We start from the raw sequence: 113,677 nt of genomic DNA on the forward strand, positions 1-113,677 counted from the left end.
CAGCAGGAGGCGATCCTGGCGTTGGCGTTGGGCAGCGGGCTGATCGCACGCACGTGCACGATCGCCATCCAGGCCGCGTACGTCGTCGCCTTCTTCGGCGCGGCGATCCTGATCCACGCCTTCTTCCCGGCCTCCGAGCCCCTGTCCAGCTTCATCGCCGCCATCATCGTGGCGACCGGATCGAGCGGTGTCGGGTTGACCCTGCGTGCGGTCACGGAGCGTGAGATGCAAGCGCACCGCAAGCTTCTGGTGTCGGAGCAGGCGCGAGCGGAGGTCGCCGCCGGGGAGCGTCGGCGGATCGCCGATGATCTGCACGACGTGGTCGCCCACGATCTGACCATCATCGCGATGCACGCCCGCCTTCTCGAACGGGATCCCGACCCGGACGATCGCAGGACGTCCCAGCGCGCGATCCTCGATTCCGCGCGGCAGGCGCTCTCGGACGTGCGGCGCGTGGTGCTGCTGGCGAGCGAGGATGCGGATCCGGCGACCGGTGCCGACAACCAGCGCGGCGTCGGCGTCGCGGCGCAGGAACTCGCCCGGGAACTGACGGCAGCCGGGTACCGGGTCCAGCTGGACGACGAGGTGCCCGACGACGCCGACGTCGACCGCCTCGTGAGCGCGACTCTCGCGCGCATCGTCCGCGAAGCCGGAACCAACATCCTGAAACACGCCGTCGGAGCGCAGCGCGTGCGCATCCACTTGCAGCAGTCGGACGGCGAACTCCGACTCTCCGTGTGGAACTCGCTTCCGCGCGACCCGAGCGCGTCCGACGCGGTCAGCGGGGGGTACGGAATCGTCCGGATGAACGAACGCACCGCGATTCTCGGCGGCTCGTTCGAGTCGGGGCCGGAATCCGGCGGCTGGCAGATGCGGGCGTCTTTCCCCGCTCGCTGACCGCGCGACGACCGGCCTACCCGCGGATCTGCCGGACCTCCTCCGAAAGTCGGAGTCCGGGCAGCACTTTCGGATGGATTGACGCGGGATCGCTTGTTCACCGCTCCTGCATCGGCAACCCTGAGGGCGTCCAGGTGGGCCGATGAAAGGGGAACAAGTGAACATGACGATGGAGTCCAGAGACGTCGCACTCGCACGGCGAGTGGACGCAGCCGTGCATGCGATTTACGACGGGACGGCGAGGGGATCCGTGTCCGCACCGGTCCTCGGCACACCGGCCACGGTGGCCGCGGCGCCGGCGGCGGTCGCGACATGGAAGCTCGCGGCAGCCGCGGTCGGCGGGGCGGCCAGCGTGGTCGGCGCCTATGTCGCGGGTCGAGCGGTCGGATCGTGGTGATTGACGGCGCGCTCGAGACGCGAGTGGGTAACGCCCTCGCGGAGCTCGGGGACGCCGGCGGCGTCTCGATCATCCGCATCGGGCGAGAGGCTCAGGGCCCCGTGCTGGCGACCCCGCTCATCGCTGCGGCGTTTGCGGGAGGCGCCGTGTACGGCGGAGGCCTCGTCGCGGCGTTCGAGGCCGGCCGAGCGGTTCGCGGAGGCTGAGTCGCGATGAGGAAGGTGTCGAAGAACGGAGGGCGCACGGCCGTGCGCGTGTACGGCCGTGTGGAGTCCGGGCTTCGGCGCGCGTCGGGGTCGCGGGAGAGGGCGCTGCGAGCGAGCGAATCGTTCGCCGCCATCACCGCGACCCTGGCGAGCATGGAAGCGGTCGCGACGCGCCGAGACACCGCCGAAGGCGAACTCAACGACTGGCGCGTGCTGCGTGGCGGCCTGGCCGCCGACGCTCCCTTCGTCTCCCGACTTCTCGACAAGCTGGATGGCCCGCGCGCAGACCGCGCCTTCCACCTGACCCGGTGCGCCCTCGGGATCGCCCTCCTCATCCCGGGTCGTGGCACGGCGCTCGACCGCCTGCGGCTCTCCGCGAACGCCGGTCTCAGCATCCTCGGCATGATCAATCAGACGCGTTCCCGCTACGGCGGAGACGGCTCCGACCAGGCGGCGCTCCAGGTGCACACCGCGGCGACGATCTCCCGTCTCGGCGGCGACGCCCGCTCCATCGACGCAGGCCTCTGGTACCTCTCGCTGCAGGGAGTCCTCTCCTACGCCGTGTCCGGATGGGTCAAACTGTTCGGTCGGCCGTGGCGCGAGGGAACGGCCGTATCCGGCGTCATGCGCACGCACACCTACGGGCACGAGGGAGTGTGGCGCTTCTTCCAAAAGCACCCGGCCCTGGAGAAGACGGCGACGCGGGCGATGCTCGTCTTCGAGTCCTCGTACCCCCTCGTCTACATCGGCGGACCTGTCGTCAACGCCGCCTACTCCGCGGTCGCCATGGGCTTCCATGTCGCGAACGGTGTCGTCATGGGGCTCGGTCGATTCGTGTGGGGTTTCGCCGCGTTCCATCCTGCGATCGCCTACACGACCGACGCCACCGCACGGCGGCGCGGGCGCAGCGACGCGCTTCCCGCTGTCGCGGGCGCCGCCATCGTGGCCGCGCTCGGGGCGACGGCACTCACCGCCACTCGGCGCCGGCTTCGCGTGCTCGACGGCCCGTCCTACCTCCAGCGCCTCGAGACATCGCGCGGCAGCACCCTCGCGTATGGCGGCAAGCAGCACGGGCACCCCGTCCTGCTGTTCCTGGTCAACGCCCTGTTCTCCACGCAGGACCACTTCGGGTGGGTGACCGGGCACCTCGATCGTGACGGCTCCGTCGACTTCATCACCTACGACCGCGCGGGGTACGGCGCATCCCGCGAAGCAGCCGATGACGCGTTCCGGATCGACGATGCCGTCTCCGACTTGATCGATCTGATCGAGAACGTCGCCGACCCGGACCAGCGCATCGTGCTCGCCGGACACTCCTACGGCGGCGAGCTGATCCGACGCGTGGCCGAACGTCTCGGTGACGATCGCGTAAAGGGTCTGGTGTTCATCGACGCCACGCATCCCGAGCAGTTCGCGCAGTCGGCCTCGCAGCGGGAGGGTCTGCGTCTCGTCCGTGACGCGCAGTCGCAGATGGGCCTCCTGGTGCGCGCCGGATTCGGCTCATTCCTCGATCGCCCGTCCTGGGTGACACGCCTTCCTCCCCCCTTCCGCGCCAATGCCGAGCTGCAGTACCGGGACGGCCGGATGTGGCGCGCCGGTCACCGCGAGCTGCGGGCGGTGGAACGCGAGCTCGACATCCCGCGCCCGCCGCGACTCGATGCCGGCTCCGGTATCGCCGGACTGGTGATCTCGGCATCCCGCACGATGTCGGACGCGGATGCCGCTCGGTTCCAGCGAGAGCTCGCCTCGACGTTCGTCGCGTCCGGAGAACCGATCGTGCTCGAAGCCACGCACGACACGCTTCTCACGGATCCGCTCGTCGCCGGCGAGGTCGCCGCGCGCATCCTCGCCTTCGCGCGACAGATGGGGACACCGTCGTGATCTCGCCGCGAACGCTCCTGCGCGCCGGAACGCTGCCCCTGTTCGGCGCGGCACTCGCTGTGACGGCCGTCTCGCAGTTGCCGGGGCATTCCTTCGACCGTCTGCGGCGACGCGACCTCTTCGGTCTCATTCCGAACTGGAAGTTCTTCGCGCCGATCCCCGCCACCGATGACCACGAGGTCTTCCACCGCACGCGGACGGAGGACGGCGAATGGGATCAGTGGCGGCGGACCTCGCCGCCCGCACCGCGCAAGCTCGCCCACCTGGTCTGGTTCCCCGGACGCCGCGCCGACAAAGGCGTCTTCGATCACGCGACCGAGCTCGCCCAGCTGGCGGTGCTCGCGGATCCGGCCGAACTCGCACTCTCGTCGTCGTACCTCGTCGTCGCCGCGACCGTGCGCCGGACGGTCGCGGCCGCCGGCGGCCCCACTCCGCATCAGTTCGCCATCATCAAGCACGCCGGGTCCGACGACTCGGTCGCTCCCGAGGTCATCCTCCTGTCGCCCGTCATCGACCCTCCGAGTCCCGCACCTGTTCCGCCCATCGACGCTGTAGCCGTCGAGGCGACACCCGTCGTCTCCTCCCCCCGCCCCCTGTAAGGAGTTCCGCACATGACCTCGATGATCATCCTCTTCCTCGTCGGCACCGGCTGCCTGGCCACGGCAGCCTGGGCTGTCTGGCGCGATCCCGCGAGTCGCGACAGTCTGCGTCGCGCCTTCGGGTCCCGCGGTCAACGATGACGACGGTTGCGGCCGGGACGGCCAAATCCGTCTCCGAGCAGTACGGGTCCGCCATCGCCGGCGTCTACGACGACATCTACGGCGAGCTCGACATCGAGTCGCCGGAAGCCGCGGCGCTCCGCGGACTGGCGCTCATGACGGAGGAGCCGCGCGTGATCGTCGAGCTCGGCGTCGGCACGGGGCGCGTCCTCGGCGCGCTGGGACGCGCTGTCGCCGGAACCGGTGCGGCACGCCTCATCGGCATCGACGGATCCGCTGACCTGCTGAGCCGCGCCGCGGAGCGGTACTCGGACCTGGACCTGGAACTGGTGGAAGCCGACTTCAGCGACCCCGGGCTGACCGAGATCGTCGCACCGGGCTCCGCGAGCCTGGTGCTGTGCGTGTGCGCGTCGTTCTCGATGCTCCCGGACCGTTCCGCACAAGCCGCGACGCTTCAGAACATCGCCGCCATGCTCGGCCGCTCCGGTGTCGCCGTGATCGAAACCCACTCCCCGGCATTCGTGCACGAGGTGATCGGAGCGGCACCGACGTCCATGTTCGTGCCCTACGCCCGTCACGAGAGCGGATTAGTGTGTTTCTCCTCCGTCGAGTCTGGGATCTGGACGATGCGTCAGGTGTGGATCGACGGCGCCGAGAGCACCACGGTGCTCGAGCAGAGCCTGCTCACGCCGCCTGAGGCGCTCACCGAACTTGCCGCCGCCGCGGGTCTGCGCGTCGTCGCTCTGACGGCCAGCTTCGCCGGTGGTGAATACCTCGGCTCCGCGTCGCCGCTGTTTGCGATGACGCTCGTCCCCGAGCGTTCGGACGTCGACGCGTGACATCCCTCGCTCTGGTCGGGGTCGTCAAACGTTACGGACCGACCACTGCTCTCTCCGACTACTCCATCACGGTCCCGTCCGGTCGCATCACGGCATTCGTCGGTGCGAACGGAGCGGGCAAGTCCACGGCGATGCGCCTCCTCGGGGGCCTTCGGGCGCCGGATGCCGGCCGAGCGACGATTGCGGGACGGCCGCTCGTGACGGCGGACCGAGCCCTCATCGGGCACTCCCCGGAGGACCGCGGTCTCTACGCGGACGAGTCGGTGCGCGCTCAGCTGCGCCACTTCGCGGAACTGATCGGGCTGCCGCGACGGAGCATCCGCACCCATGTCGATGTCGTCCTGGAGCGGACGGGAATCCTCCCGCTCGCGGAACGCCGCTTCGGGCTGCTCAGCCTCGGCAATCGCCAGCGAGCACAACTCGCCCTCGCCCTCCTCGGTTCGCCGAGCTATCTTCTGCTCGACGAGCCCTTCTCCGGACTCGACGTCGACGGGCTCGCGCAGGTCTCGGGCCTGGTGCGCTCCTTGGCGGCAGACGGGGTCGGCGTTCTCGTCTCGAGCCACCAGCTCGAGGTCGTCGCCGCGGTGTCCGATCGCGTCGCCGTCATCGCCGACGGCAGATCGGTGCTCGAGGGTGACATCTCGGATGTCCTCGGCGCTGCTGAACGCGCCCTTCGTCTCACGTTCCGCGCCGCCGAAGACACGGACCAAGAGCCCAACCTCCGCGGGTTCGCCGAGCGGGTAGCCGGACGTATCGAGCGGCGTGCGGGTTCTGTCGTCGTCGAGATCCCGATCGACCCCGGAGGCAGCATTGACCCCACGCTCGTCTCGGCGGCCGCGGCCGTCGGCACGCTCACCGCCGTGGATGTCACCCAGCCCTCCCTGCGCGAACTTCTCACGGCGGCGCCGCGATGACAGTCTCGTCTGCCTTGTCTTCGTTCCGAACAGTCCTCCTCCGAGACATCCGGCGGCAGCTCGCTGCCCCCGCGCAGCTCGTTCTGTTCGTATTGATGGCGGTGATCGCAGTCCTCGTGATCGTCGCGCCCGGCATCGTCGGTGCCGCTTCCGCATCCGCCCCGCGGGTATTCGCCGTCGCGCCGTCCGACGTCGTCCGCATCGTCGCCTCCGAGCAGCCCGGATGGGAGGTGATCGGCGTCGAGGCCGTGCCCGGAGACCTCGGCGGCGATGTGGCGGTCGTCGTCGCAGAGTCCGGTGTCGAGGTGCATGTCGAGAAGGCATCGCAGGTGGCGGAAGCAGCCGCCGTCGGCGACGTCTTCGCCGGCGCCGCCCTGTCCGCGGCATCCGGGATCGCGACGCCGCCGGTCGCCTTCCGGGCGGCGGTGGATGACGGCTCGGCCGTCGTGACACGTCTCATCACGCTCGTGTCGGCTCTGCTGGTGTTCTCGGTGATCACCGGGCGCGCGTCGTGGGCCTACGGCGCCCTGTCGCGGGACCTGTCCCTGGGCCTGTTCGACGCGGTGCTGGCCCGCGCATCCGCGGCCGGCCTCCTCGGCGGTCGGATCGTCGCCGCGGCCGTTTCGGGCGTTGTGCAGTTGATCGCACTCGGCGCTATCGCCGCGGGCACGCTGACGGTCATCGGTGAATCCGAGGTTGCCGGACGGGTGGTGGAACTCGCCCTCCCGCTCTCCGTGTGGGCCGGCGCGGGCGTCGCCCTATTCACCTCGCTCGCCGTCGTGTTCGTGCTTCTCTTCCGTGGGAACGCGGCGTCGCTCGGAATTCTGATCCAGCTGGTCGGATTCGCCTCATTCGGCATCCTCATGGTCGCGCTGCTCGACCCGGGTGCCGGCTGGATCTCCGTCGCAAGCCTCATCCCGCCCGTGTCCGTGCTGCTGCTTCCGGTGCGGATGGCGGAGGGGCTCGCCGCCGCGACGGATGCGGCGGTCGCCGGCGGTGTGATGGCCGTCGCCATCATCGCGCTGTTCTGGCTCGCGCTGCGGGTGTGGCGTGCGGCGACGATGACGGACGGTCTCGGCCCGATGTGGCGCGCCGTCCTCGCACGTCGGTCGTCCGCGACGCGTCACGACCGACCCGACGCGCATGCGCTCACCGCCGCCGACGACCCGTCGGATCTGCGTCCGCAGACTCGGGTATGACGACCCCGGACGCGTTCGTCATAGGCGCCGGCCCGAACGGGTTGGCGGGCGCGGTGACCTTGGCGCGAGCGGGACTCGCGGTCACCGTGCTCGAGGCCGAGCCCACGGTCGGCGGGGGCCTGCAGTCCCACCGGCGAGGCGATGCCCTGTTCGATCGATACTCGGCCGTGCACCCTCTCGCCCTCGCGTCGCCCTTCTTCCGCGCGTGGGGACTGGAACAACGGGTGCCCTACATCGTTCCCGACATCGCCTACGCCCATCCGTTGGGAACCCGCGCGGCCATCGCCTACCGCGATCTCGACCGGACGGCGGACGAACTCGGGCGGGACGGTCGGGAATGGTCCCGACTGTTCGCTCCGCTCGTGCGGAACGCGGATGCGGTGACGGCGACCGCGTTCAGTTCCCTCCTCCAGGTGCCCCGGCATCCGGTCGCCGCGCTGGCGCTCGGCCGCACCGCGGTGCGGGGATCCTGGGCGCGAACGCGCTCTCTGCGCACTCCCGAGGCGCGCGCACTGTTGGCGGGTGTCTGGGCGCATGCCGGTGAGCCCCTCGGCTCGCTCGCGGCTGCCGCGGCCGGCTCGCTTCTGGCCACACATGCGCACGTGCGTGGCTGGGGCATCCCCGAGGGCGGCGCGCAGCGTGTCGCCGACGCTTTGGCCGCCGATCTCCTGGCGCACGGCGGTCGGATTGAGACCTCGACCGCCGTGGACGACATCACGGACCTGATGCACGCGCCGATCGTCCTGGCCGACGTCTCCCCCGCGGCTCTGCGTGCCATGCTCCCCGCGGCCCGGCGCGACGCCGCACCGCGTCCGCTTCGGCCCGGCAGCGGGGTCGCCCGCGTCGATCTGCGACTGCGCGGTTCGATCCCGTGGACCGACCCGCGTGTGGGGGGCGCATCGACCGTCCACCTCGGCGGCACCTGGCCGGAGATCGCTCACGCCGAGAACGCGGCGCGCTCGGGACGCCATCCCGAGCGTCCGTACATCCTCCTGTCGCAACCCACGGCGCACGATCCTCGCCGCTCGGCTCCCGGCTCTGAGATCGTGTGGGCCTATGTGCACGTGCCCTATGGATCGTCTCGCGACCCGCGCGACGCGGTGCTCGCCGAGCTCGAACGACACGCTCCGGGCACCCGGGACCTCGTCGCCGAGTCCTGGGGAACCCCGGCGTCGGCTCTGGCGGCGCACAACCGCAATCTGAGCGGAGGCGACATCACCGGGGGCGCGGCATCGCTCGCACGCCTGATCGCACGGCCCCGCCTGTCGCCGAATCCGTGGCGGACAGGGCTCCCCTCGGTGTATCTCTGCTCATCGTCGACGACGCCCGGACCGGGAGTGCACGGCATGTGCGGATGGTGGGCCGCGCGCACGGCGCTGCGCGATCGCTTCGCGATCGACGCACGCCTGTCAGACCTGTCGCCGACAACGATCCCGAGGGAAATTCCATGACGTCCTCCCCACCCATCGCACCGACGACCCCGGAGCTGCCGTTCCGGCACGGGCTCCGCCTCCTCGCCTCGTACGCCCGCCCATACCTCTCAATGCTCTCGGTGGGAGTGCTGCTCGGGCTGTTCGCCACGGGGGTGACCCTCGCGACGCCGATGGTCACCAAGTGGGTTCTGGACTCGCTCGGCGCGGACCTCGACCTGAGCACCCCGGTGATCGTCCTGATCCTCCTCCTCATCGTCGGGACGGTCGCCGGGCTCGTGCAGACCGTGCTGCTCGGCCGTCTCGCCGAGCACATCGTGCTCGACGCCCGGCGGTCGCTCATCCAGCGGTTCTTCCGCGCACGCCTCGAGCAGGTGCAGCGGTTCAAGACCGGCGAGCTCGTGACGCGCATCACGAGCGATACGGTGCTGCTCCGCGCGGCGACGACCTCGAGCATCGTGCAACTCGTCAACGGCACGGTGTCTCTCGTCGGAACGATCGTCCTCATGGCGATCCTGGACGGGACGCTGCTCCTCACGACGCTCGCGGCGCTCGTCGTCATCGGCGGCCTGTTCGGTGTTCTGCTGCCGCAGATCGGCAAGACGTCGAAGCGGGCACAAGATGCGATCGGCGACCTCGGCGCGCAGCTCGAAGGCGGAATCCGCGCACTCCGCACGGTCAAGTCGAGCCGGGCGGAGACGCGCGAGATCGCGCGCGTCACTCACAGCGCGGAGGAGTCTGCGCGTCACTCGGTCCGGGCCGTCTGGTACTCCGCACTCATCTGGACCGTGGCCGGCGGCGGGATGCAGCTGTCGATCATCGTCATCCTCGGACTGGGCGCGTGGCGCGTGAGCCTGGGCGAGCTCGCCGTGTCGACGCTGGTCGCGTTCCTCCTCTACGCGTTCAACATCGTCGACCCGATCACCTCGCTCGCCGGCGCGTTCGCATCGGTGCAGGCGGGGCTGGCCGCGGCCGCCCGCATCCGCGAGACCGAGCACCTCGACCTCGAGGACACCACGCGCGGCAGCGGTGCACCGGCTACTCCGCCGGCGGATGATCGCGTTCCCGCCCTGGCTCTACGTTCCGTCTCGGCCGGCTACCTCGGCGAGGACGGCTCGGCTGTGGAGGATGTGACGATCGAGATCCCGCGCCGTGGCCACACCGCGTTCGTCGGGCCGTCCGGCGCTGGGAAGACCACCGTCTTCTCGCTCCTGTTGCGCTTCATCGACCCGAGGTCCGGACGACTCGAACTCGACGGCATCCCGTACGAGGATCTGAGCATCGATCATGTGCGTTCCCGGATCGCCTACGTCGAGCAGGAGACGCCCGTCATCCCCGGGACGGTCCGAGACAACGTGCTCTTCCGCGCGGACGATGCCGACGATGCCGAGGCCTGGGACGCGCTCGCGGCCGTCCGGCTCGATGAGAAAGTACGCTCGCTACCCTCCGGTCTCGATACGACCGTCGCGGAGACGAACCTCTCCGGGGGCGAACGCCAGCGCCTGGCCGTGGCGCGAGCCCTCATCCGGCGGCCCGGAGTCCTCCTGCTCGATGAAGCAACGGCGCAGCTGGACGGGGTGACGGAAGCCGCCATCCAACGGGTCATCACGGACGCGTCGAAGACCGGCGCCGTCGTCACGATCGCGCACCGACTGTCCACCATCCTCGACGCCGATCGGATCGTCGTGCTCGACGGTGGCCGCATCCGTGACACGGGCACACATCACGAACTCCTCGGCCGCGACGCGCTCTATCGCGAATTCATCGAGGCGTTGCGGATCGACACGTCCGTGGTGCCGGCGCTCGGGGTGTAGCGGGCCGGACGCCGCGCCCACCCGCGGCGGCTTTGTCACGGCGCGATCCTCGACGGGCCGACCCCGCCAGCGCGGAGGATGGTGCGCGGCGGTGGCGTGAGTGGCGCGTCGCGGCCGGAGAGGGCCGGGATGCGCGGCATCGAACGCACGCTGGAGCGGCAGGCGGACGCCGCGCGACACAAGGTCGACGGGATGCACCGCCCGGGGGCGTTCGTCGTCTCCGGCACGCTCGCGGGCGCCTACGTCGGGATCGCCGTCGTGCTGATGCTGAGCGCGGCCGGGCCGTTCGTCGCGGCGGGCGAGGCTCCCGCGAAACTCGTGAGCGGGCTCGTCTTCGGGGTCGCGCTCACGCTCGTGGTGTTCGCCGGCGCCGAGCTCGTGACGTCGTCGATGATGACGCTCACCCAGGGCGTGCTCATGCGCGCGGTCCGCGTCGGACCCGCCGCGCTGACCCTGGGCGTCACGTTCGTCGCGAATCTTCTCGGCGCTGTGGTCTTCGGCACGCTGGTGAGCCTGTCAGGCGTGATCCATGCGAATCTCGCGGCCCACACGATGCTGCGGGCGATGCTCGCGGCGAAGGCCGAGGAATCCGTCGGCGAGCTGTTCGTCCGCGGCATCCTCTGCAACGTGCTCGTGTGTCTCGCGATCTGGATGTGCGCGCGGCTGCGCGGTGACGTCGCGAAGCTCGCGGTCATCTTCTGGGCGCTGCTCGCGTTCATCACGTCGGGGTTCGAGCACGTCGTGGCGAACATGACGACCTTCACGCTCGGGATGCTCGCGGAGGCTCCCGGGGCGACCTGGCCGATCGCAGGCGCGAACATGCTGTGGGTCGGCCTCGGCAATCTGGTCGGCGGCGCCCTGATCGTCGGGCTCGCCTACTGGCACATCGGCGGCCGCCCGAGAGCGACGGATTCGGCTGCGGGCCGGGTCGTCAGCGCCTCCGTGGACAGCTCGCGCCCGTAGTCACCCTGGTGCTCGACGAATCCTTCGATCAGGATGGGACGAGCGCACAGCATCTGGCCCCGCCGCCCGCATCGAAGGAGCAGACCACCATGACCTCCGTGATCATCCTCGTTCTCGTCGGGAGCGGCTGCCTCGCGACCGCCGCCTGGGCCACCTGGCGAGATCCCGCCAGCCGGGAGACCCTGCGTCAGTGGTTCGGCGCGAGCGAGGAGCGCTGAGCGGCCCCATCCGGTTGTGCGGCCGAACGGGTTCTCGCCGTCACCGCAGCGCGGTCCGGCTCGTCGCGGTCGCTTGTAGGTCCACCCCCTGCGGCACGAACACCGAGACGAGCGGCGGATGCCAGACGCTCGACACCGTGACCCGAGCAGACACCCCGTCCGGAGTATCCGCGGCAACCAGCGCGGCATCCACGGAGGCGGATGCGAGAAGCGCCGCTGCCTGCTCCCGCACCCCCTCCGAGGTGAGCTCGGCGCGGGGCTGGCCGTCCTGCACCTCGAGCGTGAACCCGTCGGCGGCGGCGAGCGCGGCCGCATCCGCCGTTCCGTCGAGCCGCTTCTGCGCGAGATAGAGGTCGGTCGCGCACACGCAGACGAAGACCGCCGCCAACGCGAGCACGACGTAGCCGATCACGAGCGGCATGATCGTGCCGTCCTCGTCGGTCGTGAGCTCGCGCAGCCGAGTCACGGCGCCGTCCCCCAGAACCTCGACACCTTCTGCACGGCCGATGCCTCCACCGACACCGCGGCGATCTGGTCGAGCCCGAAGATCGGCGGCATGAACGGCAGCTCGGCCCGCGTGCGCACCGTGACGACCAGCGTCGCGCCCGCCGTCGGGCACTCCCCGGCGCTGTCCGTGCACTCCCACGAGACATCGAGCTCGCCAGCATCGATGCCGTACTCCGACGCGACCGACGCGAGCACGAGTTCGGCGCGCTCAGCGGCATCCCCCGCATCCGTCGCCGTGGAAATCGCGCGCGCCGTGTGACGCGCCGCGGCCTCGACGCCGAGAGTCTGACCCTGGATGGTGCCCAGCGCGAGCATGAGATAGATGATCGGCACGAGCAGCAGCACGCCGCCGACGATGAACTCGAGCGACGCCGAACCCTCGTCGTCGGCGAGCGCCGAACGCCATCCCCCGCGGCGAGAGTCAGTCGAAGGACTCGATCGGGGCATGCGCCTGCACCTCCAACGCTCCGGGAAGGCCGAACAGACCCGCGAGCGGCAGCGTTGCCGTCACTGTGACCCGAACCGCCGGGTAGCCCGCTGTGGCGTCCTCCGCCATCCGCACATCTGCCGCGTAACCCGCCCCGATCGCGCGCTCGATCACCTCTCGAGTGCGATCCGCCCCCTCCGCGGCGCTCGTGTCGGCGAGGGCCGCGTGATAGGCACCCTCGACTGCGGCATCGTGCACGACGTTGCGCACATAGATGGCAAAGCCGAACTGCAAGATGGCGAGCGTCAGGACCGTGAGAAGCGCGCCGACCAGCACGAACTCGACCGGGGCGGAACCCCGCTCGTCCGCGCCGAGACCGCGCTTCTCCTCGGGCATGAGTCGGTCAGAGTCCGGAGACCCGCGAGATGGCCTGTTCGAACAGGCCCGCAAGTGCCGGACCGGCGACGGCCCAGATGACGACGACGAGCCCCGCCGTCATGAGCGTGATGAGCACCCAGGCAGACATAAGATGCACACATGACGAAGCGCGCAGCCATCTACGCACGTATCAGCAAGAAGGATACGAAGGTCGCGAAGGTTGAGAACCAGATAGCCACCTGTAAAGCCATCGCCAAGGCTGAGGGCTGGTCCGTGGACCCGGCGCACATCTTCGCGGATGACGGCATAGCGGCATCCGGCAAGGGCGCTGACGACACGACGCTAGAGAACCGCCCTCAGGCTAGAGCGCTTCTGGACCTCCTGAGGACCGGCGAAGTGGACTACCTCATTACCGTGGAGGGTGAGCGCCTGGCTCGCACCTACGGGGACGGCCTGAAGTTCATTGACGCATCCAGCCAGGGAAACGTGGTCTGGTACCTGGACGGTGACGGACTCCTGGACCCGTCCACCACTACCGGCGAAGACACAGCAGTCAGCATCTTTGCTTCTGGCCGTCGAGAAGGCCGGATTCGCTCAGCCCGTCAGAAGCGCCGCTACGACGCTGAGAGGGCTGTAGGACTCCCTCTGTGGGGCGTTCGCCCGTTCGGCTTCCAGGGGCGCGCCAAGCTGTCTCCTGAGGACGCTGAGCGTCTGGGCTGGGAGTGGGAGGAAGGCGCTCAGTACATCCCCGTTGAGCCGACAGAGGCGGCACACCTTCGGACGGCGATTATGAACGTCACCAGCGGCAAGGAGTCCATCTGGGGCGTGGCTACCCGCTGGACGAAGCAAGGTATCAAGTCTCCGATGATGGGCAGGGTTCGCGAGGACCGCACGCGCCCAGGTGAGACGAAGATCACGCCGGATGTCTGGACAGCCGGGACCATCAAGCAACTTCTGATTCGTGAGCGCAACGCCGGAATCCTGATGCACAAGGGCGCAGAACTTCCCGTGTCCCGTATTGAACCGATCATCAGCCGGGAGGAGCGGGACAACCTCATTGCCGCCATCGCCCAGAAGAACCTCCTGGCACCGCAGCGCAAGGGACCAAAGGAGAAGTACCTTCTCAGCGGCATCCTGGAATGCACGTGCGGCGAGAAGACGTACTCCACGCTGAGCTACACCCAGAGGAAGGGCAAGCCCCGGTACGTCTCCCACATCTACAAGTGCCGGGTTTCGCTCACCGACCGCGAGAACAAGCACACGTCCATCAGCACCGCCATTGCTGACGCCTTCGTGACAGGGCTTATGTCTTCCATGTTGCAGAGTGGCGCTCTGAAGGCTCAGGACGACTCAGCCGTAGAGGAAGCCCTCAGTGAGCTTTCTGAGCACACACAGGAGCTTACAGAGCGCCTGGAGCACGTTTCCGGCATCCTCCGTGACTACAAGCAGAAGCTGATTCACGCCGACGCTCGCGCAGACCTGGCAGTCATTGAAGGCGAGTTGGAAGAGGCTAGCCAGAAGTGGAACACCCTCATGGCGCAGCGTGGTCAGGATGGCGCGCTGGCTGAGTTCGTCAGCCGGTTCAAGGAGTTCTCTACAACCGAGATTCAGGAGCAGTTCGAGAACAACCCCGAGTCAAGCGAGAAGTACCGAATCATGTTTGAGCATCACTGGAAGAACCACCCGTTGGAGAAGCGCCGAGACATCATCCGCGCCGCCATCCGCATCAGAATCAACCAGGGCGGTAGGGGTCATGAGCGTCTTCAGTGGTACCCGCTAATCCAGTTGGAGGGTCAGGAACTGGTAACCTAGAAGAGTTGGAACCGGTGGTGGTACCGCTACAACTATCTCCTCTGGTAGGGAGAGAAGAAGACCTTCCTGGCTGGTCCTAGTAGCTCCCCAGGAAGGTCTTCTTTGGTATACTGAGTATGGCTTACCAACCCATGAGGTAGAAGCTACCGCCCCTGTCATCTTGACTTCCCCTTGATGACAGGGGCTTCTTGTTTACTCATGTCAACACAGAAGACTCTCAGCATAAAGGTGACCTTTAGGCCAGCATGGGGAAGACAGAAGTGCGATAGTAGATGTTGAGGTCATTTCGATGGCCTGTAGGCGAGGGAAGCGCTGACAGAGGTCCAGCTTCCCAGAGGCCCCAGTTGAGTAGATGAAGACATCCTCCTGTGGTCCTTCTAGCTCCTACACCCTAACCAGTGAGCTTCCCGCATAACGGTCATGAGCGGGACATGGCAGCCACCTTCTAGGCGACTTCGAATAAGTCTGTTGGTGCCGATACATCGCGCTCTACCTCTTGGTAAGCGCTACTTGTGTTGGGCGAACAGTGATATGGCGCAAACGATGTTCACGGGTTCTTTGGGGTAGGGGTCAGAGCAAGACCCTCACTCTGATAACACCCGTGGAAGAACTGACTATCCAGGGAAGGGATAGAACCAATGACAGGTACAGAGCTACTTCAGAAGTGGGATGACCAGAACACCAGGGCACTAGCGAAGCTAGAGGTTCTGGAATCACTGGCAGATCACATCATCAGCCGTCTGGAAGGAAAAGATTGATGAAGACCGAGCAGAACAGCACGGATAAGTACTGGAGAACAGTCATGGCCCTGATTCAAGCCGGTGACCATGACGGGGCAGATAAGGTCATCGACCACCTGGAGAACGATCTTGGAATCTTCCTCACGACCAAGCCCAACAAGAATTTTCCTCTGAGCGTTGGTCAGACGGGTTCCTGAGGCGTAGAACAGTATGAGGGGTACTTTCCTCTCACTACCTGATTGGACACATGATGTTGAAGTTGACCCCCGAGATGGAAGCCGAGTACGCGACGTTCTGGGATGGCCTGGGTATCCGCGTAGCGGACACGGGCAAGACCGGTATCGAGTTGCGGGACAAGACGAACGAGAATCTTGTTCTGGCCTTCCTCCCCCGGTCTCTCTACGAGTACCTGACCATGAACCTCATCCAGACCTACCAGGATGATGAGCCTGACTTCATCCGGGAATCCATCTTCCAGGAAGGCAAGCTGAGCTAGCCCCCCGTAAAACAAGAAATGGCCCTTCGTCTTCATTGACGGGGGGCCTTTCTTGTTGGTTGACATGAGTCCCCATGGAGGCATCGGCCCAGCGAACGATAGTAGAGGTAGGGCATATTTCGTCCTATTTCGCACTATATCGACACAGCCCATGAGGCGCTGGAGAAGACCATGATCCGTGAAGCTAAGCGAGTAGGCAACCTGACCATCTTGGTTCCTATGGACACGAAGCACAGACGAGTGCTCACCGTCTGTGATTGCGGGAACATGAGCGTCAAGCTCAGCGCGAATCTGATTCCGCGTGGAAGCACGAAGGACTGTGGTCAGCACAGCCTCAGGGCCGTCCGTAAGCGCCTTGGCAAGCCAATGATCTACAACTCTTGGCATCGCAAGCTGAGGCAGCTACGCGGAAGCGCGTCTGACTACTCCTGTGTCCAGGAGGGCTGTGACAAGACCGGCACCGGCTGGAGCTACCAGGGCGGCTGTGAAGACGAGGTACAGGGCTACCACAACGGTTTCCTTCTCCCCTACTGCCAGCACGAAGAGCACTACAGCAGCCGGTGCACCACCCATCACCGCGAGTACGACCACGCCCTACGAGGAGCAGCCGATGTCTAAGCGCACGGTCACCCTGACCGATGGCAAGGGCCACCAGCACCCTGTCAACCGAGAAGACCTAGAAGAGGTTGTGCGTCGATACATGGCTACCCAGTACCTACTCCATGACGGGGAAGACCCCGCATCCGTGACTTCCGAGCAGCTAGACCGCGTGGCTCAGTCATTCACCCCTCAGGAGGTCAGCGCGGTCATCAGACGCCTTCAGGAGACCGGTGACGTGACGGTGAGCTTCCAGTGAACGACGACTACCTACTAGCAGACAGCATCCGCTATACCCGCGCTCAGGTGGACATCCTCGCGTGGCAGATGGAGCGAGACCAGGACGCGTTCAACTATCCCCGCCGACTCCCAGCAGAAGCCCCGCGTCTGGAGGACTGATGCCAAAGGGAATTCCTATCGAGAACCCCCAACTGTGCTCCGTAGACGGGTGTGAGCGCTTCGAACTATCTCGGGGGCTGTGCTCCAAGCATTACCAGCGCTTCTATCGACACGGCTCCACAGATATGCCGACCAGGAAGAAGGCCGCACCTACGCCTTGTTCGGTGGACGGCTGTGGGCGGGACGCCAAGGCACGTGGCCTGTGCGACATGCACTACAAGCGCCTCATGCGCTTTGGCAGCACGTCCCTACCGCGCCGAGCTAAGAAGACACCCCTAGCCAAGCCTGTCCTTCAGAAGGCAGCGCCGAAGCCCCGCGTGAAGAAGCCCCGCGGCAAGAAGCCCGCAGTTCGAAAGGCACCCGTAGAACGGGCTGTACGCCCTCCTAAGCCTGTCAATGAGTACAAGGCAAAGAAGGGCCAACGGATTAAGAGCTTGACCGTTCTAGGCCAGGCAGAGCCATTCAAGAACAAGGCTGGTGTGGAGCACCCCCAGTGGCGCGTTCAGTGCATCTGTGGCAAGGAGCTAATCCGAATCGCTCAGTTCGTCCAGCGGGGTCAGGTCTCTAGCTGTGGATGCCAGACGGTCCCCTCCAGAACCTGGAACGAGACGCTATGAGTAAGTACTCATCAACCAGCAGAGCCTTCCAGAAAACAAGAATTTACGTCCTTAACCGGGACGCTTGGACCTGTCAGCACTGTGGCAAGCCCCTAGATGAATCGAACGCTCAGGCAGACCACCTGACACCTAAGAGCAAGGGCGGCACAGACGACGCCTGGAACCTTGTGGCCTCATGCGACAAGTGCAACAACGACAAGTCAGACAAGGAACTGGTCCGTCAGAACTGGTGGAACACAGACTGGCTCGCTCACCTGTGAGCCAAGAGGGAGAAGAAGAAATGAATGTAACGAAGGTACGCATCCTCATCACGACAGATGAAGGGGATTACGCCATGACCGCCAGCACTCACACCCTGGCTCAGAGCGAAGACGGCAAGACCGCTATCACCGCAGAGGGAACAGAACTGGAGTTCCTGCACGCGCCGGGACGACTTGCCGGAAACTTCACGTGGGACATCTCCCGAGGCGTTGACTTGAACTGGATTGAGCCTGACCTAAACACCCGCGAGGAGAACTGATGTACACCTACCGTGTAACTTCAACAGCCCCCCTCTTCATTCTGAAGAACGGCGGGGGGTATGTCGTCACTCACGAATACCCCGCCCCCGATGAAACCCCCCACCTAGAGGTAGGTGACACAGATGGATTCAGCCGTGCCAATGGACATCAGGAAGATACCCACCTGACCCGCCTACCCGACGAGCAGGAAGAACCAGAGTCATGAGTATCCCAACACCCAAGCAGTTGCATCAGCGACTCAGCCCTATCCCAACAGCAGCCACCCTATGGGACCAGGCCACCCGGTACCTGGCTACCCTGCCTGGCTCACCATCACCAATGATCTTGACTCACAAAGGTCAAAGCTATCTGGCGATCCCAGTTGACCTTGATTCACTTCCAAACGACCATCACGACGCAGCATGACGAAAACGAAGCCATCGGGGTCCGTCATCACTTCCGTTTTTCTGACAGACCCACGGAAGACCCCGCCCCCAGCCTTCCTTTTCACGCAGCAGGTTGAAAACATTTGAGGTTCCCATGCCATTCAGACGCATCACCTTCCTAACCGCCGTCAATAGGTTCCGTTCCAGTGCAGATAGCTGGACAACCGATGATGACTACCCCGCCTGGGTGGCTCTTGACGCCATGGCACGCCAGCTAGACGAGCGGATTACCCCTGCCTTGGTGGCTCAGTTCGGTCTTGTCTACCGAAATCTTCTTTCCCGTAAGCCAACAGGCGTGGAAGAGGAAGACGAGCTTTCTCAGGCTCTCCGGGAAGCCGGTGAGTGATGAGCACATGCAGTGTCACCGACCCACACGCCCGACACCACTACTGGGTGTCTCCACCTGACTGGCCCGACGACCAGACGACCCCGGCCACGCTCGCCCTGTGCGACGGCATCGAGCGAGAGGACGAATCATGATCTTCGACTGGATCAAGAGGCGGGCAGCCACCAAGCCCTCAGTGCTCAACAACACAGCCGCCGAGGTCATCCGTGTCGTGGAAGAGGAATGGCAGAAGCGCCAGAGCAGCCGACCACCTAAGGCTGGTGAAGACCGTGAAGTCTGACCCAGCCGTATTCACCGCTCCCCTGTCCCCCGACTTCCCCAGCCTCTGGGATCGCTGGTCCAAGGTCATCACCCTTGTCTGGCGTGTGGCATTCGGCATGAGGCTGGATGACTGGCAAGTAGAACTACTACGCCACGTTCTGGAACTGTGTCCCCCTGGTCACCCTCGCGCCGGTCAGCTTCGCTACCGCCAGGTCATCATCAGCCTGGCCCGTCAGAACGGCAAGACAGAGCTAGCCGCCATCCTGGGATTGATCGGCCTACTACGTAAGGCCAACTCCCTGGTCATCGGTATTGCCTCATCCGCCGAACAGGCCCGCATCGTCTACAAGCGCACCCAGAGAGCCATCTACGGCACGGTCCTGAGGAAGCAGTTCCAGCGACTCACCGACACCCGAGGCATTGAGGGTACCAACGGCACCATCTACGAACTGAAGGCCGCGAAGGGTGCTGCCCTCCAGGGTCTCCCCGTAGACACTGGCGTAGTCGATGAGGTCCACCTTCTGAAGACTGAACTGTGGGTAGCGCTGGTCAATGGTCTGGGTGCTCGCCCTAACGGCATCGTCGTGGGAATCACCACGGCGGGTGACGAGGAGAGCGAGCTACTGAAGTCTCTCTACGAGAACGCCCAGAACGCCGCCCAGGGAGACCCCCAGCTAGAGAGCTTCGGTGCGTTCATCTTCGAGGCACCTGAGGCCCGCGTACCCGACGATGACGCCGAACTACTCCAGTACCTCCGAGCCGCGAACCCAGCCCTTGCATCAGGACGCATCGACCCAGAACTACTTCTGGCCGACGTTCGAGCCATGCCGAAGCCTGACATCCTCCGCTACCGGCTCAACCGCTTTGTGGAGAGCGTGAACGCCTTCCTCCCGCTCAGCCTGTGGGGCAGCGCTCAGCGGTCCTTGGATGACACCTTCCCGAAGGACGCCAGGCCGATTTTCACTATCGACGTGACGCCGGACGAGCGCTACGCATCCATCACGGTCACAGCCAAGCGTGGCGACATCTTCTACACCGAACTGGTCGCCAGCATCGTCAACCCCCGGCTGAGCCAGCTAGAGGACATCGCCACACGACTGAACAAGCACAACCCCCGCGCCTTCGTCATGGACAACTTTGGCCTTCTAAAGGCTCTGGGTGCCTCTCTGAAGAAGAAGGGCTACAAGATGATGTTGCTCAACCAGTCTGACCAGATGGCCTCCTCAGCGCGCTTCTACGCCCTCATGAGTCAGAAGAAGGTCAAGCACGCTGGAGACATCCTTCTGACTGTCCAGATGCCTGGCACCAAGCGTAAGAACATCGGAGAGCGCTTCCGCGTCATCAACAGTGGTGCCGGTCAGATTGATGCCGTCATTGCCACCATGGAAGGCATCTACGCAGCGGAGACGCTTCCAGAGCCGACAGGTCTTCAGGTCTTCTAGAACAAGAATTTAGCCCTCATCCAGAAGACCGGATGGGGGCTTTTTTCGTGCCCATTGAGGCAAGTCAGCTTTAGCCGATAGTACCTATGAGGTAATTCATGGGACTAGGTAACTTCTTCGCAACTGGCTACTGGAACGAGCCAGTTATTCAGCGTGCCGACGAGCCAGCGCCAGAGATTCTTCCCGGTGTTCTTCCTCCAGCACGGTCCTACTTTGACCGTGGCGTTGGCAGTGACGAGGCTCTAGGTCTTTCCACCATCTTCCGCGCTGTCCAGATTCACAGCACGTCTGTAGCTCAGCTTTCAATTGACGTATACCGCGCTGGCGAGAAGGTAGAGAACACCCCTCTCTGGATGCGCCGCCCGAACGTCAACAGCACACGTGAAGCCTTCCTAGAAGAGACCGTTGTATCTCTCGCCCTCACCGGTAACGCCTACTGGCGCATCACCCGTGACAACCAGGGCCGTATCAGCAACCTAGAAGTTCTCAACCCGCGTGACGTAGAACCTCAGACCAACAAGGCCGGGGAAGTTGTCTCCTACAAGTACGGCTCCCGTGAGACTCCCTACACGCTGAACGAGATCCAGCACCTGAAGTTTGCCCGCGTTCCCGGATCGGCTAAGGGGCTTGGCCCCATCCAGGCGGCACAGCATGAGCTACGCGGCGCTCTGGACCTGAACGGCTATGCGAATAACTGGTTTCAAGATTCAGGCGTTCCTGCCGGTGTACTGAAGACCGACCAGCAGCTAACCCCGGAACAGGCTGAGGAAGCCCGTAAGCGCTGGACGGATTCTGGCGCTGGTGGCGTGAAGGTTCTAGGCGAAGGTCTGGACTACAAGAGCTTCTACCTGTCCGCTCAGGAGCTTCAGTTCATCGAAAACCAGCGCTACACGGTTACCCGTATCGCAAGCCTCTTCGGTGTTCCAGCATCGCTTCTCCTCGCTTCTGTTGAGGGGTCTTCTCAGACCTACCAGAACGTGGAACAAGAGTGGCTGGCCTACTACCGCTTCTCACTGTCCAAGTACACGCGCGAAATCGAAACGGCGTTCTCTGACCTTCTTGGCCGTTCGACCACGACCGTAGCCCGCTTCAACTACGAAGCCCTTCTTCGCCCCGACACCAAGACTCGCTACGAGGCGCACAAGCTCGCCATTGATGCGGGCTGGATGACGGCGAATGAGGTTCGCGCCATCGAGAAGATGTCACCCATTTCTGGCGGGGATGTTCTACGCCCAGCTACCAACCAGCCCCAGCAGCAGGAGGGCAACGCCGATGCCTGAGAACAAGAATTTCGAGCTACTGACCCGTGAAGTACAGCTTCGCGCTGAGTCGGTAGACATCGACAAGCGCGAGATTCGCGGTATCGCTGTCCCCTTCCAGAAGGACGCGAACATTGCCGGTGCCTACATCGAGCGCTTCGCCAAGGGTGCTGTACAGGACTCTGACAGCGCTCTTCTGTACTGGCGTCACGCTGACCCCATCGGCGCTATCAAGAGCGCCCAGGACACCGCTGACGGCTGGGAAATCGTAGCCCGTGTATCTGAGACAGCACAGGGCAATGACGCGCTGACACTCGCCCGTGACGGCGTTGTAGTCCAGCTTTCCGTGGGCTTCGAGCCTGGCGGCGAATACGAGGTTGAAGAGCGCGAAGACGACCTTCCCGTAATCACCCGCACCAAGGTTCGAGTCCGTGAGGTCTCCCTAGTCCCGTTCGGCGCTTATGGCGCTAACGCCACCATCTCCGAGGTACGCGCCGCGTCTTCGGTCACCCCAAATGAGAGGACTTCAGAAATGCCTGAAGCTAACAAGAATGACGCGGACATTCTCGAAATCCGCGAAACCGTAGAGGACATCCAGCGTCGTATTGAGGCTGGTCTGTCCGTTCGTAACGACGAGCCAGCAGTAGACCAGCGCTCTGCCGGTGCCGTGCTGAAGGCAATGGTTGAGGGCGACGAGTCCACCATTACCGCGTACAACCGTGCTCAGGAGCACAAGTACGACGAGCTACAGCAGCGTGCCTACACGGGTGGAACCGTCTCTGACGCTCCAGTCCGTGACGCCTACGTTGCCAACCTGACCCGCATCTACGATGCATCGTCCGGTGTCCAGTCGCGCATCTTCTCGCGTGGCACGCTCCCCGGCACGGGAATGAACCTGGAGTTCACCCGTCTGAAGAGCAACACCCTGAAGGTTGAGCAGCAGGTCAACGAGGGTGACACTCTCGCTTACGGCAAGCTCCAGTTCGAGAACGCCACGGCTCCGATCAAGACGTTTGGTGGATACACCGAGCTATCCCGCCAGGCCATCGAGCGCTCTTCGATTCCCGTTCTAAACACGACCCTGGAAGCCCTCGCTATCGAGGCTGGTCGTCGTAAGAAGATCGAGCTTCGTAGCGCTGTCGCTTCGACTGTCGCCGCACGTAAGGCAATCGCTACCAACGGTGGCGTTGTTGTCCTGGGTGCCACGCTGGCCGCTTCGGTAGCCGGTAACTGGGAAGACGCGCTCATCGACGCGGCTATCAAGTTCGACGGCCTAAACGCTGATCCTGAGGCACTTGTGGTCTCCGCTTCGGTCTTCAAGAAGCTCCGTGGCCTCACGGTCTCCGGTGAGCGTGTGTTCACCGTGGCCGACAAGAACGCCTCTGGCTCGCTGAACCTTCCTGGCCTGACAGGCAACCTCGCCGGTATCCCTGTCTACCTGGACGCCGGTCAGACGGGTGACGAAGCGTACTTCGTCAACGGTCGCGCCATCAAGCAGTACGACTCCGCTCTGTTCAGCCTGTCTGACGAGAACATCACCAACCTCACCAAGCAGTTCTCTGTGTACTTCTACGGTGCCGTTGCTGATGAGTTCCCTGAGCTAATCGTTCCCGTCAAGCTCGCCGCTTCGTAAGCCGGATTGGGGACCGCTGATGGAACTGACGACCGAGGAAGGCACCGACCTTCTACGCGAATACGTAGGAGCAGGTGTCAGCCACAACGACCTTCTAACCCGTTGCTGGGAAACAGCAACAGGGCTAGTTGGCGTGTACGTCGGTACTTCAGTGGTCCCCGCCCCGCTTCTGGAGCTAGCCACCCTCCAGGTGGCCGCAGAGCTATTCCAGCGCCAGAGCGCGCCTAACGGAATCGCTCAGTTCCAGACCCCAGACGGAACGACCGGTATTCGCGTAGCCCGCGATCCGATGCTTTCCGCCTACCCCATCTTGAAGCCATTCCTGAAGTTGGGGTTCGCATGACACAGCTAGCCGACTACCGCGAGGAGCTGAAGACCGTCATCTCTGGGGTGACTCAGACACAGGTCTTCTCTTCCTTCCCAGACAAGTACACGCCGCCCGCAATCCTCATCACGCCTAACAACCCGTACATCACGGAAGGCGAGACCTTCGAGGAGCACCGGGCCAACTTCCAGGTCTGGGTAATCGCTCCGAAGGGTGACAACGAGGTTGTCACGGACTTCATCGAGTCGCATCTAGAAGACCTCATTCCTGCCCTCACGACAGCCAACTGGTCAGTGGAGCAGGTAGAGGGTCCGTACCTGACCGATGTGAAGAACGTCCAGTTCCTCACGGTCATCCTTCGCGTGTCAGCCCCAATCAACTTCTAACCCCCTTTCATCTAGGAGATGAAGAAATGCCAGCAGCAAGCCGTTTGAACGGTAAGACCAAGATCACCCTGAAGTTCGGTGCTACCGAGTACAGCGCCGACCTAGTTTCCTACGGACTAGCCCCTACCGATGCAGACGCCGACGTAATCACGTTCGGTGACGTTGCAGCCGGTTCCACTGACCAGTGGGTACTTTCCGGTACCGCTGTCCAGGACATGGCTACTAGTTCGTTCTGGAACTACGTATGGGCCAACGCCAAGACTGAGGCAGCCTTCACGCTCGCCCCTCAGGGCAACTCTTCTGCCACGGTCGCACAGCCTCACTACACGGGCACGGTGACCATCGGCAAGAAGCCACCTATCAGCGCTGAAGCCAGCAACTCCACCACGTCGTACTCCACGTTCGACTTCGAGTGGAACCTAACTGGCGAACCCGTACGCAAGACGGCGTAAGCCATGGCTGGGGACGGCATTGAGTATTCCTCTGGCGGAACAAGAATCCGCGTAGAGGGACTGAAGGCCGTCCTCAGCAAGCTCAACAAGGCGGGCGCTAGCTCCGACGACATGAAAGACCTCATGCATGAGGTCGGTTCCATTGTCGTCCGAGCAGCACAGCCCCCAGTAGTGAGCGGAACCCTTGCCGGTTCCATCCGAGCGGGACGCGGAAAGACCAAGGCCGTTGTACGTGCCGGTTTCGCCAGCATCCCCTACGCGGGCGTCCAGCACTACGGATGGCCCGCCCATGGCATCGCCCCTCATCCGTTCCTCACGGACGCTCTGAGGGCGAACCATGCACAAGTCTTCGCGGCTCTGGAAGCCGGGATTGACGAGCTACTAGCAAAGAACGGCCTGAAGTAGCCAGGCCACCAACACGAGTAAGGAAAAGAACGAAATGGCTGTTGATGTCAACACCCTAACCCTTGGCGAAAAGAAGAAGTTCGAGGAGATGACCGGACGCACTCTGGTTGACCTCGCCCAGAACCCAGGCGCTCTAGGCGGTCCTGAGGCTGTCGCAGTTCTCATCTGGCTCTTCGAACGACGCCACAACCCCGACTACCCCCTGGTTGAGGCAGAGAACTTCACCGAACAGGCGGCTATCGACTATCTGGGCTGGTCGGCTCCCGAGCCTGATGAGGATTCAGAAGCGGGAAAAGAAGAAGGCTCGCCCAAGAAGCCGCAGACGAGAAAGCGCTCTTCGTAGTCCATCTCGGCATGTCTCCCTCTGAGTACGACCGCCTGACGATCTACGAGAGGGACGCCATTGTTCGCGCGAAGGAAGAAGCGAACAAGGCGCAGAGGCGAGCCAACCGATAACCCAAAGACCCCCTTCCCCGGTTCTTCCTAACTCGTGGCCGGGGAAGGGTCCAACACCATAAGGCGGTGAAACCCAAATGCCAAAGAATACAGTCACAGTCTCCGTGCTGGCGGATACCAAGGGCTTCCAGAAGGGCATGGCTAGCGTCAGCGCTGGCTTCAAGGGCTTCGCCGCAGCCGGTGCCGCTGTAGCCGCTGTAGGTGCCGCTGTCGCCGTTGCAGTGGGCGTCAAGGCCGTGGCATCCGCTTCCAAGCTGGAACAGGCCATGGGTGGTCTGAACGCCGTGTTCAAGGAGAACGCGGGCCAGATGGAGACGTGGGCCAATGAGGCCGCTTCGAACCTGGGACTAGCCAAGTCTGAGTACGCCGACCTGGCTACGGTCATCGGTTCCCAGTTGAAGAACATGGGTCTCCCCATGGAGGCCGTGGCCGGTCAGACTAACGACCTCATCGGCATGGGTGCCGACCTCGCCGCTCAGTTCGGTGGGTCTACCTCTGACGCCGTGTCGGCGCTGTCGTCCCTTCTCCGTGGTGAGCGTGACCCGATTGAGCGCTATGGCGTCTCGATCAATGACGCAGCCCTGAAGGCGAAGATGGCCGAGATGGGCCTATCTGGCCTGTCCGGTGAGGCCGAGAAGAATGCCAAGCTTCAGGCCACCCTTGCCCTTCTGACGCAGCAGACCGCTGACGCTACGGGAGCGTTCGCCCGAGAAGCTGAAACGCTGGCCGGTGCTCAGGCGCGCGCCAAGGCTGGAACAGAGAACTTGTTCTCCGTCATCGGTACGGCTCTCCTCCCGGCTGTGACGGCAGTCACAGGGGCTTACGGCGACTTCATCGCGGGCCTGTCTAACAACGCGATCTTCAACACCTTCGTCCAGGTTCTGAGCACGGCATCTACTCAGTTCGCTGACTTCATCAACGGTCTGTCTGACGGCTCTAAGACGTTCGCTGACCTGAACTTCGACTTCTCCGGTATCGACTTCACGGCAGCTATCGCGAGCTTCAACACCTTCCGTGACGCCCTCATCTCCCAGGCACCTGGGATCATCTCGGCTCTCATTGACGGCATCGCCTCAGCAGCTACCGGCATCGCAGTAGTAGCCGGTGACGTGGTGGTCGCTCTGGTCAACGGCATCATCGCCGCAGCGCCAACTCTCATCACTGCCGCTATCGCCCTCATCCAGGGTCTGGTGACCGGACTGTCTCAGGCTCTCCCCGGTGTGCTCATGGCCGTGGCCGAGCTAATCCCGGCGCTCATCGGTCAGATTCTCCTAGCTATCCCGTCGCTCATCATCGCCGCCCAGGACTTGTTTGAGGCGCTGGTGGTCGGACTAGCTCAGGCCGTCCCTGCCCTCATCCAGGGCCTGGTTGACATGTTCGCCATGGTCATTCCGCAGATCATGGCTCAGTACCCCGCCGTACTCCAGAACGGTATTGAACTGTTCCTGGCTCTGACGACGGCTGTAGCTACCGCGCTCCCCCAGATCGTTGAGGCCGTGACCTCTGCCTGGCCGTCGATCCTGGAAGCCATCACCGCAGCGCTACCCCAGATTCTCGAGGCCGGTAAGACGGCCTTCCTTGGCATCGTCCAGGCCATCACTCAGTCTCTGCCGTCGATCATCTCGGCAGTGGTCCTGATGTCGCCAAAGATCACAGCCGCCATCATTCAGATGACCCCGGCCATCATCGCCGCTGGTATCGAACTGTTCCGTGCCCTGGTCAAGGCACTGCCGGTCATCATCCCCCAGGTAGCCGCAGCGCTTCGAGGCATGGCCCCCGAGATGACAGCCGCTGTGCTGTCCATCGGCCCCGCTCTGGCGTCCGCTGGTGGACAGATCATCTCTGGTCTGGTGCGAGGTCTCCAGGGCAGCGCTGGCCGTGTCGTGAGCGCTCTTACGAGCATCGCTAGTGGTGCCATCGGTGCCTTCAAGCGGATGTTCGGTATCGCCTCTCCATCCAAGCTCTTCAAGGTGTTCGGTAAGAACATCAATCAGGGTCTGGCTGGAGGTATCACCGGCAACCTAGGAATCGTCCGTCAGGCCATGAACGCCCTGAACGGCACAGCTTCAGCCTTCAGCCCTTCGTACTCATCGGGTGGCATCCGGGCCACCATGAGCAGCGGTGGCAGCTACGGCAGCAGCGCCAGCGGTGACAGCATCACGGTCAACGCTTACATGCTGGAACCGTCGATGGACTCAGGCCGCAAGATCATGGAATCCATCGACCTGTACAGGAACGGCGGCGGGCGTCTGGTGGTGGCCGCATGATCCGTGAAGTACCCGTACACACACTTCTAGATGTCCAGTACTTCTCCGATGTCACCGGCTGGACCAGCGTCCTGGCGAACGCCACGGGCGTCCAGATTCAGCGCGGCGGAAACGTCAACGGCGTCAAGATCAAGACTGACGTGGGTACAGCGGTCATCAGCCTCTTCAACGACCAAGACCCGCTGGATGATGCCGACCTGACCACGGGCGTCCCCGTGCGCGTTGTCATGCGCTCAGACGGCACGCCGATGTTCACCGGCAAGGTTCTGGATGTCGTCTCCGATGCTGTTCTGGACAAGGCCACGGGCAAGGAACTGACCTACGTCACGGTGACCGCTGTAGACGCCATTCACCCGCTGGTGAACACCCGTGTCGAGGGCACGCCGATGTTCTACTACGAGCCAGGTTCGAACGAGGCCAAGCGCGTCCAGACTCTGGAGGAGCGACTAGCCCGTCTGGCTACCGTCTCGCCGGTCCCCATCGCCCTCCCTCAGGCATTCGAGTGGGAGACCGTCTACGAGCTTCCGGCAACCAGCACCGCTGACGGCTGGAGTCTCATTACTCCCCTGCCCACGGCAGTCATGCCCAACACAAGCTGGATTGGCCGTGGCGCACCCGTAGTCAATCGAGACCGCTGGGGTAACCCTCTCGCCTCTCCTCGCTCTTCTCGCGCGCTCACGCTCAACTGGCGTGCCACTGGGGCTGTGACTCTAGAGAAGAACGTCTACGGCATCCAGAAGACGATCCAGGTAGAGCCTGGTCAGGTGTACCGCTTCGGTGCCAACGTCAAGGGTGACTACCCTCCCGAAATCGGCACCATCGGTGACTTTGCCGTTCGCGGCATCCTCCTTGGCGTAGATGGCGTGAAGGCCAACACGGGCGCATTCATCACGACGAACACCGGAAGTGACTTCCCCAGCACTGTGGCGTTCAAGGCACAGGGAACGACGGCGACGTTGCAAATCTGGCTCAGCCGGAAGACCCGAGTGGATGAGGCGTTTCAGCTTCTCTCCCGTCTGCAAATCTTCGATGTTCGCGTAGAGAAGGTGGATACCGTCTTCCCGCAGCTTCTCGCATGGTCGATGAAGGACACGACGCTAGACGCTCACCTGGACCTAGCAGCATCCAGCGTGGCTTCCTACTGGTACACGGACAGGACCGGCGTGGTGCGCTTCGCTCCCCCATCCGAGTACCTGCCCGTCACCAACACCTTCAGCGACCAGCGCCAGCCTGGCGTTCTGGAGTACACAGACGCCAAGGTCACCCAGGACACAAGAGACCTTGTGAACTACCTCACGATCAGCAACACCACGTTCGGCTCCTCGATTGACAGCCACACCATCCCGTCAGTCAGGGCAGCGCTGAAGAAGTCTCAGGATGTTTCATCGACGCCGACATCAACGAAGGACAAAGAGCGCTGGGGCAGCGAAGAGACCGCTACCTACACGTGGGTAGATGAAGTCTCCATCGAGAAGTACGGCATCCGAGCTACGACCGTTGAGACCAACCTTCAGCTTCCAGACGCCCGCACGCTGGACATCTACGGCCTGGATGAAGCTGTGTACGGATCGGTGGCTTACTACGATCTTCTGGACAAGCTCACCGGTCAGCGCCAGAACCCGCGCCTCATCGTCAAGGAACTTCGCTGGAACGTTCAGCAGAACACCCAGAAGGCGAAATCTCTAGAGCTAGGTCAGCGCATCGTTGTTCAGCGCCGTGGGATGGAACAGGACGCCATCATTGCTGGCATCAAGCACGACATCACCCCTTACCGATGGATGATTACCTTGACGCTCGCTAGACCCTAAGAAGTTGTTCTAGAGCTTCTTCTAGGTGTATCTTCCAGGGCATGGCAAAGATTCCTAACCCTGGATACATCTACAAGGACGACCTGACCGGCGAAGAGGTCAAGGAAGAGGACTTCGAGACCATCGAGTTCACCTACGGGGGAACTAGCTGGACCATCGACCTTTCCAAGGCCAACGTCAAGAAGATGGATGACGCTCTGGCTCCGTTCATCGACGCGGCGACTCTGGTTCGCCGTGGTGGCTCTACCTCTTCCGCGAAGGCGAAGAGCAGCACCAACCGCGCTGGTGCTCGCAAGTGGGCCGAGGAACAGGGTCTGGTGGAGAAGGGTGGCCGTGGCCGACTCTCGAACGACATCCTGAAGAAGTACGACGAAGCACACGCCTGATGTACGACCCGAGCAAGTGCCCTGTGGAGGGGTGCGGTAAGTCCATGGACCTCATCGCAATGGCAGGTAAGTCCGCCTCATCCAAGGGGACTCCGGTCTACTCGTGCCCGAAGCACGGAATCCCCGGCTGACTACTCCCCTACCGACAGAAAGACCCCCAAGGCTTTTGAAGCCAAGGGGGTCTTCCTGTTGAGTGGATGGGGTGCACCGGAAGGCAACTCCCCCATCCACTCTCACATCACGTGAGGCGTACGACCCTGCCGCACTGGCACCGGACAAGACCGGGCCGGTAGGACGGCGAGAACGGGCCGAACGTGCGGCGGCAGTGCGGGCAGGTCAGGGTCAGATAGCGCGTAGCCATGACGCTTCCCCTTACCGCGTGGGCCGGATCAGCCGGTAGGTGGTACCGGCCCGCTGTCCGGGAGGGAAAGGTTCTCCCTGGACACTGGTGACCTCATTGCGGAGGCGTCCACCCTGGAACTGGCCGTAGATGCCGCTCTGGGGGACAGTGTTGCCCGGACGGAGCGGGCTGTTGTTGCTGGTGACCATCTCTGGTCCTTCCTTGTAGACCGAAGCTTGGCCTACGGGGTGAGTCGGTCTTGACCCACCGCTACGCATCCGGTCTAGAATCGAAAGGTCAGCCCCTGAGAAAGTTTGACGCTTGCGACCCCGGACCTTCGGCAGCCCCGACAGGTCGGGGTTGTCTTGCTTCGGTTTGTATTCAGTTGTCGGTACCAGCCTATGGCCCGTTCTGCACGTTAAGCAGGGCCTAGCACGTCCGAGAGTTACACCCGTGTAGTTCTCCACCGACGCCCACAGGTTCTCCACATACGTATCCACCGCTTATCCACAACCGGATGGCGGCGTTTGGCGCGGAATCACGGGGGTCGGGCCTAGTTATCCACAGATAGCCGCTGGAACACGAGATTCCTCAATTTTTTCTGTGGACGGCGCGCCTACCGGCGTGTCGCGAGGCCATCCCCTACTGTCCTGCGCCCCTCCGCGCGGGCGTGGTCAGGCTCTGTCATGTGTGTATTGCATTGCAGACCACCCGGGCACGTCACCGCGCTCGTCGTCGTACAGCGCGCCCCATGCCGAACGCCGCAGCTCACGGCGGGGCGCCATCGCCTCCTTCAATCGTTTCCACATTGCGGTCTCCTTCTCTCTCAGTCGTTCACGAATGGCCCGATTGCGCACGGGATCACAGTCCGAGCCGCAGCATAAAGACGCCCGGGAAGACGGCGATCAGCACGCTGAGCGGCAGGATCAGGAAGACGAGGGGAATGAGCATGTAGATCTCCTTCCGCCCCGCCTTCTCGATCAGCAGTCGCTTCGCGTCCTCGCGCGCATCGGTCGCCTGCGCCTGCAGAACGTGGGCCAACGGCGCTCCACGATCGATCGCGGCCACGATCTGGTCGATGCTGCGGGTCACCGGCGGACTGTCGAGGTGCCGTGACACCTGGGACAGCGAATCGGTGAGCGACGCACCCGTGCCGACCGCGACCACGGCAGCGCGGAACTCCGCGACGATTTCGCCCGACCCGATCGCCGCGACCCGGCGGATCGCGTCGTACGCTCCCTCGCCCGCCGCGAGACACAGCGCGAGGAACTCGAGGATCGTCGGCAACTCCTCGGCGGCCCGCGCCGCGCGCGCTTTCGCCGCGCGACTGAGCCGGAGATCGTATCCCACGACCCCCGCGGCGGCCGCGATCGGTGGGATGAGCGCCACCGCGGGTGTCGCGGTGCGCGTCGCGATCAAGACCACGACGAGCGCCGCCCCGGCGATCAACGCCACCACACCCCACCCGAGTTGGCGCGCGCGGAACATCGCCGCATCCATCGTCCACCCTGCACGGCGAAGTCGCGCGGTCACCGCATCCGCCCCGCCGAACCGTCCCGTCAGACGAGTGAACATCTCGCCGCTCGACGCACGGCCCGGTGCGGCGAGCGGCGTGAGCCCGCGCGGGTCGGCGATATCGCGCAGGTACGGACCGACGCGTCGCGCCAGCGACGGCGCGCTCCACCGAGGCGTCGCCCAGAGGATCAGCGCGATCCCGGCACCGAACGCCCCGCCGAGAACGATCGCCAGAGCGGCCTGCGTGGTCACGAGCGTCATCATCCGAACCACCTCCGCGGCTCCGGCAAGCGGCCCACCCGCAGCATGAGCTGGAACGCGGCCGCCGACACGGCCGCGCCGACGACGATCAGCACCACACCCTCGGGGCTGCTGTACGCGCGGGAACCCTCCGGCCGAAGCGCCAGCAGCACGAGGATCACCCACGGTGCGATGACACCGAGCACCGCGGCACCGCGCACCCACGACTGACGCGCCTCCACCTCGGCGCGCACGGCCGCATCGGCGCGAACGGCGCTGGAGAGCGAGCGCAGCACGGGCACGAGCTCGCTTCCGCCGACCTGGCGCGCCATCCGGAGCGTCTCGAGGATCCGGTCGGCGACCGCATCCGACAGCGTCGCCTTCAGCCGATCGAGACTCGCGTCGAAGTGGCCGGATGCGGCGATGTCTCGCGCGAACGCGGCGAACGCCGGGCGGAGCGCCGCCGGGGCCGAACTCTGCAGCGACGCGACCGCATCCGGCAACGCGAGCCCCGCGCGCACCGATGCGACGAGCAGATCGCACACGTCGGGCCACAGCGCCCGGCGGGCCTTCGTGAGCCTGCGGCTGCGCCCGCGGAGCCAGAGCGACGGAGCGACCGCGCCCAGCAGAGCGGCGAGCGCAGCGAACGCCGGAACCTGCGTCGGCAGCCACGCGATCGCCGCAGCGAAGAGCGCCGCGGCGACGGATGCGGCCGCCAGCGCACCAGAACTCAGGTGCGCGAATCCGGCCTCCGCCAGAAGCCGCGCGGCTCTCCCCTCTCGCGCACCGGGCGCCGGCGCGGTGCGCACCGGCCAGAACCTCGGCGCGAGCATCAGCAGGATGCCGGCGCCGAGGAGCGCTCCGAGCAGAACCGTCATCGATCCCACCGGTACACGAGGCGACTCTCGACGACCCCGTCGATCACCCGCCCGGTCACTTCCGCGACCTCCACGACGCGGCGTCGCCCCGTCGCATCCTGTGCGCAATGCACGACGAGGTGGACGCTCGAGGCGATCGCGGGCACGACGAAACCGCTGTCGATGTTGCGGCCCGCGAGGAGAGGCAGAGCGGCGAGCTTCACCAGCGCGTCACGGGCAGAGTTGGCGTGGATCGTTGCGGCACCCGGCACTCCGGTGTTGAGCGCGAGCACCAGATCCAGCGCTTCCGCGTCGCGCACCTCGCCGATGATGAGGCGGTCGGGCCGCATCCGGAGTGCTTCTTTCACAAGGCGGCGGAGGGTGACCTCACCGGTTCCCTCGAGGCTCGGCTGACGCCCCTGCAACGCGACGATGTCGTGGGCGTCGACGGCGAGCTCGAACGTCTCCTCGACCGTGATGATGCGCTGCTGCGGCGCGCACTCCGCAATGAGTGCGGCCAGCATGGTCGTCTTACCCGCGTGCGTCGCACCGGATACCAGGATGCTGCGTCCCGCCCGCATCGCCTCGCTGAGCCGCTGCGCGATCGCCGGCGGAAGCGTGCCGACCTCGACGAGCTGGCGCAGGCGCCGGTAGGTCGGCAGGAACTTGCGGATGTTCACCGCCCACGAGCGCCTCGTGATCCCGCCGATCACGACGTGCAGACGGCTGCCGTCGGGCAACGACGCGTCCACGAAGGGCTGGCTCAGGTCGACGCGGCGCCCGGTCGCGTGCAGCATCCGCTCGACGAGGTCGTGGACGGCGGACTCGGTCAGCACCAGCGGCACCTGCTCGGAACGCCCTCCCCGCGCGATGAAGATGCGGTCGGGCGCGTTGATCCAGACTTCCTCGACGGTCGGGTCGTCGAGATAGGGCTGCAGCGGACCATAGCCCGCGACCGTCGCGAGCACCTCGCGGACGCACGCGTCCTCGTCGTCGATCGTCTCGACTCCCCGCGCCAGTGCCGCATCGTTGTGTCGACGTACCTCGGCCCGCGCGAATCGCTCTCCCGCCTCACGATCACGGGTGGGATCGATCCCGTCGGCGCGGAGACGCTCCCGCACCCGCTCGGCCACCTGGGCGGGCGGGGCCACGCGAGCGGCGGCGACGGTCGAAGACATGCCCAGAATCCTTGCAAGATCCCCCGATGAGCACCGAAGTTATCCACAGCCCAAGCGTCGAGGGCTCGCGAGTCGTCGGATTCGACGCCCCGGCGCCGCCTCATCAGCCACGTTGGTGTACAACAACCCCACCGGTCCGACGACTGCGGAGCCCATGCGCCTCCACCGGCCCGTCGAGCGCCACCCCCGCTCACCGAACGCCCTGCCGGGTCGACCGCGAGTCGCCTGCCCGATCGACCGCGAGTCGCCTGCCCGATCGGCCGCGAGTCGTCGGATTCGATGCCCCGCCGCCGCCTCATCAGCCACAGTCGTACACAACAGCCCCACCGGTCCGACGACTGCGGAGCCGCCTCGGCTCCACCCGCCACATTTCCGCCTGCCACACCGCCGGCCGCCCCAGCTCCGCCCGCCCCAGCTCCGTCCGCCCGCCGCGGCACCGCTCCCAGGAAACCCCGAGCGACCCGGGCGTCTGCTCAGCGGCAGCGTCACCCGCGCTGGCTAGACTGATCGCACCCGCGGGAGTGGTGAAATTGGCAGACACGCAGGATTTAGGTTCCTGTGCCTTCGGGCGTGTGGGTTCAAGTCCCACCTTCCGCACGGGGGTTTAGCCGCGTAATTACGCGGAGGCAGGGCTTTCAGGTTTGACCAGTGCCCACACTTTGCCCACACCCGCAGCCGACGCAGCCTGATTGAGTGCGATCGAAACGCCATCGAGGTCATCCTCGAAGAGATCCGCGTACACGTCGAGCGTCATCGCCGCAGACGCATGGCCGAGCATCCGTTGGACAGCCTTGACGTTTGCGCCCGACGAAATCGCCAGCGATGCCGCGGTGTGCCGGAGGTCATGAATCACCATGCGCGGCAGCCCCGCCGACGCGAGCGCGCGGGTGAACCACGACGTAGTACCTTCACTGGTATTAGGGCGCGTCATATGCCCGCCGAGCGGCGCCGGGAACAGCAAAGCGTCGGGCAGCTTGTTACGCATGGCCTGGCGAAGGTACGGGTCGAGCAATGCCGGGTAGGACACGTCGCGGCGCTCGTGACTCTTCGGCGAGCCGACCTCGATCGTTCGACCCACCATGACGGCGTTCTCTCGTATTGACAGGCGGCGGCGAACGGTGTTCACGTCACGCACCCGCAGGCCAGCGAGCTCGCCCCATCGAATGCCGCAGTAAGCCAGAGTGAGCACCATGCCCGCCTCATCTCCCGCCGCTGTCGCCAGTGCGGAGACCTGCTCATGAGTCAGGTAGACGTGGGCTTTGCTCGTCTTGCGCGGCAAGTTGTCGACGCCCCGCGCGGCGTTCGCGACTATGCGGCGGTCCTTCACGGCGACATCGAGGATTGAAGCCAGCACCCCGAACGCGCGCTTGACGGTCGACGCGGACTTCGGTTTTGCCTCTGAGGCCGTGACGCGGCGGCGGGGGCTCCGCATATTGACGGCCGTGCCGTTGTGCAGCTCGCTCACCCACACAGCCACGTCAGAGTGCCGCACGTCGGCGACTGCCGTTGCTCCCCAACGTGGCTCTACGTAGACGCGCCACGCGATTTCAAGCGGGCGGTATGCGGACGGCTTGAGCTTGACTTCTTTGACCGCAAGCCATGGGCCCGCCAGTTCCCCGACAGTGATCCGCGCCGCGCTTGCCTCGATGTACTCGCCGCGGGCTTTCGACACCTCCACAGATGCCGCGAACAGGTCGGCCTCTCGCTTCGTGCGAAACCCGCGCTTGTCAGTCTGACGATGGTCGGGCGTCCGATAACGGACTCGGTAGCGTTTTCCCTTCGCGGTTTCGTAGGAGCTAATCGTTGCCATCGTCGCCCCCCTCCATCCAAGCGGCGTGGTCGAGGTGGTTGAGCTTGATGCTCTCCCCCATCACTGACCAGATAGCTCGTCTTACGTCTTGGCCGCCCGCTATGCCCGCGATTCGATCGAGCGCGCGCCCAAGGGTGGCGACCGCTTCGCGCCCCGAGAGGCGCCCGTGCAGTAGGTAATCCACGTCTGTTTCCAGGACTGACGCAATCACTTGCGCCTCTCCTACAGTTACGCGCCGAGATCCTGCCTCCATCAGCGCTACTGCTTGTTGGCTAACCGCTCGTCCAAGCTCCAGAGCGAGCTCGCTGGCTAGCGCAGCCTGAGAAATACCTAGTTCGATCCGGCGTCGCTTCATCGCTTCAGCGAACGCCGCATCCCCATCTGTTAGTTCAGCCATGCTGACCAGAGTCACATGATTTTCATGTTGCGTCAACATGGTCATTCGGTTACTGTGTGATCACAACATGAAAATCATGTCGCCGGATCGAGACAGAAGGAGAATTGAATGACGAACATGATCGGACACCTGCAGCCGCGAGAGGTGCTAACCCTCCTGCGTGGCGCATCGCAGTACGCGCACGCCGCCCTCGAAGCCCGCACTAACGACGACGCTCGCGCGCTGCAGGACGCCGCGAGAGGGTTCGAGGATCTGGTCTGGCAGTTTGCGTCTATTCGAGTGATCGACGGACCTGATCTGGGCGAGCAATTCCGCGTGGGCGAAGTTGCGCACCTCGTGCGATCGGAGCCGCGCGGCGCATGGAGTGTTTACACGCCCGACGGCGAGGTGTACAACCTCGGGGGCGGGTTTGGCCGGGACGGCCGGGGCGGGTTCGGACCAGGTGTCGCGCTGGCGAAGACCCGCGAGCACGTACTCTTGACCGCCGCAGTAAGCGAGGCGGCAGCATGAGCGACTATCTGACCCCTGAGCAGGTCGCGGATATCGCGCCGGGTTTCTCAGTCGGCGCGCTCGCTCAGATGCGATACAAGGGCATCGGGCCGAAGTACCTCAAGCCGAGCGCGAAGAAGGTGCTTTACCGCCGCCAGGACGTTATCGACTGGCTCGAGGCCAGCGAGCGCACGGGGACGGCAGCGGCATGACGCGCCTGGATGACGCGCAGTATGCCGCAGCACTCGGCGAGGCTTTCCGAGCGGCCTCCCATGCACGGTTCGTGGACGGCGTCGAAAACGCGGGCGAGATAGGCGTCATTGCCGGCCGCAATCGCGCCTATCAAGAAGTGCGAGCAGATCAACTCCTCGACCGTCGCGATGCTCTAATCGCCGAAGCCCGCGCCGGCGTCTCGAGCGAGAGAGCCGAGCAAATCTCGAACCAGTACGAAGCAGTAATGGACGCACTCGCTGCTATCAACGACCAGTGGGAAGCAGGAAAATGACGGTGGCCCTCCGCGAACATGACCACAAGATCGCGACGAGCGCCAGGACAGTCGAGATCGACGGCCGATCGCAGGCCTCGCCGGAGCTCGTGTTCATCGACATCGCGGGCGGTTCCGCCGTAGCCTTCGATCGAGCCGAGTTCATCCAGGCGATCAAGGCTGAGTTCGGATTGATCGATCCGCTTGAGGAGCTGTTCAACGAGTAGCACCTACGGCCGTCGCGGCTAGGGATAACGCGACGCCCACCCGCCTCCGTAGCTCAGTGGACAGAGCTGCTGGACTCCTACTCCGCGCGCGCTGGTTCGAATCCAGCCGGGGGCACACTGAGAACCACTCTCAATTGCGAGTTTGGACTACATGCGTTTGGCGGCCCGTTTTGGGCCCCCTTTTCCGTGTCAGCCTGGAAGAACAACAGAACAAACACCCCCGCGCGAAGCCTCTAGGGAGGGCCACGACGCAACGACGAAGAAAGAGAGAAATACTCATGACGATTGTCAACGTCTACCCCCGACCGGGCTCCGGTGTCGCGGTCATGAAGAACGCCGAGATCCTCGAAGAGGACGAAGTCGGCATCACCCTGCATTACTCGCTCGACGGTCGCAACACGGGCCCGATCACGTCAATGATTCCGTGGCACAACATCGGACGGGTCGAATACCCCGAGGGCATCGAGGCCGCAGCATGAGCCGCCGACCGGTCGACCTCGCCAGCGGGGGCTTCACGACAGTGAGCGAGGACGACCGCCGCGCCGTGGTCGAGCTGACCGTTGGCGCCACGGACGCTACTGCCCCGCGAGGCGTGAACCCCGTTGTTCACGTCGAGTTGACGATCGCCGAGGCCGAGCACCTCCGGGACCGCCTCAACTCATCGCTCCGCATCCTGGATCTGACGGCGAAGATCGCCGACCTCGAGGCGGACATCGCGGACCCCAACCGTTGGCTCGCCACGAAGGTGCTGCCTCACGTAGTCGCACTCTTCGACAAGGACAGCGCCGAGTGAGCGTCGCAGCTACGCCCGCCCTGACGGCGGGCGATGAGTCGACCCCTGACCCGCTTACCAAGGCGCTGCAGCTCGCATCCCGCGGGCTCGCCGTGCTCCCGGTCGCCGCCGACAAGCGGCCCGCGCTCCCCCGGTTCGGCGTCATGTCGGCCACGACCGACCCGCAGGTCATCGCGGACGCCTTCATCGAGTCGGCGGCTCCGCTGGTCGGCGTCGCGTGCGGTGCGTCCGGGCTCGTCGTTGTCGACATCGACGTGCACGCGGGCGGCGAGAACGGATTCCGCAGCATCGCCACCGCGGATGTCGACCTGCCTGCGACGTGGTCGCACGCCAGCTTGTCCGGCGAGGGGCGACACATCGTTTACAGCGAGAGCGGCCAACACGCGCCGAGCAAGCCGTTCCCCGGGGTCGATCTGAAGGCCGGCGCGGGTTACATCGTCTGGACGGGGGACGTGCCCGAGTCCCGCGCCGCGTTCGCCCCAGCACCAGCTTGGACACACAGCGCCGCGCGTACCGCGCCCGCCGACGCCGCACCCGATCTCCTCACACGTTGGCTAGCCAACCGCCCGGGGCCGATCTCGGGCAGCCTGTCGAGTGCGGTCGCGGATCTCCCCGCACCCGGCCTCGGCGCGTGGGGTAACGCGGATCTCTCCCGATTCGCCCGCAAGATCGTGATGAGCGCGGAGGACTTCGAAGGCGGCGCCGCCGCGTTCGAGGCATTCGTGGCCGCGTACGCCGCGGGCCCGTGGGCCGATGACGCACACCGCCACGATGCCGCCCGAGCGTTCACGAGCGCGATCCAGTACGCCACCGAGCTCGATGGCATCGACCCGGATAGTCGGCCGTGGCTCACTGCCGACATGCTGGCCGAGATGACGGCCGCTACGCCGGTCACGGTGGCGCCGGTCGCAAAGCCGTTCCGCATCTTGACCCGCGCTGACCTCAAGGCGCTCCCCCGTCCTGAATGGATCATCGGCGGACTGCTGCAGGAGTCGGGCATCATCGTGCTCGCCGGCGAGGGCGGGCTAGGTAAGTCGTTCCTCGCGATCGATTGGGCCGCGCACATCGCCACCGGGCAGTTGTGGCACGGTCGGCCCGTTCAGCGGGGGCGGGTGCTCTACGTGGCCGGCGAAGGCGTCGAGTTCTACGATCAGCGCGTCACGGCCTGGGAGGAGCACTACCGGGCGTCCGTGCCCGACGAGCGACTGCAGTACGTCACCGAGGGCTTCAACCTGTCCGACGCGGCGGCGGTCGATTACATGCGCGAAGCGGTCGCGGAGGGCGGATACAGTCTCGTCATCCTGGACACCCTCTCGCAGCTCTCGCGCGTCGAGTCCGAGAACGACAACGCCGAGCTCGCGGCCGTGCTTCAGCAGGCGAAGAGCATTCGGCAGGCGCACCCTGGCACGAGCGTCTTGATCGTGCACCACACCTCGAAGGGTGAGCGGGGGAAGGTCCGCGGCGCGTCCGCGATCCGCAACAACGCCGATGCCGTGATCGTCGCTCGAGCGCGCAGCGGGTCGGACACCTTCACACTCTCAACGCGCGTGGAGCACGACGGCAAGCAGAAGAACGGAGCCGCCGACGTGCTCGACGGCTTCTACCTCCATCAGGTGGGACAGGCGGCAGTCATCGCCCGGGAGGGCATCGCGGACCCGGACGAAGAGGCAGTGCGCCAGGTGCTCAGCGGTCCGGGTGCCCACGGCATCCAAGAGTTCTTACTAGCCCGCGGCGACAGTACCGAGGCCGCGAGCAAGCGCATCCGTCGCAAGCTAGATGCGCTCGTGCTGGCGGGTCGGATAACCGCTGAGGGCCAGAGCCGGGACAAACGCTGGACGGCCCTTCTGGACACGTAAAACCGGCCCTTGTCCAGATGAGATACCCGCGGAACCGCGTAATTCCGCGGGTATCTCTATGTCCAGATCCGACCTGGACAGCCGCTGCACACCTTTAGGGGTGCAGAGGCGTCCAGAAGTCGTGGCGTCCAGGTTGCTTAAGCGGCCCGACGGGACGGCCCCCTCGGTGGCAGACCGAGAAGCTTGCCGACCTGGCTCACACGCCCCTGGCTCACGCCCAGGCGATCCCCGATGTAGGCGAGATCGACGGAGCGGTCTGCCCATAGCGGAGGAAGGACCCCCCGCCAGTAGTCGAGCGAATGACCCGCGCTCCGTGGATTTTCCTTTCGCTCACTGCCGCTATCCGCTGCATGCTCCCGCCACAGGCCCGATGCCATCCCGCGTCGCCCATCCCCCACGCCAAGGAATGTCTGGCCGCACTCGCATACCGCCACTGTCGATACTCCGGAGTCATCTAGCTCCGCCATGTCATGCGCCATACCTCTAGCTTAGGCCGGGAGAAAGCCCAGTTCAGCGGGTAAAATAGGGAGCATGAGCAATCAGTCAAGCAGGGGTGCGAAGTGGCAGGCGTTGCGCCGCTCCGTGCTCGAGCGTGATGGCTGGATCTGTAGCGCGTGCGGCAACCACCTCGAGGACAACCACCCGAACCCCGCTCACGATGCGACCGCCGATCACATCGTGAGCAAGGACGATGCACGCCGCCGCGGATGGACAGAGGCGGAGACAGACACGCCATCGAACCTCACGGCGATGTGCCGGAAGTGCAACGGCACGAAGCAGGACGCGCCGCTACTGCGCGTGGATTGGTTCAATCCACGTTGGTTCGCCGAGGGATTCGCAGCATGACCTGCTGTTTTTCTGAGACGCATCCCAGTTCACCCCGCCCCCACCTCTACTTTTCACGGATGGGGCGCGAAATATCCCAGACGAGGGGCACATTATGACCGGAACTGACCTGAGGGCATTCGGAACGAGCGTCGATGAGTTCGTTGGCGCCGCGCCCTGGTTGGGAGCCCCCCACGCGCCGGCCCTCGCAACGCTCCGCGCTCTCGCCGCCGAACTGGACACCGGCGATCTCTCCCCCGCGCTCGTTGCGCAGTTCGGGCTGACCTATCGCAACCTCGCGAAGCTCGCGCCCATGACCCCCGCGACTGTTGATCCGCTCGAGGCCGCACTAGCAAAAGCTGCGGCCGCATGAACCGCGTAGAGACGCCCGAACGGGATGCACTTATCCGTCAGCTCGCCGCCGAGGGACTCCGTTGGGCTGACATCGCTCGGCGCGTGGGTGTAAGCGAGCGCCACATCTACGTCCTCCGGCGACGATTGGGTATCGGCTACCGGCCAATCACACCGGCGAACAAGCTGGCCCCCGCGGTTGAGCTTCGCATCGCGGAACTGTGGGCCGACCCGGCGACGACTCAACTCGGAATCGCAACCGAGGTAGGTGTTGGCGTTGCGACGATCCAGAACGTCATTGAACGACTCGATCTCCCCTACCGCCGACAGCCACGCGACGCCGCGAGCCAGGCAGAACGAGATGCGATCGCAACTGCTGCTGTCGAGGCCGGACGCACCTACGCCGAGGCTGCCAGAGCGGCGGGCCTTCGACGCATCGACGCTCGGCGACTGGGGCTCCCGCCCAGCAAGCGCGGCCGCCCGCGTCGCGCCGCATGAGCGCGCCGCCGTTCGCGGACATCAAGCCGTGGCCGCCAACCAGGTACACGGCGCCCCTGTCGCCTGACTTCCCGAGCGCGCTCGATCCGTGGCTCCCGGTGCTCCGCATCGTCTGGGCGGTCGCGTTCGGCTACTGGTTCGAAAACTGGCAGGTCGCACTTCTCCGAGCCGTGCTAGAGGTGTACCCCGAAGGCCACCCCCGCGCCGGCCAACTCCGCTACCGGCAGGTTGTGATCAGCGTTGCCCGTCAGAACGGCAAGAGCGAGATCGCCGCCGCGCTTGGACTCTGGCGCTTGCTTAGTAAGGCTGGTGCGCTCGTCATCGGCATTGCATCGAGCGCCGAACAGGCCCGCATCATTTACGACCGAGCCATGCTCGCCATCAATGCGAACCCATCGCTTAGCAAGATGTTCGACCGGCTTACAGATACTCGCGGCATTCGCAAGCGGGACGGCGGACGATGGGAGCTCAAAGCGTCGAAGAGCGCGGCGCTCCAAGGCCTGCCGATCGACCTCGGGCTCGTGGATGAGTTGCACGTCATCAGGCGCGCGCTCTGGTTTGACCTCGTGAACGGAACTGGCGGCCGGCCCAACTGTCTCGTTGCCGGAATTACTACGGCCGGGGATGCCGAGAGCGACCTACTCATCGACCTGTACAAACTCGCCGATCACGCCACCGCCGACGCCGATACCCGCTTCGGCGTGTTCATCTGGGAAGCTCCCGAAGACCGCGTACCCGACGATGACGAAACCCTCGGACGCTGGCTCGCGATGGCGAATCCCGTGGTCGCCTCTGGCCTCAGTGATCTTGAGACGGTCATCTCGGATGCTCGCACAAACCCTGACCCCGAGCTCATCCGCTACCGGCTCAATCGGTTCCTGCAGAGCGTGCGGGCCCCGTTCATCCCGCCCGATAAGTGGCACGCGGTGACCCGGCGCGAGAGCGAGGCATTCCCGGCGACTCGCGCCGTCTTCACCTTTGACGCCACGCCCGGACTCTCCTTCGCCACGATCACCGCCACAGCGCGCGGCGAGGATGGCACTGTGCATTCCGAGATCGTCGGTTCGGTACGCAACCCGACTATCGAACGCCTGGCATCCATCGCGAGCCACCTCATGCGGCACAACCCGATCACGTTCGCCGTCGACGGGTACTTGCTCCGCCGCCTCGGTATCGAGCTACAACGCCGCGGATACCCCGTGATGATCGGCAGTCAGTCCGACGCGATCTCTTCCGCCGCTCTGCTGTACCGGCTCGTCGCCGCGGGCACGTTCAGGCATGCAGGCGATCCCCTCTTGAGCCGCCAGATCCCGTTGGCGATTCGGCGCAACGTCGGCGACTCGTTCACGATCTCGCGCACTGACTCTTCGATCGAGATCGACGCAGTAAAGGCAACCGCGCTCGGTGCACTCGCGCTCGAAGTCACCCCGAACAGGCCACGCACGCTTATGCACTGAGGTGGGCAATCGCCCACGTTTTTAACCTCTGATCAGGCCTTAAACTGGGCTCATGGGGTTTCTTGACTGGCTGTGGTCGCCGACCGAAACCCCTTCGCAGCGCAGCGAGGATGCCCCCACGACGCCCGCCGGTCCCGTCATCCCCTCGCGGGATCGAGGCCTCGTGGGGGCATCCGAAGCGCTCGGCCTCGGCGCGGTCTACCGTGCCGTCAGCATCCGCGCCACCGCCCTCCGACAACTATCGCTGGACGTAGAACGCGGCGGACAGACCATCGACAGGCCGCTCGTCATCCGCCGCCCAAACGATGACATGACTCTCGGCGCGTTCCTCGAAGCGACCGTCAACTCGCGCAGCCTTGCCGGCAACGCGTATTGGCGGATCTACCGCGACGCAGCAGGCGCCGTGAACTCGCTTGACGTTCTCAACCCTCGCGAAGTGACGATCGAGACCTCCGCGAGCGGGCGCGTCACCGGCTACCGCTATCGCGGCGATGAGCTCAAGCCCACCGACGTGGCCCACCTCCCGAAGATGCGCGTGCCGGGCACCCCCTACGGGTTGGGCCCCATCGAAGCGGCTCGAAACGAACTCCGCGGCGCGATCGACCTGAGCACCTACGCATCCGAGTGGATCAACTCGGGCGAGATGCCCAGCGGCATCCTCTCCTTCTCTGGCTACCTCGGCGACGAAGAGGCCGCCGTCGCGAAACAGCGCTTCAAGGACGCGCAGGGCGGTCGCCGTGACGTGGTGGCGCTGCCGGCCGATGCGAGGTTCGATCCGATTCTCGTCAAGCCTGCGGATGCGCAGTTCATCGAAAGCCAGAACTGGAACACAACGGCAATCGCCCGACTCTTCGGCGTCCCGTCGTCCCTGATGCTCGTCTCGCTCGACGGCAACTCCCAGACCTACGCGAACGTCGGCCAAGAGTGGCTGGCTTTCATTCGGTTCGGGCTCGCTGACGACATCCGCGAAATCGAGGACGCCTTTACGTCGATCCTCCCCCGCGGGCAGCGCGCCCGATTCAACACCGAGGCGTTCCTACGCCTGGACACCACGACTCGTTACGCCGCCCATGAGGCCGGCATCCGCGCCGGCTGGCTCCTGCCATCCGAGGTGCGCCAGATCGAAGGCCTCGATGCCATCGATGGCATCGACGACCGCGCTCCCAAGATCAGCGCACCCGCGACCAAGGAGGCCGCCGCTTGACCCTCGAAACCCGTTCCTTTGAGATCCGCGCAGACGAGACCGAGCCGCGAACCGTGGCCGGCATCGCCGTCCCCTGGGATGTCGCTATCTCGGTTGGCGGTATCCGCGAACGGTTCGAACGAGGCGCCGCCCAGGCGCCCGTCGATGGCCGCGTGCTGCTGTATGACCGTCACGCCGAACCGATCGGCAAGCTCACCGCCTTCGAGGACACCGACGACGGTTGGTCGATCCGCGCACAGTTCTCGGACACCGTCCGCGGCCGCGACGCCTGGACTCTCGCCCGCGATGGCGTCATGACGCAGATGAGCGTCGGATTCATCCCTCGCGAGGACGACGAGGACGCAGACGGCACGATCGTCCGCCGCCGCGTCGAGGTTCGTGAAGTCTCCCTAGTCCCGTTCGGCGCCTATGGCGCTGACGCACCTGTTACCGACGTTCGCGCCCAGGCGGCGAGCGACCCCAACGCGGCCCAGCCCGCAGAAAGGCAGTCACCCATGACTGACACCATCACCGCCGCCGAGGCAACCGAACTCCGCGGCTCCATCGAAGAGCTCTCCCGATCGGTTGCGCAGCTCGCTACCCGCGAGGACGACTCCCCCACCCTCGACACACGCACCGCGGGTGAGGTGCTCAAGGCGATCGTTGCCGGCGACGAGACGAGCATCCGCGGTTACGAGGACACTCTCAAGCGCGCGTACACGGGCGGCACGACCGCCGACACTGTCGCCAAGGCCGGTTGGGTCGGCGACCTGACTCGCCTGTTCGACTCGTCGTCCGGCGCGCTCGCGAACATCTTCGGACAGGGCACGCTGCCCGAGTCCGGCATGTCGATCGAGTATGCGCAGCTCAAGAGCAACACGATCACCGTCGCCGAGCAGGCGAACGAGGGCGACGACATCGCCTTCGGTAAGGTGCAGATCGAGACGAAGACCGCGCCCGTCAAGACCTACGCGGGTGGCACGCAGCTCACCCGCCAGGAAGTCGAGCGCTCGTCGGTCAACGTCGTGAACACCTCGCTCGAGGCTCTCGCCGTCGCGGCCGCCGCTCGCAAGAAGGCCGTCCTTCGCGCAGCTTTCAACGCAGCGGTTGCGGCCCGCGAGGCCATCGCCACGAATGGCGGCGTTGTCCTGCTGGGCGCCGCGCTGGGCGCCTCGACGGCTCTGCAGTGGACGAACGTGGTTGTCGACGCGGCCGTGAAGCTCGAGCCGGAGAACCTCGGCATCGACGCACTGATCGTCTCGGCGAGCGTCTTCAAGCGCCTCAACGCGCTCGAGACGACCGGGCACCGGGTCTTCAAGGTGTCCGATACCGAGCGCGGCATCGGCGAGCTCAACCTCCCGGGTCTCGAGGGCAACCTCGCCGGCATCCGCGTCGTGGCTGACACCGGGCTGTCGTCCGATGCTGCTGCTTTCGTCAACGGCCGCGCCATCAAGCAGTACGACAGCCCGCTCGTGTCTCTGCAGGATGACAACCTCGTCAACCTGTCGAAGACGTTCGCCGTCTATCGCTACGGCGCTGTAGCGACCGAGATCCCGGCCGGCATCGTCCCGATCAAGCTCGCCGCGTCCTGACCATGACCGCCGCCGATCTCGCCGCCTACGTCTCGCCGGGTGCCGCCCTAGGTGCCCCGGTGCTGGCGTTCGTCGGCAAGTGCTGGGGGGAAGCCGAAGCGCTCGTCTCCCAGCGGATCGGCGGCGCTACGGTCCCGCCCGTCATCAAGGAACGGGCAACACTCGAGGTTGGTGCCGAGTTGTTCCATCGCCGGCAGGCTCCGAACGGTATCGCCCAGTTCGCCACGCCTGACGGCGGAGGGGCGATGCGCGTCTCTCGTGACCCGATGGCCGCCGCAAACGCGATCCTCGCGCCGTTCGTCGGACGGGGCATTGCGTGAACCTCAAGGCCGAACGGGAAGCGATCGCGACAACGCTCGCGGCGGGCTCTGGTCTGACCGCTTTCGCATTCGTGCCGGCGAACCCGATTCCGCCGCTCGCCATGGTGCTCCCCGGCTCGCCCTACCTCGAGGGCGGCGACGTGTACGGCTCCAAGACGCTGAGGGCTGACGTGTGGCTCGTGCTCCCCGGACTCGGCGACAACCAGACGCAATCCGACAGCCTCGACACCCATATCGAGGCGGCAGTCGCCGCGCTCGAAGACGACGACCTCGCAATCGAGAACGTCGGCCAGCCGATCGAGTGGAAGCCCGACGCGGGCGGCATGCACCTCGTCTCGATCATCTCCATCAGCACGCAGATCGCCCCTTAGAAAGGCTCCCTCATGACCAGCACCCGAATTCGCGGCAAGAAGCTCCGCCTGACCCTCGGCACGCCCGGGGAAGAGGTGTGGCAGGACGTCACCAACGCCCGCATCGAGGCCGACGACCTCGATACCCCTACGTTCGGCGACATCGCGGACGGCTCCGCCCAGTTCTTCCTGCGAGGAACCGCGATCCAGTCGACCGACGCTACGTCGTTCTGGCGCTACGTCTGGGACAACGCTGGCGACCGCGTCGCGTTCGCGTTCGCCATTCACGGCAACATCGAGCCCAGTGTCACGCAGCCCCACTTCGTGGGATACCTCACCGTCGGTCGCAAGCCCGGACTCGGCGGCGACGTGAACTCCACCGCCACATTCGAATTCGAATGGGAGATCGACGGCATGCCCGCCCTGGACGAGGGCGCCTGACCCTCTCGTGACCTTCCCTCGGCTCGGCGCACGCTCGACACCCTCGATCACCCTCGAGGGTGTCGAGCGTGCCGTCGAGCTGACGAGTTGGAAGATCACGAGCGAGGACGATGACGAGACGCTTGTCGACCCGAACCCGGAACAGGTGTACTACCTCGAGGGCGAGGCTTACCAGAGCACTGCGAGCGGCTCGTTGTGGGGGTTCACCCGCCACCGCTCGGGCGATGTGGTCGCCTTCACCGTTCGTCCACACGGCAACGCGATCCCAACCGTTGATCAGCCTCACTATGTGGGCGATCTCGTTGTCGGTCCCAAGCCCGCGCTCGGCGGCGACTCGGGAGCTCGCTGGTTCCCGTTCGCGTTCGTCTGGCGCATCCTCGGCGAACCGCTTGAGGTAACCGAGCCGCTCCCCGAGCAAGACCCGGACGAGTCGCTCGACGGCCTCTACCTGATCCCGGAGCCCTCATGAGCGACGACCTCGAGCTAACGGCCGGGCCCGGCCGCGTCCGCGTGCAAGGCCTCAAACGCACGCTTCGCCAGCTCTCGCAGGCGGGCGCTGACGCTGAGGACATGAAGTCGCTCATGCACGAGCTTGGCGAGATCGTGGTCAAAGCCGCGAACCCTCCCGAGCGTTCCGGCACGCTCGCCGGCACCATCCGCGCCGGTCGCGGCAAGACAAAAGCCGTCGTCCGCGCAGGCGGCGCCAGAGCGCGTTACGCCGGCGTCATCCACTACGGCTGGCCGGCACGCAACATCGCCGCCCGCCCCTTCCTCACTGACGCGCTGCAATCCCGGCGCGCCGAAATCTTCCGCACCCTCGACCGAGGACTCGCGGACATCCTCAGGCAAAACGACCTGACCTAACGAGAGCGAGAAATCTCATGGCAATCGACTTCAACACCCTGACGATGGGCGAGATCGCACGCATCGAGAAGCTTGGCGGCGTCCCCGTCTCCACTTTCGCGAGCGGCAACGTTCCCCTCGGCGCCCCGATGGCCGCGCTGGCCCTTGTCCTCAAGAACCGCGAGGACAAGGCCTACACGTGGAACGACGCGCAGTCGCTGACCTTCCCCGAGGTCGCGGCCATCCTCGGCACCGATACCGACGACACGGACACCACCGCCGACGCCACTGCGCTCGAGACGCGCGAAGACGCTCCCGCGCTCGAGGAGTGAACGATCTTGAGGAAGACCGGCTCGCCGACATGGCGGCGTTCGTGGTCGCCCTCAAGTGGACTCCCGCCGACTACTGGGCGTTAACGCTGGCCGAGCGAGAGGCCATCGCCCAGGAACTTAAGCGGCAAGCCCGCAGCGGCTAACCGCCCCACGACTGCCCGCCCGGAACTCGCACCGGGCGGGCACCCCTTAGGAGTCACATGGCCGGCCAGGCAATCGCGATCTCGGTACTCGCGGACACCGCCCCGTTCTCGAAAGCGATGAAGAACGTCGGCGTCGGCGTCGGCGTCGCCCTGGCAGCGGTCGCGGCCGGTGTCGTCGCCCTCGGGGTCGAGGCCTTCAAAGCCGTGGCAGAAGTGGAGCGACTTAACGCACAGACCTCCGCCGCGCTGCAGTCGACGGGCGGCGCCGCACAGCGCTCCCTAGAGCAGATCACCGGACTCGCCGACTCGCTCGAGCGCATGTCGGGCGTCGAGGCCGAGGTGATCTCGGGCGCCCAGAACATGCTGCTCACCTTCACCAACATCAAGGGCGACAACTTCGACGCAGCTACCAAGGCCGCGCTCGACATGTCGGTCGCGATGGGCACCGACATGACCTCGGCCGCCACCCTCGTCGGCAAGGCGCTGAATGACCCGGTGAAGGGCATCGGCGCTCTATCGAAGGTCGGCGTACAGCTCACCGCCGAACAAAAGGCGATGGTCGAGCAGTTCACGGCCGTGGGCGACGCGGCCGGCGCTCAGGGCGTGATCCTGGGCGTCTTGGCCGAGCAGTTCGGCGGCAGCGCCGAAGCGTTTGGCGGCACCTTCCTCGGGACCGTCGAGAAGGTCAAGAACTCGTTCGGCGCCGTCACGGAGGCGCTCGTTGCAGGGCTCCTCCCCTCCGCCACCAGCGTGCTCAGCAAGGTCAACGAGCTGTTCCTCGCGATCGGCAATTCGCCTGTATTCGCGGCGATCATCGAGAACATCAATGGCTTCGTGTCTGCACTGTTCGCGGGCGAGGGCCCGATCGCCGACTTCGTCGGGCAGGCATTGACCCTGGCGACGAGCATCTCGCCGCTCGGCATCGTCTTCGCTGCCCTCGCACCGCTACTCCCTCAGCTCGCCGCGCTGTTCACCACCCTGGCCGCATCGCTGGGCGGGGCACTCGCGGAGATCCTGCCGACAATCGTCAACCTCGCCCACACCCTGGCAACGACTCTCGGCGGAGTCCTGGCGGCGGTGCTCCCCGTGATCGCAACCCTGCTGACCACGTTGGCCGGAGTCTTCGCGACGCTCCTCCCGGTGATCGCCCCCATCGTCCAGATGCTTGCAGGCAACTTGAACGCGGCCATCTCCGAACTCGCGCCCGTCATCGGCGTCGTAGTGACCGCGCTCGGCGGAGCGCTCGGCAGCGTGCTTCAAGCTCTGAGCCCCGTGCTCGTCCTAGTGGCTACCGTCTTCGGCGAACTGGTGAAGGCGGTTATGCCGATCGTTGGCGCAGTCATGCCCCTCGTCGCGGCCCTGCTGACCCTCATCGAGCCAATCGCGCAGCTCATCGGCGCAATCCTCCCGCCCGTCATCGATCTCTTCATGACCTTGCTGTCGCCGATCCTGGCGTTGATCGCACCGCTCGTTCAGCTACTCACGCCCGCAATCGAACTAGTGGCCGGCGTCCTCGGCGTCGTGGTCGGTGCCATCGCCACGGCAATCACTTGGCTCGTGGATCTCGTCACCGGGAGCAAGAAGGGCGCCGCGGGCTTCACGAAGCCCTTCGAGGCTGTCGGCGGATTCTTCAAGGGTGTCATCGACAACGTCTTCGGCTTCTTCAACGACCTCCCCAACCGCATCGGCACACTGTTCGCGGGTGCCGGTAGCTGGCTCATCAACGCCGGCCGCGACATCATCAACGGGCTCGTGAAGGGCGCCGGCCAGCTCCTGCCGCAGATCGGCAAGTTCTTCCTGGACATGGTGCCCGATTGGATCGTCGGCCCCTTCAAGGCTGCGCTCGGCATCCACTCCCCCTCGCGTGTCTTCCAGCAACTCGGCTCGTTCACCGTCCAAGGCCTCGCCGTGGGCCTCGGGCAGCTCTCCCCCGTCGAACGTGCGATGGACGCGCTCAGCGGCGCTGTAAGCGGCAACTACACTCCGTTGGCGGGTGTCGGCGCCCCGACGGTCCGCAGCGATGCCCGAGGAGCGCTTACGGCGCCCAAGGCGGCAACCGCTGCCGCACCCGGGATGGTCGAACTCTCCCCGTTCGATCGACAGCTACTCGTGGACATCCGCAACAGCATCGGCATCACGATCGCCGAGCGCTCGCTACAGAGTGTCGTGAATGGTGGGAACAGTAACGCGTCCCAACGTCGCGCGGGTTGAGTCGACGCGCCTTCGCGGGCGCGTCAGTGGGAGCGGCCATGATTGGCGGATGGTGCTTAATCGCAATCCGCCGCCGGCAAAGCGGCCTTCGAGCTACTTCCACGAGCGTTTCGGATTCGCGACGCTGTACCTCGATGACCTGGACGCTGTTGAGCGCTACCTCTCCACACGGTGTGAGTCGGTGCAGATCGCCGCAGGACGCGCCACCGCGGACAGCGCAAGCGACCTGGTTAGCGCTACCCCCAAAGAGCTCGAGTCGCTGCGGTTGGAAACGAGATCACCCGCCATCACCGTCACGCTTGCGCCGGAACACAGCGGTGTGGCGACGTGGGAGGACTCAGATCGTGCGCGGACGCTAGTTCGCGACGTTTCAGCCCTTCTTCATGGGCACCAATCCACTGGCGCTTTCATCCTGCACATGGGACCCGTGGCGCTCCTCGTCCCTCTCTCGACGCTGTCCCTTCTCGTGCTCGTGATTCCTGCGTTCTCCGATCCGGCACTGTGGAATCAAGTACTCACGTGGACGCTTCTAGTCGTCGGATTCGGCTTCCTTACGTGGCTCAATGTCCGGACGATTTCCCGCCGTTGGCGCCACGGCGGTGTTTTGTTCCGGCGACGCACGCGCTCGGAGGTCGATGGCGCGAGGCGACCGAATATCGTGCTTGCAGTCGTTTCCATCGCATCGGCGGTCGCGGGTGGCGCGGTAACCGCGTTCATTCAGTGGATGCTCACCGGGGAGCCGGGTAGCTGACGAGATCATCCCCTCTAGAATTGCCCCAGCGAGTGCCAGATGCGCCGACGTTTGCCCACGATCTGCCCACACTTCCCCGAGAACTGACGTGATCGGAGGTTGAAGATAGTGACTCAAATTAGGGATCTAATCAGGCATAAGCCGTAGAAGGCGGGACGAAATCTAGCACCCGGTTAGATTTCAAGTCCCACCTTCCGCACGGGGATGCCGCGTCAGCGCCGCACCCTGCTCCGCCGACCACCCATCTGACGGGAACGCAGTGCACTCCATCGGTCTCATCCCCTGGCTCGGCCCAACGACCCTCATCGAGGCCGCCGGCCCCTGGGCGCTCGTGGCCGTCGGGTTCATCGTGTTCGCCGAGACGGGCCTGCTCGTCGGATTCCTCCTTCCGGGCGACACCCTGCTGATCATCTCGGGCCTTTTGTCGCACTCCACCGCCACCGCCCCGAACGGCATCTTCGGCGTGAACGTCTGGGTCGTGGCGCTCGTCATCGGGCTCGCGGCGTTCGTCGGAGGAGAGGTCGGATACCTCATCGGGCACAAAGCGGGCCCGGCGATCTTCGAACGCAAGCAGTCGGGGCTTTTCAGCACCAAGAACGTCGAACGCACCAACGCCTTCTTCGAGCGGTTCGGCGGCGTCACGGTCATCCTCGCCCGGTTCGTGCCCGTTGTTCGCACCTTCGCGCCCGTCGCCGCCGGTGTCGGCCACATGCCCTGGCGCAAGTACTCGCTGTACAACCTGATCGGCGCGCTCATTTGGGGCGTCGGCCTCACCCTCATCGGCTACCTCATCGGCTACATCCCCTGGGTCGCCGATATCGTCACCAACTACATCGATGTCATTCTCCTCGGCGTCGTCGCGATCACGGCCGCCGTCACGATCTGGCACTACTTCCGCGAGCGCTCGAAGGTCAAGAAGGAGATCGCCGAGGGCCAGGCCCCGGTCGCCGAGGGCGAGACTCCCGTCGTCTGACGGGTATCGACCTCACGACGCCTTCGCGTCCGCCTTCTTCTTCGCCGCGGGCTTCTTCTTCGACGCGGATGCGGCAGACTCGCCGTCGTCGCCCTTCGCCGCGCGGCTGCGCTCGACGCTCGCGCGCAGCGCCTCCATCAGGTCGATGACCTCGCCGCTCGACTCTTCGGCATCCGATTCACCGAAGGTCTCGGCCGTGTCGAGGCTCTCGCCCTTCTCGAGCTTCGCGTCGATGAGCGTACGCAGCTCCTCCTGGTAGTCGTCGCGGAACGCCGCCGGATCGAAGTCGGCCGAGAAGCTGTCGACTAGAGCGGCCGAAAGCTGCATCTCCTTGTCGGAGATCTTGACCGACTCGTCCAGCGACGGGAACGCTGCCTCGCGCACCTCGTCAGCCCACAGCAGCGTCTGCAGCACGAGCACCTCTCCGCGCACGCGCAGGGCAGCGAGCCGGGTCTTCTGGCGCAGCGAGAACTGCACGATCGCGGTGCGATCGGTCTGCTCCAGTGTCTGCCGCAGCAGCACGTAGGCCTTCGGTGAGGTCGAGTCCGGCTCGAGGTAGTACGCCTTGTCGAACGTGATCGGGTCGACCTGGTCGCTCGGCACGAACTCGACGACCGTGATCTCGCGCGACTTCTCCGACGGCAGCGACGCGAGGTCGTCCTTCGTCAGCACGACCGTGCGCTCGCCGTCGTCGTATGCGCGATCGATGTCGCTGTAGGCCACCACCTCGCCGCAGATCTCGCACGTGCGCTGGTACCGGATGCGGCCGCCATCCTTGTGGTGCACCTGATGCAGCGACACGTCATGATCCTCGGTCGCCGAGTACACCTTGATCGGCACGTTCACCAGTCCGAACGTGACCGCGCCCTTCCAGATCGACCTCATACCCGTAGTTAAGCGGGGATCCGCACCCCACCGGTAGGGCTTGCGGGTGCGGATGCGGGTGGCGCCGGCATCCGCATCCGCACCCTCCCGACCGCGAGACGGGATCTTCGCGCCGAGACCGTGGGGTAACCCCGCTGTCTCGGCGCCCCGATCCCGTCTCGCGGAACAAGGCCGGCCGCGGCACGCGGCGGGGGAATCCGAGAGCGCGCGGCACAATGGGCGCATGGCGACGCAGGAGCAGACCGTGACGATCGAGGGTCGCCGTCTGCGCCTCAGCCGGCTCGACAAGGTGCTCTACCCCGCGACCGGCACAACCAAAGCCGAGGTCATCGACTACTACGCGCGCATCGCGCCGCTCATCCTCCCGCATCTCGACGGTCGTCCGGTCACCCGGAAGCGCTGGCCGGACGGCGTCGGCGACGCGGATGCTGCCGAGCCGATCTCGTTCTTCGCGAAAGACCTCGAGCGCGGCACCCCGGACTGGGTCCCGCGCACCGGCATCACTCACTCGACCGGGCTGAAGCACTATCCGCTGGTGCGCGATGTACCCACGCTCGTCTGGCTGGCTCAGACGGCGAGCCTCGAACTGCACACGCCGCAGTGGCGGTTCACGGTCGACGATGAACCCGGCGCCCCCGACCGGCTGGTGCTCGACCTCGACCCCGGGCCTGGTGTCGGCCTTCGCGAGTGCGCCGAGGTCGCCCGGCTGGCGCGCCGCATCCTTGACGACATCGGCCTCGCACCGCTCCCCGTCACGAGCGGGAGCAAGGGCATCCATCTCTACGCCGCGCTCCCCCCGGGCCACACGAGCGAGCAGGCGTCCGCGCTGGCGAAGGAGCTCGGGCGATCGCTCGAGGCCGATCATCCCGACCTCGTCGTCAGCACCATGTCGAAGTCCGCCCGTCCCGGACGGGTGTTCGTGGACTGGAGCCAGAACAACGGCAAGAAGACCACGGTCGCGCCGTACTCGCTGCGCGGACGCGCCCGACCGATGGTCGCCGTTCCCCGCACGTGGGACGAACTCGACGACCCCGACCTCGCGCACCTCGACATGGCCGCGGTGCTCGAGCGCGCTGGCACCCTCGGTGACCCGCTCGCCGCTTTCGGGTTCCGTGACGGCCAGCGCGCCCGCGAACGCGCTCCGCTGCGCACCTACCTCGCGAAGCGTTCCGCCGATCGCACGCCGGAACCCGTGCCGGACCACCCGCGGGCCGAGGGCAGCCTGCCGATCGGAGATCCGCGCTTCGTCATCCAGGAGCATCACGCCCGCCGACTGCACTACGACCTGCGTCTCGAACGCGACGGCGTGTTCGTCAGCTGGGCCGTGCCGAAGGGCGTTCCCGAGGCGACCGACCGCAATCACCTCGCCGTCATGACCGAAGATCATCCGCTGTCGTACGGCACGTTCGAGGGCACGATCCCCGCTGGTGAGTACGGCGCGGGCACCGTCGAGATCTGGGACGCCGGCACCTACGAGCTCGAGAAGTGGCGCGACGACGAGGTCATCTTCACGCTCATCGGCCGCGAGTCCGGCCCCCTCGGTCGCGCGCGCCTCGCCCTGATCCGCACCGACGGTAGCGGCGAGAAGTCCACGTGGTTGCTGCACCGGATGAAAACGGACGCGGCCGGCGCCGCCGCCCCTCTCGTTCCCACCCGCGAGGCTCCCGCATCCGCCACGCCCGCATCCGTCGCTCCCCCCTGGCCGGACGCGCTCTCCCCCGGTCGCCTGCGGCCGATGCTCGCCGAGAACGGTTCCCCGGCGGCAGCCCGCAGCAGTGCCGGCCGATGGTCGTCCGAGTGGGCCGAGATCAAGTGGGACGGTATCCGGGCGCTCGCGTTCTGGGATGGCACGCGGATGCGGATGCGCGCGCGGAGCGGCACCGACATCACCGATCGCTACCCCGAGATCACCGGAGCCGCCGCGATCCTCGGGCCGCATCCCGTGGTCCTGGACGGCGAGGTCGTCGCGTTCGATGCCGGCGGCCGCCCGAGCTTCACCCTGCTTCAGAACCGAATGCACCTGACGAAAGCGGCGGAGATCCGCGCGCAGGTTGCCGCGACCCCGGTGCGCTTCCACGTCTTCGATCTGCTCGCCGAGGGCGGCGAGGACCTAACCGGACGCCCCCTGAGGGAGCGCCGCGGACGCCTCGACGCGCTCCTCGCGGAGGGCGACCCTGTCCTCACCGCGCCGCCCGCGTTCGACGATGTGGATGCCGCGCTCGCAGCGAGCGCGGCGTTTCATCTCGAGGGAATCGTCGTCAAGAACCCCGACGGACGTTATCGACCGGGTGAGCGCAGCGCGGACTGGATCAAGGTCAAGCACGTCCGCACGCAGGAGGTCGTGATCGGTGGCGTGCGTCCGGGCCACGGCGGCCGGAGCGGCAGCATCGGGTCGCTGCTGATGGGCATTCCGACGCCGGAGGGTCTGCACTACGTGGGCCGGGTCGGCTCCGGCTTCAGCGAGCGCCTGCTCGCCACACTCGCCGAACGGTTGGCGGCGCTTCGCACCGACGACACGTCCTTCATCGACGTTCCGGATGCGGACGCCGCCGACGCGTGGTGGGTGCGTCCGGAGCTCGTGGGCGAAGTGGCCTACGCCGAAGTCACTCCCGACGGCCGGCTGCGCCACGCGCGCTGGCGCGGGGTGCGATCGGACAAGTCAGCGAACGACGTGCACGACGAATCCTGAGCGATCCGCTCAGGCGTGCGCGTCGTGCTCGACGTGCCCCGCCGGCTCGAGCTGGAACGTCGAATGCTCGACGTCGAAGTGCGACGCCAGGCAGCCCTGCAGCTCTGTCAGGATGCCGTCCGCGCGCCCCGACGCGTAGCATCCGGCGTCCACCTCGACGTGCGCGGAGAAGACAGGGGCGCCTCGGGTCAACTGCCAGACGTGCACGTCGTGCACACCGACGACCCCCGTGGTGCCCAGGATGTGCTCGCGGATCTCGCGCACCTGCATCCCCGCGGGCGTCGCCTCGCTCAGGACGGACGCCACCTCGCGCAACAGCCCGATCGCGCGCGGAACGATCATCGCGGCGATGAGCAGCGACGCGATCGCATCCGCCGGCAGCCATCCCGTCACCAGGATGACGACGGCGGCAATGATGACGGCGACCGACCCGAGCAGGTCGCCGAGCACCTCCAGGTACGCGCCGCGCACATTGATGCTCGTGCGCTGCGCGGCGCTCAGAAGCCACATTGCGATCGCGTTCGCGATGAGCCCGATGGCGGCGACCGCGAGCATGAGGCCTCCGGCCACCTCCGCCTCCCCGGGGTTCAGAAGGCGGGTGATCGCCTCGAATGCGACCCAGAGCGACAGACCGATCAGGATGATGCCGTTGATGAGCGCACCGAAGACTTCGGCCCGCTGATACCCGAACGTGCGCCGATCGTTCGCCGGACGGGCAGCGACGGTACTCGCGATCAGTGCCACGATCAGCGCCGCCACATCCGTGAACATGTGGGCGGCGTCGGCGAGCAACGCGAGCGAACCCGACAGCACCGCCCCGACCACCTGCACGACGAATACGACCGAGGTGATGCCCAGAGAGATCGCGAGCAGCCGGCGATTGCCGGCGCCGCGAACCCCGCCAGGAGCCGGTGCGTGATCGTGCATACGACCAGGCTACGGTCGCGGGCCCGCCCCACGGGGGAACCTCACGCAATCGGGAACGAGACTGAGAACCACTCTCTCCCGCGCACCGTCCGAGCGCCGGGTCACGACGGGGCGCGAACCTCGCGTCAGCCGGCCGCCTCGCGATCCGCCCGCGCACGCCGCACGATGGCGCGGATGACGTCGGTCTTCGCGTCCGCGTAGTCGTTCATGTCGTCCCACGGCCTCGCGAGCAGCTCTCGCTTCGTGCGCTCGTAGAGCGCCCGTTCGCCCGCATCCGAACGCAGACGATCGCGGAGGAGCAGGTAGTCGTCGATGGCGAGCGCCCCTCGCGGGTAGATGTGCACGTGCACGTCGCGCCCCGGGGTGCGGACGAGACGATGCCCCGGTTCGCGCACGCGCAGCTCGTAGCCCGCGGCGAGAAGCGGGAGAAGGAAGGAGCCCTCATCGGTGATGTCGGGCACCGCGACGACGATGTCGACGATCGGCTTCGCCGACAGTCCTGGCACGGAGGTGGAACCGATGTGCTCGATGTCGACGTCGGATGCGGCGAGCGCCTCGCTGATCCGATCGTGATGCGTCCGGAAATACGCGGCCCACGCCGGATCATACGGATGCAGAGCGACGGTGATCGCTTCCGGCCCGCCCACGAGCTCCACGCCGGTGACGTCGGGTCGGGCCGGGCGGCCATGATCGTTCACCGGCTCATTCTCTCAGGGCCACCCGCCGCGCACGCCTCGGGCTCAGAGCTGCGCGAGCAGCGGGCCCAGTGCCTCGAATGCGCGGGCGCGATGCGAAGCCGCGTTCTTCTCCGCCGCCGACCACTCACCGACGGTGCGCTCCGCATCCGTCGGCTGACCATCGGGGATGAAGATCGGGTCGTAGCCGAAGCCACCGGGCCCGGCCGACGACAGCGCGAGTCGTCCGGGCCAAACCCCCTCGACGACGTGCTCGTCCGCGCCGGGAACGACGAGCGCGATCGTCGACACGAACTGCGCCGAGCGATGCGGGTCGGCGACATCCGACAGCTGATCGAGCAGCAGGTCGAGGTTCGCGGCCGCATCCTTCTTGTGTCCCGCCCAGTAGGCCGAGAAGACCCCGGGAGAACCACCCAGCACGTCGACGCAGATGCCCGAATCGTCGGCGAGGGCCGGGAGCCCCGTGTGTGCGGCCGCCGCGCGGGCCTTGATGAGCGCATTCGCCGCGAACGTGACGCCGTCCTCGACCGGCTCGGGGCCGTCGTATCCGACGACCTCGAGGTCGGGGCGCGTCGCCCGCACGATCGCCTGGAACTCCTCGACCTTGTGCGGGTTGTGCGTCGCGAGCACGATCCGCGCGCTCATCAGTCGGACTCGGCGAGCGCGGCGGTCTGCAGGTCGCGGAGGTCGGCGCAGCCGTTGACACCGAGTTCGAGCAACGCATCGAGTTCGCGCTTGTCGAACGGCGCGCCCTCGGCCGTGCCCTGCACCTCGACGAACAGACCGCGGCCGGTGACGACGACGTTCATGTCGGTCTCTGCGCGCACGTCCTCGACGTAGGCGAGGTCGAGCATGGGCTCGCCGTCGATGATGCCCACGGAAACCGCCGCGACCGAGTCGAGCAGCACGTTCGACTTCTGGCCGATGAACTTCTTCTTGCGACCCCATTCGATGGCGTCGGCGAGGGCCACATACGCCCCGGTGATCGCGGCGGTGCGAGTGCCACCATCCGCCTGCAGCACGTCGCAGTCGATGACGATCGTGTTCTCGCCCAGCGCCTTCGTGTCGACGACCGCCCGCAGCGCCCGCCCGATGAGGCGCGAGATCTCGTGCGTCCGGCCGCCGATCTTGCCCTTCACGCTCTCGCGGTCGTTGCGGCTGTTGGTCGCGCGCGGCAGCATCGCGTACTCCGCCGTCACCCACCCCTTGCCCTTACCGGTGAGCCAGCGCGGCACGCCGTTCGTGAACGAGGCGGTGCACAGCACCTTCGTGCCGCCGAACGAGATCAGCGCCGACCCCTCCGCCTGGGCGCTCCATCCGCGCTCGATCGTGATCGGGCGAAGCTGGTCGACGGTGCGGCCGTCGGTGCGGATGATGTCGGTCATTTCTCTCCTCCAGGAGCGAGCGTGTCCCACTTTTGGTCGGTATGCGGTGGCCGAAGCGGCAAAAAGTGGGACATGAAGCGGGATTTTTGGGACATGGTTCGGCCGGGGGTTCGGCCGGGGGCGGGGTGGGGCATCAGCAGGGGCATCGGTAGCGCGCGGCGGGCCGTCAGCGGGGCAGATCGATCGCGCCGGTCTGCACCAGCTGAACGGCGCTGACCTCGCGCCCCATCAGTCGGTGCGCGAGACGGATGAAGTCATCCGCCGACGAGCCGGTGGCCTCGTAGACGTGGCGGGCGACCGCATCCGGGCGCGCCAGCAAGTCGCGCGACACGAGCTGCCGGTAGACGTCCTTCGCGGTCTCGGAATCGCTTGAAACGAGACTGACGCCCTGGCCCATCACGTAGCTGATCGCTCCCTCGAGGAACGGGTAGTGGGTGCACCCGAGCACGAGCGTGTCGACGCCGGCGTGCCGGAGCGGCGCGAGGTACTCCTCCGCGACGCCCAGGACCTCCGGGGTATCGGTCACTCCCGCTTCGACGAAATCGACGAACCGCGGGCAGGCCTCGGCGAACACCGTCAGGTTCGGGTTCACCTCGAGCATGTCCTGATACGCCCGGGACCCGATCGTTCCGGATGTGCCGATCACACCGATCCGGCCGTTTCGCGTCGTCGAGATCGCGGTACGCACCGCGGGACCGATCACCTCGACCACCGGCACGTCGTAGCGCTCGCGCGCATCGCGCAACATGGCGGCGGATGCGGTGTTGCACGCGATCACGAGCATCTTCACGCCCTGTTCGACCAGGGTGTCGAGGATCTCGAGCGAGTAGCGGCGCACGTCCGCGATCGGCTTCGGACCGTACGGAGATCGCGCGGTATCGCCGATGTAGACCAGCGATTCGCGGGGCAGCAACTGAGAGATGGCCCGGGCGACCGTGAGCCCGCCGACCCCGGAGTCGAAGATCCCGATCGGCGCGTCGTCCACGAGAACCCACCCTACCCGCGCTCGGTAGAGTGACCGGCATGCCCGCCTCTACGGCTCTGCTGACAGACCGCTACGAACTGACCATGCTCGAGGCCGCTCTCCGTGACGGCACCGCGACCCGGAGATGCGTGTTCGAACTCTTCGGGCGCCGCCTGCCCGGCGGCCGCCGGTTCGGCGTCCTCGCCGGCACCGGCCGCCTGCTCGGAATGCTCGAGGACTTCCGGTTCGGCGACGACGAACTGCGCTACCTCCGTGACCACGGGATCGTGGATGCGGCCAGCCTCGCGTACCTCGAGTCCTTCCGGTTCACCGGCTCGATCACCGGCTACCGCGAGGGCGAACTGTACTTCCCGGGGTCGCCGGTGCTCACCGTCGAGGGCACGTTCATCGAGGCAGTCGTCCTCGAGACCCTCGCCCTCAGCGTGCTGAATCACGACTCCGCCGTCGCGACCGCGGCCGCGCGAATGTCGATCGCCGCGGGTGATCGCCCGCTCGCCGAGATGGGATCGCGGCGAGCCTCGGAGCACTCGGCCGTCGCTGCGGCCCGCGCCGCCTACATCGCCGGCTTCGATGCGACCAGCAACCTGGAGGCCGGTCGCGTGTGGGACGTCCCGACGATGGGCACCGCTGCGCACGCGTGGACGCTCCTGCACGACAGCGAGGAAGAAGCGTTCCGATCGCAGATCGCCGCCCAGGGCCTCGGCACGACGCTGCTGGTCGACACCTACGACATCCGCCGCGGCGTCGAGACGGCGATCCGCGTCGCCGGCCCGGGGCTCGGCGGCGTGCGGATCGACTCCGGCGACCTTCCCGTCGTCGCCGCGGAGGTGCGCGCGCTCCTTGACGGACTAGGCGCGACGGGCACCCGCATCACCGTCACGAGCGATCTCGACGAGTACGCGATCGCCGCGCTGGCGGCCTCACCGGTCGACGCGTACGGCGTCGGCACGTCGGTCGTCACCGGATCCGGCTCACCGACCGCCGGGATGGTCTACAAGCTCGTGGCACGTCAGGGCGCCGACGGCGGATGGGTTGCGGTCGCGAAAGCGTCTGCCGAGAAGGCCTCCACCGGGGGGCGCAAGGCCGCTTTCCGCCGCCTCGTCGGTGGCGTCGCGACGGAGGAGACCATCGTCGTGGCCGACGGTTTCGAGCCCATGGAGACTGCGGCGCAGCATCCGGATGCCCGGCCACTGCAGGTGACGTTCGTGCAGGGCGGCGAGATCGACACGGAGTTCACGGGGCCGGCCGGAGTTCGCGCAGCTCGGACGCATCATCGCGTCGCACGGGCCGAACTGCCGGTCCAGGCGCAGGGGCTCAGCCGCTCGGACCCCGCGATCCCCACCGTCTTCGTGTGAGAACCGGTCAGAACTGCAGGGACTCGTAGATCTCTTTGCACTCCGGGCAGATCGGGAACTTCTCCGGGTCGCGGCCCGGGGTCCACTTCTTGCCGCAGAGGGCGCGCACGGGCTTGCCGCTCAGCGCCGACTCGAGGATCTTCTCTTTCTTCACGTAATGCGAGAAACGCTCGTGATCGCCGGGTTCGATACTCTCCTCGCGGATGAGCTCTTCGAGCTCGCGGTCGAGAGTGGCGATTCCGCCCTGGTCGGGGCTGTCGAGAGGCGTGCTCATGGTCTGCCAGTGTAGCCCGAGCCGAGTACCGATGGCCCGGATGCGGTAATCAGTAGGCCGCTTCGACGAACTCCATGAGGGCGCCCGAACGGCGCTCGAACAGCACGGCACCGATCGCCAAGCCCACCGCGAAGACGACGACGCCGGTGACGATTCCGGAGACGAGGGCCACCCCCGCGTAGCTCGGATCGCCGGTGACGGCGAGCCACGCCCACCAGAGGGTCGGGATGCTGACGACGAGGGCACCGAGCATGACCAGCGCCTGCCCGGCGAGACCGGCGGAGCCGGTGCGCTGCGGCTGCTGGAACGGGCTGTCTCCCGGTCGCGAGACGGCATAGGGCGCGGCCACCGACGAAATCGAAGACAGGCCCAGGGCGGCGAGGAAGAGGCTCGCCGTCACCCCGATCAGAGCCGGGAGGTGCGCCCAGCGCCCGTTGACGGCGATCGCGAGCGGGATGACGATGGCGAACGCCGGGATGCCGATCACCAGGATCGGCACGAGCCGGCCGACGCGGTCGGAGATGCCACGCACTCCAGAGGCGATGTGCAGCCAGACGGCGGTGGAGTCGTACGCGAGGTCGTTGTGCGGCAGCCAACCGAAGAACAGCGCGATGATCGGCACAGGAACGAGCGCGACGATCTCCGGCGGCACTCCGGCGATGATCAGCGGAACCGTGGCGAGCAGAGCGGCGACGGGCACGACGAGGATGTTCACGCCGTATCGCCGATCGCGCAGCCAGTAGGTGAGGCTCCGGGCCGCGATAGCGCCGGTCGGCGTGCCCGGGGTGACCGAGAACCATCCCATCGTGCCGCGCGCACGACCTGCGGTCGGACGATCGATCGTGCGCAGGCTCCGCGCGACGAGTGCGAACCACGCGGCGGTGAGCAGAGCGATCGTGGCGAGTGCGACGGCGACAGCGGTCGCGACCTCCCCGGTCTGCCCGGCGATGGCCGCGCCCGGGAGTCCCCACGCGGCGCCCACCGGGGTGAAGGTGAGTATCCACGCGGCGGCGGTGAGCTGCGACGGCACCCGGTCGCCCCAGTCGAGGGAGGCGAAGAACACGCCGACCGGCAGCACCACGACCAGGAGCGCGAGGATGAACAGCCCGGTCAGTTCGCGCGATCGACGCTCTCCGCCCAGTGCGGCAGCGACCGCCGCACCGACTCGCGCCAGCAGCAGGCAGATCAGAAAACCGAGCAGCGGACCCACGACCGCCCACGCCCCCGCTCCGCGCTCCGCCCACATGACGCCGATGGAGACCGAGATCGCGGCGAGGGCCAGCATGGGAACACTCACGACACTCGCAAGCAGGATGCTTCCGGCCAGCGGGCGGGGTGAGAGGCCGAACGTCACGAACCGCCGCGGATCGAGCGGATCGGAGGCGCCTGAGATCGGCGCCGCGAGGGCGTAGCCGACGGCGATCGCCGAGCCGCCCAGCACCGTCACCACGAACGCCGCGATGGCCGACACCGCGCCGAGCGCGGTGATGCCCCAGCAGACGACCCCGACACCGACGACGATCGCCAGGAAACCAGCGATGGCACGGAACCGTTCTCCGGGCTCGCCGCGGAGCGCACCGAGCAGCAGCGCGAACCTCAGTCGGAGAACGTGTGCAGCCACTCCAGGCCCTCCACCTCGTTCGATCCGCCGGTCAGCTGCAGGAAGCGCTCCTCGAGCGTGCGCTCACCACGGACCTCGTCGACCGTGCCCTCGGCGAGCACCTGGCCCGAGACGATCACCGCCACGCGGGTGCAGACGCGCTCGACAAGTTCCATTCCGTGGCTGGAGAGGAGCACGGTGCCGCCGTGATCGACGTAGGTGGAGAGGATGTCGAGGATGACGCCGCTCGAAACCGGATCGACGGCTTCGAAGGGCTCATCGAGCACGAGCAGGCGCGGCGAATGGATCATGGCTCCCGCCAGCATGACCTTCTTCGTCATGCCGGCCGAGTAATCCGACACCGGTCGCCCGAGCGCAGTCGTCAGGTCGAACGCCCGACCAAGATCGGCCACGCGGCGATCCACCGTCGACGAATCCAGACCGCGCAGCAAGCCGCTGTACGAGAGCAGCTGACGGCCGGTCAGCCGGTCGAACGTGCGGAGCCGGTCGGGAAGCACACCGATCAACCGCTTCGCCTGCCGCGGCTTCGCACGGGCATCGAGGCCTGCGATCCGTACGCTCCCCGCATCCGGGCGCAGCAGGCCCGCGATCATCGACAGCGTGGTCGTCTTTCCCGCGCCGTTCGGCCCCACCAGTCCGTAGAACGACCCCGCGGGTACGACGAGGTCGATACCGGCGACCGCCATCGTCGCCCCGAAGGACTTGCGCAGCCCCGACACTCGAAGCGCCGGCTCGCCGGCGGCGTCGGCCTCCGCATCGCGTTCTCTCGCGGCCGGCAATTCGGTCACCTCGGCGGCAGCCACGAAGGTGTCGTCGGATGCGGACTCCTCCGGTTCGGGGAGCGGCACGGGCTCGGGCTCGACGACGGGCTCGGGCTCGGCGACGGGCTCGGGCTCGGGCTCCGCGACGAGCTCTGGCTCAGGCTCCACGACGAGCTCAGGCTCCACGACGAGCTCAGGCTGTGGCTCGGGCTCAACGACAGGGTCCGGCTCCACGATCGGCTCGAGCTCCGGCTCGACGAGCGTTTCGGACTCGACCGCCGGTACCGCCTCGGCCGGGTTCTCTTCGGCTGGGCCCGGAACGGTGACGCGATCGAGGCGTTGAATCTCGACCGTGTCGTCCGGCTCGAGCTCGGGCTCGGGCTCACGCTTCGCCTCAACCGGCGCCGGCGTTGCGACGGCCGCGACGACGGCCGCAGGCAAGGGAGGAAGCGGCGGACGCGGGGGAAGCGGCGGACGCGGCGGGATCACGAAAGCATCGACGGGTGTCGACGGCGCATCCGCATCCGCATCCGCATCCGACGGTGCGACTGTCACCGCATCGCCCGGCCCGTCAACGCTCTCCGCCGGCGCGTCTGCGGCCACGGGGGCGGGCGCGGCAACAGGAGCGGAGTCGTTCGCAACGACCGGCTCATCGACGACCGCGTCGACGTTCGCCACGGATGCTGCGGCCGCAGGACGAGTCGCGGGCGTGCGCGGAGCGGCGGGCTTCTTCGTGGCGGCAGCGGGGCGCTTCGTTGCCGCGGGACGCTTGGGCGCGGGCTTCTTGGCACTCGCGGCGGCCGCGCCGGTGCGCGGGGTGCGAGCCGGAGCCCGACCGCCCGCGGCGGGGGTTCGCGGAGCACGCGGGGCGGGCTTCTTCCTCGGCTCCGGGGCGGCCGGAGCCGCCTCGGATTCGACACCCGGAACGCTCGGCGAAGCGGCCGAATCATCGGTCGTTGGCACGTCGGGGCCGGGAGTGGAATCGCTCACCGGTCCACGGTACCAACCTCGTCTGACACGTCCGTGTGCCGCCGCGACGATCGTCGTCCATTGTCACGAAACGGCAACGATAGCCACAGTTTCCACAGATTGCGGGGGTGCCCCGGTCGTTTACCAGGGCCTCTCGCTACCATGACAGAGGCACAAGGGGGTGTCTCGTCGGTGAACCGACCATGAACTTCCAGACTCCAGGAGCATCACATGCGACTTCAAACCGTCATTCTCGCCGCAGGAATGGGCTCGAGACTCGGCCGCAGCCTGCCCAAGCCTCTCACCGAGCTGAGCGACGGACGCAGCATCATGCGCCAGCAGCACGACAACATCCGCGCCGCGTTCGGTGACGACGCACGCATTACAACCGTCGTCGGCTACCGCGCCGAGACCGTCGTCGACGCCTTCCCCGACGCCGACTACGTCTACAACGAGCGCTACGACCAGACGAACACGTCCAAGAGCCTGCTGCGCGCGCTGTCGGCCACGGGCCGTGCCGGTGTTCTGTGGATGAACGGCGATGTCGTCTTCGACCCGCGCGTGCTGGGACGTGCCACCGAGCTCATCGAGCGCGAGCAGTCGTTCGTGACCGTCAACACCTCCAAGGTGAGCGACGAAGAGGTCAAGTACACGGTCACCGCCGAGGGCTTCATCAACGAACTCTCCAAGACCGTCCGCGGCGGCATCGGCGAGGCCGTCGGCATCAACTACATCTCACGCCGCGACAAGCGCGCGTTCATGCACCACCTCACGCGGGTCGGCGACCAGGATTACTTCGAGCGCGGCCTCGAACTGGCGATCCAGCACGACGGCCTCCTGCTGGAGCCGCTCGATATCTCCGACCTCTACGCGGTCGAGGTCGATTTCGCAGAAGACCTCGAGCGGGCCAACTTCTACGTCTGAGTCGCGTTCGGCGCAAGCCCGGCGCTCCCCCAGGACCGGTGCCTAGGATCACTCGGGTGACCCGCAAAGTTCATCGGATCCATTCGCTTCCCGAAGACGCACCGTGGACCGGCGGCCTTCCGCCGCAGGGTTCCGCCGAGCATCCCTTGACGGTGCGCGCACTCGATCGGGTACTCGCGGTGCAGCGGCCCGTCGTGCTGGCGCACCTCCGAAGCCTGCGGCTGCGGCATCCGGATGCCGCGACGGTCGACATCGTTCGGATGCTGGAACGCCGGTACCTCGCCGCGGTGACGACCGGCGGCGCCGCCGTCGGCGCGACCGCGGTCGTTCCGGTGATCGGGACGGGCGTGACGCTGGCGCTCAGCGGCGCCGAGACGCTCGGCTTCCTCGAGGCGACCACGCTGTTCGCGCAATCGGTCGCCGAGGTGCACGGCATCGCGGTGGAGAACCCCGATCGCGCTCGGGCACTGGTGCTGACACTGCTGCTCGGCAAAGAGGGCATCGACCTCGTCTCCCAGCTTGCCCGGCAGGCGAGCGGCCATGGCCCCGGTCGTGACGCGTACTGGGGTGAACTGATCACCAAGACGCTCCCCCGCGCCGCGATGGGGCCGCTGGTCGACCGCCTGAAGACATCGTTCGTGCACCGCTTCGCCGCGAAGGGCGGCGCCTCCTTCCTCGGTAAAGCGCTGCCGTTCGGGGTGGGCGCCGCGGTCGGCGGCGCCGGCAACCACATCCTCGGCCGTCGCGTGATCACGACGGCGCGACAGGCGTTCGGGATGCCGCCGCTGACCCTCCCCGCAGAACTCGAGCCGCTGCCGGGAGCATCGCCGATCGAGCGCATCGCCGGGACCGGGATCGTTCGGGCCGGCGGCGCGGTCGTGGGTGCGGTGGGCGCCGTCGCACGCGGGGCGGGCAGGGCGGCACGCGGTGTCGGTTCGGCCGGGCGACGCACCGGCGACGCGATCGGTGGCAGCGCACGCCGCGCGCTGGGACGCGGGCACCAGAACGGCGACGACGACACGGATGCCGATCCCGACGCGGACTCCGCCGCTATCGGAACGCCCGCGCCCTAAGCGTCGGCGTCGAGCTCCGCCTCGTCCTCGCCCTCATCGGGTACACGCGCGTTCCACGTCTCCCACTCGTCCATGAGGCCGTGGATAGCGGCGTGGAAGCGTGCGGTCGGCGCACCCGGCGAGGTGTCGCCGAAGTAGTGCTCGACCCAGTACGCGAGGCGCGATACGGCCTCCGGGTCGTCCAGAACGCGATCGGTCTGCGCGATGACGTCCGCGGCGGCATCCGCGTCCAACCAGTCGCACGCGGACAGGTAGCCGTGCGTGTCGACGAGCGCCGCCGGATGTGCGGGGCGCGTGATCATCAGCGGACGATCCGCCGCCAGACGGTCGTAGACCATTGCGGAGATGTCGACGATCGCGACATCCGCCGACGCGAGTTGCCACCCGAGATCCGGGCCGTCGTCGAACACGTGCTGCGCGGCGGGGTCTGCGGCGTTCGCCGCCGCGATCGCCGCGATGATCCGTGCGTTCGCCGCACCGTATTGTGCGTCGACGACACCGCTCCGCGGATGGGGGCGATAGATCAGACGATGCCGGGGGGAGGCGAGGAGCGTCGCCGCGAGCGCTTCACCGTGTGACACGATCGAGCCGTAGAGCGCGGACGGCCGGTCGCCCTCCCAGGTCGGGGCGTACAGCACCACCGTGCGATCGTCGGGCGTGTAGGGCAGCGCGCCCGAGTAGTGGTCCGCCTGCGGACGCCCGATGGGGATGGCCCGCGTGTCGAGGTCATAGTCCCAGAGCACTCGCGACAGGCGCTCGCGCGCCGCATCTCCGGCGATCAAGGCGTAGTCGTACGCCTTGAACTGGTTCGTGGTCATGTACATCTTGTCGGACTCGCCGTGGTTGATGAAGACGTGCCAGCGACGCCCGTATCGGAACATCTGGAAGTTGCGGGTGTTCTGATTCACGTACAGGACCACCCGGATGTCCTGGGTGGCGACGTAGCGCTCGAGGTCGCGAACGGTCGGAACGAAGGCGACGGGCAGGCCCGATTCTTCGACCAGCGCTCGCGCGCCCGTGGCCACGCGGCTCAGCACGACGACCGGCCAGGTCTCGGCGAGTTCCGCGAGCGGCTTGTACCACTGACGCATCTGGTACATGTTCACTGCGCCGTCGGCGAAGTACACGGCGACCTGGTAACGACCGGTCGGATGCGGGCTCGCCGCGAGGCGCCGACGAACCTGCTGCACCGCCCGACGATTGTCGAGGGCCTTCCGAAGGAGTCCTGAGGCGGCGCGAAGATCCGATGCCCATCCCATGCCTCCAGCCTAACTTCCGGGGTCGCATGGGATGATCGAGGGATGCATGCGAACGCCGGTGGAGCCGCGGACGCGCCCGTCCCCGACTCCGCGGCCGGCGTGTCGTTCGTCATGCCGGTGCTCAACGAGATCGCCTATCTCGAACGCGCCGTACGCACTGTTCTGGAGCAGGATGTTCCCGGGCCCATGGAACTGATCCTCGCCCTGGGCCCGTCGTCCGACGGCACGACCGAGCTCGCGCGGCGTCTCGCCGCCGACGACGACCGCATCGTGATCGTCGAGAACCCCGAGGCCGACATCCCGACCGGGTTGAATCTCGCGATCGCGCGCAGCACCCTGCCGACGATCGTTCGGGTAGACGCGCATTCCGAACTGGCTCCCGGCTACACGGTGCGCGCGCTGCAGACGCTCGCGCGGGTCCGCGCGGCGAACGTCGGTGGCGTCATGCGGGCCGACGGACGCGCACCGTTCCAGCGCGCCGTCGCGCGCGCCTACAACTCCCGGTTCGGTCTCGGAGGCGGGGCGTATCACGGTGGCACGCGCGAGGGCGAGGCCGAGTCGGCCTACCTCGGGGTGATGCGCCGCGTGGTGCTCGACGAGGTCGGCGGCTTCGACGAGTCGCTCCGCCGGGGCGAGGACTGGGAGCTCAACCTCCGCATCCGCCGTGCCGGCTACCGGGTCTGGTTCGATCCGGAGCTCGCCGTCACGTACTGGCCGCGCGAGAGCTGGCTGCGGCTCGCCCGTCAGTTCCGCGCGACCGGCGCCTGGCGCGGAGAACTCGTGCGCCGGTACGGACGCCGCAACTCGCTGCGATTCTTCGCGCCTCCCGTGCTCGTGCTCGCGGTCGCTGCGAGCATCCTCGTCGGCGTGTTGCAGGCCACCGGGGTGGTGTCCGGTGTGGGTGCGGTCGCCGCATCCGTCGTCTACCTGCCGGTCGCCGCCTATCTGGTGCTGATCGTGGCGGTCGCCGCGGGTCCCGGCGGAGGCCGCGGATGGCGCGACAAGCTATGGACCCTCGCGGTCCTGCCCACGATGCACCTGGCGTGGGGCGCGGGCTTTCTCGTCGGAGCGCTCTCCGGCGCGCACGACACCGTCGACACGTCCCGGCTCGGCACGCGCAACACCCCGCTTCCGTAAGCGGGCCCGGGTCAGCGGTCGAGGAACCCCTGATCCAGGATGCGGTCGACGACGCGCTCCGCTGCGCGGCCGTCCTCGCGCGCGTTGAACCGCTCCTGCCAGCGACGGTAGCGCGCCGCCACCCCCGCATCCGGCTCCGCGGCGAGCGCCGCCGTCAGCTCCGCCTGGGTCCGCACGAGCGGACCGGGAGCATAGGTCTCGAGGTCGAAGTAGAAGCCGCGGAGCTCTCCGCGATAGTGCTCGAGGTCGGGCACCAGCAGGTACACGGGCTTACCCGTGACGGTGAAATCGAACATGACGGACGAGTAGTCGGTGATGAGCGCGTCCGCCGCGAGCAGCAGTTGGGACGTGTCGGGGAAACCCGTCACGTCGATCACGCGCGCACCCGTCGCGTCTTCGCCCGGCAGCAGCGTGCGCGAATGGCCCCGAACGAGCACGATCGCGCCGGTGTCGGCGGCTAGACGCGCGGCATCGACGAAGTCGACGATCTGCTCACGGTCGTCGCGCCAGGTGGGTGCGTACAGGAGCACGCGTTCGCCCGGGTCGATGCCGAGCCGGCGCCGCGCATCACTGCCGTCTTCCGTCGTCAGCACATCGTTGCGCGGATAACCCTCGACCCAGATGGGGCGCCCGAGGAACGCGTACGCCTTCTTCAGGATGCCCGCCGCGTACGGGTTCTGGGCGAGCAGCACGTTCCACCGCCGCGCTTCGCGGATGACGGCGATGGCGCGGCGCGGGTCGAAGCCCGGGCGGTGCAGTGCGAGCCGCTTCAGCGGAGTGCCGTGCCAGGTCTGCAGCACGATCTGCCCGGGCCGGCGCACGAAGCGTCGGCGGAGCCAGTCGTTGACGACGAGCAGTCGCGCCACTCCCCGCGCACGCCACCACTCGGGGCTGCCCTCGACCACCGGGATCGCGCCTTCCGGAACGGCGACCGAGTGATCGACGACGCTCCAGTAGCGCACCAGCCCCGGTACGCGGCGGCTCAGCTCGCGGTCGATCGCCAGCGGGTTGCAGCTCGCGTTGCGACCGTAGAAGCTCTCGAAGAAGACGGCGTTCTCGCGCGGCTCGTGCGCCGTCGCGTAACGCCGCTCGAGCGCCGCCTGCCCTTCGCCGGAGTCGTAGGCCGGATCGACCGGCGGCCCGACGCGCAGCGACCATCCGTCGAGCGACGCACGGAGGTCCGGCATCATCGCGACCGGCAATGCATCCGGCACCCGCACGTCACTCGCCTCGCCCCGCTCGATCTCGAGACGGTACGTTCCCGTCGGCAGCGGAAGCACCTCGCCGCCCCAGCGGGAGGCGGCGAGCGGCAACGTCGCCGTCCAGCCGGCGTCGGTCGGTGCGACCCGGCCGGCCACCCGGGCACGCGGGCCGATGAGCGAAACCGCGGCCGGCGCCGGCCCCGTCCCGAGGAGTTCGAGAGCGGACGCGCCGCTCGTGGACCATCGGGCGCTCGTCATTCGGTGTCCTCCCCGGACCGCTCTCGGCCCGCCTTCGGGTCGATGCTGTCGACGATCGCACGATACACGCGCTGCGCATTGCGCCCGTCGCGGTATGCGTGCACCCGCGCATCGAGCGTCCGCGACCGCGTCAGGCGTTCGGTCGGGTCGAGCAGCGTCGCCTCGATTTGAGCGAGGGTCTCGGTCCAAGTCGTCGCCCAGTCGTCGCCGGCGACGTCGCGATACGTCCCGTAGAAGCCGCGCTGCTCGGCGTACGTGTCGACATCAGGAGCGAAGAAGACCACCGGAAGCGGCACCAGCGATGCATCGAACGCGAGCGACGAGTAGTCGGTGACGAGCAGGTCGAGCCCGGGGAGCAGCGGCGTCACGTCGTTCACGACGTCGATTCCGAGCATCCGGATGCGGCCGCTCGGCGCCGACGGCCGGTACTCCCCCGCACCCAGCGGGTGCGAACGCACGAGCAGCACCGCGTCGCGCGCCGCCAGCGTCTGCTCGATCGCCGTCCACTCCGTCGCGGACGGGATCGCCGGGTCGAGGTCGCCGTCACGCCACGTGGGTGCGTACAGGATCAGCGCGGCGTCCGCATCCGCGCCGGTGAGGTCGACGATGCGCGCACGCGCACGGGTCCGACGCTCGTCGGCGGTGCCCCTCGAGAGCACATCGACGCGCGGCTCGCCGAGCACCCGCACGCGGGAATCGGGAAGGGAGAACGCGGACTCCAGCCGGCCCCGCACGAGGTGCGACGCAGCCGGCAGCAGCGTGATGCGCCGCGTCGCGGAGCGGTACATCGCCGCCAGCCCCGCACGCACCAGGCGTGACGACGGGAGGATGCTGCTGCGCACCGTCGCCGGCGAGTCGATACCGATGCGCTTGAGCGGGATGCCATGCCACAGCTGGGCGATGAACGCACCGGAGACGGCGTACCGGTTCACATCGCCGAAACCGTGCGTGACGATCACGACGCGCGCGCGGGCCGTTCGCCAGAAGCCGCGGAGCGAGGTCTTCCGAACCGCGGGAATGCCGCGCCTGGCTGCCTCGCGCGCCTGATCGGGGCCGTCGACGAGCCACACCGCGCGAGCTCCGGCCGCGTGCGCTTCATCCCACACGGCGAGCGCCCCGTCGGCGATGCCGACTGCGCATCCGAAGACCCATTCGTCCGCCGACCGCGGCACGACCGCGGTGATGACGCGGGCCGCGGCGTACAGCGGGATCGCGAGGAGCTTCCTCGCGTTCCCGTCACCGAACGAGAAGGACGCCACCTCGCGAGCCTATCGCGAGGTGGCGTCCTGCCTTCCGGGTGCGTCCGGCGCCTCCGGATGCGTCCTGCCCGTCCGGGTGCTTACTGAAGGGTGCCGAGGGTGACGTCGGCCGTGCGGGTCTCACCGTCGCGCACGTACGTGAGCGTGATGTCGGACCCGCCGGCGGCGGCGCGCACCTGCGCCGTCAGATCGATCGCGTCACCGATCGGCACGTCGCCGACCCGCGTGACGATGTCGCCGGATTGCAGGCCGGCCGCGGCGGCAGCGCCGTCCGGGCTGACCTCCGAGATCGACGCGCCCTCGATCGTGGCACCGCGCATGCTGGCGGCGTCCTGAACCGTCGCCCCGAGCAGGCCATGCGTGGCCGACCCGGAATCGATGATCTCGTTCGCGACGCGCTCGGCGATGTTCGAGGGGATGGAGAAGCCGACGCCGATGTTGCCGGACTGGCCCGAGCTCGTGCCCCCCGACGAGGCGATGGCCACGTTGATACCGATCAGCTTTCCTTCGTCGTCGACCAACGCCCCACCGGAGTTACCGGGGTTGATGGCGGCATCCGTCTGGATGACCGAGATCTTGATGGTCGTCGAGGACTGCGTGGTCTGCCCCTGGCCCTGACCGAAGTCGAACTGGAACGGGCTCTCGCTCTGTCCGTTCTCGTTGCTGTCGCCCTGGCCGCTGTCGCCTTCGGATGCGTCGTCCGGCGCCGCCGAAGACGCGATCTCGATCGAGCGGTTGAGCGCGCTCACGATTCCCGTGGTCACGGTGTTGTCGAGGCCGAGCGGAGCACCGATGGCGATCGCGTTGTCGCCGACGTTCAGGTTGCTCGAGTCGGCGAACTCGATCGGCGTGAGGCCGGAGGCATCCGTGAGCTTGATCACCGCGAGATCGTAGGTGGGGTCGGTGCCGACGACCGTCGCGCTGTAGACCTTGCCGTCCGACGTGCTCACCGAGAGCGTCGGGTTGGAGGTCTGCCCGTCGAGGGTCACGACGTGGGTGTTCGTCAGTACGTAGCCGTCGTCGGAGAGGATGACACCGGAACCCGTTCCGGCCCCGCTCGTCGACGTCGCACTGATCGTGACGACGCTCGGCACGACCTTCGCGGCGACGCCGGTGACGGCGTTCACGTTGGTGGTGTCGTTCACCGTGACGACGGACGGGCTGCTGGCGGCCGATTCGGTCGTTCCGCCCCAGAGGCTCGTGCCGGCGTAGGTTCCGCCGAGCCCGGCGGCACCGCCGACGATGGCCGCAGCGAGCAGCAGGCCGACCGTGCGACCGGCCGTGCTCTTCTTACGCGCGGCAGGCGCCGCGGGCGTGGCGTCGGCGATCGGAAGGGTGGGGCCGGTCTGGGCGGCAGGACCGAAGGACTGACCCGCCTGGCCGGGCGTCTGACCGGCGTACTGCTGCGGACCCTTCGGGGTCGGGGCAGGGAAGGCGGCCGGATACGGGGGGCGCGGCGGCACGGGCTGCGCAGCGCCGGACGGCGACGCCACCGACTGCGGCGCGACGGGCGCCTCGGGGCGCGGCGGCACGGGCGGCTGGGCGGCGGCCGGGGTCGAAGCCGGAACATCGGTCCCGGCGGCGGGAGCGGTCGGGCTCGCGTTCTGGGCGGAGGAGTCGGCGGCGGCGTCGACGGATTCGGGGCGTTCGCCCTCGGTGTCACTCATGATTGCTCCTTCTGGCAGGCAAGATCCACTGTGGCGGGGGTGTCTGTGCGTTGCCTATGCCGAGAATGGGACGACCCTATGCGACTAACCTGTGTCGAATGCGAACCCCGAGCGGTACGTGGCGACGCGTCGCCACGGGTGCGGGCCTCGTCGGCCCCGACGGAAAGACAGCCCCCACCATCTTCGCCGAGATGAGTGCCCTGGCGGCCGAAACCGGCGCGGTGAACCTCGGGCAAGGCTGTCCTGACGAAGACGGACCGGCGGCCGTGCGGGAAGCCGCCCGCGACGCGATCTCGGCGGGCGCGAACCAGTACCCGCCGGGCAGGGGCATCCCCGATCTGCGCCTCGCGATCTCCGAGCATCAGCAGCGGTTCTACGGGTTGACAGCCGACCCTGACCGAGAAGTTCTCGTCACCGCTGGCGCGACCGAGGCGCTGGCCGCGACGATCCTCGCTCTGGTCGACGGCCCTGACGACGAGGTCGTCGTCTTCGAACCCTTCTACGACGAGTACGCGGCGGTCGTGGCACTCGCGGGCGCACGGCTGGTCACCATCCCGCTGCGCTGGCCCGATTTCCAGCCCGACCTCGATGAGTTGCGCGCGGCGGTCACCGATCGCACCCGGCTCATCATCGTCAACGATCCGCACAATCCCACCGGCACGGTCTTCGCCGACGAGGTGCGCCACGAGATCGCTCGTCTCGCCGATCGGCACGACGCGATCATCGTGACCGATGAGGTCTACGAGCACCTCGTGTTCGACGGTCGCACGCACGTTCCGATCGCCACGATCCCCGAGGCCGCACCGCGCACCGTGACCATTTCGTCCGCCGGCAAGACGTTCGCCGCCACGGGCTGGAAGATCGGCTGGGCGACGGGTCCGGCGGAACTCATCGACGCCATCCTCACGGTCAAGCAGTTCCTGACCTACGTGAACGGCGCCCCGTTCCAGCCCGCGATCGCGGTCGGTCTGCGACTCGGCGACGACTTCTTCGCCGGCATCGCCACGACCCTGCAGCGCAAGCGCGATCTGCTTCTGTCGGGGCTCACGGAGGCGGGCTTCGGCGTTTCCCGGCCCGGTGGCTCGTACTTCGCGGTGGCGGATGCGGCGCCCCTCGGTGCGACCGATGCGCACGAGTTCTGCCGCGCGCTGCCCGCGCGGGCCGGGGTGGTCGCCATCCCGCTCACCGCGTTCGTGCTGCCCGCGCACCGCGCGGAATTCGCGACACTCGTCCGTTTCGCCGCGTGCAAACGAGAAGACGTCCTGGCCGAAGCCGCTCGCCGCCTCGCCACCCTGCGCTGACCTCGCCCGCCGCCGCGCGCCGTTCGGTTCTCGCCTCGCGCGCTACTTTTCTGCTCCCGCGCTTCAGATCTGTGGCGCGGGAGCAGAATAATGGCGCGCGCCGAACTGGCCCCATGAGCGGGCGCACCTCGAGCGGCTCACGGGTGAGCGCTGAGCACGGGGTCGTGGGTCACGACTTGGGGCGCACCTCGTAGCGCCGCAGCGCCAACGCGGGATTGAGGCGACGGATGCGGTCGAGCTCGCCCGCATCCAGCACCGCCACCGCGACACCGGTCGCCGTGCCGATCGTGGCGAGCGCGACGCCCTGCGGATCGATGATGGTCGAACCGCCCACCCCGAGGGGCGGCGGATGATCGGCCGCGGCGACGTAGGCGGTGTTCTCGATGGCCCGAGCATGGAGCAGTGTCGTCCACTGCGCTTCCTTCAACGGGCCGCGCACCCACTCCGCCGGCACCAGGAAGGCCTGGGCACCCGCGTCGACCAACCGTCGGGCCGCCTCGGGGAACCGCAGGTCGTAGCAGGTCATGATCCCGAGGGCGATGCCGTCGACGGTGAACACCTCGGGCTCATCGAGCGCCCCGGGAGCGATCCACTCCGACTCCCGCTGCCCGTAGGCGTCGTACAGGTGCTGTTTGCGGTACCGCGCGAGTACCCCGGATCCGTCGACCGCGACGACGGTGTTGTGCACGCGCCGCCCATCATCGGCCGCCTCCACGAGTCCCGCGACGACGGTGATGTCATCACGGGCGGCGATGCGCGCGAGGCGACGTGTGAAGGGACCGTCGACGGCCTCCGCGTGAGCACGCAGGTCGTGGTCGAAGGGATCGGTGAAGTAACTCGCATACTCGGGGAAGACGACGACCCGCGCCCCCCGCTGTGCAGCGTCGGATGCGAGCACGTCGATCGCCTCGAGGTTCGCTGCGCGGTCCGCCGTGGGAGCGAACTGGGCGACCGCAAGAACGAGAGTCATCCGCACATCCTCCCGCGTCGGCGGATGCGGCGGCAACCGCGGAAAAACAGCGATCCCGGTCTCGATTGGACGAGTCCCGAAACCCATGCTAGGTTTATCTCTTGTGCCGCGGGGTGGAGCAGTTCGGTAGCTCGCTGGGCTCATAACCCAGAGGTCGCAGGTTCAAATCCTGTCCCCGCAACAAAAGAAAGGCCCCGGATCCTCGTGATCCGGGGCCTTTTGCATGCGCGAGGTCCGCGACATCCGACTTCTCCGACGACGTCGCGCCTAGCGAACGCCTGGCCAGCCGGACCGTGATCGTCTTGCGGCGGGATGCCGATGTGCACGCGGTGAGATGTCCAAAGGCTCGCACTCCAGCACGCCATACGACGTCCCCCAAACGTCCTACAGACGACGCAGCAGGAAGTTCTTAAGGTGGCTCGAGGTACGGGGCCGCAGAAGACATGGGGGCGACATTGGTCGTGTTTTCGGTTGATCCGGAGGCGCTGCGCGCTGCGGCGGGTCAGGTGCAGGCGACATCCGATCGGACGGACTCTCCGCAGTGGGCCGTAGACGGGAATCTGGGGCACCCGGGGCTCGCTGAGGCGGCGAGTGCTTTCGCGGCGAAGTCGTCAGACGCCTGGGCGGCGCATTCGGAGGAGCTGGAAAGCATTGCTCAGCGGCTTCGGTCGAGTGCGGAGATCTACGAACGCCGCAGACGCCATCCGTTCTGCCAGCACCAACATCGGCGTTCCCGCGGTGAATTGGACGACACTCGGGGTCCTCGGCACGCTCGCGACGAACCTCGCGAACAGCGCTGTGCAACGGGCGACGCTGACCGCGCTCGCGGACCTCGCCTCACGCGACCCCGCAGAACTCAGAGCCTTCCTTGACGAACATCCGGCGCTGGCATCCCAGTTCAGCAAATACCCGCCGGCCCCGGAGTCCGTGAGTGAGTGGTGGGCGTCCGTCAACGACCCCGCAGCCCAGCAGGCATTGGTCTCCGCCGCACCCGTCATCCTCGGCTCGCTAGGCGGCTTGCCCCCTCTCGTGCGTGTCGCGGGTGCCAGCAGCCGAGTCGAGAACCAGTCAGCTCTCCGCGACATCCTGCTCGCGGTGAAGGCTGGGTAGGCTGACGAGATGAGTTCACGGAGAGCAGTGGTCGCCGTGATCGCATTGGCGAGTGCGCTGTTGCTGTCTGCTTGCACCGGCGGAAAGGACAACGTGGACGACGCCTACGACGTAGACGAAGCACTTTCGGTTGTTGACGCAAAGCAGACGACACAGGCCATGGAACTTGAGCTCGCGGCTCTCGTTCCCCAAGACGCGATTGCATCCATCGATCAGAACGACGTCGGCGTTTTCCTGGGCTGTGGACCTGATCGAGCAGTTCAGTGGGCCGGCCACACGATGGTGTTCCTTCAGGGTGAGGTGGATACGGCAGCGATCGTCGACTACGCGGTCGCAAAGTACGCGAGCAACGACCCGTACACCGCAGTTCTAGAGACCGCAGTGGACGGCTCACCGTCTGCTCACGTGCTCGGACCCCACGGATCAGGCTGGCTGATGACGCCCAGCACAGACCTCACACAAATCGAGATCCTCTCGTTTTCGCCGTGCTTCCGATTGCCTGATGACATTCACCCGAGCGACAAGTACTGACGGAAACCCCGGAACACCGCGGAAGAGTGACGCATGACCATCTCATTCGACGACGGGCGGCACGAAGCGTTTGTCCATGCACTCGGAGCTGCCGTCGCTGCCATGCAGACGTACCTCGAAGAACTCGAACAGGAAGTGACCGGGCTTCGTGCCGACTGGGACGGGGCTGCGTCTGCCGCCTACGGCGAGGCCCAGGGCAAGTGGTCGGCGGCCATGAAGGAACTCAGCGCCGCCATCAAACGTGCGCGAGATGGTGCGTCGTCAGCCGGAGCCTTGCTCGTGTCCGCAGAGACCACCGTCCGCGACCTCTGGAGCGAATGATCACTCTCGCACGTCAGGGCCAGTATCAGTCATAACCTGATCGCCAGCAGCCGGGCCGAGAATCAGTCGGCACTGTGTGACTTAACCCCAGAGGTCGCAGGTTCAAATCCTGTCCCCGCAACAAAAGAAAGGCCCCGGATCCTCGTGATCCGGGGCCTTTTGCATGTCCCTGCGCGCTATTCGCGGCCCGTCGCCCGCGGCGAGTCACGCAACCGCGCCACCTCAGAGATCGGGGTCGATCGCGGCCGAGAGACGCTCGAGAAACCCGGAAACGATGGCGAGGTCGGATGCGGAGAACTCCTCCGCCACCCCGCGCATGGCTCCGACGCTGTCGCGGAAGTGAAGGCGGAACTCGCTCCGCGACTTCTCGGTGAGCGCGATCAGGCGCGCACGACCATCGCGAGGATGCGGCTGCCGCACCACGTGCCCCGTCTCGGCCAGCCGGTCGATCAGCTTCGTGGTCGATGCGGTCGAGATCCGCAAGTGGCGAGCGATGTCGTGGGGGCTCACGGCTTGATCCCGCTGCTCACGGATGATCAGCATCCGGAGGGCGGCGAGGTCGGTCGCGTTCATGTCCATGTCGCCCTTCATGCCGCTGTACATGCGTTCCATCGCATCGCTGAAGGCACGGACGGCGTAGAGCACGCGCAGCGTTTCGGCATCCTGAGACGGCACCTCGCCGGGGGATCCGGTCATGTGGACACCTCCTAGCGCCGTGGGTAATATCGTTCAGAGCAGGATAGCTAGCTAAGCTAGCAAAGGGAGGTCCGATGCTCGAGAACGAATATGTTGTTCTCCTCGATGACGAGGCACACGCGATCGGAACCGCTCCGAAGATTAGCGTGCACGACTCCGACACGCCTCTGCACCTCGCATTCTCGTGCCACGTGCGCAACGACGCGGGGCAGGTTCTCGTGACCCGCCGGGCGCTGCACAAGCGCACCTGGCCCGGCGTCTGGACCAACAGCTTCTGCGGACACCCGCAGCCGGGTGAATCGATGACGGATGCGGTCCACCGCCGCGCCGAGTTCGAACTCCGTCTCTCTCTGCACGGCCTTGAGCTCGCCCTCCCCGACTTCCGGTACCGGGCCGTCGACGCCAGCGGCATCGTCGAGAACGAGGTGTGCCCCGTCTACGTCGCACATATGGACGCCGATCCGACACCCAACCCCGACGAGGTGGTCGACTTCCGCTGGGTTGATCCCCCCGAGCTGGCCGCCGCGCTCCGCGCGACGCCCTGGGCCTTCAGCCCGTGGCTCGTACTGCAGGCCGCGCAGCTCGACTTCTTCGCGGCCGGCCACACAACCGCGCGGGTGGGCTCGTGATCCGCAACGTCTCCCCCGAAGCGCACGCCGGCATCGACGCGGCGATCGACGAAGCCGTCGGCCGCATCCGTCTGCGCGCCCCCGAACTGGGCGACGCGTACGGAGCATTGGCGGATGCGGTCAGCCGCGCCGCGAGCGGCGGCAAGCGGTTCCGCCCGGCGCTGGTGATCGCGAGCTTCCACGCGTTCGGCGGACGACTCGAGGACACACCCGCCGTCTTTCCCGTTGCCGCGTCGTTCGAACTGCTGCACACGGCGTTCGTCGTGCACGACGACGTGATCGACCACGACGTGGAGCGCCGCGGCGTGCCGAACATCGCCGGAGAGTTCCGCGCCCGCGGAGCCCGCGGAGGCGCCGACGCGTCGGCTGCTGCCGACCTCGGCGCGGCCGCCGCGATCCTCGGCGGCGACCTGTTGCTCTACGAAGCGACCCGTCTGGTCGCCCTCGCCGACGTGCGCGCCGACCGGCGCGCCGCACTCATGGCCCTCTTCGATGACGCCGTCGTCGTTTCGGCCGCGGGCGAGCTCGCCGATGTCGAGAACGCGATCACCCGCCACGACTCCCCAGCCGACTCGCTGATGGCTGCCGCGCACGACAAGACGGCCGTGTACTCGTTCGCCGCCCCGCTTCGGGCGGGCGCACTGCTGGCCGGCGCAAGCGACGACGAACTCGAGGCGCTCCGCGCGAGCGGCGGCCGCCTCGGACTCGCATATCAACTCGTCGACGACCTGATCGGCGCGTTCGGAACGTCGGATCAGGCCGGTCGCGATGCCGGCGGCGACCTGCGCGAGGCCAAGCGCACACCGCTCATCGCGCTCGCCGAGCAGAGCCCGTCGTGGCAGACGGTCAGCGACGCCCTCGCGCTCGCGCGGACGGGCCCGGTGGCCGTGCTCGAGGCACAGCGCGTGCTGCACGAGAGCGGCGCGCGCGAGCGCCTGTTGCAGCTCATCGACGATACGCTCGACGAAGCGCGCGCCCGCGCGGACGGCCTGCCCCCCGCGGCCTCAGCCCTCGTGCGCGACATCGCCGACCGAATCGGAGAACGCATCCCGTGAGCCCCCGACGCGACGCCGAACCGACGGGGCTGTCGCTGTACGACCGCACCGCGGTGACCGCGGCAGCATCCGTCATCCGCGCGTACTCGACCTCGTTCTCGCTCGCTACCCGCCTGCTCGGACCGCGGCCTCGGCCGCACGTCCGCAACGTCTACGCGCTCGTCCGAATCGCCGACGAGATCGTCGACGGTCCGGCGCGGGAGGCGGGCCTCGACGAAACGCAGCAACGGCACGCTCTCGACATGCTGGAGCAGGAAACGGCGGATGCGGTGCGCACCGGTTTCAGCACGAACCTCGTGGTGCACGCCTTCGCGGCAACGGCACGTGAGTGCGGCATCGGTGCCGACCTCACGGCCCCGTTCTTCGCGTCGATGCGCACCGACATCTCCACCCTGAGCCACGACGACGCCTCGCACGATGCCTACGTCTACGGCTCGGCGGAGGTCGTAGGGCTCATGTGCCTCGCCGTCTTCCACAACGCCGGAGCGGCGCACCCGGTCCCGCCCCCCGCACACGTCGTCACCGGGGCGCGCGCCCTCGGCCGCGCGTTCCAGGACGTCAACTTCCTCCGCGACCTCGACCACGACGCGAGTGCGCTCGGTCGCGACTACCTTGCCGTGGATGATCAGGAAAGGACGCGAACGGATGTGCTCGATCGGATCGATGCCGACCTCGCGGCGGCCGCAGCGGTGATTCCCGAACTGCCTGCGGACTGCCGACGCGCCGTGACCGCGGCGCACGACCTCTTCGCCGCCCTGTCGGAACGCCTGCGCCGCGCGACCCCCGGTGCACCGCGCGTGCGGGTGCCATCGTCGCAGAAGGCTCAGCTCGCCGCACACGCCTGGCTCGGCGGCGCACCGCGCGGAGCCCGCTCGTGACCGCCCGGGGCCGCGACGCCCTCGTCGTCGGAGGCGGAATCGCCGGTCTCTCCACCGCGGCACTCCTCGCCGAAGAGGGCTACCGGGTCACCGTGCTCGAGGGACAGGATCAGATCGGCGGACGCGCGGGCAGCTGGGAACAGGATGGCTTCCGGTTCGATACCGGGCCGAGCTGGTACCTGATGCCCGAGGTCTTCGACCACTTCTTCCGCCTGCTCGGCACCACTGCCGAGGCGGAACTCGATCTCGTCCCGCTCGATCCCGCGTACCGCGTCTACGGAGAGCCGGATGCGGCGACCTCCATCGCCCCGCCCGCGATCGACGTCGTCTCCGGGCGCGACGAGGCCGTCGCCCTCTTCGAGGGCATCGAGCCCGGGGCCGGTGCACGCCTGGAGAAGTACCTCGATTCGGCCGGCGACGCGTACGACCTGGCCGTCTCGCGCTTTCTCTACGACACGTACGAGTCGTACACGAACCTCGTCGATCCGGCGGTGCTCCGTCGGGGAGCGCGGCTCGCGTCGATGCTGACCGTTCCGCTCGCCACGCGCATCGAGAAGCAGTTCACCGACACGCGCCTGCGCCAGATCCTCGGCTACGCCGGAGTGTTCCTCGGTGGGTCCCCGTACGACCTGCCGAGCCTGTACCACCTGATGAGCCACCTCGATCTCGACGACGGCGTGCTCTACCCGCGCGGCGGGTTCACGACGCTGATCGCGGCGATCGCCCGCCTCGCCGAGGCCCGCGGCGTTCGCATCGAGACCGGAGCGGAGGTCTCCACGATCGAGGTCGTCGACGGCCGAGCAACCGGGGCGACGACCACCGACGGCCGCCGGTTCACGGCAGACCTGGTCGTCTCGACCGCCGACCTGCACCACACCGAGAACGCGCTGCTGCCGGCAGAGGCGCGAACCTACCCGGAGAAGTGGTGGACGTCGAAGACACCGAGCTTCGGCGCGCTGCTCGTGCTGCTCGGTGTCCGCGGCGAGCTTCCCGCCCTCAGCCATCACACGCTGCTGTTCACCGAGGACTGGCGGGCGAACTTCGCCGACATCTTCGGCGCCGACAGCCGCATCCCCGACCCGGCGTCCCTCTACGTCTGCCGCCCGAGCGCGACCGACGACGACGTCGCACCGGAGGGACACGAGAACCTCTTCGTCCTGGTGCCGATCCCGGCGGATCCGTCGCTCGGGCGCGGTGGCATCGACGGTGCGGGCGACGACGTCATCGAGCGCGCCGCGGATGCGGCGATAGATCAGATCGCGGCATGGTGCGAGATCCCAGACCTCCGCGATCGGATCGTCGTCCGGCGCACCATCGCCCCGGGCGATTTCAGCGCCGACCTGCACGCCTGGCGCGGCAACTCACTCGGGCTCGCGCACGCGCTCGGCCAGAGCGCGCTGTTCCGCCCGAAGAACGTCTCCTCGCGTGTCCCGAACCTGTACTACGCGGGGGCGTCCGTCCTGCCCGGCATCGGGTTGCCGATGTGCCTCATCTCCGCCGAACTCGTGATCAAGCGGCTGCGCGGGGACCGCTCGGCGGGCCCACTGCCGGAACAGTCCCCGAGCGCCTCCTGATGCCGGGCGCCTATCTGCTCGCCATCCTTCTGAGTACGGCCGGGGTCGCCGCTCTCGACGCACGATTCCGTCTCGCGCTCTGGCGCGACCGCCGGCGCACGCTTGTCGCCGTGCTGATCGGCACGGCGTTCTTCCTCGTCTGGGATGCGTTCGGGATCGCCACCGGCGTGTTCGTGAAGGGCGACAGCCCGCTCCTGATCGGCGTTCAGCTCGCGCCCGAGTTGCCGCTGGAAGAACCCTTCTTCCTCGCGTTCCTCTGCTACCTCGCCCTCGTCGTCTCCGGAGCCGCGCTCCGTCCGGCGCGCCACGAAAGCGACGCGGCTGCTCGCGCGGAGGACGCCCGGTGACCTACCCGCTCCTCGTCATCCCCTTCGTGCTCGTGACCGCCATCGTCACCGCGTGGAGCGCCCGCCGGCCGGGCTTCGGGCGACGGATGCGGGCATCACTCATCGCGGCCGTCGTGCTCCTTCTGCTCACCGCGGTGTTCGACAATCTCATGATCGCGCTCGACCTGTTCACCTACCCGGACCAGCACCTGAGCGGCATCCGGATCGGCCTGGCACCGATCGAAGACTTCTCGTACCCGCTGTGCGCAGCGTTCGGCGTACCCGCCGTCGCCGCGCTCCTACCCGCCCGGAGGAATTCTTGACCACGCTGTCCGCGGGCACGGTGGCCCGCACCCTCTTCGTCTCGTCCCGCCCGGTGAGCTGGATCAATACCGCCTTCCCGTTCGCCGCCGCCTATCTGCTCACGGTGCGCGAGATCGACGTCACGCTGATCGTCGGCACGATCTTCTTCCTGATCCCCTACAACCTGGCGATGTACGGGATCAACGACGTCTTCGACTACGAATCCGACCTTCGTAACCCGCGTAAGGGCGGAGCGCACGGCGCCGTGCTCGACCGCCGCCTGCACACCATCACGCTGTGGGCAGCGGGGCTCTCGTGCCTGCCGTTCCTCGTCTATCTCGTGGTCGTGGGGTCGCCGCTCTCCTGGGCGGTGCTCGCCGCGAGCATGTTCTTCGTGGTGTTCTACTCGGCTCCGCCGCTGCGCCTCAAAGAGGTGCCGTTCGCCGACTCCGCGACCAGCAGCATCCACTTCTTCTCCCCCGCCGTGTACGGGCTCGTGCTCGCCGGGGCGACCTGGACACCGCAGCTCGGCGCGATCGTCGGCGCCTTCGCGCTGTGGGGAGTCGCCTCGCACGCCTTCGGCGCGGTGCAGGACGTCGTCGCCGACCGCGATGCCGACATCGCCTCGATCGCCACGGTGCGGGGCGCCCGGTGGACGGTGCGCTTCGCGCTCGTCTGCTACACGCTGGCCGGTCTGGTGATGCTCCTCACGAGCTGGCCCGGTCCGCTCGCGGGATTGCTCGCACTGCTCTACCTCGGCACCGTCTGGCCCTACCGGAACGTCTCCGACGCCGACGCGGAGCGCGCGACCGCGGGGTGGCGCCGATTCCTGTGGCTCAACCAGATCGCGGGCTTCGGGGTCACGCTTCTACTCATCTGGTGGTGGCTGCAGACCTCCTGAGCCGCCGCTACGCTCGGGGGCGACGTGCCACGAGGCGCGCGGACGGAGGATCGGATGCCGGAACAACCCGTGGCCGTCGTGGCGGGCGCGAGCGGTTTCGTGGGTCGCGCCGTCGTCGAAGCGTTGACGAGCGACGGGTACGACGTCCGCCGCATCGGCCGCACCGAGAGCATCCGCTGGAGTGATCCGGATGCCATCGCTCGCGCCGTCGATGGCAGCGACGTTCTCGTGAACCTCGCCGGGAAGTCGGTCGATTGCCGCTACCGCGACGCGAATCGCGAGGAGATCCTGCGCTCGCGCGTCGACACGACCCGGATGCTGCACCGCGCGGTCACCGCCGCCGCGCACCCGCCGAGAGTCTGGCTGAACGCGTCGACCGCGACGATCTACCGGCACGAGGTGCACCGCGCGAACACCGAGTCGGACGGCGTCATCGGCGACGGATTCTCGGTCGACGTCGCCCGCGCCTGGGAGAAGGAGTTCTTCGCAGGCGACCTGCCAGGAACCCGTCGGGTCGCACTCCGGATGGCGATCGTCCTCGGCGACGGACCCGCCACCGCCATGCTCCTGCGCCTCGCCCGCATCGGTCTCGGCGGGCCGCAGATCGACTCGTGGTGGTTCTCCCACCGCCGCTATCGCGGCATCGGCACGGACGCGAGCGGACCCGAGCGAAGCGGATGGCACCGCACGCGCGGACGACAGAAGTTCAGCTGGATCCACCTCGACGACGTCGTCGGCGCGATGCGCTTCCTCCGGGACCACGATCAGATTGCCGGCCCGGTGAACCTGGCGAGTCCGCATCCGTCCGACAACAGAACCCTCATGCGCACCCTGCGTCGGGCGGTCGGCGCGCGGGTGGGACTGCCGGCGTGGCGATGGATGCTGGAGCCCGCGATGTGGGTGCTCCGCACCGAGCCGGAGCTCGTTCTGAAGAGCCGCTGGGTGACGCCGGAGGTGCTCACCGACGCGGGGTTCGTGTTCCGATGGCCGGAGCTCGATCCGGCCATCCGCGACGTCGCGAAGAGCTGACGCACCGCGGCACGGTCTGCTCGCCACAACCAGAACGGCGCCCCTCCCGAAGGAGAGGCGCCGTTGCTGCGGGCGGGACTACTCGCCGAGTTCCAGCAGCTGCTGCACGGCTGCCGTGAGGCGGTCGTCGGCTTCGCCGTAGGCGGTCCAGTTGCCGTCGCGCATCGCCGTGTCGCGATCGAGCATGGCCTGCTGCGCGGCCTGCAGAGCCGCCTGGTAGGCGCCCGCGGCCGGCGGCGCGGTGGTGCCGCCATCCGTCGATCCGTCGGTCGGTGTCGGCGTCGGCGTGGCCGAGTCGGTCGGCACCACTTCCTCGTCACCGGCGTTCGCCCCCGAGTCGCCGCCGAACAGCGCGTTGAGCGCGTCGTTCAGGGTGTCCTCGAACGCGATCTCGGTACCGAACGCCACCAGGACCTTCTGGAGCTGCGGCAGCTGAGTGCCGCTGGAGGCCTGCACGAACACGGGCTGCACGTAGAGCAGACCGCCACCGACCGGCAGGGTCAGCAGGTTGCCGTTGATGACCTCGGACTGCCCCTGTTTCAGGATGTTGATCTGCGCGGAGACGGTCGGATCAGAGTTGAACGTGTTCTGCACCTGACCCGGGCCGGGCACCGTGGTGTCCGCGGTGATCTCCAGCAATCGGAGCTTGCCGAAGTCCTCGTTCTTCACTCCGGCTTCGCTTCCCGCGTCCGAGTCGACGGCCAGATACCCCATGAGCACGTTCCTCGAATCCGCGCCCGTGGACTGCGGAATGAAGCTGGTGAACATCGAGTACGTCGGCGACGTCTGACCGGGCATCTGCATGGTCAGGTAGTACGGCGGCTGGTTCACATCCGCCGCCTGCGGGTCGGCCGGGGTCGACCAGGCGTTGTCGCGCTCGTAGAGCGAGAGCGGCGTGTCGACGTGGTACTCGCCGAGCATCGCCCGCTGCACCTTGAACAGGTCGGTCGGGTACCGCACGTGGCTCATGAGGTCCCCCGACATGTCGGAGATCGGCTTGAGCGTGGAGGGGAAGACGTTCTGCCAGGCCTGCAGCAGCGGGTCCGTCTCATCCCACGCGTAGAGCGTGACCGAACCGTCGTAGGCGTCGACCGTGGCCTTCACCGAGTTGCGGATGTAGTTGACGTTGTCGAGCGCGATCCGCGGTGACGGGTTGTTCGCGTCCTCGATCGCCTGCGACATGCTCGTCGCGGTCGAGTACGGGTACTGATCGCTCGTGGTGTACCCGTCGACGATCCAGACGACGCGGCCGTCGACGACGCTCGGGTACGGGTCGGAGTCGAGCGTCAGGTACGGCGCTGCCTTCTGCACGCGCGTCGCCGGGTCGCGATCGTAGAGGATCTGGGAGTCCTCGTTGATGGCGTCGGAGAACACGATCTGCTCGGACTGGAACTTCAGCGCGTAGATGAGCCGGTTGAAGACGTTGCCGATCGAGGGTCCGCCGTCGCCGTCGAAGGTCGTGCGGGTGTCGTTGCCGCCATCCGTGCCCGACGGGTAGTCGAGCTCGATCGGGTCGGTGTCGGCGGGGGCACCGACGATCGAGTAGGTCGGCGAGTTCTCACCGAAGTACACGCGCGGCTGGTACTCCTGGTCGCTCAGGAACCCGGCCGACGGGATCCCGCTTTCGATGAAGACGGGGTCACCATCGGTCGTCCGCTCGTTGCCCTTGGCGACGACGAGTCCGTAACCGTGGGTGTAGACGAGGGTCGAGTTCTGCCACGATGCCGCGTCGCCGAGGCCCGAGGTGTTGACCTCGCGCACCGACACGACCGTGTCCTGCGCCTTGCCGTCGACCTGGTAACGGTCGACGTCGAGCGGGTCCTGGAAGTAGTAGTACTGGCGGTACTGCTGCAGCTGGCGAACCGTCGGCTGGATGATGGCGGGGTCCATGATGCGGATGGATGCGGTGGTGCCGGCATCCGAACGCAGCTGGCCGGGCTCGGCGTCGGTCACCGCGTCGTAGTCGGTCGTCTCGAGACCGTCGATCCCGTAGGCCGACTTCGTGGCGTCGAGGTTGCGCTCGAAGTACGGCATCTCGAGGGCACGCTGGTTCGGACGCACCTGAACGGTGTTCACGATCCACGGGTAGGCGACGCCGACGACGAGAGAGGTGACGACGAGGAGCGCCGTCGCGATGAGCGGGTAGCGCCAGCGACCGATGACGGCCGTGACGAAGAACAGGATCGCGACGATGATCGCGACGATCGAGAGGATCGCGAGGCCCGGGATGGTCGCGTTGACCCCCGTGTAGCTGGCTCCCGTGATGCGCTCGCCGGGCGTTGTCAGTGTGCGATAGCGGTCGAGGAAGAAGCTCGTGCCCTGCAGCAGCAGGTAGATGCCCGCGATGATCGCGAGCTGGATGCGGGCGGGCTTGGAGATGCGGAGCTCGCGCTGGCCGATGCGCACCGAACCGTAGAGGTACGACACGAGGCCCGTGACGAGCAGGCTCACCAGCACGACGGCGGAGGCGAAGCCGACCAGTCCGCTGTAGAACGGCAGACCGAACAGGTAGAAGCCGATGTCCATGTTGAACTGCGGGTCGGCGGCGTCGGTGTGCACACCGTTCAGCCAGAGCGCCGTGGTCTCCCACTGCGCAGACGCGGCGAAGCCCGCGAAGAAGCCGAAGAACACCGGGATGCCCCACATGGCCAGGCGCCGGAGCGGCTCGACGACCTCCTGGTAGCGGTCGAGCTGAGAGCTCAGCCGCACGTAGACCGGCCGGAGCCGGTACGCGAGCTGGATCGCCAGCCAAACCGGGATCGCCATGCCGAGGAACCCGATCGCGAACATCGCGACCTGCGCGACCCACTCGGTGACGAGGACGGAGCTGAATCCGAGCTGGTCGTACCAGAGCCAATCCGCGTAGAGGCTCGCGAACAAGAAGAATGCGACAGCGAGCGCGGCGATCACCACGAGCGAGATAGCGATCACGCGGCGGGGTCGATTCGGGGCGGCGGGCGTCGGCGCTGGGGTCGAGGTCACTCGTCCATCCTAAGAGCGCCCCTCTGGGGGAACGCCGAGCGGATGCTGCGGAAATTGCCAGCCGGTCACGAAGCGGTGCACGTGGGCAGCGCGTCGAGGTCGGATCCCGACGAGATCGCGTCCAGAACGCCGACCGCGTCATCGAGCGTGGAGACCGAGAAGACGCGGAGTCCGTCGGGAATGTGCCCCACGACCTCGTCGCAGTTCGTGCTCGGGGCGAGGAAGTATTCCGCGCCCGCGCCCTCGGCGCCCCACAGCTTCTGCCGGATGCCGCCGATCGGCCCCACGGTGCCGTCGGCGACGATCGTGCCCGTCCCCGCCACCGCGGCGCCGCCGTTGAGTTCTCCCGGGGTGAGTGTGTCGATCATCCCGAGGGCGAACATCATGCCAGCCGACGGTCCGCCCACGTTGTCCAGTTGAATCGTGACGTCGAACGGGAACTGGTAGTCGACCTGCAGCGAGACACCGACCTGCCAGACGCCCGCCGCCTCCCCGGTGCCCTCCTTCGGGGTGACGTCGATGCTCTGCGGAGCCCCGTCGCGCTCGATCTGCAGCGACACCGGCGCTCCGGCGCCTGCGTTGATGATCTCGCGCAGCTGCTGCGGATCGGAGAGGGCCGTGCCGCCGGCCGACACGATGATGTCGCCGATCTCGAGCGTGCCGTCCGCCGCGCTTCCGGCCTGCACATCGGCGACCTCGAGCCGCGCGCCCACGTCGTAGCCGAGGTGGGTGAGGGCCGCCGCGGTGGCGTCCTCCTGCGAATCGACCATGAGTGTCGCGTTCTCGACGCTCCGCTCCTTCGTCGTCTGCCCGGTCGGATAGATCTGCTCGATCGGCACGACCGCTTTCGTCGGGTCGAACCACGCCAGACCGACGTCGAGCCAGGAGAGCCGCTGCTCGGGCGTGCCGACGACCTGCACGGTGAGCAGATCGAGCGATCCCTCCGTGGGATAGGTCTCGGCATCCGGGATCGAGATCAGCGGCACATCGGCGCCGTCCGCATCCTGCACGTCGCCGAGCGTGTTGTAGACCGGGCCCGGGCGTTCGATGACGTAGGGGCTCGGCAGGAACGACATTCCGAGCAGCGCGAGGAGCGCCACCACGAGCGCCCAGATCCCCGCGATCGCGCCCCGCGACATGGGGCGCCGAGGCGCCTCGGGCACGGCGGTGCCGTGCTGTTCGAACAAGCTCACGCGTTCGCCTTTCCGTCCCGACCGTTCGCGGCCGGCGTACGGCGACTTCGTGCTCGCCCGGCGGTGCGATGTTTCTCTGCGACTAGCGTAGATCGCAACGACATCCCCCGGCTGAAAGGCGCCTGACGTGGCTGACGACGACGACCGGAGCCCCGAGGAACAGTTCCAAGAACTGCTCCGGCAGTTGTTCGGCGCGGAGGGGATCGACCCCGCGCAGCTGCAGCAGCTCTCCAGCATGGGCATCGACCCGGCGATGATGCAGCAGATGATGCGGCAGATGCAGTCCGCGTTCGTGTCCGGCGACGGCTCGATCTCGTGGGACGAAGCCCAGCGGCAGGCCCTGCACATCGCGAACCAGAGCGACCTCGGCGTCGGCTCGGGCGCGCGGGCCGATCTCGACCAGGCATTCACCCTGGCGACCCTGTGGCTCAGCGAAGCGACCACGATCTCCGACCTCGGCGAACCCGCCCGCGCGATCACACGCGGGGCGTGGGTCGAGGCGACGATGCCGGTCTGGCGCGAACTCGCCGAGCCCGTCGCGTCCAGCATCGCCGATGCGCTGACCGCGACCCTCTCCGACCAGCTGCCCGAAGACATGCAGGGCATGTTGCAGGGCGCCGGGCGGATGATGCGGACGATCGGCGGGTCGCTCTTCGCCAGCCAGCTCGGGCAGGTCGTCGGACGCCTGTCGACCGAGGTCGTCAGCGGCGGCGACGTCGGCATTCCGCTCATGCCGTCCGGCTCGGCCGCGATCCTGCCGCAGAACTTCGCCGACTTCGGGGCGGGGCTCGAGATCCCGGACGATCAGCTCGCCCTCTACGTCGCCGCCCGCGAACTCGCGCACGCCCGGCTGTTCCGCCACGCCAAGTGGCTGCGCCTGGACGTCATCGCACAGGTGACCGAGTTCGCCCGCGGAATCCGCGTCGACACGAGCGCGCTCGAAGACCTCGCCGCCCGCTTCGATCCGTCGCAGCCCGAAGAGCTGCAGCGGGCGCTCGAGAGCGGCGCACTGCTGCCCGAACGCTCCGAGCAGCAGACTCAGGCGCTGACGCGTCTGGAGAACCTGCTGGCCCTCATCGAGGGCTGGGTCGACGTGGTCACCGCCGACGCCACGTCGCGACTGCCGAGTGCCGACAAGGTCGCCGAGGTCGTCCGTCGCCGTCGCGCGGTCGGCGGACCCGCCGAGAAGGCGCTGGGTTCGCTCGTCGGTCTCGAGCTGCGTCCGCGCCGGATGCGGGAAGCCGCGGCCATGTGGCGGGCTGTCACCGACGCGGTCGGCGTCTCCGCTCGCGACGCGCTCTGGGACTACCCCGACCTGATGCCGAGTTCCTCGGACATCGACGACCCGGCGGCCCTCATCGCCCTCCTGGGCGCGCGGGCACGCGGCGAGCAGCCGGAGCCCGACGAGTTCGACCAGGCCCTGGAACAACTCCTGGCCGACGAGGGGCGCAGCAACGGCGACCCGGACTCCGCACCGGACGACCGTCCGGACGACGGCCGGAACGGACCCGCACCGGTCTGACTTGTCCTCCCCCGGGCGCGGAGGCGACCACATCCTGTGGACAACGGTCGCCTCCTCCCGGGACCGCACAGAATCGGGTCATGCTCCGACTCGACCCCGCGCATCCGCCCGCCTGGCGTGACGAGACCGCCCTGCAGTTCGGGATCGACGGTGTCCTCGTGCTCGAACACGTCGAGGCCTGGCACGAGATCCTGTTGCATTCACTCGAGTCGGGGATGACCGCATCCGATGCAATATCCATCGCCGGCGGCTACGGGGTTCCGCCCGCGGACGTGACGGCCTTCCTCCACCGGCTGCGTCCGGTGCTCGTGACGCGGCACGACGCTCCGCGAATCTACCTCGACGTCGCCGAGACCTTCCCGCATCCGGTCGGAGCCGATGCCGCGCAGATCCTGGCCGCCGATTTCGAGCTCGCGCAAGAACCCGCATCCGATGTGACGACCGTGTTCGTCGCCGCACATCTCGTGCACCCGCAGCGCGCCCTGTCGGTCGCCCGCAGCGGGGCGCCGCACCTGCCCGTCGTCTTCACGGGCGATCGCGCCACGATCGGGCCGCTCCTGCAGGCCGGGTCCGGTCCCTGCCTAGGCTGCTCGGTCGCGCACCGACGGGCCGCCGACCCGGCGTGGCCGAGCGTCGCCGCTCAGCTGCTGGGCAGACCCGCCGCTCCCGTCGCGCCCGGCTTCCTCGCCGAAGCGCTGGGCTTCGCCGCGCGCGTGCTCAGCGGGCGGGGCGGGCCCCGTAGCCGCTCGCACGCGGTGACGATCGACGCGCGGACCCTCCGCCGGACGTGGGCCGCGCAGTCTGTTCATCCAGAATGCGGTTGCCGATCTCTTGAAGGAACCGCGACCGTTGCCGCATCCCCCGTGCGGACGCTTCCGCCCACGAGAGCGACAGCGTACGCGCGGCCCGCGTGATCCCCACGTACGCCAGCCGGCGTTCTTCATCGATCTGCTCGAACCCCTGCGCGTAGGAGATCGGCAGCAAGCCCTCCGCGAGGCCGACCAGGTGCACGTGGTCCCACTCCAGCCCCTTCGCCGCGTGCAACGTCGCGAGGGTCACCGTGGCGAGCGACGGTTCGTGCTGATCCTTCGCGCGAGCCATCAGTTTGTCGGTGAAAGAGCGCAGCGTCGCGTCGGGGCCCTCGTCATCGGCGAGCCGCAGGATCGCGGATCGCGCCTCCCACGCGTCGCGCAACGCCCCGCCCGCGGGCGGTGGTTCGTTCGTGAGCCCGAGCGAGCGCAGCACATCGCGGACGCTGTCGCGGAAGCCGCTCTCCAGAGGTGCGACCGACGCCGCGCGGAGCGCCATCACGGCCTGCCGCACCTCGGGCTGGTCGAAGAACCGTCGACCGCCGAGCACCGTGGTGGGCACGCCCTGATCGGCGAGCGCCGTCAGCAGCTCCGCGGACTGCGCGTGCGCACGGTAGAGGATGGCGATCTGACGCGCATCGACCCCGGAATCGAGCTGGGCGCGGATGCGGCGCGCCACGCCCGCGGCCTCGTGTGCGTCGTCGTCGTAACGCACCAGCACGGGCGCCGGCGCGTCGAGCCCGCGGTCGGTGTCCAGATGCAGCGCACCGGGTCGTCCGCGCATCAGCGCGTTCGCCGTGCGGAGCACCGGCTCATCGCTGCGGTAGTTGCGCTCGAGGCGGAACGTGCGGGCATCCGGGTACTGGCGGGCGAACCCGAGTAGATGGGAGGCGTCCGCGCCGGCGAAGGAGTAGATGGTCTGGCTCGCATCCCCCACGACGCAGAGGTCGCGGCGATCGCCGAGCCATAGTTCCAGGAGACGGTTCTGCAGGGGCGACACGTCCTGGAACTCGTCGACCGTGAAGTGCCGGTACTGCTCACGCACCGCCTGCGAGACGCGGGGTTCCGCCTCGATCATGCCGGCGCAGGCGAGCAGGACGTCTTCGAAGTCGAGCTGATGCCGCTCGTCCTTGACCTTCTCGTACGAGCGGTGGAGGTCCCGGATGGCGCCGAGATCGAGCGACCCGACGCCGGTCCCCCGATCGGAGACGTACTGGTCGATGCTGCGCATCGTGACCTTGCGCCATTCGATTCCGGAGGCCACGTCGCGGAGCGTGGCGGTGTCGGGATGGAGCCCGATGACCTCCGCCGCCTGCGCGAGCAGCCGCACCTTGTTGTCGACGATCGCGGGAGCCGACGATCCGGCGACGACCGGCCAGAAGAAGTTCAACTGGGCGAGAGCCGCGGCGTGGAACGTGCGCGCGGCGACCCCTTCGATGCCGAGGGCGCGCAGACGCCCGCGCATCTCGCCGGCCGCCTTCGCGGTGAAGGTCACCGCCATCACGCGGCCCGGCGAGTACGTGCCGCTTTCCACGCCGTAGGCGATCCGGCGCGTGATGACTCGGGTCTTTCCGGTACCCGCGCCGGCGAGCACGCACACCGGTCCGCGGACGGCGAGCACGGCCTCGCGCTGGTGGTCGTCGAGGCCGGCGAGAGTGGTCTCGCTCACGCCGCGGACTCCGCCCAGTCGAGGATCAGCCGGTACGCGATCGAGGCCGTCCCGGGCAGGGTGAACTCGCCGCGTCCCGCGAACGCCTCGAGGATCTCGGCGCGGGTGAACCAACGGATCTCGAGGATCTCCTCGCCGTCGGCACGGGCCACGTCGTCGTCGTGTGCCGCGGCGTGAAATCCGAGCATGAGCGAGCGCGGGTACGGCCACGCCTGCGAGCCGCGGTAGCGCACGTCCACGACGTCGATGCCCGCTTCCTCCACGAGTTCTCGAGCGACCGCGGCCTCCAGCGACTCCCCTGCCTCCACGAACCCGGCGAAGCACGAGTAGCGTCCGGCCGGCCAAGCCGCGTTCGATCCGAGGAGAAGCCGGTCGGGGTCGATCGCGCTGGTCACCGCGACGATCACCGCGGGGTCCGTCCGCGGGAAGTGCTGACGCCCGCAATGCGGGCAGCGACGCACCCAGCCCGCCTGTTCGAGATGCGTCCGCGTGCCGCACGCGGGGCAGAAGGGAGCGTCGAGCAACCATCGCCCGAGACTCAGTGCCTCGATCGCGAACGCCGCATCTGTCGTGTCGAGCTCGCCCCCGACGACTCGCACCGCCGCCCAGTCGGACACGTCCAGCGCGGGCTCGGGCGCGTCGGCTCCGAACACCGCGGCCAGCACGCCCGCGCCGTCGCGTCGACCGAGCAACGCCCACTCGGGTTCGCCCGGGACGTCCTCCGGCCGGACGAACGCCAGACGCGCGGGCGCGGCCAGGGGAACGCGGTCTCCGTGCACCACGAGCACGAGCGTCGACGGGTTCGCGCGGAGTTCGGCGAGGATCTGCGGACGAACGCGTTCCTCGGCTGCCCGGTCGATACCGGCGCCGGCGAATGCCGGTGGGGTGGTTCCGGATGCGGTCACCGTTACCTCCTCGACGGGCGTGGCTCCCGGATCCGCCCGGGCGTTCGACCTACCCTGAAGGCATGCCACGCTCTCCTCTCACTCTAGCCGCGTCGGTGACGGCGGCTCTGCCGGGAGCCAACGTCGTGAGCGCTCGTGGCCTCGGCTCGAGCGACGGGCGGATCGCCTCCGCGGTCGCCGACCTCGACGACGGCAGCCGCGTCGTCGTGCGCGTCGGCGGCGACGACGAACCCGGCCGCGCGCTCGTCGCGGAGGCACGGGTGCTGGGCGCCCTGTCGGCCGGGGTGCGAAGTCTGCTGCCCTTCCGCGCACCGCAGCTCCTGGGCGAAGTGGGTGTCGCGGGTGGCGGGCGCGCGGTCGTCGCGGACTTCCTCGACGGTTACCGCGTGGACGCGGCCGACGTGCCCGCGGGGCCGGGTTTCGCGACGCTCCTCGGCACCGCGATCGCCGCGGTGCACGATCTTCCCGTCACGGTCATCCGCGCGGAGGGCTTTCCGGTTCGTTCCTCCGACCAGGTGCAGGCCGAGACCGCGCGCCTTCTCGAGCGCGCATCCGCCACCGGGCGGGTGCCGCAGACCCTCCGCGACCGCTGGCGTCACGCCGTCGAAGACGACAGCCTGTGGCGCTTCGAGTCGACCGTCGTGCTCGGCGGAGTCGAGGCGGGCTCGTTCGTCTTCGCCGACCAGGGCGAGGACGCGATTCCCACGGTGGTCGGACTTCTGGACTGGTCGGGGCTCTCGATCGGCGATCCCGCGGTCGACCTCCGCTGGGTCGCGAATGCACCGCTCGCGGCGGAGGACGTGCACGAGGCCTACGTGGCCGCATCCCACCGCTCGGCGGACGCTCACCTGATGGCGCGGGCACGACTGCTTGCCGAACTCGAGTTCGCGAAGTGGCTCGTCCACGGCCACGACGAGCAGGACGAGACGATCATGCAGGACGCCGAGCGGCTCCTCGCTTCGCTCGCCGACGCCACCGCCGACACCGACCTGGTGCGTCCGGATGGTCCGGATGTCGACGACGCGATCGCGTTGCTCGATCGGGTGCCGGCGGCGGCCGACACCGGGATCGACACGTCGATGCACACGGATGCGTACGATCCCGCCGAGCTCGGCGCCTACCTCGACGACGCCGCGCGCACCGACCGTGGCGACGACGACGCGGAGTCGATCCCCACGCTGCCGGTCGATCTCTCGGAATGGACCGTCACGCCCGACCTCGCCCCGCGCGAGAAGGCCGCTGCCGAAACGTCGCCGGCGACCGAGGCACCGTCGACAGCAGCCGCCGAGCCCGCGACCCTCGACGAGTCGGACGACCACGCCGAGGCCGCCCGCGCGTCCCGCGCGGCGCTCCGCCGGTGGAGCCAGTCCTGAGGCGGACGCCGCCTGGCCACACCGGCGCGACCGTGCGGTGCATCATCCGCGGATGATGCGGTCCTCCGCAACATAGAAGAGCGCCACGTCGATCTCGTCGAGCGGTACGCCGTGACGCTCGTGGTATGCGCGCCGGTACAGCTCCAGCTGCACCATCCGCTCGCGTACCTCCGCGTCACCGCGGGGCGCGCGACCGGTCTTCCAGTCCACGATCTCGATGCGCCCGCCGCGGTCCGCGCGCCGGTACACCGCGTCGAGTTTGCACACCACGACATGCGCGCGGCCGTCGAGCCCCACGTGCCGGAAATCGATCTCGGTCTCGACCTCGATGGGTTTCAACGCCCCCCACTCGGATGCCTCGAACGCGGCGACGAGGCGATCGAACTCCGCATCCGGACCGCTGTCATCGTCGGACGACGGGAAGAGCGCGTCGTCGAGCGATGCCATCGCGCTCACACCGGCACGCTGCTCGACCCACGCGTGGAAGCGGGTGCCGAGCGTCGTCTCGACGTACGGACGCTCCGGGAGCGGCCGCTCGAAGGCGGCGACAGCCGCCGCGTAGTCGGAGACGAAATCCTTGTACGCCGACGCCGGGATCCGCACCGGCGCCTCTCCCACGACCGGCCGGAGTCGCTCGTCACGTTCGGCGAGCAGCAGCGCGAGCTCGTCGTCGGGGTGCGCGCGCTCCATCGCCTGTGCCCCCTCGACCGCCGCGGCCGCGGCCGTCACCGCCGTTCGCCGCGCGCCGAGCGGGTCGATCGGCCAGTCCAGCGTGCGCACCAGATCGGCGTACGGGTCATCGCCCGGCTCGAGCGCGGGCGGTGCCATCCCGAGCGCATCTCCGATCTCGAGGAGGAACCGACTGAGGTCACGCGGTCGACGCGTGCCCGCCCAGAACGAACCGCTGAGCAGCAGGTGGTCTCGTGCGCGCGTCACCGCCACGTACGCCAGCCGGCGGTCTTCGTCGAGCGTGCGCGCGCGATGCGCCTCGATGAACTCGTCGCGGCCGCGCTTGAGCGCTTGCTGCGTCGGTGCGTCTCTCGCCTGCCAGCGATAGTCGGGCAGCCAAGCCGCATCTCCGCGGAACTCGTAGGGCAGCACCCCCGCGCCGAGCCAGCCGCGGGTCTCCCGCGGCGACGTCGGCAGCTCGCCCTCGACGAGTCTCACCACCGCGACCGCATCCCACTCGAGTCCCTTCGACCCGTGGATCGTCAGCAGCTGCACGACGTCTTCTTCGGGCGGGTCGGTGCGCGGGGCCAGATCGTCGCTGCGCTCGGCGTAGTCGAGCCACGCCAGCAGGCTCGTGATGCTGCCGTGCTCATCTGCGGAGAGGAACGCCCCGACCTCGTCGACGAACGCCCGGACCTGCGCCGACGCCGTGCGGGCGGGTCCGCGCGCCTCGTTCGCGGCGAGTTCGATGTCGAGGCGCAGCTCGATCTCGATCGCACGGATGAGCTCGGGGATCGGCAGGGTGCCGGAGGCATGGCGGAGACCGGAGAACACGCCGGCGGCTTCGCGGAGGCGTTCTCGGGCATCGGGGGTGAACCCGGCGAGCCAGCCGTGATCGGCACGGTGACGGGAGAAGAACTCCAGGGCGTCGATCAGCGACCCGCGATCGTCGACGCCCGCGGCCCGCAGGCGCGCGAGAACGTCGGCCTCCATCGGGGCTCCGGAGGCATCCAGACGCGCCAGGCGCCGCGACAGATCGCCGAGCGCGGCAAGATCCGCCACGCCGATCGACCACCGGGGACCGGAGAGCAACCGGATGAGCGCCGAGCCGGCAGACGGGTCGCTCACCACGCGCAGGGCGCTCACGATGTCGACGATCTCGGGGGTGGTCAGCAACCCGCCGAGACCGAGCATCCGATAGGGGATGCCGTGTCGAGCGAGGGCCTCCGCGAACCGCGGCATGTGCTTCTTCGCGCGGAAGAGGATCGCCCCGGTCGTCTGCTCCCCCGCGGCGGCGCGCTCGGCACGAACGCGAGCGAACCACCGGGCGACCGCGTCGGTCTCGGCGTCGAGGTCGGTCTCGGCCACGATCTGCACGTCCCCGGACGCGGCGCCCGGGCGGGCGCGAAGCTCCCCGACTGGCACGGCTGCCCGGGTCGCGAGCGGCGCGAGAACGGCGGTCGCCGCGGTCAGCACGACGGGGCTGTTGCGCCAGCTCGTCAGAAGACGGAACCGTTCGCACTCGCCGTCCGGGGCGAAGGCGCTCGGGAAGCCGTCGAGGTTGCCGGCGGACGCGCCCCGCCATCCGTAGATCGCCTGGTGCGGATCGCCGACCGCCATCACGGCCGTGCCGCCGAAGAGCTGCGCGAGCAGGAGCGTCTGCACGACCGACGTGTCTTGGTACTCGTCGAGCAGCACCACACGGAAGCGGTCGCGCAGCTCCGCGGCGACCGCGGGATCGGCGTTCGCGATCTCGTACGCCCCCGAAACCTGATCGGCGAAGTCGATGACCCCGAGGCGGCGCTTGCGCTCGGCGTACTCGCGGGCGAGGCGCGCGAAAAGCGCCAGCCGATCGACGGCTGCCGCATCCGTTCGAACATCCGCGTAGACCGTGGTGCGCGCCGAATCCGAGGGCCGCTCGAGTACGTCTCGGAACCGCTCGGGGAATCGCTCCAGCACGTCCAGGTCGACGAGATTGTCGACGCTGTCTCGCGCGACCCGCAGCGCCTGGTCGACCAGGGTGCGGACGGACCCGTCGAACGCGTCGAGCGCCGGGTCGTCGGAGGCCAGCACGACACGGCGCATGAGCAGCCACGCGGCGGATTCGGAGAGCACGACCGCCTCCGCGTCCCGGCCGATGCGCACGGCATGTTCGCGGACGATCGAATCGGCGAAGCTGTTATAGGTCGACACCGTCGGGCGATCCAGCAGGTCATCGGCCGGCGCGGCGTCCGGAGCCTCACCGGGCGCACCCAGCGCATCGAGCGCATCCCGGCGCGCCGATTCGCCGCCGCCCTCCCGCTCGATGCGCCCGAACACCTCGAGCGCGCCGTCGGCGTGCAGGGCAGGGAGCTGCGCGAGGAGCCCCCGCCGTTCGAACTCCGCCAGCCGGATGAGGCGTCGCTGCACTCGTTCGGCGAGTTCTCCGGAGGCCTTGCGCGTGAACGTCAAGCCGAGCACCTGATCGCGGCGGACGATCCCGTTGGCGACGAGCCACACGACACGCCCTGCCATCGTCTCGGTCTTGCCGCTGCCGGCGCCCGCGATCACGAGCGCGGGGCGAGCCGGGGACTCGATCACGGCGGTCTGCTCGGCCGTCGGCGGAAACTGCCCGAGAGCGGCGGCGATGGCGGCCGCACCGATGCGCGGCTCGTCGGCGGAGGCGGCGGTCACGGCGCACTCACCGGGGGGACCGTGTGGATGCGGCACAGCCCGTGGCCGAAATCATCGCGGCAATGATCTTCGTAGGGGGCCCGGAACGTGCGCCCGGACATCACCCGGGCCGCGTCGTCGAGGCGCGCGAGGAATGCTGCTCTCCCCTGCTCGTCGAGCGGGGGTTGCGTGGGCGTCGTGTAATCGTGCTTCGTTCCCGGCTGCAGAACGAGCAGCTTCGCCCCCGCCGTCTGCCGCTCGCCCGCGTCGGGTACCGCGCCCGCGGCGACGGCGACCTGGTACGCGGCCAGCTGCGGATGCTCGGCCACCTTGGCGTCGGTGTGCGGCACACTCTTTCCGGTCTTCAGATCGACGATCACCACGCGGTCATCCGCCGTCGCCTCCACGCGGTCGATCGTCCCCGACAGCACGAGGGGAAGGGCCTGGTCATCGTCCGGGAACGGCAGTTCGACCTCGAATCGCGATTCCGCGCCCAGCAGCCGACCGCCCTGCGCCTCGAACTCGCGGAGATAGCGCGACAACCGCCGCACGAGGTCCTGCGCGCGGGCGCGCTCAGCGCGCTCGCGCCACGGAGCATCGAACTCGAGCTCGCTCCACCGCGCGGCAACGGCCGCCCAGAGCGAATCGGCATCCGGCTCGGCGGTTTCGAGCGCATGGTGCAGAAGCGTGCCGAGCCCCGCGGTCATCGTGCCCGGGTCTCCCCCGAGGTCACCGATCACCCAGTCGAGTTGGCACTGCTCCAACGCCTCCACGCGCGATGGCGACACGCGCACGCTCTCGGCCCGCGGGTCGTGGAGCGGCGCGGTCGATGTCGGCGGAGCCACGCCGTACCAGGTCGTCGGCGCGGCACCCGGAACCCGGGCGTCCGCCAGCAGGGCGAGCTGCGCGGCGGCATGCGCGCGCTGGCCCGGGGTGCTGCTCGCCGTGACGAGCGTGCGACGGTGCGCGGCGGTCAGCCCCCGGAGCGACAGGGGATGCACGACGGGCGCCGGGGCCGCATCCGGAAGCACCTCGAGAAACGGGCTCGGCGCGTGGGCGTCATCGGCGACCGCGGTGACGATGACCCGGTTGTTCGCCCGCGAGAGCGCGCGGGCGAACAGCCGCAACTCGTCGTGGAGGACCTCGCGGCGGCGGTCGAGCGCCGACGAAACGGGAGCGTCGGGACGCATGGCCTCCGCCAGACGCCACGCCTGCAAGAGCGTGCCGCGCAGGCGCGTGTTCGGCCAGACGCCGTCCTGCACCCCCGCGATCACGACGGTGTCGAACTCGAGGCCGAGCGCGGCGGTGGGCGTGAGGATCTGCACCCGTCGACGACCGCCCGGGGCGGAGAACAGGTCGTCTGCCACGTCGCTGTCGAGCACGCCGCGCAGGAACACCATCGGGCTCGCCACGCCGCCGTCCTCCGCGCGCTCGCCGAACCGTTTCGCCGCCTGGAACAGCGCGACGATCGCGTCGAGGTCGCGGCCGGCCTGCTCGGCCAGCGGGCCGTTGCCGCGCGCGGTCTGCGCCCAGGAGCGCTCGTGGCCGCTCCGCGACCACGCCGTCCACAGCAGCTGATGCGCGCTGGCGCCGCTCGCTAGTTCTGCGCGCAGCATTCCCAGGGTTTCCGCCACGCGCGCCGCGCGCAGCGCCTCGCGCGTGCCGAGCAGCACGAGCTCCGCGGGCTCCCGGAGCGCGGCGGCGAACAGCTCCCGCGCCGGGCGAGCACCTCCGGCCGCGATCTCGGACTGCCGCAGGGCGCTCCGCAGCCGTCGCAGGTCGACGGGATCGAACCCCGCCGACAGCAGCGTCTCGACCGGATCCGATTCATCGTCGTCAGCAGCCGCGCACACGACGCTCACGAGACTTCGCACGCTCCCCCGGCGCCCGAGCGGCTCGGCGAGTCCGGGCGCGCGGGCGGGCACCTCGCGCGCCGACAGCTCTGCCTCCAGGGTCGCCACCTGCCGCGAATCGTGCGCGATCACCGCGCACCGCTCCCAGGCGACGGCGTCGTGCAGATGCCGCTCCCGCAGCACGCGGGCGATCGCGTCGTGCTCCTCGGTCACCGAGCGCGCGGTGAGTACTCGCACGGAGCCGTCATCGGCTGCGCCGCGCGGCGCAGAACGATGCGCCACGATTCCGGCGGCGCCGATCCGCTGCGTGACCGCGCGGACGACGTCGGCGTTGAAGGCCGTGCCCCGATGCACCGCACGGAGCACGATCGTCTCGCCGAGCGAACCCGCCAGCGCGGCGAAGTGCTCGGGTCGGGCGCCGCGGAACACCCCGGAGCCGAGGTCGGGGTCGCCGAACGCCATCACCCCGACGCCGCGCTCGTGCAGCGCCTCGAGGAGAGCCACCCCGCCCCGGGTGAGTTCCTGCGCGTCGTCGACCAGCACGGCGCCGAGACGGCGGACGGCCGCGAAGGCCGGATCGGCGTGGTCCAGTGTGCGCACCAGCGCCACCGCTTCGTCGGTGAGTCCGGCCGCATCGCGGTACGCCGTCCGGAGGTCGGCGCGGACGTCGTCATACTCGACCATGAACTCCGCGAGCGCCGCCCACACCGGCACGCCGTGCCGCCGGGCGAGTTCGCTCAGATGGGCGGGAGAAAGCTGCAGGGCGACGCACTCCGCCAGAAACGCGCGGACTTCGCTCCGGAACGCACGAGACGAGCGCACGGAGGCACCGAAGCCGTCGGGCCAGAACGAGGGCGCACCCTCTGCGTCGTCGGCTTCGTGACCGCGGAGGAGATCGTGGATGATCTGATCGTCGTCGGCACCGGTGAGAAGTCGCGGCGCGGGGCGGCCGCGCTGGATCTCGTGGGCGCGCACGATCTCGAACGCCAACGACACCACGGACCGCGCCGGGGCCCCCGACCTCGCGCTCCCCATCGCGATCGACAGACGGTCTCGCAGGGCGGTCGCGGTCTGCCGGGTCGGCGTCAGCACGAGCACGGCGTCCGGGTCGATGCCTGCCCGAACGAGCGCCGCCGCGCGCTCGACGATGACCGTCGTCTTACCGCTGCCGGGCGCGCCGACGACGAGACCGGATGCGGACGCCGGCCGCGCGAGCACAGCGGCCTGATCGTCGTCCCAGACCGGGTCGGTCGCCTCCGGCGCCGCCACGGAATCGCTCACCGCATCCATCCCTGCAACGCTAACCCGGACCGCCGACACGCGTTCGCCCACAGCGTGCCGCCGAGGCCCCCCGGGGACGGACCGCGTCCGGTGAGGTGCCGTAGGCTCGAAAACGCCCCCAGAACCCCGACACGAGGAGCGCATCCGTGGAGATCCGCATCGGCATCGCGAACACCGGCCGCGAGCTCAACTTCGAGACCGCCCAGCCCGCCGAGGACGTGAAGAAGTCCATCGCCGAAGCACTCAACGAGAAGGCACCGTTCGTCAGCTTCACCGACGTGAAGGGCAACTCCTACCTGGTGCCCTCCGCCGCCCTGGCCTACATCGAACTCGGCACCGAAGAGACCCGCCGGGTCGGCTTCTTCGCCTGAGCAGATGGACATCCTGCTCGCGTTCGTCTTCGGAGCAGCGCTCGGGGTGATCGCGCATGCGATCCTCCCGGGGCGAGAGCTCCGCGGCGCGGCGCTCGCGCCTATCGTGGGCGCCCTCGTCGGCGGCGCCGTCTGGCTCGCACTCACGTGGGCCGGACTCACGACGGATGACGTCGTCCTGTGGGCTGCGGCGCTGCTCGTCCCCGCGGTCGTGGTGGTCGTGGGAGTGGTCGCGCTGACCCGCATCCGACGCTCGCACGACGCCCGCGAGGCCGCGCGCCTCGGAATCGCCTGACCGAGCCGCGCGCTTGGCGCTGCCGCCCGCTCAGGACGAGAGGTTCATGGCCTCCATGCGCCGCGCGTGCGCGGCCATGAGCTGGGTGAAGACCGGCTCCACGCGGTCATCCAACGGGACGCCGTCCGCGGTGCTCCGGAGGGCGGCGCGCGCGATGAGCAGGGTGTCGCCCACGAGGCGCCGACCCCACATCGCCAGGAGCGATGACCATTCCGGGTCTCCGGCGATGGTCTCGGTGATGATCTCGACGATCGCCTGCCGGTCGTCCTTGCCGCCGAGCGTGCGTGCCACCCGGCGGCCGGTCTCGCCGTAGCCGCCGGAGAGCGCCAGGTAGAAGTCGTCGAGCATGCCCGCCGTGAGATGCACGGAGATCAGCGTCTCCTGCGGACGGATGCCGTGGGTCGCCGCGCGGAATGCGTCGAGCGGCTCGCGGAACGGCAGCATCAGCGCGGTCGGATCGTCTCCCCGTTCTCGGATGAGGGCGACCAGCTCTTCGTGCTTGCGAAGAGCGGCTCCTGCCGCGCGCGAGAGTGCCTCTTTCTGCGCGAGCTCGGGGGTCGAGGCGATCAACTCGCTGAGCGTCTCGAAGAAGCCGAGCTGCAGGTACGCGGCCTGGCCCAGGAAAATGTCGATGTCGGGCGCGAGCTCGGCGAAATCGACCCGCGTCGCACCGTCGAGCTCGCCACGCGAACGCAGCCGGAGCGCGCGATCGACAGGGGCACGCCGACGCCGGAACCATTCCCACACGCGTTACAGCCTACGGCTCGGGTATCGTGGGATCCGCCTCGGCGTCGGACCGAGGCCACCGCGCCTGGGACGAGAAGGGCGTGGACATTCCGCCGGCGGTCACGAACCGCCATCGACCAGACAGGTTCATATAGTGACGACCTTCGCCGAACTCGGCGTGGACCAGGACATCATCGACACCCTCGCCGCGCGCGGGATCGTGGATTCCTTCCCCATCCAGGAACAGACCATCCCCCTCTCCATGCCGGGCCAGGACATCATCGGCCAGGCCAAGACGGGCACCGGCAAGACCTTCGGCTTCGGCATCCCGGTCGTGCAGCGCCTCGGACCCAACCCGGAACCGGGCGTCAAGGCCCTCATCGTCGTCCCGACCCGCGAACTCGCGGTGCAGGTGTACGAAGACATGGACATGCTGACGTCCAACCGCTCCACGAGCGTCGTCGCCATCTACGGCGGCAAGGCCTACGAGGGCCAGATCGACCAGCTCAAGGCCGGCGCGCAGATCGTCGTCGGCACCCCCGGTCGCCTGATCGACCTGAACAACCAGCGACTCCTCGACCTGTCGAACGCGACCGAGGTCGTGCTCGATGAGGCCGACAAGATGCTCGACCTCGGCTTCCTCTCCGACATCGAGAAGATCTTCCAGAAGGTCGCCCCGGTGCGCCACACCCAGCTCTTCTCGGCGACCATGCCCGGCCCGATCGTGGCCCTGGCGCGGCGGTTCATGTCGAACCCGATCCACATCCGCGCCACGGACCCCGACGAGGGGCTCATGCAGGCGAACATCCGCCATCTCGTCTACCGCGCGCACTCGCTCGACAAGGACGAGGTCATCGCCCGCATCCTGCAGTCCGAGGGCCGGGGCAAGACCGTCGTCTTCACCCGCACGAAGCGCGCGGCGCAGAAGCTCGTCGACGAGCTGAACGACCGCGGCTTCAACGCCGGCGCCGTGCACGGCGACATGAGCCAGGAAGCGCGCGAGCGCTCGATGGCGGCATTCAAGGCCGGCAAGAAAGACATCCTGATCGCCACGGATGTCGCCGCTCGCGGTATCGACGTCGACGACGTGACCCACGTGATCAACCACACGATCCCCGACGACGAGAAGACCTACCTGCACCGCGCCGGCCGCACCGGCCGTGCGGGCAAGACGGGTATCGCCATCACGTTCGTCGACTGGGACGACATGCACAAGTGGGCGCTCATCAACCGCGCGCTGGACTTCGGCCAGCCGGAGCCGGTCGAGACCTACTCGTCCAGCCCGCACCTGTTCGAAGATCTCGACATCCCCGTCGGCACCAAGGGGCGGCTGCGGAAGCTCCCCGTCGTTCCGGCGACGGCATCCGTGCCGACGCTCGAGGGCGCCGCGGCCGGATCCGATGCCTCGCGTCGCCGTCGCCGTCGCCGCTCGGACGGCTCGGCCGCCGGTGAGCCGTCCGCGGCCGGCAGCAGCACGGCCACGAGCACGACGGAGACCGAGGGCCGCGGCACGCACGACGGCGGAGGCTCCGAGCACCACGACGGCAACGCCGCACCGCGCCGGCGCCGTCGTCGTCGCGGTGGCTCCCGTCCCGAGGGCGGCGCACCGGCCGCATCCTGATCCGAAGCGCCCCGTCATCACGCGATGACGGGGGCGCTTCCGGTTCCGCGCTCGACGATCCGAGCGACCATCTCATCGCTCGTGGTGTTCTCACCCGGGCGATTGGGCTTTCCGGCGCCGTGATAGTCGCTGGATCCGGTCACGATGAGGTCGTGCCGCCGCGCCAGGTCCCGGAGCACGCGTTTTCCGGCCTCGGTGTTCTCACGGTGGTCGATCTCGAAGCCGGCGAGGCCGAGACCGATCAACTCTTCGATGTACGGCAGCGGCATCATCCGGTCCCGGCCCGCCGGCGTCGGGTGCGCGATGATCGGCACTCCCCCGGCCGCGACGACCAGGCGGACGGCGGTCGCCGGATCGGGCGCGTAGTGCGGTTCGTAGTATCCCTCGCGAGGATGCAGCACGCCGTCGAAGGCCGCACTCCGATCGGCGACGATTCCGCGCGCGACGAGCGCATCGGCGATGTGGGGCCGCCCGACGGTCGCATCACCGACGGTCTGTGCGACGACATCCGCCCACGTCAGGTCGTAATCGCGCGACAGGCTCGCCACGATCCGCTCCGCGCGACCGCGGCGGTCGTTCCGGATGCGGGCCGTCTCGGCGGCGAGGGCCGGATCGTCCGGGTCGAAGAGGTACGCGAGCAGGTGCACGCTGCGCCACGCGTGCTGGGAACTCAACTCCATGCCCGGGATCAGGGTCATCCCGAGTGACACCGCGGCGGGAGCGGCATCGGCCCAGCCCGCCGTCGTGTCGTGGTCGGTGAGGGCGACGGTGCGCAGTCCGAACGCGCGCGCCGAACGCATCACGATCTCCGGAGGCTCCGTGCCGTCCGACCGCGACGAATGCAGGTGCAGGTCGGCCGGCCCATGGATCTGCCCGTTCGCCATCCGTCGAGCGTACCGCGACGATCCTCGGGCACGACCGCCTCGGTCGGGCGATGCCCAGGTCGACTGCATAGGCTCGCAGGGTGCGCCGCCTCTTCGGAATCCTCGTGATCGTGCTGTGCGCGATCGGTGCCGCGGTCCTCACCTGGCCGGACTTCTTCCGCCTCGCACAAACGTATCCGCTCGCCCAGGTCATCTCCTTCCGAGTGCTCGTCGTCGCGGGCTTCGCCGTGCTCGTCGTCGTCTTCCTGCTGCTCGCGACGCTGCGCCCCGTTCGCCGGTTCGCACTCTCGCTCGCGGTGATCGCGCTCGCGGCCGCCGTCGCCGGCGGGGCGATCGTGGCCACCCGCGGAACCGGAACGCAAACGCTCCCGGAGAAGACGGCCGACAGCATCCGGGTCATGACCTGGAACACCGCGGGGGCCGCGACGTCGGCGGAGACGATCGCACAAACGGCCGTCGCGATGGGCGCCGACATCGTCTCGCTGCCCGAGACCACGATCGAGACAGGCGCACAGGTCGCCGTTGCGATGCGAGACCTCGGCCAGCCGATGTGGGCCCATCACACCGAGTACGGCACCGACGGCTGGGCCGCGGACTCGACCACGCTGCTGGTGTCTCCGAACCTCGGCACCTACTCGGTCATCGAGTCATCCCAGGACGGATCGAGCAACACGTCGACGGTCCCGAGCGCGGTCGCCATGCCGACGGATGGCGACGGCCCCATCATCGTCGCCGCCCACGCGGTCGCTCCCCGCGAGGACGCGATGGACGATTGGCGGCACGACCTGCAGTGGCTTGCCGATCAGTGCGCCGACGACAACGTCATCATGGCCGGAGACTTCAACGCGACGATCGACCACATGGCCCGGCTCGGCGCGGACGGCGGCGTGCTCGGGCGGTGCCGCGACGCGGCGTCGCAGACCGGCAACGGCGCGGTCGGCACGTGGCCGACGCAGCTGCCCGCCCTGGCCGGCGCGCAGATCGACCATGTGCTCGCGACGCCCGATTGGACGCCGACGGGCTCGGTGGTCCTGACCACGCTCGACGACGCCGGCAGCGACCATCGCCCGCTCGTGGTGCAACTCGAACGCACCGGCTGACGTCAGCCGCGTCCGGTGGGAGACTGGAGGCATGGCAGATCCCACGGACATCCCCACGATCACGACGGCCGAGCCCGCACCCGCGCAGCCCTCGAACCGCAAGCAGCCGTTCCCGTCCGGATTCCTCCAGACGATCTCCGAAGGCTGGGCGCAGCGCCCCGAAGCCGTCGTGCCGCCGCGCATCGAGGCCGCGTACGCGGCACGCCGCCGCGATGCCCTCTCCGCCGTGTTCCCGGGCTCGCGACTGGTGATCCCGGCGGGCGACCTGAAGGTGCGCAGCAACGACACCGACTATCCGTTCCGTGCGCACACGGCGTTCGCGCACCTCACCGGTTGGGGCACGGATGCCGAGCCCGGCGCCGTGCTCGTCTTCGAACCCCGGCCCGGCGAGGGTCACGACGTCACCCTCTATTTCCGCGAGCGCGCCGACCGCACGACCGCGGAGTTCTACAGTGACGCGAGCGTCGGCGAGTTCTGGATCGGACCGCGCCCGTCACTGGATGAGGTCGCCGCCGATCTCGGCATCGCGACGGCCCACATCGATGCGCTCGAGCGCGCCGACGACGACCGCGTCGTCGAGGAGGACGCGGACCTCGACCGGGTCGTCTCCGAGCTCCGACTCCTCAAGGACGACTACGAGATCGCGCAGCTGCAGCTCGCGGTCGATGTGACCGCATCCGGATTCGATGACATCGTGCGCGAACTGCCGCGGATCATCGCGCACCCGCGCGGTGAGCGGATCGTGGAGGGAGTCTTCCACCTGCGCGCACGAAGCGATGGCAACGGCGAGGGGTACGACACGATCGCCGCATCCGGCGCGCACGCCTGCTACCTGCACTGGACGCGCAACGACGGCGCCGTTCGCCCGGGTGACCTGATGCTCGTCGACGCCGGCGTCGAGGTCGACAGCCTCTACACCGCCGACATCACCCGCACGATCCCGGTCGACGGTCGCTTCACCGACGTGCAGCGCCGCGTCTACGAAACGGTTCGCGAAGCGGCGGATGCGGCGTTCGCCGCGGCACGACCGGGAGTCCGGTTCCGCGAAGTGCACGCCGCGGCGATGGACGTCATCGCTCGCCGCGTCGCCGAATGGGGGCTCCTGCCGGTCACCGCCGAGGAAGCACTCGACGCCGACACGGGCGGGCAGCACCGGCGCTACATGGTGCACGGCACGAGCCATCACCTCGGGCTCGACGTTCACGACTGCGCTCAGGCGCGCCGGGAGATGTACTACGACGGTCTGCTCGAACCCGGAATGGTCTTCACGATCGAACCGGGCCTCTACTTCCAGGCCGACGACCTCACGGTCCCGGCCGAGTATCGCGGAATCGGCGTGCGCATCGAGGACGACATCCTCATGACCGCCGACGGCCCGGTCAATCTGTCTGCCGGCATCCCCCGCACGGCCGACGAGATCGAGGAGTGGGTCGCGCGCCTGCGCGCGTAGGTTCTGGGCCCGGTCGCCGCCGTCAGCGGCGGCCGGCCGCCCCGGCTCGCGGTGTCAGGCGCGGTCGGCGCTCTGCGGCGTATCGCCCGCCCCGGGCGCGGGACGCGTGGGATCGATCCGCTCGCCGTACCGCGGCGGTGCCTGCTCGGGTCGCGCGGGCGCGGGGGGCGCATCGCCCGGCTCCGCGGGAACGGGGTGCGCGGGAAGCGGCGGCGCCGCGGGAGCCGAGTCGGCCGTCTTCGCCGCGCCCAGGGCGGCGCGTGCGCGGTGCACACTGGAGGCCATCACCCGAACGTCGTAGTGGTCGGCCACGACCTGCATCACCGACGCGAAGTCGCGACGGCGGCGAACGATCGAGAACATCAGGATGCTCATCAGCATCCCGATCGCGATGCCCACCAGCAACACACCGACGAATGCCTGAATGGCCACGGTGGGAGTGCCGAGAACGAAGATGAAGGCGAACAGCACACCGAGAACGAGTCCGTTGACCGCGCCCGATCGCGCAGCCGTCGCGTAACCGAGGCGTCCGGTCACCCGCTCGATCGAGCGGAGCCCCTGACCGACGATCGCGATCTCCTTCGCGGGCACGTCCGCAGCGATGAGAGCGGATACCGCCTTCTGCGCTTTCTCGTACTGCGAGAACGACGCGACGGTCTCGCCCGCTTCCGCGGAACCGGCCGTGAACGGTGCACCCATGCTCATCCCCTCATCTTGTCACGCCCGCCTGCGCGTGCGCCCGGCACGTCGCGGCCGCCCGGTCTACGCTGGAACAGTGAGTACACAACGGGTCTTCGTCGCGCGCCTGGCCGGCTGCGCGGTCTTCGATCCGGTCGGGGACCGGCTCGGAAAAGTTCGCGATGTCGTCGTCATCTATCGAACGAACGATTCGCCGCGGGTGGTCGGCCTCGTGGTCGAGATCCCGGGTCGGCGTCACGTGTTCGTTTCGATCGGACGCGTCACGACGATCGAGACGGGTCAGGTCATCACGACCGGCCTCATTAACGTGCGCCGCTTCCAGCAGCGCGGCGGCGAGGTGCGCGTGCTCGCCGAACTCGTCGGCCGCAAGGTCACCTTCACCGACGGTTCCGGGCAGGCGGTCATCGAGGACGTCGCGATCGAACGCGACCGGATGGGCGCGTGGGACGTCGGCCAGGTCTTCCTCCGGAAGCCGAAGACGACCGCATCCCCGTTCGCGAAGGGCGCGACGACGTTCGCGCACTGGAACGACGTGCACGAGCGCCAGGCGCCCGGCGAGGCCCAGTCCGCCGAGCACCTCGTCGCCAGTTACTCCGAGCTGAAGGCCGCCGACCTCGCGAACACCCTTCTCGACCTTCCGCAGGAACGCCTGCTCGAGGTCGCCGAAGAACTTCCCGATGACCGCCTCGCCGACGCGCTCGAAGAGATGCCCGAAGAGGAGCAGGTGCACATCCTCGAGGCACTCGGTGAGGAGCGGGCCGCCGACATCCTCGATGCGATGGAGCCCGACGACGCGGCCGACGTGCTCGCGCAGCTCCCCGCCGACCAGCGCGAAGAGCTGCTCGATCTGATGGAACCCGACGAGGCCGACGACGTGCGCGCCCTGCTGCAGTACAGCCCCGACACGGCGGGCGGTCTGATGACGCCCGAGCCGATCGTGCTGTCGGCCGACAACACGATCGCCGAAGCGCTCGCGGTCATCCGCCGCCACGAACTGCATCCCGCCCTCGCGGCCGCGGTCTTCATCACCCTGCCCCCGTTCGAGACGCCCACGGGCCGGCTCCTCGGCATCGTGCACTTCCAGCGGATGCTGCGCTATCCCCCGCACGAGCGCCTCGGCGCCATGATCGACGACTCGATCGAGCCGGTGTCCGCGTCGGCATCCGCTCAGGAGGTCGCACGTCTCCTCGCCAGCTACAACCTCGTGTCGCTCCCAGTCGTGGACTCCGCGCACCGACTGGTGGGCGCGGTGAGCATCGACGACGTGCTCGACTACCTGCTGCCCGACGACTGGCGCACCGGCGACGCCGGCACGCCCGCAACCTCCGGCGTGAACGGGGTGCACACCTGATGGCCCGGTCCTCGCGAGCGCGGGTGCCTGCTCTCGACGCGCCCCGCGGCCGCTCCGTGATCATGAACCGTTCGCCGCAGCCCTCGCGCGACCGGTTCGGCCGATTCACCGAGTGGATCGCCCGGGCGATGGGCACCCCCTGGTTCCTGCTCGGGCTGAGCCTGTTCTGCGTGCTGTGGCTCATCTGGAACACGATGCTGCCGGCCCACCTGCGCTTCGACTCCGCCGACAACGGCTTCACCGCCCTGACCCTCGTGCTCTCCCTCCAGGCCTCCTACGCGGCGCCCCTCATCCTGCTCGCGCAGAACCGACAGGACGACCGCGACCGGGTGCAGATCGAGCAAGACCGGCAGCGCGCGGAGCGGAACCTCGCCGACACCGAGTACCTCGCTCGCGAGATCGTGGCCCTCCGGATGGCGATGACCGACGTATCCAGCGAAGCGGTGACCCGCGATGTGCTGCGCGACGAGCTGAAGGCGCTCCTCGAAGACCTCGACGGCCGCGCGTCCGGCGAGTCCCTCGCCGTCACCGCCAAACGTGAGGAACGCCGCCGCCGCACCGAGCGCCGCGAGAAGGCCGAGCGGGACGCACGTGACCGCTGACGGCGATCTCGCCGGCGCGGTTCGGACAGCCGTCGGGGCTGTCATCGATCCGGAGCTGCGCCGACCGCTCGGTGAGCTCGACATGATCCGGAGCGTCACCGCGTCCGACGACCGGGTGCGGATCGAGATCGCCCTCACGATCGTCGGCTGCCCGGCGTCGGACCGCATCGAGCGGGACGTCCGGGCTGCCGCGGCCACGCTGCTGCCGGCGGAACGCATCGACGTCGAGCTGGGCGTCATGACCCCTGAGCAGCGGGCTGCGCTCACCGAACGCCTCCGGGGCGCCCGGGCGCGGGGCATCCCGTTCACCCGCGACAGTCTCACGCGCGTCATCGCGGTCACGAGCGGTAAGGGCGGCGTCGGCAAGTCCACGCTCACCGCCAATCTCGCCGTGGCGCTCGCGCGCACCGGCCGGTCGGTCGGGTTGGTCGACGCCGATGTGCACGGTTTCTCCATCCCGGGGCTGCTCGGACTCGTGGACGCCGCGGGCCGAACGGTGCGACCGACGAAGATCGACGACCTGATCGTGCCGCCGATCGCCCACGGTGTGAAGGTCGTCTCGATCGGGATGTTCCTACGCGAGGGCGACGAGGGTCGCGCGGTCGCCTGGCGAGGGCCCATGCTGCACCGCACGGTGCAGCAGTTCCTGACCGACGTCTGGTTCGGCGACATCGACGTGCTGCTGATCGACATGCCTCCCGGCACGGGCGACATCGCGATCTCGGTCGGCCAGCTGCTTCCCCACGCCGACGTGCTCGTCGTGACCACCCCGCAGCACGCGGCGGCCGACGTCGCGGTACGCAGCGGCACCGTGGCCCGGCAGACCGGTCAGCGCGTCGTCGGCGTGGTCGAGAACATGGCGCCGATGACCCTGCCCGATGGCACCGTGCTCGATCTGTTCGGAAGCGGCGGCGGCGATGCGGTGGCCCGCGCGCTGTCGGCCGAGGGCGACGCCGTGCCACTGCTGGCGTCCGTGCCGCTCAGTCCCGCACTGCGCGCGGGCGGCGACGCGGGCCTTCCCGTCGTGCTGGCCGCCCCCGACGATCCGGCCGGTCGGGCGATCACGCACCTCGCCGAGCAGCTGGCCGCATCCGGCCCGTCCCTCGCGGGACGCGCCCTCCCGCTCGGAGTGCGCTGAGCCCTCAGGTGGCTTCGTTGTCGTAGGGGGGAATCTCGCCCTTGGGCAGGTCCCGTCGCTCCGGATTCGTCGCGACCATGGTCGCCGCCGTGCCCGCCGCCCGGACCGTCGCCGTCGGCGGATCGTCGAGCAGTGCTTCGCGGATGATGCGACGCGGGTCGTACTGGCGCGGGTCGAGCTTGCGCCAGTCGACGTCGTCGAACTCGGACCCCATCTCGTCCTGCACGCGCGTCTTCGCGCCGCGCAGGAAGTCGCGGGTGCGCGCCGTCGCCCGGGCGAGGGCCTCGGCGTACCCGGGCAGCCGCTCGGGCCCGATGAGGAGCGCGGCAATCACGCCGATCAGCAGCAGCTTCTCGATCGTGAGCCCGAAGAACATGCCTCCAGATTACCGCCGCGCCTGCCGGTCGACGGCCGCCCGCGCGCATAGGCTGACGGCGGAGGAAGCATGCCCGGACACGACGCCAGCGACAGGTTCGCCCACGAGGCCATCATCGAACCCGAACACATCGCACGCGCACGCACACACGCCCTGGAGATCGGCGCCGACCCCATCAGCGCTCGCGTCGGCGCGCAGGTCGCGGTGCTCGCGGCCGCATCCCGCGCACTGAACATCGTGGAGATCGGCACCGGCGCGGGAGTGTCGGGACTGTGGCTGCTGCACGGTGCGCCGCGCGCCATCCTCACCACCATCGACAAAGAGCCGGAGCACCTCGCGACCGCTCGCCGCGCGTTCTCGGATGCCAAGGTTCCGCCCGCACGCGCCCGGTTCATCACGGGGCGGGCGTCCGACGTCCTCCCCCGCATGAACGAGGCGTCGTACGACATCGTGTTCGTGGACGCGGATCCGGATGGCGTCATCGAGTACGTCGAACATGGACTCCGGCTGGTTCGCCCGGGCGGTCTCGTGCTCGTGCCGCGAGTGCTGGCCGGCGGCGCCGTTGCCGATCCTGTGCGCCGGGAACCGATCACGAGCGCCTACCGTTCGCTCATCCAGGAGACCCAGGGTTCCCCCGCGGTCATCGGCGCACTGTCGATCGTCGGCGAGGGCCTCCTGCAGCTCACGACGATCGACGAGAACCGCGCGTAACGCACCCGCGTTACATGACGAACGGCCGGCGTGACATGACGAACGGCCGGCGTGACATGACGAACGGCCGGCGTGACATGACGAACGGCCGGCCCTTTTCGGGACCGGCCGTTCGGCGTATGAAGAAGTGAATGATCGGCTCAGGCGCCGACGACCTCGCTCAGCACGCCGTGCAGTTCCTTGGCTTCGGCGTCGTTGACCGAAACGACCAGACGGCC

The 113,677-nt window shown here is 67.8% G+C and carries 117 protein-coding genes and 3 tRNA genes (2 of these 120 only partly in view); 85 read left to right on the plus strand and 35 right to left on the minus strand.

Annotated elements, in window-relative coordinates:
- From LQ938_RS09440 to LQ938_RS15475, 13 genes are all read left to right on the plus strand, one after another.
- Window positions 1-897, plus strand: partial view of a sensor histidine kinase gene (locus LQ938_RS09440; RefSeq protein WP_223720842.1) — the 3' portion only. The gene continues 291 nt to the left of window position 1, outside the view; only the last 897 of its 1,188 coding nucleotides appear in the window; its start codon lies off the left edge, out of view; the stop codon is at window positions 895-897.
- Between the two features lie 250 nt (window positions 898-1,147).
- A complete protein-coding gene (locus LQ938_RS09445; RefSeq protein ID WP_223720841.1) occupies window positions 1,148-1,294 on the plus strand; it encodes a hypothetical protein in 147 nt (48 codons plus the stop codon).
- Window positions 1,288-1,500 carry a hypothetical protein gene (locus LQ938_RS09450; protein WP_223720840.1) on the plus strand — a complete coding sequence of 71 codons (213 nt, stop codon included), beginning with the start codon at window positions 1,288-1,290 and terminating at the stop codon, window positions 1,498-1,500. The genes LQ938_RS09445 and LQ938_RS09450 overlap by 7 nt, the downstream gene beginning before the upstream one ends.
- Window positions 1,501-1,515: 15 nt before the next feature.
- Window positions 1,516-3,381: an alpha/beta fold hydrolase gene (locus LQ938_RS09455; protein WP_223720839.1), complete on the plus strand. Its 1,866-nt coding sequence runs from the start codon at window positions 1,516-1,518 to the stop codon at window positions 3,379-3,381.
- Window positions 3,378-3,980: a hypothetical protein gene (locus LQ938_RS09460; RefSeq protein WP_223720838.1), complete on the plus strand. Its 603-nt coding sequence runs from the start codon at window positions 3,378-3,380 to the stop codon at window positions 3,978-3,980. Before LQ938_RS09455 ends, LQ938_RS09460 begins: the two co-directional genes overlap by 4 nt.
- Before the next feature lie 12 nt (window positions 3,981-3,992).
- Entirely contained in the window at window positions 3,993-4,121 is a 129-nt protein-coding gene (locus tag LQ938_RS15470; RefSeq protein ID WP_263317279.1) for a hypothetical protein, read from the plus strand.
- Window positions 4,118-4,939: a class I SAM-dependent methyltransferase gene (locus tag LQ938_RS09465; protein WP_223720837.1), complete on the plus strand. Its 822-nt coding sequence runs from the start codon at window positions 4,118-4,120 to the stop codon at window positions 4,937-4,939. The genes LQ938_RS15470 and LQ938_RS09465 overlap by 4 nt, the downstream gene beginning before the upstream one ends.
- Entirely contained in the window at window positions 4,936-5,853 is a 918-nt protein-coding gene (locus LQ938_RS09470; protein WP_223720836.1) for an ABC transporter ATP-binding protein, read from the plus strand. The genes LQ938_RS09465 and LQ938_RS09470 overlap by 4 nt, the downstream gene beginning before the upstream one ends.
- 14 nt (window positions 5,854-5,867) lie before the next feature.
- Window positions 5,868-7,052: an ABC transporter permease gene (locus LQ938_RS09475; RefSeq protein WP_223720835.1), complete on the plus strand. Its 1,185-nt coding sequence runs from the start codon at window positions 5,868-5,870 to the stop codon at window positions 7,050-7,052.
- Entirely contained in the window at window positions 7,049-8,503 is a 1,455-nt protein-coding gene (locus LQ938_RS09480) for a phytoene desaturase family protein (RefSeq protein ID WP_223720834.1), read from the plus strand. Before LQ938_RS09475 ends, LQ938_RS09480 begins: the two co-directional genes overlap by 4 nt.
- A complete protein-coding gene (locus tag LQ938_RS09485; protein ID WP_223720833.1) occupies window positions 8,500-10,296 on the plus strand; it encodes an ABC transporter ATP-binding protein in 1,797 nt (598 codons plus the stop codon). Before LQ938_RS09480 ends, LQ938_RS09485 begins: the two co-directional genes overlap by 4 nt.
- 129 nt (window positions 10,297-10,425) lie before the next feature.
- Window positions 10,426-11,259 carry a formate/nitrite transporter family protein gene (locus LQ938_RS09490; RefSeq protein ID WP_223720832.1) on the plus strand — a complete coding sequence of 278 codons (834 nt, stop codon included), beginning with the start codon at window positions 10,426-10,428 and terminating at the stop codon, window positions 11,257-11,259.
- Between the two features lie 89 nt (window positions 11,260-11,348).
- Window positions 11,349-11,477: a hypothetical protein gene (locus LQ938_RS15475; protein ID WP_263317278.1), complete on the plus strand. Its 129-nt coding sequence runs from the start codon at window positions 11,349-11,351 to the stop codon at window positions 11,475-11,477.
- A 40-nt stretch (window positions 11,478-11,517) separates the two neighbouring features.
- Here LQ938_RS15475 and LQ938_RS09495 read toward each other — a convergent pair whose 3' ends face one another.
- From LQ938_RS09495 to LQ938_RS15480, 4 genes are read right to left on the minus strand one after another with little or no spacing between them, the layout of a single operon-like run.
- Window positions 11,518-11,898 carry a pilus assembly protein TadG-related protein gene (locus tag LQ938_RS09495; protein ID WP_223720877.1) on the minus strand — a complete coding sequence of 127 codons (381 nt, stop codon included), beginning with the start codon at window positions 11,896-11,898 and terminating at the stop codon, window positions 11,518-11,520.
- Window positions 11,899-11,939: 41 nt separating this feature from the next.
- The gene (locus LQ938_RS09500) at window positions 11,940-12,431 is read right to left on the minus strand and encodes a TadE family protein (protein WP_223720831.1); all 492 of its coding nucleotides are present in this window, start codon (window positions 12,429-12,431) and stop codon (window positions 11,940-11,942) included.
- A complete protein-coding gene (locus LQ938_RS09505) occupies window positions 12,406-12,807 on the minus strand; it encodes a TadE/TadG family type IV pilus assembly protein (RefSeq protein ID WP_223720830.1) in 402 nt (133 codons plus the stop codon). The genes LQ938_RS09500 and LQ938_RS09505 overlap by 26 nt, the downstream gene beginning before the upstream one ends.
- A gap of 7 nt (window positions 12,808-12,814) precedes the next feature.
- Window positions 12,815-12,937 carry a hypothetical protein gene (locus LQ938_RS15480; RefSeq protein ID WP_263317334.1) on the minus strand — a complete coding sequence of 41 codons (123 nt, stop codon included), beginning with the start codon at window positions 12,935-12,937 and terminating at the stop codon, window positions 12,815-12,817.
- Between the two features lie 11 nt (window positions 12,938-12,948).
- Between LQ938_RS15480 and LQ938_RS09510 the strand changes: the two genes are divergently transcribed.
- The 18 genes from LQ938_RS09510 to LQ938_RS09590 all read left to right on the plus strand — a co-directional run bounded on the left by LQ938_RS09510 (window position 12,949) and on the right by LQ938_RS09590 (window position 29,822).
- On the plus strand, window positions 12,949-14,601 hold the full coding sequence (locus LQ938_RS09510; protein ID WP_223720829.1) for a recombinase family protein: 1,653 nt from the start codon (window positions 12,949-12,951) through the stop codon (window positions 14,599-14,601).
- Window positions 14,602-15,358: 757 nt separating this feature from the next.
- Window positions 15,359-15,538 (plus strand): hypothetical protein, encoded by a 180-nt coding sequence (locus tag LQ938_RS09515; protein ID WP_223720828.1) that lies wholly within the window; start codon window positions 15,359-15,361, stop codon window positions 15,536-15,538.
- Window positions 15,539-15,588: 50 nt separating this feature from the next.
- The gene (locus LQ938_RS09520; RefSeq protein ID WP_223720827.1) at window positions 15,589-15,837 is read left to right on the plus strand and encodes a hypothetical protein; all 249 of its coding nucleotides are present in this window, start codon (window positions 15,589-15,591) and stop codon (window positions 15,835-15,837) included.
- 610 nt (window positions 15,838-16,447) lie between these two features.
- On the plus strand, window positions 16,448-16,693 hold the full coding sequence (locus tag LQ938_RS09525; protein WP_223720826.1) for a hypothetical protein: 246 nt from the start codon (window positions 16,448-16,450) through the stop codon (window positions 16,691-16,693).
- A 753-nt stretch (window positions 16,694-17,446) separates the two neighbouring features.
- Window positions 17,447-17,710: an HNH endonuclease gene (locus LQ938_RS15535; RefSeq protein WP_223720825.1), complete on the plus strand. Its 264-nt coding sequence runs from the start codon at window positions 17,447-17,449 to the stop codon at window positions 17,708-17,710.
- A gap of 74 nt (window positions 17,711-17,784) precedes the next feature.
- Window positions 17,785-17,970, plus strand: a complete 186-nt coding sequence (locus LQ938_RS09530; RefSeq protein ID WP_231341313.1) for a hypothetical protein — start codon at window positions 17,785-17,787, stop codon at window positions 17,968-17,970.
- Between the two features lie 902 nt (window positions 17,971-18,872).
- A complete protein-coding gene (locus tag LQ938_RS09535) occupies window positions 18,873-19,022 on the plus strand; it encodes a hypothetical protein (protein WP_223720823.1) in 150 nt (49 codons plus the stop codon).
- Window positions 19,003-20,445, plus strand: coding sequence for a terminase large subunit domain-containing protein (locus tag LQ938_RS09540; protein WP_223720822.1), 1,443 nt, complete (start codon window positions 19,003-19,005; stop codon window positions 20,443-20,445). Before LQ938_RS09535 ends, LQ938_RS09540 begins: the two co-directional genes overlap by 20 nt.
- A 98-nt stretch (window positions 20,446-20,543) precedes the next feature.
- Window positions 20,544-21,725, plus strand: a complete 1,182-nt coding sequence (locus LQ938_RS09545) for a phage portal protein (protein ID WP_223720821.1) — start codon at window positions 20,544-20,546, stop codon at window positions 21,723-21,725.
- Window positions 21,718-23,337 carry an HK97 family phage prohead protease gene (locus tag LQ938_RS09550; RefSeq protein WP_223720820.1) on the plus strand — a complete coding sequence of 540 codons (1,620 nt, stop codon included), beginning with the start codon at window positions 21,718-21,720 and terminating at the stop codon, window positions 23,335-23,337. Before LQ938_RS09545 ends, LQ938_RS09550 begins: the two co-directional genes overlap by 8 nt.
- 19 nt (window positions 23,338-23,356) lie before the next feature.
- Window positions 23,357-23,680, plus strand: coding sequence for a hypothetical protein (locus LQ938_RS09555; RefSeq protein ID WP_223720819.1), 324 nt, complete (start codon window positions 23,357-23,359; stop codon window positions 23,678-23,680).
- Window positions 23,677-24,048 (plus strand): hypothetical protein, encoded by a 372-nt coding sequence (locus tag LQ938_RS09560; protein WP_223720818.1) that lies wholly within the window; start codon window positions 23,677-23,679, stop codon window positions 24,046-24,048. The genes LQ938_RS09555 and LQ938_RS09560 overlap by 4 nt, the downstream gene beginning before the upstream one ends.
- 26 nt (window positions 24,049-24,074) lie before the next feature.
- A complete protein-coding gene (locus LQ938_RS09565; RefSeq protein ID WP_231341314.1) occupies window positions 24,075-24,500 on the plus strand; it encodes a hypothetical protein in 426 nt (141 codons plus the stop codon).
- 3 nt (window positions 24,501-24,503) lie between these two features.
- A complete protein-coding gene (locus LQ938_RS09570) occupies window positions 24,504-24,905 on the plus strand; it encodes a hypothetical protein (RefSeq protein WP_223720816.1) in 402 nt (133 codons plus the stop codon).
- Window positions 24,906-24,939: 34 nt separating this feature from the next.
- Complete coding sequence (locus LQ938_RS09575; RefSeq protein ID WP_223720815.1) at window positions 24,940-25,248, plus strand: hypothetical protein; 309 nt, start codon at window positions 24,940-24,942, stop codon at window positions 25,246-25,248.
- A 217-nt stretch (window positions 25,249-25,465) separates the two neighbouring features.
- Entirely contained in the window at window positions 25,466-27,628 is a 2,163-nt protein-coding gene (locus LQ938_RS09580; protein WP_223720814.1) for a phage tail protein, read from the plus strand.
- Window positions 27,625-29,436 (plus strand): hypothetical protein, encoded by a 1,812-nt coding sequence (locus LQ938_RS09585; protein ID WP_223720813.1) that lies wholly within the window; start codon window positions 27,625-27,627, stop codon window positions 29,434-29,436. The genes LQ938_RS09580 and LQ938_RS09585 overlap by 4 nt, the downstream gene beginning before the upstream one ends.
- Before the next feature lie 41 nt (window positions 29,437-29,477).
- Entirely contained in the window at window positions 29,478-29,822 is a 345-nt protein-coding gene (locus LQ938_RS09590) for an Lsr2 dimerization domain-containing protein (RefSeq protein ID WP_223720812.1), read from the plus strand.
- 1,201 nt (window positions 29,823-31,023) lie between these two features.
- Here the strand turns inward: LQ938_RS09590 and LQ938_RS09595 are convergent.
- From LQ938_RS09595 to LQ938_RS09605, 3 genes are read right to left on the minus strand one after another with little or no spacing between them, the layout of a single operon-like run.
- On the minus strand, window positions 31,024-31,941 hold the full coding sequence (locus LQ938_RS09595; RefSeq protein WP_223720811.1) for a type II secretion system F family protein: 918 nt from the start codon (window positions 31,939-31,941) through the stop codon (window positions 31,024-31,026).
- Window positions 31,938-32,795: a type II secretion system F family protein gene (locus tag LQ938_RS09600; RefSeq protein ID WP_223720810.1), complete on the minus strand. Its 858-nt coding sequence runs from the start codon at window positions 32,793-32,795 to the stop codon at window positions 31,938-31,940. Before LQ938_RS09600 ends, LQ938_RS09595 begins: the two co-directional genes overlap by 4 nt.
- The gene (locus LQ938_RS09605; protein ID WP_223720809.1) at window positions 32,792-33,952 is read right to left on the minus strand and encodes a CpaF family protein; all 1,161 of its coding nucleotides are present in this window, start codon (window positions 33,950-33,952) and stop codon (window positions 32,792-32,794) included. Before LQ938_RS09605 ends, LQ938_RS09600 begins: the two co-directional genes overlap by 4 nt.
- Window positions 33,953-34,467: 515 nt before the next feature.
- Between LQ938_RS09605 and LQ938_RS09610 the strand changes: the two genes are divergently transcribed.
- A tRNA-Leu gene (locus tag LQ938_RS09610) sits at window positions 34,468-34,549 on the plus strand.
- 19 nt (window positions 34,550-34,568) lie between these two features.
- Here LQ938_RS09610 and LQ938_RS09615 read toward each other — a convergent pair.
- Entirely contained in the window at window positions 34,569-35,762 is a 1,194-nt protein-coding gene (locus LQ938_RS09615; protein ID WP_223720808.1) for a site-specific integrase, read from the minus strand.
- On the minus strand, window positions 35,749-36,204 hold the full coding sequence (locus tag LQ938_RS09620) for a helix-turn-helix transcriptional regulator (RefSeq protein ID WP_223720807.1): 456 nt from the start codon (window positions 36,202-36,204) through the stop codon (window positions 35,749-35,751). The genes LQ938_RS09615 and LQ938_RS09620 overlap by 14 nt, the downstream gene beginning before the upstream one ends.
- Before the next feature lie 63 nt (window positions 36,205-36,267).
- Between LQ938_RS09620 and LQ938_RS09625 the strand changes: the two genes are divergently transcribed.
- The 24 genes from LQ938_RS09625 (at window position 36,268) to LQ938_RS09740 (ending at window position 52,278) form a co-directional block, all read left to right on the plus strand.
- Complete coding sequence (locus LQ938_RS09625) at window positions 36,268-36,669, plus strand: hypothetical protein (protein ID WP_223720806.1); 402 nt, start codon at window positions 36,268-36,270, stop codon at window positions 36,667-36,669.
- A complete protein-coding gene (locus LQ938_RS09630) occupies window positions 36,666-36,860 on the plus strand; it encodes a helix-turn-helix transcriptional regulator (RefSeq protein ID WP_223720805.1) in 195 nt (64 codons plus the stop codon). The genes LQ938_RS09625 and LQ938_RS09630 overlap by 4 nt, the downstream gene beginning before the upstream one ends.
- Entirely contained in the window at window positions 36,857-37,153 is a 297-nt protein-coding gene (locus LQ938_RS09635) for a hypothetical protein (protein WP_223720804.1), read from the plus strand. Before LQ938_RS09630 ends, LQ938_RS09635 begins: the two co-directional genes overlap by 4 nt.
- Window positions 37,150-37,359 (plus strand): hypothetical protein, encoded by a 210-nt coding sequence (locus LQ938_RS09640; RefSeq protein ID WP_223720803.1) that lies wholly within the window; start codon window positions 37,150-37,152, stop codon window positions 37,357-37,359. Before LQ938_RS09635 ends, LQ938_RS09640 begins: the two co-directional genes overlap by 4 nt.
- 42 nt (window positions 37,360-37,401) lie before the next feature.
- A tRNA-Arg gene (locus tag LQ938_RS09645) sits at window positions 37,402-37,474 on the plus strand.
- Window positions 37,475-37,637: 163 nt separating this feature from the next.
- Entirely contained in the window at window positions 37,638-37,838 is a 201-nt protein-coding gene (locus tag LQ938_RS09650) for a hypothetical protein (RefSeq protein WP_223720802.1), read from the plus strand.
- Window positions 37,835-38,152 (plus strand): hypothetical protein, encoded by a 318-nt coding sequence (locus tag LQ938_RS09655; RefSeq protein WP_223720801.1) that lies wholly within the window; start codon window positions 37,835-37,837, stop codon window positions 38,150-38,152. Before LQ938_RS09650 ends, LQ938_RS09655 begins: the two co-directional genes overlap by 4 nt.
- The gene (locus LQ938_RS09660) at window positions 38,149-40,008 is read left to right on the plus strand and encodes an AAA family ATPase (protein ID WP_223720800.1); all 1,860 of its coding nucleotides are present in this window, start codon (window positions 38,149-38,151) and stop codon (window positions 40,006-40,008) included. The genes LQ938_RS09655 and LQ938_RS09660 overlap by 4 nt, the downstream gene beginning before the upstream one ends.
- 531 nt (window positions 40,009-40,539) lie before the next feature.
- Window positions 40,540-40,854, plus strand: a complete 315-nt coding sequence (locus LQ938_RS09665; protein WP_223720799.1) for an HNH endonuclease — start codon at window positions 40,540-40,542, stop codon at window positions 40,852-40,854.
- 94 nt (window positions 40,855-40,948) lie between these two features.
- Entirely contained in the window at window positions 40,949-41,206 is a 258-nt protein-coding gene (locus LQ938_RS09670) for a hypothetical protein (RefSeq protein WP_223720798.1), read from the plus strand.
- On the plus strand, window positions 41,203-41,682 hold the full coding sequence (locus LQ938_RS09675) for a helix-turn-helix transcriptional regulator (RefSeq protein WP_223720797.1): 480 nt from the start codon (window positions 41,203-41,205) through the stop codon (window positions 41,680-41,682). Before LQ938_RS09670 ends, LQ938_RS09675 begins: the two co-directional genes overlap by 4 nt.
- Window positions 41,679-43,139, plus strand: a complete 1,461-nt coding sequence (locus LQ938_RS09680; RefSeq protein WP_223720796.1) for a terminase large subunit domain-containing protein — start codon at window positions 41,679-41,681, stop codon at window positions 43,137-43,139. The genes LQ938_RS09675 and LQ938_RS09680 overlap by 4 nt, the downstream gene beginning before the upstream one ends.
- 52 nt (window positions 43,140-43,191) lie before the next feature.
- The gene (locus LQ938_RS09685) at window positions 43,192-44,343 is read left to right on the plus strand and encodes a phage portal protein (RefSeq protein ID WP_223720795.1); all 1,152 of its coding nucleotides are present in this window, start codon (window positions 43,192-43,194) and stop codon (window positions 44,341-44,343) included.
- Window positions 44,340-45,914 carry an HK97 family phage prohead protease gene (locus tag LQ938_RS09690; protein WP_223720794.1) on the plus strand — a complete coding sequence of 525 codons (1,575 nt, stop codon included), beginning with the start codon at window positions 44,340-44,342 and terminating at the stop codon, window positions 45,912-45,914. Before LQ938_RS09685 ends, LQ938_RS09690 begins: the two co-directional genes overlap by 4 nt.
- A 2-nt stretch (window positions 45,915-45,916) precedes the next feature.
- Complete coding sequence (locus LQ938_RS09695; protein ID WP_223720793.1) at window positions 45,917-46,234, plus strand: hypothetical protein; 318 nt, start codon at window positions 45,917-45,919, stop codon at window positions 46,232-46,234.
- Window positions 46,231-46,605 carry a hypothetical protein gene (locus LQ938_RS09700; RefSeq protein WP_223720792.1) on the plus strand — a complete coding sequence of 125 codons (375 nt, stop codon included), beginning with the start codon at window positions 46,231-46,233 and terminating at the stop codon, window positions 46,603-46,605. Before LQ938_RS09695 ends, LQ938_RS09700 begins: the two co-directional genes overlap by 4 nt.
- 12 nt (window positions 46,606-46,617) lie before the next feature.
- Window positions 46,618-47,025, plus strand: coding sequence for a hypothetical protein (locus LQ938_RS09705; protein WP_223720791.1), 408 nt, complete (start codon window positions 46,618-46,620; stop codon window positions 47,023-47,025).
- 7 nt (window positions 47,026-47,032) lie between these two features.
- Window positions 47,033-47,494, plus strand: a complete 462-nt coding sequence (locus LQ938_RS09710; RefSeq protein ID WP_223720790.1) for a hypothetical protein — start codon at window positions 47,033-47,035, stop codon at window positions 47,492-47,494.
- Window positions 47,491-47,889: a hypothetical protein gene (locus LQ938_RS09715; RefSeq protein WP_223720789.1), complete on the plus strand. Its 399-nt coding sequence runs from the start codon at window positions 47,491-47,493 to the stop codon at window positions 47,887-47,889. Before LQ938_RS09710 ends, LQ938_RS09715 begins: the two co-directional genes overlap by 4 nt.
- Before the next feature lie 17 nt (window positions 47,890-47,906).
- Window positions 47,907-48,200, plus strand: coding sequence for a hypothetical protein (locus LQ938_RS09720; RefSeq protein ID WP_223720788.1), 294 nt, complete (start codon window positions 47,907-47,909; stop codon window positions 48,198-48,200).
- On the plus strand, window positions 48,197-48,343 hold the full coding sequence (locus tag LQ938_RS09725; RefSeq protein WP_223720787.1) for a hypothetical protein: 147 nt from the start codon (window positions 48,197-48,199) through the stop codon (window positions 48,341-48,343). Before LQ938_RS09720 ends, LQ938_RS09725 begins: the two co-directional genes overlap by 4 nt.
- Before the next feature lie 57 nt (window positions 48,344-48,400).
- Window positions 48,401-50,554, plus strand: a complete 2,154-nt coding sequence (locus LQ938_RS09730; RefSeq protein ID WP_223720786.1) for a phage tail protein — start codon at window positions 48,401-48,403, stop codon at window positions 50,552-50,554.
- Window positions 50,555-50,603: 49 nt separating this feature from the next.
- The gene (locus LQ938_RS09735; RefSeq protein WP_223720785.1) at window positions 50,604-51,305 is read left to right on the plus strand and encodes a hypothetical protein; all 702 of its coding nucleotides are present in this window, start codon (window positions 50,604-50,606) and stop codon (window positions 51,303-51,305) included.
- Window positions 51,306-51,564: 259 nt separating this feature from the next.
- On the plus strand, window positions 51,565-52,278 hold the full coding sequence (locus LQ938_RS09740; RefSeq protein ID WP_231341316.1) for a DedA family protein: 714 nt from the start codon (window positions 51,565-51,567) through the stop codon (window positions 52,276-52,278).
- Window positions 52,279-52,290: 12 nt separating this feature from the next.
- Here LQ938_RS09740 and ku read toward each other — a convergent pair whose 3' ends face one another.
- A complete protein-coding gene (ku, locus tag LQ938_RS09745; RefSeq protein WP_223720783.1) occupies window positions 52,291-53,163 on the minus strand; it encodes a non-homologous end joining protein Ku in 873 nt (290 codons plus the stop codon).
- Window positions 53,164-53,386: 223 nt separating this feature from the next.
- Between ku and LQ938_RS09750 the strand changes: the two genes are divergently transcribed.
- Entirely contained in the window at window positions 53,387-55,852 is a 2,466-nt protein-coding gene (locus LQ938_RS09750; protein WP_223720782.1) for an ATP-dependent DNA ligase, read from the plus strand.
- Window positions 55,853-55,861: 9 nt separating this feature from the next.
- Here LQ938_RS09750 and LQ938_RS09755 read toward each other — a convergent pair whose 3' ends face one another.
- From LQ938_RS09755 to murI, 5 genes are all read right to left on the minus strand, one after another.
- Window positions 55,862-56,779 (minus strand): cation diffusion facilitator family transporter, encoded by a 918-nt coding sequence (locus LQ938_RS09755; RefSeq protein WP_223720781.1) that lies wholly within the window; start codon window positions 56,777-56,779, stop codon window positions 55,862-55,864.
- Window positions 56,780-56,904: 125 nt separating this feature from the next.
- Window positions 56,905-57,477 carry a GrpB family protein gene (locus LQ938_RS09760; protein WP_223720780.1) on the minus strand — a complete coding sequence of 191 codons (573 nt, stop codon included), beginning with the start codon at window positions 57,475-57,477 and terminating at the stop codon, window positions 56,905-56,907.
- A gap of 42 nt (window positions 57,478-57,519) precedes the next feature.
- The gene (gene rdgB / locus LQ938_RS09765) at window positions 57,520-58,119 is read right to left on the minus strand and encodes an RdgB/HAM1 family non-canonical purine NTP pyrophosphatase (protein ID WP_223720779.1); all 600 of its coding nucleotides are present in this window, start codon (window positions 58,117-58,119) and stop codon (window positions 57,520-57,522) included.
- Window positions 58,119-58,859, minus strand: a complete 741-nt coding sequence (gene rph / locus LQ938_RS09770) for a ribonuclease PH (RefSeq protein ID WP_263317276.1) — start codon at window positions 58,857-58,859, stop codon at window positions 58,119-58,121. Before rph ends, rdgB begins: the two co-directional genes overlap by 1 nt.
- 166 nt (window positions 58,860-59,025) lie before the next feature.
- A complete protein-coding gene (gene murI, locus LQ938_RS09775; protein ID WP_223720778.1) occupies window positions 59,026-59,844 on the minus strand; it encodes a glutamate racemase in 819 nt (272 codons plus the stop codon).
- 38 nt (window positions 59,845-59,882) lie between these two features.
- On the opposite strand from murI, the gene LQ938_RS09780 reads away from it, so the two are divergent.
- Window positions 59,883-61,199, plus strand: a complete 1,317-nt coding sequence (locus tag LQ938_RS09780) for a nicotinate phosphoribosyltransferase (protein ID WP_223720777.1) — start codon at window positions 59,883-59,885, stop codon at window positions 61,197-61,199.
- Window positions 61,200-61,206: 7 nt separating this feature from the next.
- Here the strand turns inward: LQ938_RS09780 and LQ938_RS09785 are convergent, their stop codons facing one another.
- Genes LQ938_RS09785 through LQ938_RS15500 form a run of 3 tightly spaced genes read right to left on the minus strand, consistent with a single transcriptional unit; the run spans window position 61,207 to window position 64,845 of the window.
- Window positions 61,207-61,473, minus strand: a complete 267-nt coding sequence (locus LQ938_RS09785; protein WP_223720776.1) for a DUF3039 domain-containing protein — start codon at window positions 61,471-61,473, stop codon at window positions 61,207-61,209.
- Between the two features lie 49 nt (window positions 61,474-61,522).
- A complete protein-coding gene (locus tag LQ938_RS09790) occupies window positions 61,523-63,094 on the minus strand; it encodes a hypothetical protein (RefSeq protein ID WP_223720775.1) in 1,572 nt (523 codons plus the stop codon).
- A complete protein-coding gene (locus tag LQ938_RS15500; protein ID WP_308116154.1) occupies window positions 63,070-64,845 on the minus strand; it encodes an ATP-binding cassette domain-containing protein in 1,776 nt (591 codons plus the stop codon). Before LQ938_RS15500 ends, LQ938_RS09790 begins: the two co-directional genes overlap by 25 nt.
- Before the next feature lie 210 nt (window positions 64,846-65,055).
- Here LQ938_RS15500 and LQ938_RS09800 point away from each other — a divergent pair, with 210 nt between their 5' ends.
- Together LQ938_RS09800 and LQ938_RS09805 are read left to right on the plus strand one after the other, a co-directional pair.
- Entirely contained in the window at window positions 65,056-65,748 is a 693-nt protein-coding gene (locus LQ938_RS09800) for a phosphocholine cytidylyltransferase family protein (protein ID WP_223720774.1), read from the plus strand.
- A 56-nt stretch (window positions 65,749-65,804) separates the two neighbouring features.
- A complete protein-coding gene (locus tag LQ938_RS09805) occupies window positions 65,805-66,821 on the plus strand; it encodes a hypothetical protein (protein WP_223720773.1) in 1,017 nt (338 codons plus the stop codon).
- Here LQ938_RS09805 and LQ938_RS09810 read toward each other — a convergent pair.
- Window positions 66,818-68,080 carry a CDP-glycerol glycerophosphotransferase family protein gene (locus LQ938_RS09810; protein WP_223720772.1) on the minus strand — a complete coding sequence of 421 codons (1,263 nt, stop codon included), beginning with the start codon at window positions 68,078-68,080 and terminating at the stop codon, window positions 66,818-66,820. The genes LQ938_RS09805 and LQ938_RS09810 overlap by 4 nt on opposite strands.
- Window positions 68,081-68,122: 42 nt before the next feature.
- On the opposite strand from LQ938_RS09810, the gene LQ938_RS09815 reads away from it, so the two are divergent.
- Window positions 68,123-69,217: a glycosyltransferase family 2 protein gene (locus tag LQ938_RS09815; protein ID WP_223720771.1), complete on the plus strand. Its 1,095-nt coding sequence runs from the start codon at window positions 68,123-68,125 to the stop codon at window positions 69,215-69,217.
- Between the two features lie 11 nt (window positions 69,218-69,228).
- On the opposite strand, the gene LQ938_RS09820 is transcribed toward LQ938_RS09815, so the two are convergent.
- From LQ938_RS09820 to LQ938_RS09830, 3 genes are all read right to left on the minus strand, one after another.
- Complete coding sequence (locus LQ938_RS09820) at window positions 69,229-70,677, minus strand: CDP-glycerol glycerophosphotransferase family protein (protein WP_223720770.1); 1,449 nt, start codon at window positions 70,675-70,677, stop codon at window positions 69,229-69,231.
- Complete coding sequence (locus LQ938_RS09825; RefSeq protein ID WP_223720769.1) at window positions 70,674-71,936, minus strand: CDP-glycerol glycerophosphotransferase family protein; 1,263 nt, start codon at window positions 71,934-71,936, stop codon at window positions 70,674-70,676. The genes LQ938_RS09820 and LQ938_RS09825 overlap by 4 nt, the downstream gene beginning before the upstream one ends.
- Before the next feature lie 80 nt (window positions 71,937-72,016).
- Window positions 72,017-73,603 (minus strand): S1C family serine protease, encoded by a 1,587-nt coding sequence (locus LQ938_RS09830; RefSeq protein ID WP_223720768.1) that lies wholly within the window; start codon window positions 73,601-73,603, stop codon window positions 72,017-72,019.
- A 98-nt stretch (window positions 73,604-73,701) separates the two neighbouring features.
- On the opposite strand from LQ938_RS09830, the gene LQ938_RS09835 reads away from it, so the two are divergent.
- The gene (locus tag LQ938_RS09835; RefSeq protein WP_223720767.1) at window positions 73,702-74,904 is read left to right on the plus strand and encodes an aminotransferase class I/II-fold pyridoxal phosphate-dependent enzyme; all 1,203 of its coding nucleotides are present in this window, start codon (window positions 73,702-73,704) and stop codon (window positions 74,902-74,904) included.
- 169 nt (window positions 74,905-75,073) lie between these two features.
- Here the strand turns inward: LQ938_RS09835 and LQ938_RS09840 are convergent, their stop codons facing one another.
- Window positions 75,074-75,874: a carbon-nitrogen hydrolase family protein gene (locus LQ938_RS09840; RefSeq protein WP_223720766.1), complete on the minus strand. Its 801-nt coding sequence runs from the start codon at window positions 75,872-75,874 to the stop codon at window positions 75,074-75,076.
- Window positions 75,875-75,981: 107 nt separating this feature from the next.
- Here LQ938_RS09840 and LQ938_RS09845 point away from each other — a divergent pair.
- The 4 genes from LQ938_RS09845 to LQ938_RS09860 all read left to right on the plus strand — a co-directional run bounded on the left by LQ938_RS09845 (window position 75,982) and on the right by LQ938_RS09860 (window position 77,836).
- Window positions 75,982-76,055 (plus strand) — tRNA-Met (locus LQ938_RS09845).
- 491 nt (window positions 76,056-76,546) lie between these two features.
- Entirely contained in the window at window positions 76,547-76,984 is a 438-nt protein-coding gene (locus LQ938_RS09850; RefSeq protein WP_223720765.1) for a hypothetical protein, read from the plus strand.
- Between the two features lie 9 nt (window positions 76,985-76,993).
- Window positions 76,994-77,515, plus strand: a complete 522-nt coding sequence (locus LQ938_RS09855; protein WP_223720764.1) for a hypothetical protein — start codon at window positions 76,994-76,996, stop codon at window positions 77,513-77,515.
- 33 nt (window positions 77,516-77,548) lie between these two features.
- On the plus strand, window positions 77,549-77,836 hold the full coding sequence (locus tag LQ938_RS09860) for a WXG100 family type VII secretion target (protein ID WP_223720763.1): 288 nt from the start codon (window positions 77,549-77,551) through the stop codon (window positions 77,834-77,836).
- A gap of 222 nt (window positions 77,837-78,058) precedes the next feature.
- On the opposite strand, the gene LQ938_RS09865 is transcribed toward LQ938_RS09860, so the two are convergent.
- A complete protein-coding gene (locus LQ938_RS09865; protein WP_223720762.1) occupies window positions 78,059-78,532 on the minus strand; it encodes a MarR family winged helix-turn-helix transcriptional regulator in 474 nt (157 codons plus the stop codon).
- 74 nt (window positions 78,533-78,606) lie between these two features.
- On the opposite strand from LQ938_RS09865, the gene idi reads away from it, so the two are divergent.
- From idi to LQ938_RS09905, 8 genes are read left to right on the plus strand one after another with little or no spacing between them, the layout of a single operon-like run.
- Window positions 78,607-79,161: an isopentenyl-diphosphate Delta-isomerase gene (gene idi, locus LQ938_RS09870; protein WP_223720761.1), complete on the plus strand. Its 555-nt coding sequence runs from the start codon at window positions 78,607-78,609 to the stop codon at window positions 79,159-79,161.
- Window positions 79,158-80,216, plus strand: a complete 1,059-nt coding sequence (locus tag LQ938_RS09875) for a polyprenyl synthetase family protein (protein ID WP_223720760.1) — start codon at window positions 79,158-79,160, stop codon at window positions 80,214-80,216. Before idi ends, LQ938_RS09875 begins: the two co-directional genes overlap by 4 nt.
- Window positions 80,213-81,094: a phytoene/squalene synthase family protein gene (locus LQ938_RS09880; protein WP_223720759.1), complete on the plus strand. Its 882-nt coding sequence runs from the start codon at window positions 80,213-80,215 to the stop codon at window positions 81,092-81,094. The genes LQ938_RS09875 and LQ938_RS09880 overlap by 4 nt, the downstream gene beginning before the upstream one ends.
- Window positions 81,091-82,668: a phytoene desaturase family protein gene (gene crtI, locus LQ938_RS09885; RefSeq protein WP_223720758.1), complete on the plus strand. Its 1,578-nt coding sequence runs from the start codon at window positions 81,091-81,093 to the stop codon at window positions 82,666-82,668. The genes LQ938_RS09880 and crtI overlap by 4 nt, the downstream gene beginning before the upstream one ends.
- The gene (locus LQ938_RS09890) at window positions 82,668-83,015 is read left to right on the plus strand and encodes a lycopene cyclase domain-containing protein (protein ID WP_223720757.1); all 348 of its coding nucleotides are present in this window, start codon (window positions 82,668-82,670) and stop codon (window positions 83,013-83,015) included. The genes crtI and LQ938_RS09890 overlap by 1 nt, the downstream gene beginning before the upstream one ends.
- Window positions 83,012-83,317 carry a lycopene cyclase domain-containing protein gene (locus tag LQ938_RS09895; RefSeq protein ID WP_223720756.1) on the plus strand — a complete coding sequence of 102 codons (306 nt, stop codon included), beginning with the start codon at window positions 83,012-83,014 and terminating at the stop codon, window positions 83,315-83,317. The genes LQ938_RS09890 and LQ938_RS09895 overlap by 4 nt, the downstream gene beginning before the upstream one ends.
- A complete protein-coding gene (locus LQ938_RS09900) occupies window positions 83,314-84,198 on the plus strand; it encodes a prenyltransferase (protein ID WP_374197449.1) in 885 nt (294 codons plus the stop codon). The genes LQ938_RS09895 and LQ938_RS09900 overlap by 4 nt, the downstream gene beginning before the upstream one ends.
- A gap of 54 nt (window positions 84,199-84,252) precedes the next feature.
- Complete coding sequence (locus tag LQ938_RS09905; RefSeq protein WP_223720755.1) at window positions 84,253-85,227, plus strand: epimerase; 975 nt, start codon at window positions 84,253-84,255, stop codon at window positions 85,225-85,227.
- Window positions 85,228-85,305: 78 nt separating this feature from the next.
- Here the strand turns inward: LQ938_RS09905 and LQ938_RS09910 are convergent, their stop codons facing one another.
- Entirely contained in the window at window positions 85,306-88,209 is a 2,904-nt protein-coding gene (locus LQ938_RS09910) for a UPF0182 family membrane protein (protein ID WP_223720754.1), read from the minus strand.
- A gap of 65 nt (window positions 88,210-88,274) precedes the next feature.
- Window positions 88,275-89,402 (minus strand): YlbL family protein, encoded by a 1,128-nt coding sequence (locus LQ938_RS09915; protein WP_223720753.1) that lies wholly within the window; start codon window positions 89,400-89,402, stop codon window positions 88,275-88,277.
- Window positions 89,403-89,529: 127 nt separating this feature from the next.
- Here LQ938_RS09915 and LQ938_RS09920 point away from each other — a divergent pair, with 127 nt between their 5' ends.
- A complete protein-coding gene (locus LQ938_RS09920) occupies window positions 89,530-90,924 on the plus strand; it encodes a zinc-dependent metalloprotease (protein WP_223720752.1) in 1,395 nt (464 codons plus the stop codon).
- Between the two features lie 717 nt (window positions 90,925-91,641).
- Here the strand turns inward: LQ938_RS09920 and LQ938_RS09925 are convergent.
- Together LQ938_RS09925 and nudC are read right to left on the minus strand one after the other, a co-directional pair.
- Complete coding sequence (locus LQ938_RS09925) at window positions 91,642-93,402, minus strand: ATP-dependent helicase (RefSeq protein ID WP_223720751.1); 1,761 nt, start codon at window positions 93,400-93,402, stop codon at window positions 91,642-91,644.
- Window positions 93,399-94,307, minus strand: coding sequence for an NAD(+) diphosphatase (gene nudC, locus LQ938_RS09930; protein ID WP_223720750.1), 909 nt, complete (start codon window positions 94,305-94,307; stop codon window positions 93,399-93,401). The genes LQ938_RS09925 and nudC overlap by 4 nt, the downstream gene beginning before the upstream one ends.
- A gap of 62 nt (window positions 94,308-94,369) precedes the next feature.
- On the opposite strand from nudC, the gene LQ938_RS09935 reads away from it, so the two are divergent.
- On the plus strand, window positions 94,370-95,680 hold the full coding sequence (locus tag LQ938_RS09935; protein WP_223720749.1) for a phosphotransferase: 1,311 nt from the start codon (window positions 94,370-94,372) through the stop codon (window positions 95,678-95,680).
- 42 nt (window positions 95,681-95,722) lie between these two features.
- Here LQ938_RS09935 and LQ938_RS09940 read toward each other — a convergent pair whose 3' ends face one another.
- Window positions 95,723-99,022 (minus strand): ATP-dependent DNA helicase, encoded by a 3,300-nt coding sequence (locus LQ938_RS09940; protein WP_223720748.1) that lies wholly within the window; start codon window positions 99,020-99,022, stop codon window positions 95,723-95,725.
- Window positions 99,019-102,135, minus strand: a complete 3,117-nt coding sequence (locus LQ938_RS09945) for an ATP-dependent helicase (protein ID WP_231341318.1) — start codon at window positions 102,133-102,135, stop codon at window positions 99,019-99,021. Before LQ938_RS09945 ends, LQ938_RS09940 begins: the two co-directional genes overlap by 4 nt.
- A 146-nt stretch (window positions 102,136-102,281) precedes the next feature.
- Between LQ938_RS09945 and LQ938_RS09950 the strand changes: the two genes are divergently transcribed.
- Together LQ938_RS09950 and LQ938_RS09955 are read left to right on the plus strand one after the other, a co-directional pair.
- Window positions 102,282-102,506 (plus strand): DUF3107 domain-containing protein, encoded by a 225-nt coding sequence (locus LQ938_RS09950; protein ID WP_223720746.1) that lies wholly within the window; start codon window positions 102,282-102,284, stop codon window positions 102,504-102,506.
- A gap of 4 nt (window positions 102,507-102,510) precedes the next feature.
- Window positions 102,511-102,801, plus strand: coding sequence for a hypothetical protein (locus LQ938_RS09955; protein ID WP_223720745.1), 291 nt, complete (start codon window positions 102,511-102,513; stop codon window positions 102,799-102,801).
- A 30-nt stretch (window positions 102,802-102,831) separates the two neighbouring features.
- Here the strand turns inward: LQ938_RS09955 and LQ938_RS09960 are convergent, their stop codons facing one another.
- Window positions 102,832-103,548 carry a ferritin-like fold-containing protein gene (locus tag LQ938_RS09960; protein WP_223720744.1) on the minus strand — a complete coding sequence of 239 codons (717 nt, stop codon included), beginning with the start codon at window positions 103,546-103,548 and terminating at the stop codon, window positions 102,832-102,834.
- A 133-nt stretch (window positions 103,549-103,681) separates the two neighbouring features.
- On the opposite strand from LQ938_RS09960, the gene LQ938_RS09965 reads away from it, so the two are divergent.
- Window positions 103,682-105,148, plus strand: a complete 1,467-nt coding sequence (locus LQ938_RS09965) for a DEAD/DEAH box helicase (RefSeq protein ID WP_223720743.1) — start codon at window positions 103,682-103,684, stop codon at window positions 105,146-105,148.
- A 17-nt stretch (window positions 105,149-105,165) separates the two neighbouring features.
- Here LQ938_RS09965 and LQ938_RS09970 read toward each other — a convergent pair whose 3' ends face one another.
- Window positions 105,166-106,032 carry a PHP domain-containing protein gene (locus tag LQ938_RS09970; RefSeq protein ID WP_223720742.1) on the minus strand — a complete coding sequence of 289 codons (867 nt, stop codon included), beginning with the start codon at window positions 106,030-106,032 and terminating at the stop codon, window positions 105,166-105,168.
- Window positions 106,033-106,112: 80 nt separating this feature from the next.
- Between LQ938_RS09970 and LQ938_RS09975 the strand changes: the two genes are divergently transcribed.
- Together LQ938_RS09975 and LQ938_RS09980 are read left to right on the plus strand one after the other, a co-directional pair.
- A complete protein-coding gene (locus tag LQ938_RS09975; protein ID WP_223720741.1) occupies window positions 106,113-107,132 on the plus strand; it encodes an endonuclease/exonuclease/phosphatase family protein in 1,020 nt (339 codons plus the stop codon).
- A gap of 31 nt (window positions 107,133-107,163) precedes the next feature.
- Window positions 107,164-108,582 carry an aminopeptidase P family protein gene (locus tag LQ938_RS09980; RefSeq protein ID WP_223720740.1) on the plus strand — a complete coding sequence of 473 codons (1,419 nt, stop codon included), beginning with the start codon at window positions 107,164-107,166 and terminating at the stop codon, window positions 108,580-108,582.
- Between the two features lie 54 nt (window positions 108,583-108,636).
- Here LQ938_RS09980 and LQ938_RS09985 read toward each other — a convergent pair whose 3' ends face one another.
- Entirely contained in the window at window positions 108,637-109,287 is a 651-nt protein-coding gene (locus LQ938_RS09985; protein ID WP_223720739.1) for a general stress protein, read from the minus strand.
- 70 nt (window positions 109,288-109,357) lie between these two features.
- Here LQ938_RS09985 and LQ938_RS09990 point away from each other — a divergent pair, with 70 nt between their 5' ends.
- The 3 genes from LQ938_RS09990 to LQ938_RS10000 are packed head-to-tail and all read left to right on the plus strand — an operon-like array spanning window position 109,358 to window position 112,372.
- Window positions 109,358-110,632 (plus strand): magnesium transporter MgtE N-terminal domain-containing protein, encoded by a 1,275-nt coding sequence (locus tag LQ938_RS09990; RefSeq protein WP_223720738.1) that lies wholly within the window; start codon window positions 109,358-109,360, stop codon window positions 110,630-110,632.
- Entirely contained in the window at window positions 110,632-111,234 is a 603-nt protein-coding gene (locus tag LQ938_RS09995) for a DUF1003 domain-containing protein (protein ID WP_223720737.1), read from the plus strand. The genes LQ938_RS09990 and LQ938_RS09995 overlap by 1 nt, the downstream gene beginning before the upstream one ends.
- Window positions 111,224-112,372, plus strand: a complete 1,149-nt coding sequence (locus LQ938_RS10000) for an Mrp/NBP35 family ATP-binding protein (protein WP_223720736.1) — start codon at window positions 111,224-111,226, stop codon at window positions 112,370-112,372. Before LQ938_RS09995 ends, LQ938_RS10000 begins: the two co-directional genes overlap by 11 nt.
- 4 nt (window positions 112,373-112,376) lie before the next feature.
- On the opposite strand, the gene LQ938_RS10005 is transcribed toward LQ938_RS10000, so the two are convergent.
- Complete coding sequence (locus LQ938_RS10005) at window positions 112,377-112,748, minus strand: Sec-independent protein translocase TatB (RefSeq protein WP_223720735.1); 372 nt, start codon at window positions 112,746-112,748, stop codon at window positions 112,377-112,379.
- Between the two features lie 69 nt (window positions 112,749-112,817).
- Between LQ938_RS10005 and LQ938_RS10010 the strand changes: the two genes are divergently transcribed.
- Window positions 112,818-113,459: an O-methyltransferase gene (locus LQ938_RS10010; protein ID WP_223720734.1), complete on the plus strand. Its 642-nt coding sequence runs from the start codon at window positions 112,818-112,820 to the stop codon at window positions 113,457-113,459.
- Window positions 113,460-113,599: 140 nt separating this feature from the next.
- Here LQ938_RS10010 and LQ938_RS10015 read toward each other — a convergent pair whose 3' ends face one another.
- Window positions 113,600-113,677: the 3' end of a DUF3117 domain-containing protein gene (locus tag LQ938_RS10015; RefSeq protein ID WP_223720733.1), read on the minus strand. Its footprint extends 93 nt past the window's final position; 78 of the gene's 171 nt are visible here — the last part of the coding sequence; the start codon falls outside the window, past its right edge; it ends in the stop codon at window positions 113,600-113,602.

Origin of the sequence: Microbacterium sp. cx-55 (assembly GCF_021117345.1) — a bacterium.
Lineage (GTDB): Bacteria > Actinomycetota > Actinomycetes > Actinomycetales > Microbacteriaceae > Microbacterium.

Bases quoted from the DNA above. Each gene is read 5' to 3' on its own strand.
- LQ938_RS09510 (WP_223720829.1), top strand. From the start codon at position 12,949: ATGACGAAGCGCGCAGCCATCTACGCACGTATCAGCAAGAAGGATACG.
- LQ938_RS09720 (WP_223720788.1), top strand. From the start codon at position 47,907: ATGGCAATCGACTTCAACACCCTGACGATGGGCGAGATCGCACGCATC.
- LQ938_RS09735 (WP_223720785.1), top strand. From the start codon at position 50,604: ATGGTGCTTAATCGCAATCCGCCGCCGGCAAAGCGGCCTTCGAGCTAC.
- LQ938_RS09785 (WP_223720776.1), bottom strand. From the start codon at position 61,473: ATGAGCACGCCTCTCGACAGCCCCGACCAGGGCGGAATCGCCACTCTC.
- LQ938_RS09830 (WP_223720768.1), bottom strand. From the start codon at position 73,603: ATGAGTGACACCGAGGGCGAACGCCCCGAATCCGTCGACGCCGCCGCC.
- LQ938_RS09550 (WP_223720820.1), top strand. From the start codon at position 21,718: ATGCCTGAGAACAAGAATTTCGAGCTACTGACCCGTGAAGTACAGCTT.
- LQ938_RS09555 (WP_223720819.1), top strand. From the start codon at position 23,357: ATGGAACTGACGACCGAGGAAGGCACCGACCTTCTACGCGAATACGTA.
- LQ938_RS09585 (WP_223720813.1), top strand. From the start codon at position 27,625: ATGATCCGTGAAGTACCCGTACACACACTTCTAGATGTCCAGTACTTC.
- ku (WP_223720783.1), bottom strand. From the start codon at position 53,163: ATGAGGTCGATCTGGAAGGGCGCGGTCACGTTCGGACTGGTGAACGTG.
- LQ938_RS09905 (WP_223720755.1), top strand. From the start codon at position 84,253: ATGCCGGAACAACCCGTGGCCGTCGTGGCGGGCGCGAGCGGTTTCGTG.
- LQ938_RS09695 (WP_223720793.1), top strand. From the start codon at position 45,917: ATGACCGCCGCCGATCTCGCCGCCTACGTCTCGCCGGGTGCCGCCCTA.
- LQ938_RS09865 (WP_223720762.1), bottom strand. From the start codon at position 78,532: ATGACCGGATCCCCCGGCGAGGTGCCGTCTCAGGATGCCGAAACGCTG.
- LQ938_RS09750 (WP_223720782.1), top strand. From the start codon at position 53,387: ATGGCGACGCAGGAGCAGACCGTGACGATCGAGGGTCGCCGTCTGCGC.
- LQ938_RS09860 (WP_223720763.1), top strand. From the start codon at position 77,549: ATGACCATCTCATTCGACGACGGGCGGCACGAAGCGTTTGTCCATGCA.
- LQ938_RS09500 (WP_223720831.1), bottom strand. From the start codon at position 12,431: ATGCCCCGATCGAGTCCTTCGACTGACTCTCGCCGCGGGGGATGGCGT.
- LQ938_RS09670 (WP_223720798.1), top strand. From the start codon at position 40,949: ATGACCGGAACTGACCTGAGGGCATTCGGAACGAGCGTCGATGAGTTC.
- LQ938_RS09485 (WP_223720833.1), top strand. From the start codon at position 8,500: ATGACGTCCTCCCCACCCATCGCACCGACGACCCCGGAGCTGCCGTTC.
- LQ938_RS09495 (WP_223720877.1), bottom strand. From the start codon at position 11,898: ATGCCGCTCGTGATCGGCTACGTCGTGCTCGCGTTGGCGGCGGTCTTC.
- LQ938_RS09465 (WP_223720837.1), top strand. From the start codon at position 4,118: ATGACGACGGTTGCGGCCGGGACGGCCAAATCCGTCTCCGAGCAGTAC.
- LQ938_RS09995 (WP_223720737.1), top strand. From the start codon at position 110,632: ATGGCCCGGTCCTCGCGAGCGCGGGTGCCTGCTCTCGACGCGCCCCGC.
- LQ938_RS09800 (WP_223720774.1), top strand. From the start codon at position 65,056: ATGCGACTTCAAACCGTCATTCTCGCCGCAGGAATGGGCTCGAGACTC.
- LQ938_RS09780 (WP_223720777.1), top strand. From the start codon at position 59,883: ATGCCCGCCTCTACGGCTCTGCTGACAGACCGCTACGAACTGACCATG.
- LQ938_RS09715 (WP_223720789.1), top strand. From the start codon at position 47,491: ATGAGCGACGACCTCGAGCTAACGGCCGGGCCCGGCCGCGTCCGCGTG.
- LQ938_RS09820 (WP_223720770.1), bottom strand. From the start codon at position 70,677: ATGACGAGCGCCCGATGGTCCACGAGCGGCGCGTCCGCTCTCGAACTC.
- LQ938_RS09890 (WP_223720757.1), top strand. From the start codon at position 82,668: ATGCCGGGCGCCTATCTGCTCGCCATCCTTCTGAGTACGGCCGGGGTC.
- LQ938_RS15470 (WP_263317279.1), top strand. From the start codon at position 3,993: ATGACCTCGATGATCATCCTCTTCCTCGTCGGCACCGGCTGCCTGGCC.
- LQ938_RS09665 (WP_223720799.1), top strand. From the start codon at position 40,540: ATGAGCAATCAGTCAAGCAGGGGTGCGAAGTGGCAGGCGTTGCGCCGC.
- LQ938_RS09590 (WP_223720812.1), top strand. From the start codon at position 29,478: ATGGCAAAGATTCCTAACCCTGGATACATCTACAAGGACGACCTGACC.
- LQ938_RS09730 (WP_223720786.1), top strand. From the start codon at position 48,401: ATGGCCGGCCAGGCAATCGCGATCTCGGTACTCGCGGACACCGCCCCG.
- LQ938_RS09560 (WP_223720818.1), top strand. From the start codon at position 23,677: ATGACACAGCTAGCCGACTACCGCGAGGAGCTGAAGACCGTCATCTCT.
- LQ938_RS09625 (WP_223720806.1), top strand. From the start codon at position 36,268: ATGACGAACATGATCGGACACCTGCAGCCGCGAGAGGTGCTAACCCTC.
- LQ938_RS09565 (WP_231341314.1), top strand. From the start codon at position 24,075: ATGCCAGCAGCAAGCCGTTTGAACGGTAAGACCAAGATCACCCTGAAG.
- LQ938_RS09620 (WP_223720807.1), bottom strand. From the start codon at position 36,204: ATGACCATGTTGACGCAACATGAAAATCATGTGACTCTGGTCAGCATG.
- LQ938_RS09835 (WP_223720767.1), top strand. From the start codon at position 73,702: ATGCGAACCCCGAGCGGTACGTGGCGACGCGTCGCCACGGGTGCGGGC.
- LQ938_RS09970 (WP_223720742.1), bottom strand. From the start codon at position 106,032: ATGGCGAACGGGCAGATCCATGGGCCGGCCGACCTGCACCTGCATTCG.
- LQ938_RS15535 (WP_223720825.1), top strand. From the start codon at position 17,447: ATGAGTAAGTACTCATCAACCAGCAGAGCCTTCCAGAAAACAAGAATT.
- LQ938_RS09575 (WP_223720815.1), top strand. From the start codon at position 24,940: ATGGCTGTTGATGTCAACACCCTAACCCTTGGCGAAAAGAAGAAGTTC.
- LQ938_RS09980 (WP_223720740.1), top strand. From the start codon at position 107,164: ATGGCAGATCCCACGGACATCCCCACGATCACGACGGCCGAGCCCGCA.
- LQ938_RS09605 (WP_223720809.1), bottom strand. From the start codon at position 33,952: ATGTCTTCGACCGTCGCCGCCGCTCGCGTGGCCCCGCCCGCCCAGGTG.
- LQ938_RS15480 (WP_263317334.1), bottom strand. From the start codon at position 12,937: ATGTCTGCCTGGGTGCTCATCACGCTCATGACGGCGGGGCTCGTCGTC.
- LQ938_RS09655 (WP_223720801.1), top strand. From the start codon at position 37,835: ATGAGCCGCCGACCGGTCGACCTCGCCAGCGGGGGCTTCACGACAGTG.
- LQ938_RS09600 (WP_223720810.1), bottom strand. From the start codon at position 32,795: ATGACGGTTCTGCTCGGAGCGCTCCTCGGCGCCGGCATCCTGCTGATG.
- LQ938_RS09545 (WP_223720821.1), top strand. From the start codon at position 20,544: ATGGGACTAGGTAACTTCTTCGCAACTGGCTACTGGAACGAGCCAGTT.
- LQ938_RS09505 (WP_223720830.1), bottom strand. From the start codon at position 12,807: ATGCCCGAGGAGAAGCGCGGTCTCGGCGCGGACGAGCGGGGTTCCGCC.
- LQ938_RS09520 (WP_223720827.1), top strand. From the start codon at position 15,589: ATGATGTTGAAGTTGACCCCCGAGATGGAAGCCGAGTACGCGACGTTC.
- LQ938_RS09985 (WP_223720739.1), bottom strand. From the start codon at position 109,287: ATGAGCATGGGTGCACCGTTCACGGCCGGTTCCGCGGAAGCGGGCGAG.
- LQ938_RS09685 (WP_223720795.1), top strand. From the start codon at position 43,192: ATGGGGTTTCTTGACTGGCTGTGGTCGCCGACCGAAACCCCTTCGCAG.
- LQ938_RS09810 (WP_223720772.1), bottom strand. From the start codon at position 68,080: ATGGGATGGGCATCGGATCTTCGCGCCGCCTCAGGACTCCTTCGGAAG.
- LQ938_RS09955 (WP_223720745.1), top strand. From the start codon at position 102,511: ATGGACATCCTGCTCGCGTTCGTCTTCGGAGCAGCGCTCGGGGTGATC.
- LQ938_RS09650 (WP_223720802.1), top strand. From the start codon at position 37,638: ATGACGATTGTCAACGTCTACCCCCGACCGGGCTCCGGTGTCGCGGTC.
- LQ938_RS09840 (WP_223720766.1), bottom strand. From the start codon at position 75,874: ATGACTCTCGTTCTTGCGGTCGCCCAGTTCGCTCCCACGGCGGACCGC.
- LQ938_RS09640 (WP_223720803.1), top strand. From the start codon at position 37,150: ATGACGGTGGCCCTCCGCGAACATGACCACAAGATCGCGACGAGCGCC.
- LQ938_RS09615 (WP_223720808.1), bottom strand. From the start codon at position 35,762: ATGGCAACGATTAGCTCCTACGAAACCGCGAAGGGAAAACGCTACCGA.
- LQ938_RS09705 (WP_223720791.1), top strand. From the start codon at position 46,618: ATGACCAGCACCCGAATTCGCGGCAAGAAGCTCCGCCTGACCCTCGGC.
- LQ938_RS09630 (WP_223720805.1), top strand. From the start codon at position 36,666: ATGAGCGACTATCTGACCCCTGAGCAGGTCGCGGATATCGCGCCGGGT.
- LQ938_RS10010 (WP_223720734.1), top strand. From the start codon at position 112,818: ATGCCCGGACACGACGCCAGCGACAGGTTCGCCCACGAGGCCATCATC.
- rph (WP_263317276.1), bottom strand. From the start codon at position 58,859: ATGACCGACATCATCCGCACCGACGGCCGCACCGTCGACCAGCTTCGC.
- LQ938_RS09855 (WP_223720764.1), top strand. From the start codon at position 76,994: ATGAGTTCACGGAGAGCAGTGGTCGCCGTGATCGCATTGGCGAGTGCG.
- LQ938_RS09535 (WP_223720823.1), top strand. From the start codon at position 18,873: ATGATCTTCGACTGGATCAAGAGGCGGGCAGCCACCAAGCCCTCAGTG.
- LQ938_RS09515 (WP_223720828.1), top strand. From the start codon at position 15,359: ATGAAGACCGAGCAGAACAGCACGGATAAGTACTGGAGAACAGTCATG.
- LQ938_RS09675 (WP_223720797.1), top strand. From the start codon at position 41,203: ATGAACCGCGTAGAGACGCCCGAACGGGATGCACTTATCCGTCAGCTC.
- rdgB (WP_223720779.1), bottom strand. From the start codon at position 58,119: ATGAGCGCGCGGATCGTGCTCGCGACGCACAACCCGCACAAGGTCGAG.
- LQ938_RS09525 (WP_223720826.1), top strand. From the start codon at position 16,448: ATGTCTAAGCGCACGGTCACCCTGACCGATGGCAAGGGCCACCAGCAC.
- LQ938_RS09680 (WP_223720796.1), top strand. From the start codon at position 41,679: ATGAGCGCGCCGCCGTTCGCGGACATCAAGCCGTGGCCGCCAACCAGG.
- LQ938_RS09570 (WP_223720816.1), top strand. From the start codon at position 24,504: ATGGCTGGGGACGGCATTGAGTATTCCTCTGGCGGAACAAGAATCCGC.
- LQ938_RS10005 (WP_223720735.1), bottom strand. From the start codon at position 112,748: ATGTTCTTCGGGCTCACGATCGAGAAGCTGCTGCTGATCGGCGTGATT.
- LQ938_RS09755 (WP_223720781.1), bottom strand. From the start codon at position 56,779: ATGCACGATCACGCACCGGCTCCTGGCGGGGTTCGCGGCGCCGGCAAT.
- LQ938_RS09815 (WP_223720771.1), top strand. From the start codon at position 68,123: ATGCATGCGAACGCCGGTGGAGCCGCGGACGCGCCCGTCCCCGACTCC.
- LQ938_RS09635 (WP_223720804.1), top strand. From the start codon at position 36,857: ATGACGCGCCTGGATGACGCGCAGTATGCCGCAGCACTCGGCGAGGCT.
- LQ938_RS09595 (WP_223720811.1), bottom strand. From the start codon at position 31,941: ATGATGACGCTCGTGACCACGCAGGCCGCTCTGGCGATCGTTCTCGGC.
- idi (WP_223720761.1), top strand. From the start codon at position 78,607: ATGCTCGAGAACGAATATGTTGTTCTCCTCGATGACGAGGCACACGCG.
- LQ938_RS09480 (WP_223720834.1), top strand. From the start codon at position 7,049: ATGACGACCCCGGACGCGTTCGTCATAGGCGCCGGCCCGAACGGGTTG.
- LQ938_RS09530 (WP_231341313.1), top strand. From the start codon at position 17,785: ATGACCGCCAGCACTCACACCCTGGCTCAGAGCGAAGACGGCAAGACC.
- LQ938_RS09935 (WP_223720749.1), top strand. From the start codon at position 94,370: ATGCCACGCTCTCCTCTCACTCTAGCCGCGTCGGTGACGGCGGCTCTG.
- LQ938_RS09490 (WP_223720832.1), top strand. From the start codon at position 10,426: ATGCGCGGCATCGAACGCACGCTGGAGCGGCAGGCGGACGCCGCGCGA.
- LQ938_RS15475 (WP_263317278.1), top strand. From the start codon at position 11,349: ATGACCTCCGTGATCATCCTCGTTCTCGTCGGGAGCGGCTGCCTCGCG.